The sequence below is a fragment of the Paenibacillus sp. 01T431 genome (assembly GCF_056398625.1).
The window spans coordinates 115,343-230,685 of record NZ_JBFTPT010000001.1; the positions used below are offsets into that span (position 1 = coordinate 115,343).

Consider the following 115,343-nt stretch of genomic DNA (forward strand, 5'->3'; position numbering starts at 1 on the left):
TATCCTTCGCATGGCAATTCCGAATATATGGCCCAAGCTTCGCAAAAAAATCACGGATGATCTCGCCATTTTGGTAATAGGCCCGAGGGCTGCTAATGATATTGACGGGATCGAAGTGTACGCCAAAGCCTTTGCGATCGATCGCTTTGATCAAGGCAAGATAGGAGTCGGCTGAATCTGGGAACACCCACGGCATCATTTCCAAGGCAAATACGGTTCTCTCTGGTTTAACCGCATCGATAATTTCACGCGTCGTCTCTACAATGAGCTCAAAGGTTTCATCGCTGAAATTTTCGGGATCGGGTCCGTCCCATTGTTCGCCGCGTGAGCCAGCAATGTTTACGCAGCACTGCGCAGCCATCCGTTCTGCGAGTTCCAGACGCTGCGTGCAGTAGGCAATCGCTTTGCGCCTTGTTTCCTCATTTCGGCTAATAGGGTTGCTCCATGCGCCGACCTCTGAAATCAGAATATCATGTTTTGCTGCTGCGGCTAAGTAATCATCCAGCTCGCTAATATCTTCATTGCCGTCTATGGGGCAGGTTGTTGCGCGGAAGCCCGCTTGTATAAGTGCATTTGACCAACTTTCAGGATTTTTATTTTCTAGAAAAACCTGACCTCCAAGCCTCATCGAAACCCCGTCCTTTGTTCGAATATTTTCTCGCTAGCAGGAATAACTTATGTTGAGCAAAGTATAACATAAACACGTGTTTATACAAGATCAATCTATTTGATAAGGATGAGCACATTGAAAAAATAAAATTTTGTTGCTGCAAAGGGATTAACAGCCAATTTATGAAATGTATATGATAATAGCATAAACGCGCATTCATGAAAGAGGCTAGCAACAATTGAAAAAGGCAGAAATAAATAGTGTAGAGGTCGCCCGACAATATCAGTATAGAGAAGAATGCTTAGTTACTGACTAGGAACTTTCTGAAGAAATTCTGAATATTACCAAGCTTTTTTTAAAGAAAGAAATGCTCGCCTAATTCAAAGGCGAGCATTTCTTTTAGATTATTTAATTAAGGTACCTTTAGAATTCCTGTAAATTGATTAGGTGCAACTCTATTTTTCAATTATAAGACTAATTGAAAAATGTATATGTTCAACTGGTGGATTAACTTCATGTCACAATATATTAGAATTTATCATCTGCAAACGTATTAAAGATAACCATGTCATTTAATAAAATAATCTAGTGTCCCGTGGTTTATGGAAATTGAACCAATGGACGTAATCATGGGGTTCGATGTCAAACTGTTCTTCCGCGAGGAAATGCGCATGGTTAGCGAAATCCGTCTTAAAGATACAGCGAGCTACTCGTTCTATGGATCTGTTCATCCTCCATGTCTCATAGGTTCATGACGAGCCCCAGCCGTTTAATCCTTCTTGCCCAGAGAGATGTACTGATCCTCGGAAGTGCCGAAAGGAGTGTTTAGTAGCGCGCTCATCAAGCCGAAAGCGACCTCGGACTTGGAACGAGTGAAAACGAACTTTGTGACCTGCTCGGGAAGGAGTTCCGGGCATTCCGAGGTGCAGACGACGACAAGGTTCTCCGGGCTCAGGTACTTCAGTACCTGCAAGGCCAAAAATTCGTTGAAGACGACGAGAGGCTTGTTCTCGTGCTGCTGGATAAATTGCTTGAGCGACTCTTCGTCGCTGGTGGCCGCAAATACGAGCGATTCGTCCAATCCCGAAGCGGATCGAATGATTTCGTGATACCGCTCGTTCGACATGTGTTCGTGAATGAGAGCATAAGGCTGTCCGGCCGGCAATGACGAGTTCAGATCACTGAACAATCGTTGGAAATCAGGATTGACTTGCCGGAACAAGGAATCGTCGATCAAGCTGTCCACGATAACCAGCGGCGAGCCGTATTGCAGATTCCTCGATATCGCATGGAAGGATTGGGCCATAGCGTCAATCAGAAAGACGCCATCCAGCTTGCGCTCGGCAATGATCTCGAAATTGGGTTTGGCCGGATCAATTTGGGATACAAGGAGATGATAGCTCTTCTCCCGACATCGGCGCTCTAATCCGTCAAGGAAAGCTCCGTAGCTGACCGGCTTTGGAATGCGGGCGTCTCCGGTGCTGACGAACAGCACGCCGAGAACGTTGGTTTTACCCAGTGAGAGCGACTTCGCCGTCAAATTTTGAACGTAATGAAGCTTGCTCGCTGCCGTAAAGACCCGCTGCCGCGTCTCTTCTGGAATCGTCTGGGTGCTCACGTAATTAAGGACATAGCTTACCGTGGCGACGGAGACGCCGGCTTCTTTGGCTACGTCGCGAAGTGTCGTTTTTTTCATCGTATCAGTAACCGCCTCGTTAGGATCAAAAGTTTAGATAATCATAAGTCCGAACTTGGAAGGATGTCAAACTTGCCGTTGACAAGCCACGGGAAACGCCCTATACTGAAGCCACTTAACCGGTTAAGTTAAAACTTGAAGAATGAAGTTCTCAGGAGGGGCTATGCAATATGGAAAATTCGGCTCAATCGAAGCTGATCGTATTACCCGGGGTGCACGCATCCCGGCTGGGGAACGAAAGAGACATCTACATTTATTTGCCTGCGGGCTATGACGATGATCCGTCCGTAAGGTATCCCGTGTTGTACATGCACGTAGGCCAGCACGTATTCGAGCCGAGCAAGCCATCCGGAGAGTCCTGGGGTATGCACCGCGTAGCGGACCGACTATTGGCGGAAGGGCTGATTCGGCCAATTATTATCGTAGCGGTCGAACATAAGTACGAGGACGGAACCAGTGAATATTTCCACGACCTGTGCGCGTATCCTATTCGCTGCGTCGGCGAGCTTTACGAGCATTTTCTAATCGAAGAGCTGAAGCCAATCGTAGATCGCGCATTCAGGACACTGCCGGATGCGGAGCATACGGCGTTAATGGGCTCCTCGGCGGCCGGCATTGCAACGTACAACATCGGGCTCCGCCGTCCGGACGTATTCGGCATGCTGGGCATCCTGTCGCCTTTTTTCGTCCAGGTAGATCCCGGCACGCTGGAAGAAACGCCGCAGTATCGGCTGTATCCTTATAACGATGGGCAGAAAATATGGATGGACATAGGTGGGGCGGAGGGGTTCTTCATGCCATCCCACGTGCGGAGCGTCGCGGAGAATATGCAGCAAGCTGGCTGGAAGCAAGGTGAGGAGCTTTATTATTATCTGGACATGGAAGCCGCGCATTCCGAATGGGACTGGGGCCGCCGGGCGCACATGCCGCTGCTGCACTTCTTTGGCGAAGCCGCCGATGTGTCGGTTCTCGCGCTTGAAGGGGACGGTATCGTCGGTGTCGACGGGCCTGTAGTGGTCGTTAATGCGGTTGCCGCTCTTCACAACGGCATACGCTTCAGTTTGCTCAGAGCCGATTACCAGACGGATAATCCGGATGTCCTCGGGATTTCGCCAGACGGAAGGCTGCTTCCACGGAAACCCGGCACTGCGACGATCGTCTGCCACTATGGTGGCCAAGAAGCGGCCAGAATGTATACTGTCGTGGAACGGCTATCTGAGACCGTCGTCGTCGAGCTTGAAATTCGCGTGCCGGATACAACGCCGGAAGATGCCGAGATTTATGCGACGTTCGGCGTTCCGAAGCTCGGCAAAGGATTGTATGGCGGAACGGTCAGTTTGCCTAGAGGATTAACGTTCGATTTTCTCATCACCCGGGGCTACGATAAGGAAGAGGTCGATCGGGATTTCGGGCGGATGCGTTACAGAAGGCTTGTCACGGACGAGGACAAGAGAGTCGTTTACACGGTTCATAATTGGATAGACTTAAGGCCAGTTACGGGAAGAGAGGAGGAGATTTGAATGACGCAGCCTTCGCGAGTGGAAACCATCGCGAATTTCCGATCGGAAATTATGCGCAACGAAAGGGACATTTTCGTTTATTTGCCGCCCGGCTACGGGCAGGAAGCGGACAGGACGTATCCGGTGCTTTACGTCCATGACGGGCAGAACGTATTCCATGAAGCATTTAACGGGCAGTCATGGAACCTGCACCGCGTATGCGACCGTCTGATTGCGGAAGGACGCATCGAAAAATTGATCGTCGTGGCGGTTTCGAATATGGGGCTGGAGCGAAACAGCGAGTTCGCGCATCAAGGCTCGTTCGCGGAGGAGCTCGACTACCCTTGCCGGGGAGAGTTCTATGAACGTTTCCTGACGGAGGAAGTTAAACCCTACATCGACCGTACTTACCGGACGAAGCATGAGAGCCGCCACACCGCACTGATGGGTTCGTCCAGAGGCGGGCTCGCGACTTACCATATCGGGTTCCGCCGTTCCGACGTTTTTGGCAAGCTGGCCATGGTTTCGCCTTATTTTGCCCAATACAATGAGGAGACGATGACGCATCTGCCCATCGTTCAGACTTTCGATGGAAAAGGACCGTTTCAATTATGGATAGATGCTGGCGGCATGGAAGGCATGACTGTGCGTGTCGATCACGTCAGGCACATGGTGGAGCATTTCTTGAAGCTAGGCTACCGGTCTGGAGACGACCTCGTGTTCTGCTACGAACCGATGGCAGAGCATAACGAGGCAGCTTGGGAGCAGAGGGTATACGCGCCGCTTGTCTTCTTCTTCGGAGACAAAGGATCGCCCGTCTCAGCCGAGTTGACCGGTGATCCTATCGCCGGGATCGAGGGAGCCGAGGCATGGGTATACCCGCTTGTCTCATATGAAAGCGGTTTAGTTTCGGTCGACCTGGACGCAAGCTTTCGCGTAACGCCCGAAGGCGCAGCGGCGGTCGATCCGACAGGCTTGATCCGGGCAGTCAAGACGGGGGATTGTGAGATCGCATACAGCGGACATGGGCTGAACGCATTGACAATAATCAGGATCGTGCCGGAATTATCCGAAAAGGTCGAAGTGGAGCTGGAAGTTGTCGTACCAGACGATACCTCGGCAACGGCGAGAGTATATGCGGGGGCGGAACTGGAGAAGTCCGGACCTCGCTCCTACCGAAGGCGGCTTTTCCTGCCGAGAAATACGGGATTTGCTTTTCACGTCTCAGAGCATTCTGGTCTAAGGGAAGCAGGCCCGGAGGGGGCGGACGTCCCGAAGCGGCGGTTCGTCGCCGACAGCAACAAGACGTTGCATTATGAAGTCCAAAGTTGGATGCTAAGTCAATCGATATGAATACGGGGTAAAACACTGACTCGCGGCGCGTTCTTAACGCTATCGCTGCTCGCCGCAGCCGCGTCTCCAACGGCACAACCGAGTCCGGAGCGGGCGTAACTCCCGTGCAAAGCCAGTTCGATCTGGCGTTCGAGAAGATCGATACGGAGCTTGTACCGGAGACTGGCGCGAGCTTGCTGGTATAGGAGAGCAAAGAAGCCCGGCCTTTTGTGGATGCCATCATCAAGGAATTTACGGAACTATACGGCGTCGAAGTGAAGATGCAGGAGCTTGGAACGATGGATCAAATCGGAAAATTCGAGCTGGACGGTCCAGCTGGCATTGCGGCAGACGTCATTACGACTTCCTAGGACCATCTGGGCAAGGCGGCAAGCGCCGGGCTGATTCTGCCTAACGATGAGTTTGCGGACGCGACGCGCAGCGAGCACGAGGACGTGGCGGTCGCCGCGGCTTCGTATAATAACAAGCTGTTCGGCTATCCCATCAAGGTCATGACTTATGCCATGTTCTACAATAAGGATTTGATTTCTGAGCCTCCGAAGACGATGGAAGAAGTCATCGAGTTCGGGCGATCGTTTAACGATCCCGAAAGCAACAAATACGCGTTTATGTTCGATGTGCCGTTTTTCTATTACAGCTATCCGTTCATCGGATCTACTGGTGGTTATATCTTCGGGAGCGGAGGCACGGATTCTGCTGACATTGGACTAAACAACGAGGGCGCGGTTAAGGGAATGCAAACTTTTGCGGAGTTGCGTAAAGAAATATTGCCGATCTCCGCGGGAGCAGTATTCATTGCCATACCGATTACGCTGCTGTTCATGTATTTGCAGAGGCACTTTGTTGACGGTCTGGCGGCAGGCGCGACTAAAGGATAGAAGAGACAGAGGGAACGACTTCATTGTATTAACGTAGTGTGCAAATCTATAAGGTGTGGACTCACTTTCAGCTATCTTATCACCTTAATAAGCTTACTGCTAAGCCGACGATCTTCAGTTAACCATAAACTGATTTCGCTCGGCTTTCTTTAATGGTTGCGGCTCTTTGATCATTTTTATTAAATGTTCAGAGCAGGTGGTTAATTTGATGAACGGTATAGAAAGATCCTGTAGAAAAAAATCACATGACTTATGCAGTTCATACCAACAGATGGAAAACCACTCGTCTGTGAACCAAATGGCTTTGTTAACCAGTAAGGACGCTCTACTTGCGACCATGTTCAAACCCTATAAGCTTGCGCAGTATACACTTAGTCGATTTTTCACAACTTCGTTTGCATGGAGAACGTTTGGTCATAAACGTGCGGCAAGGCTTCAAGAAGTTAGCGTTACGGCACTAAAACCAGGTGACGTCATAAACTTGGATGATACGCTTATTGCCCATCCCTACGCCAAAAAATTGCCTTTCTTATGCTGGTTGTTCGACTCTTTATCCAAAACGTATCGCTGGTGTATGAATCTGGTTGTCCTTCAAGAAAGGGCAAGCGATCTCGAAAGATAAGCGTGTCCCTATTGCCGCGGTCGTCACTGTTCGCTTGAAAGAAGTTGGCATAGAGGACTATGAATACAGCCCTGCAACGTACAAGGGAGCCTATCTCATCATTAGCAACCGCGCATATGGAATTCGTGTTCGCTACGGAGGCATTAGTAGCCTATGCGTTATGGCAAGCAAACAAAGAAAAAAGGAGTAATGAGAGCTGCACCCACGGCGAAATGGTTCGCGGACTCTTCAAAACTCGTTGTCATGTTCGTAAAAGAAACCAAAAGGGATCTGAACGAATCGTTATCGATTTTGACACAGAAGTACGAATTTTCGCAAGCATTATTTCTGCCTATTGGCCCAAGCGTCTGCTCATGACCAGGTGGCCGGTTTATTCAAGCATAGATTCTCACAATTCCCACTTAATTCATCGAACTGTATAAGTGATGTCTATATGATATAATAAACATAGTTTGCTAGATGTGGTTTTCGTTAGGAAAAAATAAGTGAATAGCAAAGGGGAATTCATTTAATGTTAAGAAAAATAGGCCTAATCTTGTTAGTAGTTAGCATGCTGCTTCCAGCATCTTTGAGTCATTATGTTAGGGCGGCTGGGAGCAATAATGTGGATGTGGACAGGGTTGAATTTACATATCCGCATACCCCCTCTCTTTCGAACACGATTAACGAGTATGATGTTTACATTCCGAGAAGTTCGATTTCTACGTACTATTTCGCTATCAAGACCGTCGATGAAAATGCAACGATACAATATCAAATGAATGGAGATAATTGGAAAAATCTTGGACAATGGACATCTACAGGCCATCTTCCTCTAAATCCGGCTAATAACCTCATAGAAATAAAAATTACTTCTTCCGATGGCACAGTCACTCGACTGATCAATTTCCATGTGCATCGGCCGATGGCCAACGATGCTGCTCTAAAGAAGCTGGAAACTTCAGCCGGGACGATTGCATTCGATGCCAATACGCTTAATTACACCGTTCATGTTCCTTATTCGACAGTCTCTACGAAGGTCACTCCTACTCTAAACGATGCCGATGGTAGCTTGTCCATAAATGGAATAGGGGGCACAGATGGCGAAGCTAGCTCCGCTATCCAGCTTGGAGTGGGCAGCACGGCCATTCCAGTTGAAACGATTTCTGCGGATGGCTCCCAAACTAGAAAATATACTATCGAAGTTATTCGTTCTGAGCCAAGCACGAATGCAACTTTGGAGCAGCTAAGCTTATCCGGAAGTGCTTTGCTGCAGCCGGATTTCGCCAGCGGACGCTTCAGCTATGAGGCTGTTGTAGCAAATAGTCAAGATTCCATCATGGTAACGCCTACAGCATCAGAAGAGAATGCTTTAATCGCCTACAGTGCTAATGGGGGATCATTCACTAGCATATTCAGCGGTTCGGCAAGCATTCCTCTGCCGCTGGAGGTAGGCCTGAATACGATTGCGATACGCGTCACCGCCGAGGACAGAGCGACGGTGAATCAATATGTGCTGACAGTTTATAGGCAGAGCAACGATGCGAATTTAAGCAGCTTGTCTCTCTCTGCTGGTACGCTCAGCCCATTATTCGAAGCTGGAATTTATAGCTATTCAGCCGAAGTGGGGAGTAATCAGAGTGCGATTACGTTGACGCCTTCGGCAGCGGGAACGAATGTGTCTATAGCGGTAAGTGTCAATGGCAGTTCCTATCAAAGCGTGACCAGCGGTTCGGCAAGCGCTCCCCTGCCGCTGGAGGCAGGCCTGAATACGATTGCGATACGCGTCACCGCCGAGGACAGAGCGACGGTGAATCAATATGTGCTGACAGTTTATAGGCAGAGCAACGATGCGAATTTAAGCAGCTTATCTCTCTCTTCTGGTACGCTCAGCCCATTATTCGATGCTGGAATTTATAGCTATTCAGCCGAAGTGGGGAGTAATCAGAGTGCGATTACGCTGACGCCTTGGGCAGCGGGAACGAATGCGTCTATAGCGGTAAGTGTCAATGGAGGTTCCTATCAAAGCTTGACCAACAGTACGGCAAGCGCTCCCCTGCCGCTGGAGGCAGGCCTAAATACGATTGCCATACGCGTAACGGCCGAGGAGGGAAATGAGCAAATCTACACCGTACAAGTCTTGCGGCCAAGCCACAATGCTACACTGAGCGATTTGAGTTTGTCAGCAGGAACACTTACACCTTTGTTTCATCCTGAAACAGTAAACTACGAAGCATCCGTTGGTTATTCGGTTTATGCGATAACGGTAAAACCAGTTGCAGCAGAGAGTCATGCTTTAGTAAGCGTATCAGTAAATGACTCGACCTATGTCCCAGTTGCAAGTGCTAGCGACAGCGTAGATCTACTGTTGAGTCAAGGGAACAATGATATTCATATTAAAGTCGTCTCGCAGAGCGGTGAAGAACTGCTATACACAATTAGGGTAAACCGAGCTTTTGTTCCGTATACTCCGCCATCTCCGACTCCAACTACGGAGACTCCTGTTGGTCCCGTCAAGCCCATTTCATTTAACGATATTTTGGGGTCATGGGCAGAGCCGATCATACAGTCAGCAGTTCAGCAGGGCTGGATTTCGGGGTACCCTGATGGGACCTTTAGGCCTAACGAGAAAGTATCAAGGCAGGATTTTATCGTCATGCTGGTTAAGGCATTAGGTTGGTCTGGTCCAGCACAAGGGAGTGAACCGAGCTTTAGTGATGGGGAGCAAATCGCCCCTTATGCAGCGAATGCGATCGCACTTGGTTACCAGCATGGTTTATTTATTGGCTATCCGGATGGAAGCCTCCAACCAAAGGGGGGAATTAATCGTCAGGAGTTAGCCGTAATAGCTATGAGAGCGCTTGGCGAACCTGAGGGAGGCGCGCTTGCGCCAGAGACTGGGTTTGCTGATGATCGTCTTATTTCAAATTGGGCCAAATATGCTGTGAAGACAGCTAAAGACCGTGGCATCCTGAAGGGTCGGGGAAAGAATCTATTTGTTCCGGCTGAATCGGCAACTCGAGCTGAAGTCGTTGCTATCATTCAATATATATTGGATGATCTAGCAGCGAGCAAATAAAGGCAATTTGTTATGCTGAGCCGACAGCTTGATCTATTAGTCAAATTGCTGCTGCCCTGACATCAGCCATTGAAGGTTGGTTAACCAATAGAGCTTTCAGGCCTGCTCAGGTGCAGGCTTGGAGGCTCTATTCTATTAGGTATTGGAAACTTGCTATAATACCTGTAGATGACATGACTTATGCAGTTCATCCCAACTGATGGAAAATCACCAAAAGTCAGTATATTGTTGAACAAACCAAAAAATCCCTTGACTTTTCTTAATCACCCCAATAATCATGAAGGATACCCTTTCAACCGGGTATATCTTAGAGGGTTTTAGGTGATTTTTTAAAACAAACACTTGAACAGCCACGGTTTCACGATCTTAATCAAGGAGAATACGCTGGAGCGCCAATTCTGCGTTCACTATGGGATCATTTCGATTTTTCTTTGTATTATGGGGAAAGCGCATAGCCACGCCTATCGCGACCTGCCATTCTACTTCGATACGCCGGTAGAGCCTGTGCTTCAGGCAATCGCTGCGGCAGAAGCAGGCAAGCATGTCATTTGCGAGAAGCCGCTCGCGGTCAGTGCAAGCCAAGCAGCGGAGATGCTGCAGGCGGTAAAAAAGCATGCGTTATGCATATGATTTGCCATAATTATCGTTTTGCGCCTGCGATACAGCTAGCTAAGAAGCTGATTGATGGTCATATTATCGGCTACGAGCATACCTTTATTAATATGATGGCGACGTTCATGGAAGGGCTGCACAGCGGGATTAATCCTGCTCCGAATTTCGAGGACGGCTATAGAAATCATTTCGTTATTGAAGCCGTTGAGCGTTCTGCCGAGTCGAGACAGTGGATGGATGTACCTGCAATTAGCGATTCTTTGTTGTTTTCGTAGCTTCATATAACAAAAAATGAATAGTCGTTTGACGTGCAAGGCTGTAGTGAAGAAGGATTTTTCTTCTTGCTGCAGCCTATTTTTGATTATACTTATGTTATAATCGCCATATTAAATAAGGTGCTGAATCCTATTTCGGGAGTATGTATCACTAGAAATATGTAATTGGGTGAGGGATAACCTGTGAATGACTTCAACAAATTCAATCGCGAGAAATGGAGCAAGATAAGAACAAAGGGCAAGCTGTCGTACGCTATTAGATGGGTGCTTTATTTATTGATTTACGTTTTAATTATTCAGGGAGTACTCATTGTACTTGGTCGTAAAAGTGTAGATCAAATCGAAATGGCGCCTATTATTTTTATTTCAGTTGTCGTGGGTGTTACTCTTTCTTTGATTCGATGGTCTGTTTTTGAGAAAAAATACAATCAGGAATAAATAAGGACGAGGTGAGTAGACATGTTGGCATCCATTACCCAAGCTGAGAATGGATATTCGGTCCGTTTCGAGCGCAATTTGAAGCATGCTGTGGAGAGTGTCTGGTCGATGCTGACTGACAACGAGAAGCTCGCCCAGTGGTTCCCCGAGCTGCGTGTCGCGGACCTGCGTGAAGGCGGATTAATAAAATTTGATATGCAGAATGGACATTTTGAAGAGATGGCCATCATCGAGCTCAAAGCGTTATCGGTTTTGGAGTTTACGTGGGCTGAGGATATCGTTCGTTTTGAATTATATGCAGAGCCAGAGGGCTGCCGCTTGGTTTTAATCGAGAAGCTTGTTCAAATTACAGCGCATACCCCTAAAGATATTGCCGGCTGGGATGTATGTTTGGATGTTATCGAGGCATTGCTGGACGGAAAAACCATTGCCTCTCGCAAGGACGTATGGAAAATGAAATACGATAAATATGTACAAGCTTTTGAAAATTTGCATCAGGCTTAGAAATAAGTATTCAATCAGCTTGGGTTATTGGATGTGAAAGAGATGATTACAGGAATATTGGTATTTTTATTAGCTGGGTTAGCTGAAATTGGTGGGGGATACCTGATTTGGTTATGGCTGCGTGAAGGCAAGCCGATGTATTGGGGAATGGTCGGAGGCGTAGCTTTAGCGCTATATGGTGTTATTGCTACATTTCAATCCTTCCCTTCGTTTGGGAGAGTCTATGCGGCGTACGGGGGCGTTTTTATAGTGATGGCCGTATTGTGGGGCTGGCTGGTCGATAAAAAAACACCTGATTTATACGACTGGATAGGTGCTGCAATTTGCTTGGTCGGTGTTTCAGTTATACTGTGGGCGCCAAGGCATTAGTATGATCTAGCTTGCTGTGTAGAATAACCATTTACAATTCAGGGAACGATTTGTTAACATATATGAAATATTGAAAAAGGCGATGACGAGAAGAGTACATAAACACATTCTTTCGCAGAGAGCCCCGGCAGCTGAAAAGGGGCAAGGAATGGTTTATCGAAACAAGTCTCTGAGCATCACATCGGAACCTGAGCAAGGGGATGCTGTGACAGGAGCTCCTGTTATAGAGCTAGAGTATAAGCATCCTTTGGTGCCGTACTTGAAGAGGTTAATATGGCGACATATTAACGAATCTGGGGTGGTACCGCGAAAAATTTCGTCCCCAAGACGCGAAGTCTTGGGGGTGGAATTTTTTTTTGTTTTTTGGGACATGAAAAATCAAAGTATCGATAGCAACCCTAAATTGGAGGTTTTACAATGAGCAGCGAATTAGAGCCGAACACGGATCATTTTTTATACAAAATCATAAATGAGGATCTTCAAGCAGGCGTGTTTACACGAGAAATGTGCACGCGGTTTCCGCCTGAGCCTAATGGATACCTGCATATCGGAAGCGCCTATGCCATCCATACAAACTATACGATTGCGCAAAAGTATAATGGGAAGTTTCATTTGCGATTTGACGATACGAATCCTCTGAAAGAGGACATCGAATATGTGAATGCCATTATCGAAGATATCAATTGGCTTGATTATAGTCCTGGCAGCCATATTTATTATGGTTCGGATTATTCAGATGCGATATATGATGCTGCAGTTGCGCTCATAAGTAAAGGAAAGGCTTATGTTTGTGAATTATCACCAGAAGAAGTTACGGAATATCGGGGGACGCTTACGGAGCCGGGCAAGGATAGCCCTTATCGAAATCGCTCCATTGATGAAAATTTAGAGCAGTTTGCGAAAATGAAAAATGGTGATTTTAAGGCAGCTTCCAAAGTATTGCGTGCCAAAATCGATATGAGTGCACCTAATATTAATTTAAGAGATCCGGTTATTTATCGCATTATCCATGCTGAGCATTACCGGACGGGAAATAAGTGGTGCATTTATCCGATGTACGATTTTGCGCATCCGATTCAAGATGCCATCGAGGGCATTACCTACTCGTTATGCTCCATTGAGTTCAAAGACCATCGTCCTTTGTACGAATGGGTATTGGAGGAGCTGGAATTTGCTCAGCCGCCAAGGCAAAGGGAATTCGGCAGGCTAAATCTAACGGGTGTCGTGACGAGCAAGCGATATTTGAGACAGCTCGTTGAGGGCGGCTTCGTCGACGGCTGGGATGATCCAAGGCTGCCAACGATCCGTGGACTCAGGCGAAGAGGCTTTACGCCCGAGAGCATTAGAAATTTTATCGATGAAATCGGCATGATTAGAGCGCAAAATTCCGTTGATATCGCGATGCTGGAGCATGCGGCAAGACAGGATTTGAAGGCGAAGGTCAAAGGCGTAATGGCCGTCATCCATCCACTGAAAGTGGTTATTACTAATTATCCGGAGGGCCAAACCGAGCTGTTGTCCATTGATAACAATAGCGAGAACGACACGCTTGGCAAACGCAAGGTCACCTTCTCTAGAACGCTATTTATAGAGAAAGATGATTTTATGGAGCAGCCGTCCAAAGGATTTCACAGATTAGCGCCCGGAGCTGAAGTTCGGCTGATCGGTGCCTACTTCATTAGATGTGAGGAAGTCATTAAAGATGAAGCCACAGGTGAGATCATTGAGCTTCGCTGCACTTACGATCCCGAAACGAAAAGCGGAACGGGCTTTACCGGCCGGAAGGTGAAGGGGACGATCCACTGGGTTTCGGAGAGTCACGCGGCTAAGGTGGATGTCCACCTTTATGAGAGTCTGCTGCGGGGTAATGAAATCCCGAAGGATACCGATTTAGCTTGGGACAGCGTCATTAATCCGAGCTCACTGCAAATCGTGAAAGATTGTAGGATTGAGCCTTTTGAGGTTCTTCCGCAGCCAGAGGATAAGTTCCAATTCGTTCGGCATGGATATTTTTGCGTGGACAAAAAACATACAACGGATACGAAGCTAGTCTTCAATCGCATCGTACCGCTTAAGGATACGTGGAAGAAAAAATAGAGCAATAACAAGATGAAGCCTCTTATGTGGTAAAATAATACATATGGAGGCTTCTTTTTTGTGAGGCTCTACAATCGGAGAACGAGGTGATGGAGTGTTCCTGCATAAGCTTCGACCATTAATTCTGACCGCTGTCCTATTATTTATGCTTTTACCAGAAGCAGCAAGTGCCAACGGGGGACCGCTGCATGATCCTGCGGAGGGTTATGGCAGGCTGGAGCTGGATGATCAATCGCAAGTGAGTTTGGTTCGCGAGAAGGTTGTGTTTACCTTCCGTGATATCGAACGGTACAAAAGCCATGCGGAAGTAACGGTTCAGTATGAACTTCACAATACGTCCGATTCCGCCAAGGACTTGGAGGTTTTATTTGTAACGCCTGCAAGTGAGGCCCTTATGGTATCAGAGGGAAACAAAGAGATTAATGTGATCATGGATCCGAATGTAAAGACGGTTAATTGGCAAAATACCCTATTGAAAAATACGGTCATTGATCCAGTAAGCGGCAAGGAGCTGCGTTTATCCAATTACTCAGCGGAAATTGGTCCAGCACAAGGAGCGAGGTTCCCTTTATCTTTTGAGCCGAACGAAACGAAAAATATTGTCATCAACTATATTGAAAATGGGGGGATGTATAATAAAGGTGTAATTACGACGATTTTTTCCCATCTTTATTTTTTGACCCCAGCAGCTTTCTGGGAGGGCGAGCCGCATGTCGAGCTGGAAATACGGCTAAGCGAACCCGGTGCTGCGCTTCATTCGAATTTAGCAATGGAACAAACGGACTCCAAAACATTCAAAGCTGTTTTTAATGAATTGCCCAGCAAGGACTGGTATTTTTCTTACACGTATCCCAAAAGATTGTTGTATCCAACGAATATAGAGAAGGATCATAATCTCTTGGTGCTGGGAACAGTCGCCGCATTAACGGTAATTGCTGCAGCGCTTGCGCTGTTTTTTAGAAAAAGTATTTTATTTACGATCAGTGCATTTGGGATTTTTGCTTTTACGGTATATTATATTTCGAAAATGGGCGGTTATCCGTTTAACGCTATTTTTGTAGGGTTTGTCGACTTTGTTGTTGGCGTAGGGGTGCTTATTTGTGATATTTTAATTAGAAGAACGATTCGTAGACGTAGAGAAATGACCAAAACCATGTAATCGTCCGTCCACATCTTTTAAAAAACTCGAAATCAACGTAAACTGTAGGAAACATTAGAGGAGAGAGAGTTAAATGACAAACGAAGCATTAACCATTAATCATGAAGATCTATTGGCTGATCTAGAATACCGAGGGCTAGTACAGCAATTTACTAACCGCGAGGAATTACATAAGAAGCTTACGAGTGAACGCGTCGTGCTTTATTGCGGATTCGACCCTACAGCGGACAGCCTACACATCGGCAGCTTGCTTCCGATTTTGTGCTTGCGTCGTTTCCAGCAGGCTGGCCATATTCCACTTGCGCTAGTTGGCGGCGGAACAGGTTTAATTGGTGATCCAAGCGGCCGCTCGACGGAACGCTCGCTGAACACAGCGGATACGGTATCCGAATGGACAGAGAGCTTGAAGCGTCAGCTTTCCCGCTTTCTTGATTTCAATGCTGCGGATAATGCGGCTAAGCTCGTAAGCAACTACGATTGGATTGCGCCGCTGGATGTCATTACTTTTTTACGTGATGTAGGGAAAAACTTTACTGTAAATTACATGCTGGCGAAGGATTCGGTCGATTCCCGTCTTTCATCAGGCATCTCGTTTACCGAGTTCAGCTATATGATTTTGCAGGCGTATGACTTCCATAAGCTTCATCAAGAGCATGGCTGTTCCTTGCAAATTGGCGGCAGCGATCAATGGGGCAATATTACAGCAGGTCTTGATCTGATTGGCAAAATGGGCGGAGGCGACGCTTACGGCATGACGATGCCTCTCGTTACCAAAAGCGACGGCAAGAAATTTGGGAAATCCGAATCTGGCGCGATTTGGCTGGATCGTTCGAAGACATCGGCGTACCAGTTTTATCAGTTCTGGATCAATACTGAAGATAACGATACGATTAAATTTTTGAAATATTTCACATTCCTCTCTCGTGCAGAAATCGAAGCTTTGGAGACAGAGCTTCAGTCGCACCCAGAGAAACGGGTGGCGCAGCGTGAATTGGCGCGTGAAATTACTCGCCTTGTTCATGGACAAGAAGCGCTCGACAGCGCAGAGAAAATTACGCAGGCATTTTTCTCCGGCGATGTAAATCAGCTGAGTGAAGCTGAGCTAATTGAAGCTTTGCAGGACATGCCTACAACGGTGCTTACAAATAGAGAAGAGATTGCGCTTATGGATCTTCTGATCGAATCTGGAGCTGCACCATCTCGCCGCCAAGCGAAACAAGATATTACGAGCGGCTCGATTTCGATTAATGGCACGAAAAACACGGATGTAGAATCCATCATCGGCTCGGAGCAAAGGCTCTATGACAAATTTATCGTGCTGCGCCGCGGCAAAAAAAATTACTTCTTGATTCGATTTGAATAGGACAAAAATAAGCCAGACTTCCGATAATGGAAGTCTGGTTTTCTTTTGAATGTTAGATCTACTTTAGGAAGTCGAGTTTACGCTCTCCGAGACCAACGTGTGGTTATCATCCAACATCAATCTCCGCGACGAGCGTCTGGCTATCCATCGATACTAAACTCCACGACCAACGTTTAGCTATTATCCGACACCAATCACTGCGACCAGCGTTTGGCTATCCTGTACATTTGCAGGAACTTCGCCCATATTGAGCTGTGATGGAGATCTATGTTGTATTCATGCAATATCTTGTTATACGATTGACCATTTTAGCTTTTTAAGTGCACCTATATTGTATAGAATGCAGTATAGCTCCATGTAAGTGTGAGAAAGCAGCTTCTATCCAGCGATTATGCAGTATAGGCAATGATAAAGGGTAGTGTAGAGGTACATATTAGCTCAGGATTAGAAAGAGGGTGCCTCTGGAGCCTATGGCTATTGACACCCTCCCCCCAAGGGCTGCGCCCTCTGAAATTCGATTAGTATTAAAGTCTGATTTGATTATGTAAGTGGCTTATGCATGTTGTATGATAGTGATATGCGTTAACCGTTAGCGTAGAGTAAATAAGTGCAAAAGTGCACCTGTTTTTAACAAACAAGATTGAAATGATGTAAATGGGTGTACAAATACCTCTAATTGAGCAGATTTGAAGAAGATTTGGTTAAATAAGTGCATTTCTGTGCTTAGATGAAGCTGCTGCAGGCGCTGCCGCAAATGTCTTCGCATGACAGGGGAACATCTCCGTTTTCAGATGAAAGGACCTCAAATTCCACTGTAAAGTGGAGTTTGAGGTCCTTTTTCTCAAAGAAAATAAGATCTAATTAGCGCTCAAAAAAATCGCAAAATGACTTTTGAGACAGCCCCATTTTTTAAAAATAGGAGTGACTTTAATCAATGATCAAAGCAAAGCTGCTAAAGTTTAAGCACTGGTTTTTGCTAAGCTGCCCTCGGCTATCTTCCTGCGGGAACGCGCGCGGGAGAACCCGAAGGAGGTTGCGGCTGTAGCAGCGGCGAGAATGACGCCTGTAGCTCCAATCCAGCTGATAGAGGTAAGCGATACTTGCTCAACGACAACCCCGCCAAGCCCGGCTCCTGCAGCCATGCCCAGCTGAAGTACAGAGCTGTTCAAGCTTAGCATAATACCCGAAGCTTCTGGAGCTAGTGACATCAGATGGTACTGCTGAGTTGGACCGGATGACCAAGCGGTAAAGGCCCAGATCATAAGCAGAGGAAATACGATAACCGGAGACTGTCCAGCCAATGAGAGTAGAACAAGTGCTATCGTATGGAACAGCATGCCGCTGACTAATGTTCGCGGCGCTCCCCATTTATCGGTGCTGTAGCCGCCAAATTTAGACCCGATCAGGCTGGCGATACCGAATGCAAATAGTCCGATGCTCACGCCCTGTTCACTCAGCTTCGTTACGCTAAGCAGGAATGGTGAAATATAAGTGTAAACGATGGAATAACCGCCGATCCACAAGAAGGTGACCGTCAGTGCCGTTACAATTTTCGGCTGCTTCAAGAGAGCAAGCTGGCTGCGAAGTGGAACGGGCTCTTCACCATCTGTTTTTGGAATGCTGGATAAAATGAGGAGCATTGCAAGCAGGCCCAGCAGTCCGATTGCTCCGAAGATGAGATGCCAGTCGTATACAGATGCGACTACCCTGCCTAAAGGGACACCGACGATTAATGCTGTGCTAAAACCCATAACGAGCGTCGCAATGGCACTGCCCTGTTTATCAACGGGTGCAAGCTTAGAAGCGACGGTCAAAGCGGTAACGACAAACACGCCTGTGCTGAGCGCGAGGACGACGCGGGACACGATCAAAAACTCAAATCCAGGCAAAGCAACAGCAATAAGATTGCCGATCGCGAATACACCTAATGAGTAGAGGAGCAGCTGACGCCGCTCAACACGCGCCGTAACTGCCATAAGAATCGGCGTGCCAATAGCGTAAGCTAGCGAGAAAACGGTTATCAGCTGGCCTGCTGCAGATACGGATACACCTATGTCGTCGGCTACCTTATCCAAAATACCCGCAATAATAAATTCTGACGTTCCAACCAAAAAGCTAATTATAGCCAGCATGTAAATTTTCCACGCGTTAGACATATAAAAAATACTCCTCTCTCCACTCCACTGTTTTTATATTTCTAAATCTATAGAAATATAACCTAAAAAAAATTACTCCAACAAATATGGCGCATACTTTCGGGCCATTTCGCGGTTCACACTGTAGTAGATATACGTACCGTCCTTGCGGAGATCTAGCAATCCGCTTTCCGTCAATTGCTTCAAGTGATGTGAGAGGGTAGAGCCGGCTACAGATTCCAGCTTTGTGCCAATATCGGAGCAGCATAAATTTTTCTCCTCAGTAAGCAGCAGAGCTATTTTTAGACGGGTAGGCTCACCGAGCGCCTTATATACTTTTACAGCTTGACGTACGTCCGCATGATCTTCTGTCATTGTGGCTTCACCTTTCTTGCAGTCTTTATTTCTATATTTGTAGAAATAAGATAGCATATCGATATTCGAATGTAAACAGGCAAGCATTCATTTTATTTTACAACAAGCATTTCCGTAAACGTATAAAAGAAGAAAGGAGCCGCAAGCAGCTCCTTTTCTTTCATCGCATTATAGGTTATGCGCCTTTACCCAAGCCGCCAAAAATTTAAGCTTCCCGTCAAAGTAACCATCATCCTGCCAAGATCCCCAAACGGCGCTTCCGCCTGTATGAAGTCCGATCAGCCAAAGCTGTCTGACGGCTACGAATACAGGAATCATCGCGAGATCCTGCTCGCTTAACGGGCGTTCCTTCGTATAGGCTTCCAGGAAAGCATCCCAGCATTCATCTTCAAAGCTCTCACTATCCGTTCTGCCATGGACGCGATCCCATAAATAAACGGATAGATCATACGAGCGCCATCCTACGCCGCAGCAGTCAAAGTCAAAGTGTGTCATGCTGCCGTCATCCGAATGAAAGACGTTCCAGCCATGCAGGTCCCCGTGGCATACTCCCCAGTCATATGCATCATTCGCGGCTTCTGCAAGGCGAGCTTTCAGCCTGCCGGCTGTTTCTTGAACAAACGCTGCATCGTTCGGGCGATGCTGTAAAGACGGAAGCATCGCCCGAAGAGGCTCGTCGAGCAAATGGGCAGCATCAAGTTCAAACCGTTCATGTTTGGGCTCATAGAAATCCATGGCATGATGAAGCTGCGCTATAGCGCTTCCGTAAGCTTGGCTTGTATCGACATTAAGTTTCCCGGCCCCATCCGCATAAGAGAATAGCACAGCATAACGAGTGCCTTCCGGTGCGTCAAGCTCAGTCAACCATTCGCCATCTCGTCTTTGGATTGGATAGGAAACCGGCAGGATACAGTTTTTAAGATAGGTTAACAAATCCAGCTCAAAACGGATATCGGATTCTGCTCGCCACAAATGCTTATAAATTCGCAATATAAATTTTCCGGTATTCGTATCCACCGAATAGGTATCATTCAAGCCATTGGACACGAATTGGCTCTTTAGCGGTGTACCGATATCATATAATAAGGCCATGGCTTCAAAAAGCGTTTCCTTATGAAATACAGTATGTACGGCAGGGATTTGCAGCATGTCACAATCATCCTTTCAATGTCTTTCACATTATCTATTTATCCTATAGCAATCGTGAACCGAAGGGGATAGAAACAATGGCTATAGTTGTTTATTACTGCTGGAAATCTCTTTGTTGGGTTTATTTGACAATGTAAGAGCAGCGGATTATTGTTAATCAGAATTGGTAAATCAACTCTGAAGCAGGAGAGGATTATGTGCAGAAAGTGGTAACGAATCATTTTCAAAGCCTGAATGAGTATGTCTATGCTATTCAACAAAGTATCGGCGCCACAGCTGCCGCAACGTATATCATTCAGAACGATGTTGTTGTAAACGAGTGGTATTCCGGTACACATGCAGCATCAGATGCGCCGAGACTCGTGGATGAAAAAACGCGGTTCAACGTAGCATCAATCCGTAAAACGTATCTAGCGCTTGCTGTCAGCTTATTAATAGAGCAAGGGAAAATAGGCAGCGTGGATGACGAAATCGGGCAGTATATCAATGATTATAAAGATGCAGCGCAAGGAGTAACGTTGAGCCACTTGCTTACGCATACCCATGGATTAATCGAAGAGAACGGGAAGATAACAAGAGAGTTCCCAGCTGGATATGGATGGGCATACTGCAATACGGGAATTGGCATGCTTTTTCAATTAGTTAGGCATATATCTGGGCAAAACTTAAGTACTTTTATGGCGAGTCACGTATTTAATCAATATGGGTTAAAGGAAACGGGCTGGAGAACAAAAGCAGCGGAGCAACTTATATATAATTATTATGATGATGAAGATACGTGGGTGGGGCCAAACGATAGTGATGCGGGTGATCAAAGCAATTTGTTCGTTAGTGCGCGCGATCTAGCGATGTGGGGGCATATGCATCTTAAAAACGGCAATGCATATGGAAAACAGTTGCTGCCGCAACCTGTTTTTGCAAGAGCTACTTCGCTGCATACGCCACTCACTGTTCCATCTCTTCTGCCTCGAAATGGTTTTATATGGTGGCTGCAAAGTGATACTCCCTTGAATCAAATTGGCGAGCTTCTGCCGAGTGACGCTTATCAAGTTCTTGGAATTACAGGCTGCGCCTGTCTGGTCATTCCGAGCTGCGATGCCGTAGTGGTTCGCATGTATAACCAGCTGCAGGGTGCGAGCGGATATGATTACTTATACGACATAAGAAAGTTTGGAAATATGACATACGATCTGCTTCGCAGTTATGGAGGTGCTCGATGAGTCAAGGCAACATCATTAAGAAAACTATCAATTCCTTAAGGCAAAGATTAGAGGCGGGCAATGGGTTATTAAGCTTACAGCTGCGTGAAGGTGAACTATACGAGGCCAAATGTACATTTAGACCTCCTGCAAGGGAAGAAGATTTAATGCTTTTTCAGGAAAAACTGGGTTGTAAACTTCCTCAGGATTATTTGAATTTCCTTAGAATAACGAATGGCTGCTCGCTCTTTGACCATCCGGAGTACGGAGGAGAGGCCTACTTATACGGGTGGCAGGATACATTTGGAGTAACGTACGAGGAGCCTAATGAAGGTTATTTGAAAGTAGCTTACATTTATCAGGATGACATTGTTATTCATTTAAAAGCTTTTAATGAAGGCTCAGACCATTACTTAATGGTCAAAGGCCATATTGATCAATTTCATGATGCGAGGCCGCTGCATATGAATTTTGAGCAATGGTTTGATCGGTTTATCATATGTCAGGGTGAGAAGTATTGGAATTGGCCCATTTATAACGCGGGAAAAATAATAGATTAAGAGACTTATAAATAGGAGGCCTAAAGAAGATGATTGAACTAAAAGCAGCAAGTGTAGATGATGGACGTGATATTTTTGACATGTTAGTAGAAATAGGCCCGGGAGAAAATGGGTTTGTGAATAGTGCGTATGATATCGATTATAGTCAATTTCCTGCATTTATTCGAAAAAATATAGCGATCTCGCAAGGTATTGATCTCTTACCCCAGCACGTTCCCCAGACTGTTTTCTGGTTATTCGTTGATTCCTATCCCGTAGGCTACGGGAAGCTGAGGCATTATTTGAATGATAACTTAAAAATATCAGGCGGGCATATAGGTTATACGATCAGACCAAGCAAACGAGGAAAAGGCTACGGTACGGTCATGTTAAATGAACTCCTAAAAAACGCAGAAAACATGGGAATAAAGGATGTTATGCTGTCTTGTGTGGAAAGTAATATCGCTTCTAGAAGAGTCATTGAGTTAAATAATGGTGTACTAGAAGCTAATGAAGGTGGAAAATGCAACTACTGGATTCACATATGAGAATAGTCATCTTTTCAATTTGTTTAGTCTAGTTTGGAAAATGGATATACAGCATCTTATTGAAGATTTTAAGCAGAAAGCGGCTTCTAAATAGTTGAACCAACTGTTGTCTGATTTTAAAAAGGCAATGGCAGCTAGGACTTTTTCCATGTCCGAAGCAACCATTGCCTTTTTCGCTAAAAGGAGTCTAAAGCTTGTTATTGCAATCTCGAGTACTGCAGTGCAACAGCTGTCAAGAAACATGCAAATGCCAAGACTGCTGCCGATGAACGAACCACATCAAGCAGCTCCCAGCGTCGGATTAGCAACTTCCAGTTGCTAGGCGGCGCGTCGGGTTTCCATTCGAGCGCACCCTTGTTGATGGGGACAGTGCCAATGAGCGTGACTAGGATGAAGATGAGTAAGGCCAGAACGCCAGCCCAGCGGAAGAACAAACCTGGCTCGGAGCCGCTCAGTACTAGCACCGCAGCTCCCGACACGGCCGTAGGCAAAAAGATAGCGGGCACCAGCACACGCAGTTTAAGTATTAGTGCTTGACGAACTTTAATTTGAGACTGGTCGTCTAGACCAGCCGGAGACAAGTGCACCCCATAGCGAATGACGAGCTCTTCACCAGCAAGGATGCCTGCAAGGAATAAACTGATGAACTCTATAATGATATGATTCATAATAAGCTCTGACCCAGTGTATAAGCCGAGGGTAGGGGAGATAATAGTAGAACGATGTTAGTCACTAGGATATCCTCCTTATGGTTGTTTTCATGACGGCTCGATTACCGAGCGTTCAAACTGTGGTGAAGAAAAATTGAAATGATAACTATAAAACACACTTTACTTGCCGACAGGTAAGTTGTCAAGTATGATGAGTATGGCTAAAATGATTGAAAGGCAAGGAGTGTGACAATCATGAGTATAAGTGAGTCAGTGAAACGGACGGGCAGTGAAACAAAAGCGGAAGCTCAGCGTGTAGCTTTGGAGCTTTTCACTGCTAAAGGGTTTGAGGCAACATCACTTCGTGAGATCGCTGAGCAACTCGGGATCAGCAAGGCTGCGCTATACTACCATTTCAAAAGCAAAAATGACATCGTAAATTCAATGATGTCCTCCCGCGGTGACGAGGCGGCTGAACTTCTCGCATGGGCCGTCAGCCAAGAACCGAGTCCAGACCTTCTGGAGCGCACGGTGCTTCGTTGGGTGGATTCAACTTCTGTAGACAAGCTGCGCGGCATCCGCTTCGTAAATGCGAATCCCAATCTTATGCGGAGCGTGGTTAGCAATCCCGGTGGTCAAATCCGCGACAGCCTTGGGGCAGTGGCTGAGCTTGTGGCTGGCAAGGATGCTGATCCTACACGGAAATTACTCGTAAGAATGGCCTTTCTCAGTATTAACTCGGCACTGATGGCCGCCAGTGGAACGGAGCGTACGGACGAAGAAATTGTTGCAGCCGCGAGAGAAATGGCATTAGCTCTTCTTAACCGCCTTCGCGAATAGCTGATAGATGAGTGTTACTGGTTTTTAGCACTTGGAAATTTATGATTGTTATATTCAATATAGGATAGTGAAATGATCACAGGCTGCCGACAAAGTCGGTAGCTTATTCATTTTAACGTTTGTAACGAACCTAACCCTTATTTGACTTCATTTCTCTATAAATTATATGTTGTCAGAAGAAAATAAAGTTGTAGACTGATTTTGCTTCATTAAGCTAACGGTCAGGATACACTAGTGAAATACTTTCAGTGGAGGAATTCTGGTATAAACAATCTCTCGGAAAAGGGTGCAGTGCATGAACAAAACGGATCGTTTGTTAGCCATAGTTCTTGAGCTGCAGCGTAACGAAGTGTTACGAGCCGAGGATTTAGCCGCTACATTTGAAACAAGCGTGAGAACCATTTACAGGGATATACAGGCTTTAAGTGAGGCTGGCGTATCCGTGATAGGAGCGCCAGGGCAGGGATACTCCCTAATGGAGGGGTATTTCCTGCCGCCAGTCAGTTTCACGGTGGAAGAAGCAGTGACGTTACTCATCGGGACAGATTTTATCGAGCAATGGTTTGATGTTCACTATCGCAGTAAGTCTCGAACTTCAAGAGGGAAGATTGAAGCCATCCTGCCGGAACCGATCCGCAGCGAGGCATCCCGGATTCGCAAGAGCTTTCGTTTGCTTGCTTCCGTTGAAGACATAGCACGAATACAAGAGAAGGCATACTTGGAAGCGATTCGTCGAGCGATTCTGGAGGAAAGAAAAATAAGATTCCGCTATTCCAAAAGAATTGCCGAGGCTGATGGGAACCGCCAAAGTGTACGTACGGTTGCTCCTTATGGACTTGTGCTTCTTCAAGGGTCATGGGTACTCGTTGCACAGTGTGAATTGCGTCAAAACATCCGTCATTTTCGGTTGTCCCGGATGTCGGAGCTTATCGAGCTGGAAGATAGATTTATGTTGCCAGCAGATTTCAATTTAGATGCATACCAGCCTCCAGACGATCGCAACGTTCGTGTGCGCATATGTGTCCAACCTGACATTGCCGATAAGGTAAGGGAATCAAACAACTTCTATATAGAAACCATAGAGGATCATACCGAAGGGTTGCTGGTGACCTTACGTGTTCGGCAGCCTGAGGAATTGCTGCATTGGGTGCTCAGCTGGGGAGGCGGAGTGGTTGTGCTGGAGCCGGAATCTTTCCGACATCGGGTTAGAAACGAACTGAAAAAAACGTTAAAACGCTACTGACATAATGGTGTCAGTAGCGTTTTTGTATACTTAGAAAAAAGATGATTAGAGGCGATGATAGACGATGATTACAACAAAGCTAGCATTACAACGATTTGAGGAAACTGCGGCACATTATATTCATGAACTGGATCAATTCAGTATGGAGCAGCTGAAGCAAAAGCAAAGTGAAAACGAGTGGTCAATCGGACAGATGTTTCAACATCTCATTAGCTCGGCGCTTTATATGCAGCTTCGTAATCTTGATCAATGCCTGATGCCAAGCCAAGATCCCATGGTACCTGAAACGGAAAAAACCGAGGTTGGTGTGGCTATATTTTCTCAAGGAAGCTTTCCGCCCATTCGTATTCATGTTCCGCCTTCCCCGCAATATACTCCGGAGCAGCCGGAAAGCAAAGAGCAGCTGATTCAAGGCTTACACACTGTCATCCAGAGAATGAAGGACATTGAACCTACCCTTGAAAAAGTGTCCAAACAACATACAGTGTCCCATCCGAGATTCGGCGGATTGTGTGCGGAGGAATGGTTTCTGCTTGTTGAAATGCACTACCGTCATCATCTTCTGCAGCTGGACCGCTTAAAACAAGGATTGGTACGGGAAGCGATATAAACATTTATTAAAAAAGGAAGGACTTCGAGGCATGCAAATGGATGAAATAAGGGAGCAAAGCCGCTTCTGGATTGGTGTCGTGTCCGCATCCCATGTGAAATGTGGAGAGTCGGGGGGATTCGCTCAGCTCTGTCACGGCAAGTCAGCACCTTTACGTAAGATGCGAGCAGGCGATTGGTTGATCTACTATTCTCCGCGAACAGAAATGAGGAACGGGGCACCACTCCAAGCGTTCACCGCTATCGGGGAAGTGGATGATGATATAGTCTACGAATATCAGATGTCAGAATCATTTGTGCCATTACGCAGAAATATCTGCTATATTTCATGCCGTGAGGTACAGATTAGATATCTATTAGAAAAGCTTAGCTTCACTCGCGGGAACCGAAATTGGGGGTATTCCTTCCGCTACGGTCATTTTGAGATCAGTCGGGAGGACTTTTTGACAATTGCCAGTGCGATGCTAAAATGAGCAAGTAGGAAGTTCATAAAACAGCGACACTCTAGGACTTTATTTTCATATCCTAGGCTGTCGCTGTTTCAATTTCTGAGGTGCTTTGTTATAGGCTGTATCTATTTTTCCTATATAAACTAGATATTGGAAACGGTTTAGGTTCTCTATTATTATGAAATTAAACCTATAGAATTCATGAGATGAGGATAGAAATGAAGCAGAAATGGCAATGTGCAGTAGACAAAACAATCCATCTAACAGCACAGGAACGAAATAAATTAGAGCAAACGTTCGAAAGCTATATGATCTGCCTAATGTAATATGTACACCTCATCTGGCCTATTATACAAATGAAACGATTTCGGATATGAATCAACAACTATTGGATCAAGCTATTGAATACTTTAATAATCTGTACGCTATGTAGTGACGTTTCTTAATGAAAGGAATGGAGTAAAATGAATCCTTTTATCGAACAATTGTTACATTCTAATCAAATGGAAATAGAATTAACGGAAGACATATTATTTGAAATTTACAATGAAGCTAAGAATACGGATGGGGAGGAGGAGGTTTGGAAAAACCTGATCTCGTTATACGATAAACCTCTCCCGAAACAAATCGCTTTTTCCCTTATAGATAGGAATATTGCTATTATGGATTTAGGTCACTCGAAACAAGAATACGATGTCTTGTGGAGATTAGCAGAGATCGTAGATGAAGCATTATTGACACTAGCGATAGACGTCTACACTCAACTATCCTTTGGCCATGAAGAAATGGAGCTGCTGTTTAACAAATACGATTATCATAAATGGATGATGGAGAGCTTGATTTATAAACAGCCGTCATCACCTGAAAAGCGAAGATTGCTCGAAGCGGCTATAAAAAGGAATATGGATGCAGACAGATTGCAAAGATTGCTTACTGTGGTGGACACTGCTAAATATGCGAGCCGCAATGATTTAACACTTGAAGAGTTTCAATCTCTTTTTGAGACAAAAGAGCCCTATGTTTGGCTGTCATTATCCCAAAATCCCAACACTCCGGTAGATATTTTAAACAAATTATTAGAAGCGACAAGCATAAAAAATGCAAGAGCAATAAGACAGTCAGCAAATGTAAATCTTCAAGGAAAACGCGATAACAATAATGAGGTGATAACGTGAGAATTAGAACGGCGGCTAGGGCAGTCATTATAAAAGATGAGCAATTGCTCGTATTACGGAGAGCTGGTGTCCAAGGAGAATTTTATGTTCTTCCAGGAGGAGGGCAGGAACATGGTGAAAGCATCCATGAAACGTTGAAGAGAGAAGTATTAGAAGAGGTAAGTTTAAAGGTTGAAATTGAACAATTGCTTTTTATTAATGAGTTTATCGCAAAAAGAGATTCATCGTTTTTTGAATTAGAACCGGATGTTCATCAAATTGATTTTACGTTTTTGTGTGCTATTACGTCCGACAATGAAGCATCGGTCGGTGAAACACCAGACCTTCATCAGATTGGCATAGCATGGATTCCATTGCATGAGATAACCGACTATAGTTTGCATCCCGATAATGACTTGAATTTTATTATGGGAGCGCCAACGAGAAATGTATTGTCACAATGGATTTCTAATCCTAACCATATGGAAATCCCTATGTTTATTGAAGGTTAATTAAAGAATGGGGGGTGAGCATATGAATGATTTACGTTATCCAATCGGGCAATTTGAACTCATACAGCATGCAACGACCGAGCTTCGGCAAAGCTGGATTGAGGATGTGTCGCAAATATCTCCGACTCTGCGGCACACGGTACAAAATTTAACGTCTGAGCAGCTGCTTTTACAATACCGTCCGGGCAGTTGGACCGTCAGGCAGGTTGTTCACCATATGGCTGACAACGATATGAATGCTTTTATCCGTTTCAAGAGAGCGCTAACGGAGAATAATCCCACGGCTAGCTCGTATAGAGAAAATTTATGGGCGGAATTAAGCGATTATGAAACACCGCTCGAAACATCGCTGAATCTCCTAGAATCCATTCATGGTCGGTTTACAGCAATTCTCCGATCTTTACAATCATCCGATTTTCAACGAACGTTTACAAGTCCAACTCATGGCGCCATGAGTCTTGATGCTGCGCTTCAACGATTCATTTGGCATAATCGGCATCATACTGCACAGATCGTTTCCATATTTTAAAAAAAGGAGAATCAGGCATGAATAAAATTATTGCCATTACAGGCGCCTCATCCGGAATAGGTCTTGCAACAGCATTAAAATTTGCTGAAGAGGGATGGATCGTCTACGCTGGAACTCGGCATGCAGAACGTGATCAAACAAAGTATAGCGATCAGCCAAATTTCCATTTCATTGAAATGGAAGTAACTAAACCGGAATCATTAGAGCAGGCATTTGAGGTCATTAAGCAAAAACACGGTTATATGGATGTTTTATTTTGCAACGCAGGATTTGGGCTATTACGTGCACTAGGTCAAGCTACTTTCGAGGAAATTCAAGCTGTTTTTGATACGAATGTGTACGGGGTTATGCATACGATTCGAGCGGGTTTGCCACTCCTTCGCAAATCAAACTCTGGGCATTTGATCGCAACGACGAGCGTAGGCGGATTGGTCGGACAACCATTAAATGAAATTTATTGCGCAAGCAAGTTTGCAGTTGAAGGGTTGTTGGAGAGCTTAGCGACCTACTACAAGCCTGCATTTAATATTGATGTGACTCTGCTGGAGCCTGGAGCAATTGGGACCCATTTCAACAATACTGTTTTTGCACATATTGAAAAAACAGGCGGTATTCCAGATGATGAATATAAACAAACGTATGACACCATTATTAATACCTTTTCCAAGCGAAACTCCGTTCCTCAAACTTCTGAATCTGTTGCTGATGTTGTGCTTCAGTTAGTAAATATGGAGACGAAGCCGCTGCGCATTCGTACATCCGATAAAGCTGAAGCGTTTGTACAATATAAAGTAAGCAACGATCCTACGGGGCTGGAGGGCATGCTGAATACCCGTAAACTTCAATTAGAAATGTAATATAAGATAGGAATGGACTATGAGTTATTGCGCCCATAGTCCATTTTTTTACTTTACTATTGAAGCCGCCACAAAGATTGCACATTTGGCGGCTCCCAGCCAACCAGTGAGGTATGAGGCTGGAGACAAACATAGGAGAGGCCTGCGTAGGTTACTGTACTTCCAGCAACATAGCTTGCTTGAGCAGCCCAAGTCGTTGTTCCACCTGAGCCAGCTGTTGTTGAGGCTTGAAGTACGTTGCTAGCTGCCGACAAATTTCCTGCAGCATCCTTTGCTTTCACTGTAAAGCTATAGGTTGTGTTTGCTGTAAGACCGCTAACGGTAGCTGTAATTCCAGCAACATTGAGGCTGGAAGAGCCATAATAAACGGTGTAACCGGTAACTCCGACATTATCCGTTGATGCTCCCCATGAAAGACTAATGGTAGAAGCTGTAGCACCTGTTGCTTGAAGATTATTTGGGGCAGTTGGCGCTGTAGTATCGGCTGGTCCTGCATTGCCACATGGACCAATTAATTTCCACACGCTGCTAATATCTGGGCGCTCTCCTTTTGTCCACCATTTAGCTTCGTATTCAGAGCCGTTGTAGGAAGCACGCTGTCCGCCTGTATAGGCTGTGTCGGTGTTCCATTGCTGTACGGTGCAAACATTTGCGGGGCTTGTAGTAACCGTAATTGGCGTACTTGCACCAGACACATTGCCTGCTGCATCATATGCCTTCACTGTAAAGGTATAGGCAGTGTTAGGGGATAATCCGCTAATTGCTGCGCTTGTACCCGTTGCATTCACGTTTGTTGTACCGTAAGTCACGGTATAACCGGTTACATTAACGTTATCCGTCGAAGCGTTCCATGCTAAGTTGACACTGAATGCACTCGTACTTGTCGTGCGTAAATTAGCAGGTACTGAAGGTGCTATTACATCCACAACGGGTGCATCAGTAGTTACATTAATCACGTTGCTCGCGCCAGAAATATTGCCCGCTGCATCTCTCGCTTTTACAGTAAATGAATACGCTTTGTTAGCTGTCAAACCGCTGATTGTTGTGCTTGTACCTGTAACGGTTGTTGAAGTTGAACCATATGAGACGATATATCCCGTTACTCCTCGATCATCGGTAGATGCACTCCAAGACAGGCTCGCACTCGTGGACGTTTTGGCAGTTAATTGAAGATTTGCAGGAACTGACGGAGCTGTAATGTCACCTCCACCAGAACCATATTGATCGAGATAGGTACGATGACTCGTAGAAAATAGATTGTTCGTATATTTATCCCAGTTGATAGACCAGGTCATCAATCCTTTTAAATCAGGATAACCAGCGGTATTGCGAAGAACGTAGGTTCCGCCGAAAGGTATACCTTTTATAAGATAATCAAGAGCTTTCTGCACGTTAGCCGGTGTTGTATAACCTCCGCCTGCTGCTTGTGGTGAAGCGGGCAAACCAATGACGATTTGATCTGGACGAAGAGCCGGAAACATATTATTCGGATTGCCTCCGACTGGAAATCCAACAAGCAGCATTTCAGCCATAGCCACATGGAAGTCAGGCGTACCTTGAGAATAGGCTTTACCATCAAGGCCTAACATAGGACCCGTATTATAATGCTGAACATGCAGGTAATCCAGCTCATTTCGCAGATCGTAGATGACAGGGAGGTATGCTCCCCAAAGTCCTGTATAGTTTCCTGCTCCACCCTGAACATAGGCGGTTTCCGGTGCCATGGTCAGAAGGAAATCTGAACTATAGCTATTTAATATTTCACGCGTAGCAGAAATTAAATTTACTATTTTTGGGGTGGTAGGAGCTTTGAAGTTGGTGTCTCCTGTGTTAAGGGCAAGAGAGCTGCCTTCAAGGTCAATATCGAGGCCGTCAAATCCATATAAATTAATAATACCCTTCATCGTGTTCACAAATGTTGTTTTGGCCTGAGGTGTAGTAAGCTCCACTGCGCCGTTAGCGCCGCCGATGGATATGAGCACCTTTTGTCCTCTCGCTTTAAGGTAAGCAACATCAGACTGAAACTCGCTAACTGTTGCGTTGTAAGGGGTGAACACCATATTGCCAGTATGTGCGCCACCTGTTGGTTCAGCAAAAGCGACCTGGATCACGTCGTAATCCGGAGAAATATCTTTTAAACGAATATTGGTAGAGAAGTTGTCAAAATTATGCCAGTAGCCTACGATTATTTTGTTGCGAGCTGTTGCGGCCTCTACTCTATCCGTTCCTAAGGGCAATCCAGTCAATACTAGCAGCGCTGCTAGGGCAGCTAAAAGAGCTTTCATCATTCGTTTCGTTGATCGCGAATAATTTTTCATCGTCAACTATCTCCCTTCTCAATATAAAGCTTCTGACCACTACCTTTTTTGTAAGCGATTACATTCAATCTCTTAAAAACATCACCTCCTAACCGTATAAATGGGATGTACTTAGAGTGTGGCGAAAAACCGAGAGGTACAATAGAGTTCGACTCTTCTTGCAATGGAGTAAGAAAACTTGATAGGCAAATAGGAGACTAATTCAAGAGGAAACAACTTTTATTCTGAGGGGGAAAGGAGTAAAAATAAAGGGGGATTTTTCCTGTAGTTTAGGGAGAAAAATCTATCACTTATCGTTGCACCTAGCAATTCTGAATCAGCATAGGCGATTGCGAGAGGCGCTGCCAATGAATGAGCGGTTGTCAGTCTTTACTGTCAGGTATACAATGTGTAAGGAGAAAATCAGAATGATAGTTTTAGTAAAGGGAGTGCAACAGGTTTGTCATCAAGTGCTTTAGCTTCAGCTTCGCCTTCTTTCCATGTTCGTTTAACCACATTGCTTTTAGTTGTTGTAGTAGCCGGTATGAGTCAAGGGCTGCTGCTGCCATTGCTTTCGATTATGCTGGAGGATTCAGGCGTATCGTCAGATATGAACGGGATTAATTCAGCTGCCATGTATATCGGAATTTTTTGTGCAATGTTTTTCGTTGAGAAGCCGGTCATGCGTTTTGGGTACAAAAAAGTCATTTTAGTCGGCATTTCATTAGTTACACTTGCTAATCTACTGTTTCCATTTACTCATTCGTTGGCGATATGGTTCGTCTTGCGTTTGCTGGTTGGTGTCGGCGATAGCTCGCTCCATTATGCTACACAGTTATGGATTGTAAGCTCAAGTCCAGCCGATCGACGGGGGAAATTTATTTCGCTGTACGGTATGGCTTATGGACTCGGCTTCAGCTTAGGGCCGCTGGGCATCAATCTTCTTCCACTTGGAAGGGCGGTTCCATTCTTAGTGTCCAGTTTATTTTTTGTAACTGTACTGATGCTTGTGCTGCGTATGAAGAATGAAATGCCGGAGCGGGCAGCACGAGGAACGGCGTCTGAGAATCGCTTTGTAAAAACCTACCGTCTCGCGTGGTTTGTCCTTATACCTGGCTTCTTATATGGACTGATGGAAGCTTCTATGAATAGCAACTTTCCGTTGTATGGATTGCGGATCAACCTGAGCCAGCATTGGATTTCGCTTCTGCTTATGGCATTCGGAGTCGGGGCTCTAATTCTTCAGCTGCCGCTTGGCATTTGGAGTGACCGGATCGGCAGGAAGCCGGTGTTAATTGGATGTGCAGTGGTAGGTGCTCTCGTCTTTTTCACCATACCTGTCGCTGGCGATAATATTGCGCTGCTCTTTGTATTATTTGCAATTGCTGGCGGAGTGGTTGGATCATTTTACTCTTTAGGTCTCGCTTATGCAGCTGATATACTGCCTCGGGCGATATTGCCTGCGGCGAATGTTATCGCTTCGATCCACTTTAGTATTGGAAGCATCATGGGCCCGACGCTTGGCGGTTATGGGATTCGTTATGTTTCTGTTCATAGTATTTTTCTGTTTTTAGGTGCGGCCTTCCTTATCTTCGCGCTGCTTGGTTTTGGATTTCGGCCGAAAGCAGCTGAGGTGCCAAAAGTAGAAATTTCTAGCTGAGTGCTAAAGTATGGTTCATGCATAAGTGTAGTTTCTGGATCTATTTGGGTGGTTTAATTTATATTGAGGGGAATAGGGCTAGTTTCTAGTCCTATTTTTTTATCTCTAGCTTTTGAGGCGCATTCGTTGTCAAAAGAGAAAGAATTCATCCTTTATGTGCTTATTATTACGCTGAATGAACGGCTAACGGGCAGGCAGGGCAGTTCCAATATGTGGTATATTTGAATTAATGACATTCTTTAAGCGGAGGTGCTTATGAATCCTGCTTTTGACAACTATATCGAATCGCTGGCTGGCCAGGACGTGACCATCATCGGCGCAGGCGTCAGCAACTCACCGCTGATCCGCATGCTGTGCTCAGCAGGGGCGCGCGTCACCGTTCGCGACCGCAATCCGGCCCTGCCCCGGGACGAGTGGGACGATCTAGGCGTTGGGCTCCGCTTAGGGGAGAATTACCTAGATCGCGTTGGGGGCGATATCGTGTTCCGCACTCCGGGCATGCGCCCAGACCATCCGGCGCTGGACTCGGCCCGCGCTGGCGGCAGCCGTGTGACCAGTGAGATGGAGGAGTTTTTTGCGTTGTGCCCTTGTCCCATTTTCGGCGTGACCGGTTCGGACGGTAAAACTACCACCACGTCGTTAATTGCAGACATGCTGGAAAACGGGGGGCGTACGGTTCATCTGGGCGGCAACATTGGCACGCCACTGCTGACGCGCGCGGGCGAGATGTCGCCGCTGGACGTGTGCGCGGTCGAGCTATCCAGCTTCCAGCTGATGGACATGACGCGCTCTCCCCATGTGGCGGTTATAACCAACCTCTCGCCCAATCACCTCGACTGGCACCGCGACATGGATGAATATACCGCCGCCAAGCGTCGCCTGCTGGATTTTCAGAGTGCTGACGACCTTGCCGTTCTTAACGGCGACAACCCGGCTACCGCCGCACTGCGCGGGCGGGGGCGGACCAAGTATTTCGGCGGTCACACAGTCTGCGATGGAGTGATCGATGGTCTGGTACCTATCAGTGACATTCGTTTGCCCGGGTGGTATAACGTGGAAAACGTTATGGCTGCCATGACCGCCGTGAGGGGGACCGTGCCGGACGAGGCAATTCTGGAGACGGTACGCACATTTGCCGGCGTGGAGCACCGAAACCAGTGGGTGGCCACTGTGGACGGCGTGCATTACTACAACAATTCAATCGGATCCAGCCCCGCCCGTACCGTTGCCACGCTGCACGCACACGAGGGCCGAGTGCTGCTGATCGCCGGCGGGAGAGATAAAAACGTACCTTTTGACGAGATGGCTAGGCTGCTGCCTGATCATGTCAAGGTGTTGCTGTTGATCGGCGAAGCGGCCAGTCAAATCGAGGCTGCAGCGCGCAGCGTGCCGAGTTGCCCGCCTATTTTTCGTTGTGAAGGCTTGGCCGAGGCTGTGGCGCATGCGCACAAGCTGGCCGCACCGGGCGACACGGTGCTGCTGAGCCCTGCCTGCACTGCGTTTGATCAATACAGCAACTTTGAAGAGCGCGGGCGCCACTTTGTAGAGCTGGTCGGGGCGCTGCGTCGGTCGGAGAGATAGGATTGAATAAGACACTGGCGTTTTCCGGGAAATCCTGATTGAACGCGTGTGTGGTAAACGGGAACGGGTAACGTTAACTCAATAATACAGCGGCAGTCTAGGGCTTTTTTTCTCGTCCACGACTGCCGCTGTTTTTTTATAGTTGGGGCCAGTCTACAACGAAGCTCCTATGTGAATAGGTTTTTTGCGCCAATCTCTAATGTTAAGAAATTATATCGTTTGCTCCAAAAGTATAGACAGAGCCTGAGCAATCTCTTATTTTAGACATGTGGTCATTTGGGTGGAGCTGTTCAAATCAATAGTAATTGGAGGTCAGCATTAGCGGCATAGTTAACATGAGATAGGCAGATGAAGCAATTACAACATTATAACGGAGGATTATAACATGTTATCTAGTAAGTGGGCCAAGCTGGCATCAGCTTTTATTCTAACAGCAAGCTTTGCAGGGCAAAATATAGCGTTGACAACAACATTCGCAGAAGCAGGCAACCAGTCGGCTGGGACTTCAGGCACTGGAAAATGGATGGCAGGGGAATACCATGCCCATACCTACGTTTCAGATGATGCGCAGCAATCAGTGCAGACGGTGCTCGATCAAGCTTTTGAAACCTATGGGATGGACTGGATGAATTTATCTGATCATCTGAGAACTTCAAAGCGGGATGAAGAAGGAAACTCGCTTCCTTCTCCGATATCATTTACAGATGCTGTTAATAAATATCAGGTTAACATCATTAATAAACTAAAAGACGCAGGAAAGTACAAGGATAAAATTATTTTTTCAGGGTTTGAATGGGATATGCCAACCTACGATCATGTCGGAGCAGGCATATTGGCGGATAGCGAAGAAAGCAGCTTAAAGGCAACGAGCCTTTTTGAATATTTGTATACGGATCGCCCGGAGAGCATGTTTGACCCGGCAGTCGTAGCAGAGTGGAAATTGCAGTACCCAACGCGACCTGCACTAAATGCGGATACGGCGCGCGATGCTGTGAAGTGGTTGAAAACAAATTTTGCAGATTCCAGCTATATGATCATTAATCATCCATCCAGAAAGCTTGTCAATGGCAATGCGATTTTTCGAATTTCAGATATACGTGATTTTAACAATATAGCGCCAAACATCTTTTTTGGGATGGAGGGCATGCCAGGCAATCAGATGGAGCCAGATAGAGCCGGCTTGAATCAAAATAATCCCAAGACCAAGACGTACGGCGGTTCCGACTATATGATTGCTAAGGTTGGCGGGGTGTGGGACGCGCTGCTAGGAGAAGGTCGCCGGTTTTGGAATTTCACCAACTCTGATTCCCATTTTAAAGTATCGCAAGGTCTTTATTCCAGTGGCTACGCGCCGGGTGAGTATTCCAAAAATTATACATGGGTAGAAGGCAATGACATGTCAGCTGTGCTGGACGGCATGCGTTCAGGCAAATCTTTTTCGACAACAGGTGATCTGATTAATGCTCTAGATTTCACGATTACTAACGGTGCAAACAAAGGCGAAATGGGGCAAAACTTGAAGGTGAAGGATGGCGATGCGCTTAAGCTGACCATTCGTTTCAAAAGCCCGCAGACAAACAATTATGCCGTGATTAAAAGTGAAAATCCTGCAATCAATGACAAATATATTTACCAAAGTGACGTGACAAATGCCGTTAAGGTTGACCACGTTGATTTGATTGCCGGTGATGTTACAGGTGAGGTTAAGCCTGGTACGGATGAATACAACAAAGATACAAATGATTCAACGAAGGTCATTGCCAGATTCACGAGCGAAGACTGGACAACAGACGCGGAAGGCTACAATGTCATTACGTATGATCTCGATCCAGCGTACAAAGATCAGTATTTTAGACTAAGAGGCACTAATCTTGGCGAAAATGTAGCTGGCGAAACTGAAAACGGCGAGCCGCTCATTGACGTCAGAACAGAAGACGATACAACGATTGAGGATCTAGATATCCGTAATATGAAACGGTTTAATGAAATTAACGATCGCAACTACAAGGATCTTTGGTTTTATTCGAATCCTATCTTTGTAACGAGTGAGCCAAACGACGATGGTAACACAGGTCCGGGTCCAGGACCGATCGTGACGCCTCCTCCGGCTTCAGCTACTTCTGTAGAAGTAGACTTGGATGCGTTGAAAGGGATTGATGGCGCAATTAAAGATGTTATCAGCTTTAATGTGCCAGCAGGTGCTGCAGCTGTTAACGGAAAAATAAGCGCTAAGGTTGTAGGGGCGAATGAGGCACCGTCGGCTGGGACGCTTGAGGCGCTTAGTCCGGTGGTCGAATTCCAAAGCACAGCAGGCAACCAATTCAACAAACCGGTGGAAATTAGCTTCAACTACAAGAAGGATCAAGTCCAATCGGGCAAAAAAGCGGCCATTTATTACTATAACGAGCTGCAAAAGCGTTGGATTTATGTTGGCGGCACTGTCAAAGCAGATGGCACAATTTCAGCAAAGGTGAACCACTTTACTAAATTTGCGGTTTTCCAAGCAGAAGCGAAGCTGTTCTCCGATTCGACAACGCACTGGGTGGCACCATTTGCGGATCGCTTGCTTGGCATGAACGTAATTCAAGGTTTTGAGGATGGGACATTCCATCCAGAAGAGAAGGTTACTCGTGCTGCCTTTGCCAAAATGATCGTGCAAGCTCTGGGACTGCCAGCGGCTTCAGGAACTGCAAGCTTTGCGGATAACAGCGACATTCCAGCATGGGCTGGAGCTGATGTAGCTGCTGCTGTGCAAGCGGGTATTTTGAAAGGCTACGAGCAAAACGGGAAAATGCTTTTCAAGCCCAATCAAACGATTACACGCGCTGAGATGTCAGTCATGATTGCGAATGCTTTAAAGGCTAACGAGCAGCAGCCAGCAAGTGCGGAAATGACATTTAAAGACGCAGCTGCTATCCCGGCATGGGCGAAGGACTCCATCAACCGTGCGGTTTCGGAAGGTATTATAACGGGCTATACCGATCTAACGTTCCGTTCTGATCGTGCAGCAAGCCGAGCGGAAGCCGCGGCCATGATTTTCAGGCTGCTTGATCGCTTGCATATTTAAATACGAAAGAACCTTCAGCCGCTTATGGAGCAGCTTGAAGGTTCTTTTTTTGTATATTGCAGCGTCATTCATAGCACGAAAAAGAGGTACTCTTAATGGAAGCTTGATCGTATGAATTTTTAAGCGATTAGACACAAGGGTTAAACGAGGAGCGATTATTAAACGAACGGGCAGTTTTACGCAACAAAACTGCTGACGAGCTCGTTTTTATGTTGAAACGGATTTATAACAAATGAGGGTGGTATCTAAATGAAGAAGTTATCTTGTTCATCTGTTCTTACTCTGTGCATCGTCCTTTGTCTCATCCTAATAGTCGGATGCTCTAATGCTAATGAAGAGACTAATACAGGAGAAAATACTGATTGGGAACTTACAAAATATAAAACTGTCAACGACCTTGAAGGAGTAACGATGTCTGTTAAGAAAGGAACGGTCGCCACTACTGAATTGACTGTAGTATTTGATAATAACTCTGGTAAGCAATGTATTTATGGTGAATATTTTTTGTTGGAAAAGAAAATGGATGGTAGTTGGTATCAAGTCCCTGTTGCTATAGATGGTAATTACGGATTTAATAGTATTGGACATGGCTTGGAGTCTTCAAATGTTAGCGAATGGACAGTTGATTGGAATTGGCTCTATGGAAGACTGGTTACTGGTGAATACCGAATAGTGAAAGATATACTCGATTTTAGAAAAGCAGGCGACTACGATACATACTTTTTGGCGGCGGAGTTTACAATCAATTAGCTGTTAGTTTGAAGTTTATTCTAAAAGAGCCGATTTCACTTGATGATATTACGCTAACGGGCAGGATAGTTTAATGATTGGGGCTATAAGGCTGTACTAGATAGAACAATGTATAGTGTACTGTTGAGCTATGGGAGACCATAACAAAACCACCTTTTCGAAGGTGGTTTTGTTATGGTCAAATACTAGTATCAAAATTTAACATAGCCTAGATTTTAAATATTGCACCCACATCCCGTGCAGCTCAGCTTCCGATACTTGAAATGCGCCTTGAAAATCAGTGGCATCGCGTATGAATTTGTTGAGCGCATCTAAACTGTATGAATGGATGAGATATTCTACGAGCAAGTGCGAGAATCCATATCCCCCTATCTTCTCGAAATCCCAGGTATCATTAGTTAATGCTTGAAAGCTAGGGACAGCGTTATTTTGAATCGCTTCGGAGGTGCTATACTGGATATATTCTTGTGACATTTGTTTGGCTTCATGCCCGCCGAGCCCGTGTGTAAGCCATTTCGGTGCCAACGGATTGATATCTTTCACTAACCACATCGTAAACAAGCTTATAGTGTGCCGTAGTACCGATTGATACGTATGTTCAGGGCCTGGGTTGAGTGGGGATACGATTTTAATTTTATTGTCTTCATAGGTTCCCATAAACCAATTGGGCGCATCCGGCTCGTTCATTGCTTGATGAAAAGTGGGCAGATCCGGATAGATCTCAATAGCGATTTTCTGAGAAGGTCGATGACGATAGGTTGTAACAATTCGATCTACATTGCTTTTCAACTCTTCAAATAAGTCATGGTATACCTTGTTCATACTATCATTCTTGGAGGGAGCCTCGCCTTTATCCACAATTGATATCAATTCTTTAATAGACATGATTGTAATGTCACCCCATTCTTTTAATTCTTTTTTTAGTTTGTTTAAGGCACGATAGAGTCTGTTCTTGACTGCGCTTTCAGGCATCCCGATGATTTTGGATATTTCCAATAAAGTGCAATCGACGAAAAAACGCAATGATATGATTTGCTGATCTAATTCATTCAATCGGGCTAATGCAGCACTAATATCAAGACGGATATCGACATCTCTAGCAATATCGAGGGATATCGATTGGGACTGAAAATCGATTACTTCGTGCACCATTTCTTTATTTCGCGATCTCGTACGATACTCGTTTTTCACAATATTTTGCGCGATTTTGAATAGCCAAGTAAATATGCTGGAGTTACACTTAAACAAGTGAAAGTTTTCCATTGCTTTTAAAAAAGCTTGTTGCGTTAAGTCATCGGCAGTTGCCGAATTTGTCTTTACCGCAATATAATTTCGAATTCTATCTCGATATTGATTATAAATGGCTTCGAAATGCTGGATGTGCTCCTGCTCCTCCGGAAGAACAGGGATTTTCTTTTTGTCTTGAGCTCGTGACACCAGTAGTACCTCCTCCTGAACTTACAATTCATTAGACACCGAAGGGAGGTAAAAAGCCACATCATTTTAAAATAATTTTACACGACGCCATTCCATTTTTTTAAACCCCGAAAAAGCAAAGCGTAAAGGCAATTCAGCCATGTGGTATTAAGTGAGGATTACCAATGGAGAAAGAGATTCAGGAGCTTAAAAAACGTATTGGCTTTCTGGAAAAGCAAGTTCAGAACAAACAACTTCAGTCATCTAATATATTGAGGTTGAGCTTAACTTTTATAATAGTACTCGTGACTTTGCTCATCTTGATTGGAATCTTTCAATTTATAACCCCCCAACCAATTGAACTAACGGAAAACGATAGTTCAATAAAAAAACGGAAGTAGCCGATCAAAATGATCGGCTGCTTCATTACGCTAACTGGCAGTTTAGTTATAATTGTTTACTACCTTTTATATCATTTGTGAGGTGCTATAATTGTAAATATAAGTAAATGGGAGATGGTACAACTAATGGAAAATAAATTGCCTTTATTTATCGTAACAGGTGCAAGTGGGTCAGGGAAAACATATGTCATTAAGGAACTACGGAGATTGATGCCTGATTTTGATATTTTTGACCCTGATAATCTTGTTGAATTTATTGGGCATGATTGGGAGAAAATGCGAAATATTTGGCTTAGGGTTGCACGAAATATCGCTCAAAGTGGGCGCATGACTATAATATGCGGAACAATGATGCCTTGGGATATTGAAAAATGTGTGGACTATCCATTTTTTAAGCATGTATATTACCTAAACCTACATTGTGATGAAGAAACTCGCGAAAAACGTCTACGTGAAAGAAATTGGTCAGAGGAAGAGATTCAAAACCACAAAAACTTTGCAAAACGATTGCTTGAAATTGCTGATGAGGTCTATAACCCACCTATGCCTACTATTGATACAACGGATACTGATGTAACCGAAGTTGCCTCTCAGATAAAAGAGTGGGTTCTCCAATACGCTTGAACTAACAGGGAACATTAGTTGAACAGTACAAGAAGCAGATACTACGGTAGCTGCTCCTTGTTTTTATTAAGCTAATGGGCAGGATAATTCAATCGTTTCTAGAATATTCCCTGAGTTGAATAATTTTATAAACTGTGAATACAACGTTATCTGAAAAATACGCAAAGATTATTTTTTGAAGGGATGATTAAATTGAAGCAAGGGATATTAGTTTATCTAAATGGAACTTCAAGTTCTGGAAAGACCTCGATATCGACTGAACTGATAAATCAGAAAGAGATTCCTTTTTATCATTTATCAATTGATGATTTTTTTAATAATTACAATGATTTTATTAATAATAAATTTCCAGATGAACCTCCAAGAGAAATAGATCATCAAGTTGTCTCACAATTACTTGATGATTCCATATTCTCAGTGTACCATTCGACAATTAAATTGTTATCAGAACTGGGTTTTAATGTAATAGTAGATACCGTAATCGACAATGACAAGAGGTTTAATGAGTTTCTTGATCAATTTTTCGATCAGTCTACGTTATTTATAGGTGTAATATGCTCGAAAGAAGAACTCATAAGAAGAGAGCAAGCAAGAGGAGATAGAAAAGTTGGACTGGCAGCTTCACAGTTTAGCAAAGTATATTGCTTTGATGAATATGACCTCGAAGTAAATACGGAAGAGATGAACCCAAAAGAATGTGCCGAAAAAATATTAAATTTTATTAAGTCCGATAAGGAATACTCGGTATTTAAGAAATTAAGCAAAAAAAATGTTAGTGTTTCCTAGATGGCGTATCCAGATACCACGATATTCAAGCATTGGGGCTATCGCCCCTCAGCGTCCGAGGGATTTCGGGATTGAGCTAACGGAGAACGTTAGTTCAATAAACAGCGGCAGTTTTGGACTTAATATCTGAGTCCAAGGCTACCGCTGTTTCTATTTTAAAGCAGTCTAATCGATTTATTACTCGAGCATATCCCGCGACGATATGTTTCCTCAGACAGCGCATGTGGAGTGTGTGGTAAGGATATATCGGGATTGAAGAAAATGAAATATGATAATGATTAATAGAGCCGTTATTAATACTAGAAACTATGAAGTTGTATTTGAAGATGATCAATTAAAAGCAACTAATCTGAAAACGGGTGAAGAATTTGGTCGCGTACCGGAGGACCTTTCGCTCGTTGGAATCGATGACAGCAGTCTCGCCGCGACCTGCGAGGTTCCGCTGACTTCCGTCAAGTATCCAAAGCAAAAACTCGGCAAAAAAGCCGCCGAGTTTTTGTTGAATATGATTCAAACCGATAGTCCGGGAAATGAGGGATTATTATACAGACCGTCATTGATAGCGCGTGCATCGACAGCGGCACCCAAGTGATAATGAAGCAGTCATAGACCAAAACCCTATGCTACTGTCGTGTGTTTAGAGGCATCTGACCGGAGATTTTCTTTGTAAATAGAAGGAGACCCTTCCGGTTGGATATTGTCCAGCCGGAAGGGTCCGCATTTTTCTGTTTACGCTTTTACTTAGCCAGATATTCGACGAACCTTACAAAGATAGTGGCTACTTCGGCGCGGGTGGCGGTGGCTTTGGGGTCAAAGAGGTTGTCCGGCTTGCCTAATACAATGCCGATGCCCCGCAGCGCCTGAACGGCCTCCAACGTCCATGAGCTGATCTCACTCTCGTCCGCGAAGGACTTAGATTGGCTTTCAGGTATCTCATAGCCCTTGTACTTCATGTAGTTGTACAGTATCACCAGCATCTGCTCGCGCGTCATCGGTGAATTGGGGTCAAACAGGTCTGCGTTTATACCGTTGACTATACCGCTTTCGGCCGCCCACTCGACTGCCGCCGTGTACCACTGCCCGTCCGTCACGTCGCTAAAGCGGGAACTCGTGTAGCCGGAGCGGTTTGCGTTCTCAAGATTGGCCAGTACCTGCACGAACATCGCGCGCGTCATTGAGGTGCCAGGTGAGAACGTCGTGGACGTCGTGCCGTTGAAAAGACCGTATGTGTAGGCGAAGTTTACGTAGCTGTAGAACCAGTCGTCCATGTTGACATCCTTGAAAGGATTGCCCGACATCACGAGGAAGCCCAGCGGGGTGTCGTCATCGAACACAAGCTCCGTACCCTCATGGATGTTCAGCGACATGCCGTTGTCTAAGCCGACACTCGCGCCGCCCGGTCCTACCACAACCGCGCCGCCGCTCTGTATCTTCGAGCCGCCGTGGATATCCACCTGGTTGCCGTTCGGCAGGTTCACATGCGCGTCTCCGCCGCCCACTGTGACCGTACCGTCGCCCGCTATCGTCGAGCCGCCCGGAATGGTCACTGTGCTGTTGCCGCCGGGTAGTGCCACTTCGGCGCTCTTGTCCGCCGGAATAGTCACCTTACCGTTTGAGTCTATAGTTGTGCCTTCGGGTACCTTAATCTTCGTCCCACCTTTGGTCGCAATCTCGCCGCCGCCGGGTAGGGTGGTGTTGCCGTTTTTGTCAGTGACCGCGGGCTTATCCTTAGGTGTATTCACTGTGTAGTTCGCCTTCGACAATCCAGCGTTTGTCCCGGTGCCCGTATTGCCGCTGTTGCCACCAGAAGGATCGGGCACAATGGGAGTCGGCGTCTTCGTCGGCGTAGCCGTTGCGCTGATCTCCGCGCCGTCGCCCTTCGCACTTACCGCAACGACCTTGAAGGTGTAGCCTTGGTCGTTTGTCAGGCCCTTGAAGGTATATTTGGTCTCCGCCGCACCCAGTGTGACTGGCGTCACGTTGCCGTACCAGACCTTGTAACCCAATATCGCGCTGCCACCGTCGTCAGCCGGAGCAGTCCAGCTCAATGTGACCTGTCCGTCGCCCGCCGTCGCCTTGAAGCCGCCCGGAGCACCGGGCACGTCCGTTTTTCTCTGCGCAAACATCCAATCAAAGACGTCTGTGTAGTCATTGTTCCAAGCCGACAAGTTAGAGGACTGCGCCGTGGGAGCTATGCTCCAAGTCCCCGTAGTTATCTGGTTGTAAAGAACCGCCGCTTCAACTTCGTGCGCTACATAATCAGCCAGGACAGGTGTGTTGGCCTGATTCGGCCTCTGATTCGGCTGATCAAATTGATTGTAGGGCCACGTAAGAGCCTCATTGCTCTCAAAGCGCGAAGCCCTCGCGTTGATCATTTTCGGCATATTGGTGTTTATGAAGCTAGTGAGGTTAGTCTGGTATATTCCAACGTTATGAGCATTTATAAACATCCAATAGGCCAGGTTGGTGTGAACGTCGTTGGCGTTGGCGTTCGGTGAGCCGCTTACAGGGGACATAGGTGCGGCGGCCGCGAAGAAGCCGGGGTAGGCGTTAACTAAGTTGTTCGTATACTGGCCGCCCCATGAGAAGCCCGCCGCATATATACGATTAGAGTCTGCTGCGCCGCTAGCAACCAGGTCGTCTATAACCTTCTTAACATTGACTGTGGAGGGAGTAGACGTGCCATTATAGGAAATATTCAGTATATGGCTGGCGTATTTGCCGGGGTTTTCTTCCATTTTCTTCATCAGAGCGACCGCACCGTTGGCGGATTTCATGGCCGCTTTTTGGTCTGTCGTAGCGACTGTGCCGCCACGTCCCATGCCGTGGGTATAGACATACAGCGGCAATCCTTGCAACACTTCACCGTTTTCATCCTTGTGAAGGTAGAGCGCGCGATTGACCGAATTGCCCGTGGGTGTTGTAAACTTGTCAAGGATCGGATTCACAACTTTTTCCTGTTCAAAAACCACGTTGCGAAGCGGACTCCCTTCTGTCAGTACGATCTCGCCGTTTTGGACGATGTTGTAAACCTGCTTTGTCGAGTTACTGCTGCCATCCAGCGTTATATTGCCGCCGCTCGCTGAATAAAACTCAGACTCAACTACGATGTAACGGCCGCTTGCCAGTCCGGCCTGATAATCCGGTGAATTGCTTACCGTCCCCAGATAGCCGCGCACCTTCGGTTTGACATTGGCGTATACCCTTGTGATTTTGCGCGTCCCTTCAAAGGTCACCGAGTCACCGTTCAGGGTCGTGTTCCTAGCCGACAAGGTAAACAAGCCCGGATTAAGCTCGGAGCCTAACGCCGCCTTCCCCTCGCCTAAGTCAATGATGACAGCCGTCGTGTACTCGCCACTGGCGAAGTTGTCATTCCATACGATAAAGGGAAGCAGCTCCGCGTCCGGATCGTTTTTGAATGTCACGTGAATTGTATGGTCAGCGTTAACATTTAAAAAGGTATAAGTGCCAGCGGATAGAGTCGCAGCCTCGCCGTCTACCGTTACGGTATCCACAATTTTGCCGTAATCGGGGTCAAACGTTATTTCTTTGTTTGAGTCCCTATCTATTCTCAGAACATCGCCGGGTGGGTTCGGCGTTATTCGGCCGCCCGATCCCGCCGTGGCGGTGATTGAGAATCTGGTGTCCACTTCATTGGCTAAAGAGAGCTCCAGGCTGTTTGTAAATGAAGCAGCGCTGGTATAAGCCGCGTCCGGATCTCCGAAACAGGAAACGACTTCATAGCGGTCACCGCCCTTTTCCGTCGAGTTATTGATATAAACCTCAAAGGTAAGCATGCCCTCCTCCAAGGTCAAGGTTCTTTTGGGTATTCTCATCTCCACGATATATCCTTTTTCCGTGGTCTGGGTCCACGCAGCTCTGCCCGGAGCGGCCTGCCCTGAAAACACGCCCGTCGCGCTGACGCGCCATTGGTTTGCGCCTCCGGTTCCGGTACCGACATAAAACTCCAGGCTGTCGTACTGGTGATCTCCGCCGGCTCCCTGATATAGATTGCTGTCCTCCACAACTACGCGGGCATACAGGTAGTTGTGGTCCCAAAGGATTCTGGCTGTGCCCGTGGCATGGGGTCTGGAGTCGCCGGGCACAGTGCTTTTGTTGATGTGATGCTCCATTGTCAGGGCCCACAGTGGGTCGTCTGACCCGAGTTCGGGAGTTCCGAAAATGGCGGTCGGCGTTTCATTCGCTTCTGCGTTCTCGATGTTGTCAGTGTCGGCGGCATAGCTGGTAGGCATTAGCGACGTCACCATTACCAAGCAACAGAGGAACGCGAGCATTCTGCTAAATCGTTTTTGCATAAATGAAAATCCTCCTTATTTTTCGATCCGGTGCGCCCACGGCTTACCCGCATCGTATTCGGACACATTGTCAATTTGACAAACGCCCAACTATATGATGTGGTATATTTACCAGGTTTTCAACCTGTCAAAATATAGAATCTATGGAAACGATTGATCCGAGAAATCTTTGAAAATAATCAGGATTCAATTCAAATAAATGCTGATGTTAAAGTGGCTTACTTATCTCATATTCAAGGCGAAATGCTAAAGGATTCTAATACAATACTAGAAGAATTCATCGATGCTGGGTGTAAAACTTATGAAGAGATTAGATCATATATTTCAAAGTATTGCTTTGAAGGTTGAAGGAGAAATTGTTAATCAAAAGATAGAATCTTTATCTGGCGGAAAAAAATATGCTTCAATTGGCTAAAGTTTCTGCCAGTAAAGCAAACGTATTGCTTCTTGATGAACCGACAAGTCATTTAGACACCTATACACAAATAGCACTGGAGAAAGCCATTGAAGACCATAAAGGTGCGATTCTCATGATTTCTATTTTGTGGTAAATGGTATGGATTATGTTTTAATCATTGACGATAAGACGATTCGAAAAATGAGTATACAAAAATTTAGAAAGATGATTTATGCTAGTCATTTAGATAGAGACTATTTAGAAACTGAACAAAAGAAAAAATCAGTTGAAACGAAAATAGAATTGGCTTTATAAGATACAGATTTTGTACTTGCAAAAGTATTGGTTAATGAACTGATAAATCAGAAAGAGATTCTTTTTTATCATTTATCAATTGATGATTTTATCAAAGATTTTTTTAATAATAAATTTTCAGATATTGAACCTACAAGAGAAGTAGATGAGCAAGTTATCGCACAAATAATGTTTGATCCCTTAGTCTCAATGTACTATTCGACAATTGAATTGTTTTCAGAAATGGGTTTGAATGTAATAGTAGATACTGTAATCGAGAATGACAAGAGGTTTAATGAGTGTCTTGATATATTTTCCAATCAGCCTACATTATTTATAGGTGTAATATGCTCGAAAGAAGAACTCATAAGAAGAGAGCAAGCAAGAGGAGATAGAAATATTGGACTAGCAGCTTCACAGTTCAGCAAAGCATATAGCATTGATGAATATGACCTCGAAGTAGATACGGAAGAGATGAATCCAATAGAATGTGCCGAAAAGATATTAAGTTTTATTAAGTCGAATCAGAAATACTCGGTATTTAAGAATCTAGTTAAAAGAAATGTTAGTGTTTCCTAGATGGCGTATCCATGAAATGAATGGTTTTGCCCTTTTGATCCAGCTTCATTTTCTTCAAGGAAAAAAGGAAATATAAACAAATAAGCGAATAAAAGTATGGATTACGATGCTATCAAAGGAGTAGAAGCGAAAATGTCTAATCAACTTAGCTCTCTTACCGTATTAATGGTATCCGATTTAGCAAAGTCTCAAAACTTTTATCGCGATTCGCTTGGTTTTAATGTAACCGATTGGTGGGCAGAGCGCGGCGGCTTGCATGGCGTAGCACTCAAGCTATTTCAAGCGGCCGACCCTTCGGATGTAAGGCCGAATCAGCGTCCAGCTGGCGGCGGTTATGCCGTGGATGTACAGGTTTATACAGAAACATGGGCACAATTGGATGCGCTGTACGAGGAGTTCCGCAGTAAAAATGTTATCATTTCCGTGGAACCAATCATTTATGCAGACGGAGGACCATGGAAAGAGTTCGTCATCGAGGACCCGGATGGCTACCACTTTGCATTCGGCGGAACAGATGGCAACCCAGGCAACTAAAATAGTATAAAGGCTGCCGATCAATGGATTCGGCAGCCTTTTATTAAAATAAGCTAGACGTTAACAGGAGTAGCCTCTACCATCCAGTCAAATGGATCTGCAATTTTGCCCATTTGAATGCCCGTTAGCGTATCGTAAAGCTTCTTGGAGATTTCGCCTGTCTGGCCTCCATTGATGACGAGAACATCATCCTGCCAGTTCAGTTCTCCAATAGGAGAAATAACAGCAGCTGTACCTGTTCCGAAAGCTTCCTCTAATGCKCCGCTGCGCCCAGCCTCATACAGCTCTTCGATCGTAATCGGACGCTCGACAACTTCAATATTCCAATGACGGAGCATATGAATGATGGAATTGCGAGTCACCCCATCGAGAATACTGCCGTTTAGTGCAGGTGTATGAACAACACCGTTGATTTTGAAGAAGACGTTCATACTGCCGACTTCTTCAATATATTTGCGATGTACGCCATCGAGCCATAGCACCTGAGAATAACCTTTCTCTTTAGCAAGCTCCTGTGCTTTGAGACCAGCAGCGTAGTTGCCGGCCGTTTTCGCTTCGCCCACGCCGCCCTTTACGGATCGAACGTACTCGGATTCGACGAAGATTTTTACCGGGTTCACGCCTTCTGTGTAGTAAGCGCCTACCGGCGACATAATGATGATGAATTTATACTCTGTAGACGGTGCTACACCAAGCTGAGGTTGAGTCGCTATGACGAATGGACGAATATAAAGCGACGTGCTAGGTGCTGTTGGAATCCAGTCCTTATCAACTGAAATAAGCTGCTTTAAAGCTTCAATCGTTGAATCGATATCGAGCTCAGGAACGCTGAGACGCTCGTTAGAGCGATTCATTCGTTGTATGTTTTTTTGAGGTCTGAACAGCAATACGCGACCATCGTCGGTTTTATACGCTTTCAAGCCTTCAAAGATCGTTTGTCCATAATGAAACACTTTAGCTGCAGGGTCTAGTACGATCGGTTGGTAAGGCAGAATACGCGGCTTGTGCCAGCCGTTGTCCGTCGAATAATCCATAATAAACATATGGTCCGTAAAATGATTGCCGAACCCAAGCTGGTCCACTTCTGGTTGTTGTTTCTTGTTTTTGGTTAACTCGATTTCCAATGATTGTAGCAAATGGCCCATCTCCCTTTATTGATCGTTAATTGAATGCTATCACTTCATGCGATATATTTAAAATATCTATTTTATTGAATGTCCATACCTTTAGGGTATGAACGGACGGAGTGATCGAATTGGACATGCGGCAGCTTAAATACTTCTTAACTATAGCACAAGAGGGACAGGTTACGCGCGCTGCAAAGCTGCTTAATATGGAACAGCCGCCTCTTAGCAGGCAATTGAAGCAAATGGAAGAGGAGCTTGGCGTCAAGCTGTTTGAGCGAAACGGCAAAGGGTTGATTTTGACCGATTCAGGAGAGCTGCTCAAGAAGAAGGCGGAGTCGCTGCTCTTGCAATTTGATGAATCCCTCAGAGAGGTAAAGGGGATGGAGGAGGGGGTTCGCGGCGTCCTGTCGATCGGGTCCGTTGTTTCCTGCATTTCCTTATTGCCCAAAAATATTGAGCTGTTCAGAGAGAAATATCCTCAAGTTACGTTTAAAATATCGGAGGGCGATCACTTCTATCTTGGTGAACAGCTGGAGAAGCGGGCCATAGATTTAGTTATCGCCCGGCTGCCGTTTGAGGCACAGAAGCATCCGCAGCAATACTCCATTATGCCGCTGCCATCAGATCCGTTTGTTGCCGTTATTCCAAGCTCATGGACGGAATATGCAGGAAAAGAAGCATTGTGCATGATGGAGCTTGCCCAGTTTCCGTTTCTCACCTTGAAGACGGATCGAACGACTCGCATGCATGAGCAGGTCGTGAACGAGTGCAAACGGCACGGCTTCGTTCCTAATATTATATGCGAATGCTCTAGTGTCGCCATTATTATGTCCCTTATCGCTTGCGGCATTGGGGCGACCGTATTTCCGAAATCAGTTATGTCTTCTTTTCCAAGCACCGTCGTCAAAATGCTCAACATTGAGGATGCAGACTTTCAGTCGGGTGTCGGCATTCTATGGCTGAAGGATCATTATTTGTCCAAGCGCGCGCAGCAATTTATTGAAAGCTTTCGTACTGAAATGTAATAAAGGAGGTGACAGCACTTGGATCAACTACCTATAAGATTAGCGGAAGCCAAGCTTCGTATGTATGAGCAGCAGCATGTTCTGGAGATGCTTGCAAACCTGCCGGAGCAGGAGAAAAACAACCTGGCTGCGCAAATTTTAGAAATTGATTTTGAGCGGATAGCCAAAGCTTTAGCCGGCCGCAGCGATACTAAGAAGCTGAACAACGATACGATATCTTCGATACCTTTTGAAGACTGGGAAGATTTTGAACAGGGAGAAAAAGCGGCATATACTGAAAAGGGCTGGGAGCTGCTGCGAGCTGGGAAAGCTGGAGTTATCGTTGTTGCTGGCGGGCAGGGCAGCAGGCTTGGCCATGATGGGCCTAAGGGTACGCTGGATATTGGACTTCCATCCCATAAATCTTTATTTCAGCTTCAAGCAGAGCGGCTGCTGTATTTATCGAGAAAAGCCGGCAAGTCTATCCCATGGTATATCATGACTAGCCCCGATAATCATGAAGCAACGAAGGCATTTTTTCATTCCTTGCATTACTTTGGTTATCCAGCGGAGGACTGTTTTTTCTTCCAGCAAAATACGATGCCTGCGCTCGATCATGACGGTAAGCTGCTTTTATCGGAGGACGGAACACTAATGCTGGCCCCTAGCGGCAATGGAGAATGTTTCGCGTCGTTAAAACGCACAGGAGCAATTGCTGATATGAAGCAAAGAGGCTTAGCGTGGTTGTTTTATTATAATGTAGACAATGCGCTCATAAAGGTCGCAGACCCTGCATTTATTGGACTAGCTGCGTCACGCAATCAGATGGTTGCAACAAAGGTTATCGAAAAAACGGATGTTGACGAGAAAATCGGGATTTTTTGTTTGAAAAATGATCGTCCGGCTGTACTCGAGTATAACGAAATTCCGTCATCCATTAAGGATAAAAGAACGAATGAAGGGCGATTGTTTTATAGCTTAGGGCATATATCTATCCATCTATTTAAGCTGGACTTCATAGAAGAGCATGCAGATACGGATATTCCTTTCCATATTGCCTCCAAAAAGATGAAATACATGGACGCCGAAGGAAGCATCATCACACCTACGGAGCCAAACGCCTATAAGCTCGAACGCTTTATTTTCGATTTTTTTCCATTGGCCGATGAAGTTACTGTTATACGGGGGATTCGTGAGGAGGAATTCGCTCCAGTCAAAAATAAATCGGGTGAAGACAGTCCGCTTAGTGCACGCAAGCTCGTTCAGTCGCTTCATCGAAGCTGGCTGCGCGCCGCTGGTGTGTCTGAAGAGCAGCTGCAGGGGCGTGATATAGAAATTTCACCATTAATCTCGTATAACGGTGAAGGCTTGAAAGCGGAAGATTGGAGCTTTGACTGATCGCTAACGAACTCCAGAGTCGCTATATGATCAAATTAGACTCTATTTGGTATGTAACGAATCCCACTGGCGCTATTTTACGTTGTAGCTCCATATATTGAAGTTATTTTGTAGAATAACGTTACTGGAGTTCGTTAGAATTTAGAAAACGATCATTTGTGCGAAATAACGTCTCTAGAGTTCATTACATGTTTTGAAATTACTCGAGAGCCAACACAGTCGAAATATAGGGCTGCGTTTACCTATTTTATAAAAAGATATCAACAAGGAAAATGTTTACATTACGAACGTGTGTACGGTATTATTGAGGTGGCTGATTATTCATGTTTATTAGCTAATAGAATAGACTTCTTTCTAAAGGGAGATGATCTGATGAATACAGAACACGTAACATCTACCGATCAATTGCAACAAAAACTAGATAATCATTGCAATTGTCTAGCTAAACAAGGTTATCTTAACGGTTGTGTATTGGTTGCATTCGAGGGACGAATCATCTTAAACAAGGGTTATGGGATGGCAAGCTTTGAGCTGGATGTTCCGAATGATCCGCAGACGAAATTCCGTATTGGCTCGATTACAAAACAATTTACGGCGGCAGCAATCGTTATGATGCATGAACTGAAGCTTCTGAACGTAGAAGACCCGATCTCCGAGTACCTCCCCAGCTACCCAAATGGCGATAAAATTACGATTCATCACTTGCTAACACATACATCAGGAATTCCGAACTACACAGGCCTAGAGGATTTTGTACCAAAGATGAGGCTTGTTTCTTCTACAGACGACCTCATTGCCAGATTTGCAGACAAGCCCTTGTTGTTTGAACCGGGGGAGAAGTTTGATTACAGCAATTCAGGATACGTGCTTCTTACAGCAATTATCGAGAAAATATCCGGACGCACCTACGAGGACTATATTTACCATGCCATATTGAAGCCGCTCGGAATGATAAATACCGGTTATGATCATGCTAAAAAAATATTGAAAAACCGTGCATCCGGCTACGAGGTTTGGGGTGAAGTAGTGAATGCAGAGTTTCTGGAAATGACTATTCCATCCGGTGCTGGAGGCATGTATTCGACCGTTGAGGACCTTTATATTTGGGGACTGGCGCTGCATTCACATAGGCAGATCAGCGAGAAGGCTTATGCGAGCATGACGACACCTTTCAAAGATACATATGGCTACGGATTATCTATATATGAGGAAGAAATTATGGGCAGCCTCAGGAAAGTTATCGGTCATGGCGGAGGCATTAATGGTTTCTTAACCGAAATGAGGCATTATAAAAAAGAAGATGTAACGGTAATCGTTTTATCTAATCTAGTAACGACGCAGGTAGGAGCGATTAGTCAGCAGCTGGCGCGGCTTGTTTTGGGCGAAGAAGTGCAGCTTCCGATATCGCATACGCCGATCAAGCTGAAAATCAATCAGTATAACAATCTCATTGGCAGCTACGATGTGGAAGGGGAGCCAGGCTCGCCATTAATCATTTCGCAAGAGCAAGAGAAGTTTTATCTCACCCAAAATACGTGGTTTAAATTTGAGCTCTGTCCTTATTCCGCAGTAGAGGGAGAACTGCTGTTTTTCTTGAATGGAATGGACGGAAAGATTACTTATACCGAAACCGGATCTGTACCAGAATTAACGGTTCAGCTGTTTGGCGGCGTCAAAAAAGCAGTGAAGAGCGTTAAGTCATGATTCAAGCCGTTATTTTTGATTTAGACGGTACGCTGCTGGATCGTGATCGTTCCTTATTGAAGTTCGTAGAGGAGCAATTCGAGAGATTGATTAGACCGAACGTCGAGGTGGATAAAGAGAGTTATATTAAAAGGTTCATCGCATTAGACAGTCGTGGCTATGTTTGGAAGGACAAAGTATACCAGGAGCTCATACGAGAGTTTGAGCTAAGGCTGGATTGGAATGAGTTGCTAGACGACTATAAAAAAGGTTTCTCAAATCATGCGGTTTCATTTCCTAATATGATAGAACTGCTCGATGGCCTTAAGGAGAAAGGCTATAAGCTGGCGATGATTACGAACGGATTCGGCGACTTTCAAGCGAGCAATATTCAAGCACTCCAAATCGCTCATTATTTTGATGAAATTCTTATTTCGGAGCGGGAAGGCCTTCGCAAGCCTGATCCCGCTATATTCCTGCGAGCTGCGGAAAAACTGAATGTGGCGACAGAGGCATGTGTTTATGTTGGAGACCATCCAGTCAATGACATCACTGCGAGCAAAGCGACAGGCATGAGGGGAATATGGAAGGAAGACAACTATTATACGGAGTCATTTGAGTATGACGCGAAGATGAAGGACTTAATAGAAATTAGACATTTAGTTGAACAATGGAAATAACGGAGGAAAGCTAAAATGGAGCTAAGACCGAGGGTTTGTGCGGCAATTATTCGTGATGAGAAAATTTTGATGGTCTTTCAAGATCATCCCCTCGAGAATCGGAGCTTCTGGACATTGCCCGGCGGTGGCGTAGAAGCTGGGGAAACGAATGAGGAAGCGGTTATTCGTGAGGTTAAGGAAGAAGTCTGTCTAAACGGCAAAGCTGAAAGACTATTATTTGAAGCTGAATATTCATTAGGACCGGATTATTGCTATCTTGTTACCGTTGATGCGAAGGAAGAGGCGCAGCTTGGAGTAGACCCTGAGCTCTCTGCTGATGAGCAGGTATTGAAAGGAATCGCATGGTTTACATTAGAAGAAAAGAAAAACGATCTGCAGGTGTCTAGAGTCATTGCTTGTCTATAGATCTTTTTTTCCATCTATGAAAAATTAGTTGTAAAATGGTAAATTCACCTTTACAATAATAGGAATGACTGGAAGGGGTGGAGGTATGAAGACGATGATAGAGGCGCTTCGGGAAATACCTCGATTATCATTTTTATATTTTCATTCTTATATGAAACACTAAAGCGATTGCTGCTTTAGTGTTTTTTTTATACTTAAAAACGCGAAGGAGTGTTTTAGAAATGATGAGAGAACAATTGGCGAAAGCAATCTATGAAGCAGCCTATTTAGAGGGAGAGTTTAAGCTGCGTTCAGGTCAAGTTTCGAACCACTATTTTGATAAATACTTATTTGAGTCCAATCCTAAGCTTTTGGCTGAAATAGCAGAGAAACTGGCTCCGTTAGTACCCAGCGATACCGAAGTATTGGCGGGGCTCGAGATGGGCGGCATTCCGATTGCAACAGCTCTTTCACTGAAAACAGGCATACCTGCTGCATTTGTAAGAAAAGAAGCAAAAAAATATGGTACCTGTAAGCTTGCTGAAGGTATACATATAGCAGGGAAAAAGGTCTGTATTATTGAAGATGTGGTTACAACAGGAGGGCAGATTCTTATCAGCACGGATGATCTGAGGAAATATGGGGCTGAGATCAAGTCCGTTATGTCGGTGATTGAACGAGAGCCGCTGGGCAGGAGGAATCTCGAAGAGGCGGGATTAACCTACATTTCTTTATTCCATATCGATGAGCTATTGCAAGCTTCGACTAAGTAATATTTCGTAATACCAGAGCAACTACTACCCTTTATAAGAGAAAATGATAGCAAGCTGCTATTAAATTGATTGGTAATTTGAATTAAAATTCGTTAATATGCAATAATATGCAATAATCTTGACGAGCATGGATTCTATTCATTCTATATAGAGTAAGGGGCTTATGAGGTGAGAATTTCATTAGAGCTGGTTCCAAGAGACGAGGCCCAGCTGAAGGCGGAGCTGGATTTAATTAAAACACAGTTTCCTGCTATCAATACAATTAATATTCCTGATTTAACGAGGTTCGAGCTGCGCAGCTGGGAGGCATCCTGCCTATGCAAATCTCTATATGAGTCCAGCATTCCCCATATCCGGGCAATGGACTTCGACTGTGTAGAACCGCTGCAATTCATAGAACGCTTAGACAAACATAACATTACTGAGGTGCTCGTCGTAACCGGCGATGTTCCAAAAAATAGCGAGAAGGTTGTTTATCCGACGACTTGTTTAGACTTGATCGCCAAGCTCAAGAAGGATCACCCTCATATTAAAGTGTATTCAGCGATAGATCCTTATCGCGGCAGCATGGACGAGGAATATGAGTATGCACAAAAGAAGCTTGAAGCGGGAGCAGACGGTTTCTTCACGCAGCCATTTTTTGACCTGAGCTTGATGGAGCAGTATTCAGATATGCTGAAGGGCTCCGAAATTTTCTGGGGCGTATCGCCGGTCGTATCGGACAAATCGCAAAAATATTGGGAAACAAGAAATCATGTTGTATTCCCTGCTGAATTTCAACCGACGCTTGAGTGGAATATCGATTTTGCGAGGCAAGCATTAGCGTTTACGAAGAAGACGAACAGCCATATTTATTTTATGCCGATAAAAGTCGATTTGCAGGCTTATTTTGATGGGATCTTCAGTAAAGTACTCGTATAAAGTAAAATGCGAATGGAAAATAAATGACGGCTGTCTCCAAAGGCAACATGCCAAGAGGAGCAGTCTTTTTTTGTGTTTTTATGAAAAAAACTTCATTGGCTGCAAGATTATAATAATGCTACAATCGTTCAAGTGTGGTCATTTGGAAATGTAAGGAAGTTTAGATATCGTACAATATATTAAAAAAGGGTTGAAGACGATATGGCTATCAGAACCAAAACGGTCATTTTCACCATATTGCTTGTACTAGGCTTGCTGCTTCGCTGTTATTATACGGATTGGGATAAAAAGCTGACGGGTGACGAGGTTGGCTATAATAAAATGGTGCTGCAGCTGCTTCACGAGGGCGTTTACGGATATGCGCCATATGCTTATTCAGAAAAACCTAATGCGTTTACAACACCAGGTTATCCTCTTTTTTTGGCTGGCTGTTATGCCGTATTTGGATATGCGGGAGATCGTCCCCCAGTCGTACAAATTCAGGCGCTGCAAATATTGATTCAGCTTATATGTGCAGTTATCATGTATGGGATTGCGAGACGGATGTTTGCGCATACGGGCATTAGCCTGTTTATGATGGCTTGTTATTTATTGCATCCCACGTTTATTTTATCGCCAATGTATCTTTTAACAGAAACGTTATACGGTTTATTTTTTCTATTATTTATTTATCTTTTAGTGAGGTGTGCACAGGAGACAAAGCTTAGTTGGTTTCTATCACTAGGTGTCGTCTTCGGCATTTGTGTACTGATTCGGCCAACGATCGTTCCCTTTATAGTTGTTTTGCTAGCTGGTGTGGCTGTATACGGCAGAAAACATGGAATGGCAGCGGTGCTAAAAGCGATTTCCGTGATTACGATCGGCTTTGCTGCAATGATGCTGCCCTGGTGGATTCGAAATTGGATGACCTTAGATAAGGTGCTGTTGCTCGCGGAGCAGACGGGAAATCCGTTGTTATGGGGTTCTTATCCTTTTGAACGGAGTCCTCATGTTGACGTTAAACAAGATCCCGCGGAAATGGGGAGAATAGCTTATGAGCGAATCATCAATGGTTTCCGCAATGAGTTTTTCACTTACCTGAGCTGGTATAGCTGGGGCAAGCTGCTGATTTATATTAGTGAGATTTTTCCTGGTTTAGGATATATAACAGTAAATAAGCTGTTTTCCAAGCTGATAACCATTTTGCATATGATCGTTATGGTCATTGGTTTGGGTGGACTCGTAAAGATCATCATCCATGAAAGAAGAAATGCGATGTATATGATGATTGCATTGCTCGCCGTGTTTAGCATACTGCTGTATCTTCCCTTCTCGCCTACGCCAAGATATTTTTATCCGACGATTCCGCTTTGTTTGTTGGGACTGGGATATTTGCTTTCATGCACCATAACGTCTAAGGGCAGACCAAATAAAAACGAAGGTTATCGAGCATAGTTGCTTTAAGGCATGGACGTTTTATAATAGATAGAACTAAATGTAATATAGCGTTTTATTCGAATATAAGCAGCAGGAAAGAAAGTATGAATAAGGACTTTAACAAAGGTGGTATTTTGGTAAATGGCAAAAGGAAAATATTATGTCGTCTGGGTTGGCAAGAAAACAGGGATATTCACTTCATGGCCCGAGTGCCAAGCACAGGTTAGTGGAGTACAGGATGCGAAGTTTAAATCTTTCGAGACGAAGCCGCTGGCGGAAAAAGCTTTCCAAGACGGCTGGCGCAGTCATTGGGGGACAGGCTCAGGCAAAGCTGCTGCTTCGAGAGCAAAAACAGGGAGCAGCGTAAAGCAGCCTGTACTGCTTCAGGAAGAAACGGCTTCTATTGACTACGATAGTATTTCTGTTGATGTAGGAACGCGAGGGAACCCAGGGCCTGTCGAGTACAAGGGTGTGGACACACAAACGAGCGAAATTTTGTTTTATGTCGGGCCCATTCCGAATGGTACGAACAATTTAGGTGAATTTATCGCTGTGGTTCATGCACTTAGGTACTTGAAGGAGAAGGGCAGCACGAAGACAATCTATAGTGATTCTAGAACGGCTCTGAGTTGGCTACGTAATAAGAAGGTAGCCTCCACCTTAAAAAGGGACGCATCCACCGCAAAAATATGGGAGCTAACGGATGAAGCGGTGAAATGGCTGCACACGAATACATACACGACTAAAGTGTTGAAATGGAACACCGAGGAGTGGGGTGAAATTAAAGCTGATTTTGGGCGAAAGTAATGGAACGTTAACATTTTGTAGGGAGCGGAGAGCATGAAGCCAATTACAATTCTGATAGCTGACGATGATACGGAGATTATCGATTTGATCGAGCTGCATTTAGAGAAAGAAGGTTACCAATGTGTCAAAGCTTCTAACGGCCAAGAAGCTGTAGATGCTGTTCAGAAGCGTTCGATCGATTTAGCGATTTTAGATATTATGATGCCAAAGTTGGATGGGTATGAAGCAACGAGACAAATTAGGCTAAAACATCATATACCTATCATTTTTTTAAGTGCCAAGTCGTCTGATCTCGACAAGATTACAGGGCTAGTAAGAGGAGCGGACGATTATGTAACGAAACCGTTTAATCCTATGGAATTGATAGCGCGTGTGAACGCTCAACTCCGGCGTTCTACGCAGTTTAACCAAGTAGCTCCAGTTAACAGTCTCTTGTTGGAGGCTGGAGGATTAGTCATCTGCCTAGAAGAACGAACAGTCGCTTTTTATGGCAAGCCTATCGGATTAACGCCGAAAGAATTTGATATTTTGTATTTGCTAGCTAGTAATCCGAAGAAAGTATATAGCTCAGAACATATATTTCGACAGGTGTGGGGTGAAGCTTATTATGAAGGAAGCAATACGGTCATGGTACATGTCCGCACCTTAAGGAAAAAACTCGGAGAAGACTCACATAAAAATAAGTTGATCAAAACCGTCTGGGGAGTAGGTTATAGCTTCTATGGCTAAAATGATCCGCAGCTTTCGCTCAAAAATGATTCTACTTTTTGGTCTAAGTATGCTATTTTCCGGGGTAATCACCTATTCGATATATAAAGTTCTCCAACTCTATTATTATACGACTAAAGTAGAGGATAGCTTTACTAAAGTTCGTTACTTCATAAGAGATATTGGAGATGTAAACTTTTTTCTTATCCTATTTATTCCTCTTTCCATTTGGTTTTTCTTTCTGCTTACTAAACGATATTCAGCGTATTTTCATGAAATATCGGGGGGAATTAACCTGCTGGCGAAGGGCGACTTTAACAACCACATTAACATTTCATCCAAAGATGAGTTTGGGGATATTGCCAGAGACATAAATTTAGCAAGCGAAAAATTAAAGCTGGCCTTGGAAAGAGGAGATTTTGAAGAAAACAGCAAGGAACGATTGGTGTTGAATTTAGCTCATGATTTGCGTACACCGCTAACTTCTGTTTTAGGTTATTTAGATTTCATCCTTCAGGATGATCAACTGTCCAAAGAACAAGTAAACCACTATACGAGCATAGCTTATACAAAATCTCAACGTTTGGAAAAACTCATAGATGAATTATTCGAAATTACGAGAATGAATTACGGAAAAAATAAGATTGTAAAAAAACAAGTCGATCTTAGCGAGCTTCTCATTCAATTAAACGAGGAATTATATCCTGCTTTTGAGAAAAACCACCTCACAACAAGGCTGAATGTCGCTCTGCATTTGAACATACGAGGTGACGGGGATTTATTGGCACGCGTATTTGAAAATCTTCTGACGAATGCAATCCGTTATGGAAAAGACGGCAAGTTTATCGACATAAACGGCAAACTTGATGGAGAAGAAGTGGTCGTGCACATTGTCAATTACGGAGATTGTATCCCAGAGGAAGAACTGCCGCATATATTTGATATGTTTTATACCGGCGATAAATCTAGAACCTATCAAGAAGGAAGTACAGGACTCGGCCTGTTCATTGCGAAAAACATAACGATTCAGCATCAAGGCACTATTTCAGCAGAGAGCAATTTTATTCATACGATTCTTGAAGTTCGGTTGCCACATGATAAAGGATCTGATGGCAGCGAGAAATCGTAATAATATTCATTTAAGGAAAATTTTATGTTTACCCTACTTTTTCTTTTATCATTCACCCCTATTCTAAATGTACGAATGGGAGGTGGAACGAAGAATGAAGAAGTGGGGTTTTTGGCATGTCTTCATTGCAGGGAAACATATGAAAAAGTGGTTCAGAAAGGATTCCTCAGCGGCTTTGCTATTTCTCGTGCCGAGCGTTTTCGGGTTTGCATTATTTTACCTGATTCCGTTTGCCATTGGAGTATTCTATTCTTTTATGGATAGTACGGTAGATAGCCAGTTTGTTGGATTAGATAATTACCGCGAGCTATTTGCGAGCGACTCCTTCCGAAAAGCGTCATCCAATACGTTTTACTTCAGCGTGGTGAGTGTTCCGCTTATACTTTCGCTGTCGTTAGGTCTTGCCATCATTTTAAATAAAAATATATATTTGCGAAATTGGCTGCGCACTGCCTATGTGCTGCCACTTGTCGTCCCTGTCGCCTCGATTCTACTCATTTGGCAGATGCTGTTCGATTGGAACGGCTCTTTGAACGCATGGCTTGCCGGGTTCGGATTTGAACGGGTGGATTGGATGAAAACCGATGCGGCCCGAAACGTAATCATTATCGTTTATCTATGGAAGAACATCGGATATAACGTCATTTTATTTTTGGCGGGACTGCAACAAATTCCTAAGGATTATTATGAAACCGCCCAGATTGAAGGTGCAGGGCGGTTAAGGCAGTTTCGTAGTATTACGCTGGTCTATTTAACATCCACGATGTTTTTTGTAGTTATTATGTCGATCATTAATTCGTTTAAAGTATTTCGGGAAACGTATTTGATCGCAGGCGAATATCCGCATGACAGCATATACATGATGCAGCATTACATGAACAATATGTTCACGTCGCTTAATATTCAGAAGCTGACAGCCGCCGCGACATTGATGGCAGGATGTATTCTTCTGATCGTCATGGGTTTGTTTGTGATGGAACGCCGTTTTCGGCAGTACATGGAGTAGGGGGAAGGAAGGCTGTGCTAGTTGTAAAAGTAGTACAAAAAATAGTGTTAACGGGAGTCATGTGTACAATAGCAGTTTTATTGTTGTTTCCCATTGTGATTACGTTCACAAACTCATTCATGACAGAGCAAGAAATTGCCATCAATTATAGTCCCATAGGGCAAATAGAAAAAGTGGAGGCAGGAAGAGAAAATCCTTTTGTAAATTTAAAATTGCTGCCGGATCAATTGACCCTGGAGCAGTTTTACAACGTGTTGGTGGGCAGTCCGAGATATTTGATGATGTTCTGGAATTCGGTATTTTTAGTCGTGCCAATCATCATAGGACAAACCCTCGTAGCAGCGCTTGCTGCGTACGCTTTCTCAAAGCTGAAATTTCGCGGTCGAGAACACTTGTTTCTCGTCTATATCCTGACAATGCTCATGCCGTTCCAAGTCACGCTAGTGCCCAATTATATTATGGCGGATAAGCTAGGTCTCCTGAATAATCCGAATGCGATTATATTACCTGGCATATTCGCGGCTTTTGGTGTGTTTATGCTCAGACAGTTCATGCTTGATATTCCCTATGCTTACATAGAAGCGGCCAAAATGGACGGAGCTGGACATTTGCGAATTTTTTTTAAGATTATTACTCCGATGATCAAACCGGGTCTGGCTGCGCTTGTGATTCTCTTGTTTGTTGATTATTGGAATATGGTAGAGCAGCCGCTTATTTTTTTGGACGATCCATTTATGCAGCCGCTATCGGTGTTTTTATCTAGGTTGAATGGTGAGATGGGGATAGCTTTCGCTGCATCTATGCTTTTCATGGCTCCGATGGTGCTGCTGTTTCTTTATGCGGAAACATATTTCATCGAAGGCATTCAATTGTCCGGAATTAAAGGTTAGGGGGAAAGATGGGAGATGGAGCTGGAAAAAGAGCCACCAGATCGCAGGCGCAAACGAAACATTTTAGTTGTATTTTTTATTCTGATGGGACTGTTACTATTTTTTACGCTTCTTAGCAATACGCTGCAGTCGCTGGCATTGCCGAAAGTAAGTACGGAAAAACTGGTCAAGGGCAGCCTTGCCTTGTCGCTCGAAGGCAGCGGTATCTTGCAACCGATCGCCCAAGCCAAATTATCGAACCCTGCTGGTTGGAAAGTCCGAAAGGTCCTCGTGAAAGAAAACGATCGAGTAACGAAGGGGCAAAAGCTCATTCTCTACGACAGCAAATCCGCCGAGCGAGAACTGTTAGATGAGAAAACCAATTTGGACAAGCAGAAAATTGAGCAGCAAAATATGCAAGATCAGTTCATCCAAACAATGATTGAAGGGGATGAGCTGAAAATTCGGAAAGCAAGACGGGATCTTGAAACGATGAAACTTGATCTTAGCACGCAGCAACGTAAAATTGACGATTTGAAAGAGCGGCTAATAAGCCAAAAGGAAATTACAGCTCCTTTTGATGGCATTATTACGCAATTGAATGCTGTCGAAGGGTTAGCACCAACAGGAGAACCTGATGTTGTTATTTCGAACAGCAGTCTTGGTTATCGCTTGGATATAACAGTTGATTCAAGGCTGCTCACAAGCTTCGGGCTATCAAGCGGAGTGAAGATAGAAGTCGAGGTAGATACTGCTCAGAAACAACAGACACATATGCTGGGCGGCATGATTGATGAGGTAGTAAATGCAGAACCCCGTACAAATAGCTCATCTAGTGAAGATGCTGGTCAGACCAAAACGGTTCCACAACATATTCTTCGCATAAAAGTCGCAAATTCAGAGCTGAAAGGAGGTGAACAGGCAAAAATTAAACTGGATGCACGCTCGCAGCAAGAGGGATTGCTCATTTCCAATGAGGCTATTCATAAGGATCAAGAAGGCATTTTCATCAATAAGCTTGAAGTGCAAAGGGGAGCATTAGGCAATGCCTATGTTGTCCGTAAGGTCAGAGTTCCTTTCAGCGAAAAAAACGACATAGTAACGATGATTCAAGCGGATAACCTATATGAGGATGAACTGATTATTTTGGAGAGCAGCGAGCCTCTTCAAGACGGAAATCGTGTTCGCCTGCAGTAGTAAAGCAAGTAGAAGAGAAAAGGATAGGAGAAATGTATACCATGAAAAAGATGCTGTTTATTATGGTTTTGATGCTAGTCATGACCGCATGCAGTTCTGGGGGCGGCGAGGAGTTGGAAAGCGCGAATAAGCCCGGAAGCAGTGAGGGGAAAACGGTCGTTACATTGGCAGCGCGACAACCGAGCATATTTTTGCAGACGGCAGAAAAAAAGTTTGAAGATAAGTATCCGGACATCGATATTCAAATTCAAGTCACAGAGGAATATGAAAAATATACAAAAACGACGAACGCAGCGCTCCTTTCAGGGAAAGGACCGGATATTTTTGATATAAGCAGCTTGCCTATAGAAGATTATGTGAGCAAGAAGCTTATTCTAAATATGGATGAGCTTATGGAGAAGGACAAAACGATAAATAAGAGCGACTTGCAAATGAATATTTTGGATCAATTAAAGTCGAATGATGGTATGTATACTATGCCTTTTGGTTTCTCCTTGCGGGCATTCATTGGCGATGGGGACATTCTAGGGAACACGGATATTGACGATAAAAATTGGACGTGGAAAGAGTTCGAGAAGACTGTGAAGGTATTGGGGGAGAATGGGCCGGAACGCCGCTATGCTATGGCAAATGACCCGCCGGAAATGCTCCTGCAAGAAATGCTTATAGATAAATATTCAGAGTTTGTGGATCATGCAGCGAAAGAGGCAAAGTTCGACTCTCCATTATTTATGGAGGCGATGCAACAAATTAAAGGGATGTTTGATAATAAAGTTATGACTGCGGAACAGGCTGATATCGGTAAGCAAATGTTCCATTCCATTGTTATTGAATCGCCGGCAGACTTTATTAATGCTCCTCTACTCTATTTCTCAAATCCGAAGCTGCTGCAAAAACCGGAACAAAAAGGCGGAACAAGGATTATTACTTATTCCCGGTTCGCCATTCAAGCCCAATCTCCCGTTAAAGAAGAAGCTTGGAAGTTTATTTCCTTCTTGTTATCTGTGGAAGGACAATCTTTGCAAGATAGAGTAGGGTTTTCATTACTGAAATCTGTGAATGAAAAACAGCTGAATGAGATTCAGCAACAAATTAAAGGTGGAACGTACAAGCTTCCGGACGGGAAAGTGCCGCAGGTAACCGATGAACAATTTAATCAATTTAAGGAACTGATTAGTACAGCGGATAACTATTCAGATGTGGACGGTAAAGTGTTTTCTATTGTAGGAGATGAGGCCAGCTCATTTTTTAGCGAACAAAAGTCTGCTGAAGAAGTTGCGAAGCTGATCCAGAACAAGGTGACCACTTACTTGAACGAGTAGTTAACAATAGAAGTAGCCTAATTAGTTTCCCCGAAGCGAGGACGGGGAAACTTTTTTGTGTTTTTTGAACGTACGGCTAAAGTAATAAATGTCATTGAAGCCTGTCGCTGTTGCAACCTCCGACACGGTAAGCGGACTATGACGCAGCAAGTAATCGGCTTTGCCGAGCCGTGTCATCGTTATATATTCTGTAACGGTATGGCCGCTCAGCTCTTTGAACAATCGGCTAAAGTGGTAGCGGCTGAGGTTTGCCATGCTTGCCAGCTGGTCCACCGAAAGCTCATCCTTGTAGCTGTCCTCAATATGCTTGAAGACAGGCGCGAAGCGCTCAATGTTCTTCATACGCTCTGCATATTCGTCTTTGGTGAGCACGGTAGCGACATGACCGCGAAGCAGCAGCGTCAACAGGCGGTAGAGCTCGGATTTTATGGCCAGCTCGTAACCGAACTCGCGCTGCTCGAGCTCATTGATGATGGCATGCATGCAGGACGTTACTTTGCTGTCGTCACCAATATAATTTTGCAGCAGAAGGCGGTTCTGCGTAATGGGCGTAATGAACTTCGTTTCGGCAGCATCCACCGACTGGCTGTGCAGCAAGGAAATGTCGGCGATGAGCGCATAGTAGTACAAATCTGATGATAGGCTGATTCCGTAGTGAAGCTCATTGCTGTTCACGACGATGAGATCGCCAGCGGATGCTGTTATCGTAGTAGAACCGCACTCTATCGAGGCTTTGCCCGACACAAAATATAAAAATTCAAGATGTTCATGAAAATGATGCGGGAAAATGACCATTCCCTGCTGGTCGAAGGTGTTGTGATGCAGTTTTATCGGAAAATGAGGGTCTGGCATGTCCATAGGCTCACGCAGTTCTTCGAATTTTTCCAACTTGAAAGACCTCCTCAGTAGGATAGCACAATTGTACAAACAAACCGCACAGCTTTACATGGAGTTGCAGGTTGAAACCATTATAATACGAAAGTGTAGACATGCAAAACCTTACTATTAGAATTCATAAGGAGAGATTAGCAATGAAACCGATACAAATCGCGGTTATTGGAACAGGCTCTATCTCATCATCTCATCTAGATTCCTATAAGAAAAATCCTAATGCGAACATTTACGCGGTTTGCGATTTAAATGAAGAGCGCGTAAAAGCCGCAGCTGAGAAATATGGCGCCGAAAAAATCTATACGGATTATCACGAGCTGCTCGCCGATCCAGTTATTGAAGCAGTCAGCATTTGTACGTGGAACAATACGCATGCTGAAATCAGCATTGCGGCTCTTAAAGCTGGCAAGCATGTGCTCGTAGAGAAGCCGCTTTGCCGTACGGTTGAAGATGCGCTTCTTGTGCAAGAGGCTGTAGAGCAATCCGGCAAGCTCCTTCAAGTGGGCTTCGTCCGCAGATACGATACGAGTGCACAATTGATTCGTGCGATGGCTGACAGAGGCGAGTTCGGTGAAATTTATTTTGCCAAAGCATCAACGCTCAGACGTCTTGGAAATCCAGGCGGATGGTTCTCCGACATTGAGCGCTCAGGCGGCGGACCGCTTATTGATATTGGCGTACACGTCATCGATCTTTGCTGGTATTTGATGGGACGTCCGAAGCCGGTATCCGTTAGTGCCAATACGTATCGCAAGCTTGGCAATCGTGCCAATGTAAAAAACCTAAGCTTCTACCAAGCGGCGGATTATGATGCGGAGAAAAACACAGTTGAGGATTTGGCGAATGCACTTATTCGCTTCGAGAATGGCGCATCGCTGCTCGTAGATGTCAGCTTCACGCTGCATGCCAAGTCTAATGAAAATACAGTTAAGCTGTATGGGGAAAAAGGCGGTTTTGAAATCGATCCGGAAACCGTTATTGTAACAGAGCAAAATGACACGATCTTAAACGTATATCCGCAGACGGATCACGCAGGCTTTGATTTTGTTGGCGCTTTCCAAAATGAGATCAACCACTTCGTTGATTGTGTTGCTAACGGAAAACAGCCAATCAGCCCAGTGGCGGATGGCGTGGAAATTATGAAGATATTAGTGGGCATTTATGAATCCGCAGCAAAAGGAGCGGAAGTGCGTCTATGAAATTAGGAATCAGCACATACAGCTTATATAATGCACTGAGAACGGGCGAAATGACGATACAGGATGTTATCGTATATATCGCATCCATTGGTGGAGAGCATGTTGAAATAGTACCGCTTGGCTTTAACCTTACTGAAAATCCGGAACTGATCGAAGTGATTAAGAAGCAAGCGCAGGAAAGCGGTATTGAAATATCGAATTATGCGGTAGGTGCAAACTTCTCCGGTTTAAATGAAGAGCAATTCGAGCAGGAGCTTGACCGCTTGAAGCGTGAAGTGGATATTGCGGCAGCACTTGGCGTGAAGAAGATGCGTCACGACGTGGCATCATCGCAAAACCTATCCATTTCAAACTTCTTGTTGGAGCTGCCAAAGCTAGCGAAGGCTTGCCAAGCAGTTGCGGATTATGCAGCAACGTTTGGCATTACAACAAGTGTAGAAAATCACGGTTATTTTATACAACATAGCGACCGGGTACAGGCACTCATTGAGGTTGTAGATCGTCCAAACTTCAAGACAACGCTTGATGTCGGGAACTTCCTTTGTGTGGATGAGAATCCTCTTGCTGCTGTTAAAAACAATGTCAGCCTGGCTTCTATGGTCCATATTAAAGATTTCTACTATCGTCCATCTACCGAAAATCCGGGTGAAGGCTGGTTTAAATCCAAAGGCGGCAATTGGCTTCGGGGCGCAATCGTCGGACATGGTGACATCGCAATGCCGCAAGTACTGCGTGCAGTGAAAGAAAGCGGCTATGATGATTATATTTCCATCGAGTTTGAAGGCTTGGAAGATTGCCGTCTTGGAACGAGACTTGGCTTTGAATTCGTAAGACGTGTATGGAACGAAATTTAAACGAAGGAGTGACTCGAAGATGACATCACCTATCATTACGAACAAAATCGGCGTTATCGTGGATAGCTTTCAGGTTGGTGTAAAGGAAGGTTTGCTTAAAGCGAAGCAGGTTGGTGCGGATGGCGTACAAATGTATGCAGTACATGGCGAGCTGGACCCTGCTAACCTTAACACAGCTGCAAGAAAAGAATGGAAGTCTTATATTGATGGGCTAGGCCTTGATATTTCCGCTCTTGTTGGCGATTTGGGCGGCCATGGTTTTCAGGACCCGGCAGAAAACCGTGCGAAAATCGATAAATCCAAACGGATTATGGAGCTTGGCATGGAGCTTGGAACAAACATTATTACGACGCATATCGGTATCGTTCCAAGCGACAAAAACAGCCGTGTTTATGAGACGATGCATGCGGCATGTGAAGAGTTAGCTAGATTCGCGAATGATATGAACGCTTATTTTGCGATTGAGACAGGACCTGAGACGTCTGCGCATTTGAAGTCGTTTCTTGATGGTCTTGGCACCAAAGGCGTAGCTGTTAACTTTGACCCTGCCAACATGGTTATGGTTACTGGAGATGATCCTGTTCAAGGCGTGTACACGCTTAAGGATTATATCGTTCATACGCATGCGAAGGATGGCGTGAAGCTGGGAGATGTTGATCCGCGCGACGTTTATGGCGATTATGGCTACGAAGTTGCCCTCGACCATGAGAAAATTGCTGCGATGGCCGAAACAGGTTCTGCGTTCCGCGAAGTGCCGCTTGGTGATGGTACTGTAGACTGGCCGGCATATTTGCGAGCGCTTCAGGAAATTGGCTATACAGGTTATTTGACGATCGAGCGTGAAGTTGGTACGAGTCCAGAAGCGGATATTAGCAAAGCCGTTCAGTTTTTGAAAGCTTTTAAAGGACAATAAAACAAGCATGGAGCATCCTCAATCGTTCTCTACAGATGAATTTATAGGCTGCAAGCAGTCCAGCTGGAAGGCAAACCGTCTGGCTGCACGGCGGCAAATAAGAGGTTAGTCATCGGTTTGAGATGAATGTGTGATGTAGATTTAAGCGAAAATCTCATGAAACCGCCCAAAAGAAAGCTCTCATGGCTTATCCATGAGAGCTTTTTTGACTTTTGCAGTTAGCTTTAAGGTGGAAAGGGTGAAGCGAATTCGGTAAAATAATAGAAGACGGAGTACCGTCGATTGATAATCATGTAACTATTCAAACTAGAGGACGTGCAGAAATGGCAGTGAAAATTGTACAAGTATCACATACCGATACAGATTTACATAGGCTTATTCAGAAGCTGGATGAGGATTTAGCGCAAAGATATACGGCAGAGGAAGTATTTACAGTAGATTTTAATGATCCTGGAATTGAGCAAATTGTATTTGTGGTTGCGTACGAGCAAGGAGAACCGGTTGGATGTGGAGCCATAAAACCGCTGGATGAGGAGTATATAGAATTAAAACGATTTTATGTCAGCCCCGAATTTAGAAGGAACGGCATAGCCGCACAAGTTTTGAATGATTTAGAAGCCAGAGCGAAGGATATGAAGTATCAATATATTCGTTTGGAAGCAGGGGCTCCTCAGCCAGAAGCGCTTCATTTCTATAAAAAACATCATTATTATGAAATTGATAGATATGGTGAATATGTTGCGTGCGATTCAAGCCTTTGTTATGAAAAGAAACTTTAAGTACCACCGTTAGCTCAATTGTCGGAACGCTATAATAAAACAAACCAACGACGCAAGAGTGGAAATGGTTCGCACATGATTCCATGGCGTCCAGCTGGCAACATAACGCGTCCATAATTCGGGGCCGGCGACACTTGGGTCTGCTGAGGCAAGCATATCGTTTAAAGGTACGTTAAATACAATCGTTACTAGAACGGAGCCAATGAGATAGAGAAGGCTGCCGGCAAGCAAATAGGTTGCAGCGGGAATATATTTCCATTTTGTTGTAAAGCCTATTTTTTTATGGCTGAGGCAGCCTAAGTATTACTGTTCAATTCTAGGCTGCCTCAGCATCTTAACTAACAGTTAGATCGATCATACCTGCTACACGAGCAAATTTGCTCGTCGCTCACTCCGCCAGCGAACAACAAATAGTAGAACTGCGCCTGCGGCAAGAAGCAAATAAGTTAGCGGCTGCACATACTGCGCGTAATAAATATCGGCGAGTCTACCGATTAGTAATTTTTCCATCCATCCAAACATCAGAAAAGCATATGGGATTTGGAGTCCGATGATAACCATGTAATTGGGTGCCATGCTCGAGATCCATGCTGCAAACACCGCGGTGATTAGACTGAGCGCATATATAGCTGCTACAGTCAGACCAATGTATTGTCCGAATGTGAGATCATACCAAAAGTAACCTATATTAAATATCGAATTGATGCCCGAGTCCAGAAATAATCCTGTTCCCAGCCTGCTATACATGAGGAAGAAGACGCCAAGCTGTACGGTTACGATAAGGAGTGTGGAAATCATCGCAGCAGTAAGCTTTCGCAAGAAAAGCCTTCGTCCGATTCGCGCAGTATATTGCAAATGAATAAGCTTGCTTCGTTTATCGTGAAGAAAAATAGGTGAAACCATAAAGAGGATACTTAAACCGATAAGAACGGTCATGTAGATGATTAAACTCATATAATTTCTGAATACAACATCGGTAAATATCGAGTCGCCCTCATCGGAAGCAACAAGCTTCTCCATTCTATTCTGCTGATTCGAATCAACCTCGCCATATGAGTTGTAAGGATATTTTTTACTATTTTCATAGCGTTCTATCATGTACCTGCGCGCTTGCAGCTCCCAGAACAGTTCGGTGTCCGACTCGAATACAGCATAATTATGGATCTTGTTCATCCGCTCACTGTTAGAATCGACGTTTTGAAATTGCTCATATGTGGAGATCCCAGCATCAATAAATTGCTGATCGTTCTTCATGAATTGTTCTGTTTCTTCGATCTTTTGGTCGTATTTCTGTTTAAACAGCTCATATTCAGCATCATCCATATAATTTCCATAATCCTTTTTCATCTCAATGCTGGCTCTATGAATTTCGGTTTCTGGATTTCCATTCGGAAAATATTGAAAATAAAACTGTATGAATAAAAAATAAAATACAACATTGATCGCTAGAAGCATAATGACCATTCTCAGGCCAAATACCTTCTTTATTTCATGCAGCACGATTGTCATAGGAGCTCCTTTCTAATTAATATTTTGTCGTTTAAATTGATGCAAGCAGAGGAAGCAGCACAGTGTTAACAGCGCCAGCCAAATGCCAGCTGTAATCCATTCGTTATTTGGAAGGCTCATGAAGGCGCCGCTTGCTGTAAACCACGCTTTCGGATTCAATACAAGATGAAACGGAGTAAACCCTGTAAATAAAATAAGCTTTAAATCTCTTGGTACGATGTTGGTAATTAGGAGAAAAGAGCCGAAAAGAATGGCAAATGCTCCAAATACCAAGTAGCTGTTGCGAATAATTGCGGTTAACACAAAGGTAATGGCGGTAAAGATAAGCAGGAGCACAAAGATGAGCGCGATAGCACAGCCTAAATAGGTAATATAAGACATCGAGTGCCATGTTAAATAAGGATAAGGCATGCCGAATTCCCAATTGAAAAAGCTGCTGACCGGCACCTTCCAAAGCCCCTTGTAGCTGAAGGTCAGGAAGTAAGCGGACAAGGATATTCCGGTTAGAGCGGTCGTCACGATTATGCTGGCTGCGAAGGAGGAAAGCAGCTTATCCGTTTGCAGCTTTCTGCCTCGTTTGGTGGAGTAGTGCAGCAGATGTGTACCTTGCTCAAATTCGTAATTGCTTATATACCCGGTCATTAATACAACTAAAATCATCAGCTGCAGCAAAATAGATCCAATGAGCGTTTTGAACAGCATCGAATGTGATTGATAGATTTGACCAATGAAAAATAGATTCTTGTGCTCGCCACTTTCGATAAGCTGCTGTAGTCTCTCAGCAATGTGGTCATACCGCTGTCTCACCAAATCAGCCGCCGAGCCGCTGAATCCATATTTCTTTATCTCGCCCTCGGCGATCTGCTTCATATTGAACCCAGCATAGGTATCATCGATGTCTTGCATCAAATAATAATAATTTTGAATAACTTGCAGCTCATTAAACAAATCAAGCTCATCTCTGCTGTAAAGATTCGGTTGATCGGTCACGTAACGCTTATAATTTTCATATTCAAAAAAATCGCTGGGCATCTCATACGTTTGAGATGTCCGTTTATTCGTCAGCTTGTTCATATCGTCCAGTCGCGACAAATAGTAAGACTTGTAATCCTCCTGCATCGGCTTAGTAATCTCGGAACCGAACTGTGCAACAAGCTCGTTCAATATGCTCATTTCATCCTTTTTATAAGCCTCTTGAGCAATGAGGAATAGATTATAAGCGGTAAACACCAGCAGCAGCGCGATAATGACGGGTGAGAGAAGCGCTTTTCTCAGCTCGCAAACTCGAATTTTCCAGCTCATACCGGTTGTTCCGCAGCAGCTTCATCCTGGTATATGTAGATGAATACATCCTCAAGGCTTGGCGCTGATGGGTTCCAATCAGGCTTAGGATGTCCGGTGCCTATAAACCTAAATTTCATCCGACCTGATTCCTGCTTCTCAGAAAGCGACAGATACGAATGTCGAAACGCATCCGCAGCATCGAAATCAACCGTAGTTTCATACACCATACCGTCGATGAGGCTGCAAATATTCGCAATGGAATCCTTATGCAGCACACGTTTGTCCTTGATCAAAATAATTTCATTCGCAATCGATTCAACATCCGACACGATATGTGTAGACAATATAACGATTCGATTACGCGCTAGGCTGGTCAACATATTGCGAAAACGGGCTCGTTCCTTCGGGTCCAAACCCGCTGTAGGCTCGTCCAGAATAAGAATTCGCGGATCATTCAGCAGCGCTTGTGCAATGCCGACACGCTGGATCATGCCTCCGGAAAACTTTTTCATCTTTTTATCGATCACATCTTCAAGCGCAACGAGCTTCAGCAGCTCCACGATTTTGGACTTCGCAGCAGTGGTCTCGATGCCCTTTAAAGCCGCAATATACAGAAGATATTTCCGCGGACTATAATTTTTGTAATAGCCGAAATGCTGGGGAAGATAGCCGAGCTGCTCGCGATAGCGTTCATCCAGCCTTATAATATTTTCACCGTTGTACAATATTTCACCCTCACTGGGGTACAGCAGTGTGACTAACATTTTAATCAACGTCGTTTTTCCTGCTCCGTTCGGAGCGAGCAGTCCGTAAACGCCGTTGTTGAATTCAAGATTAATTTGCTCCAGCGCGCTGAAGTTACCGAAGTGTTTGGACACATTTTGTACGGTTAGCATGTCAGACAGCTCCTTCCGAGCTTTGGAATGTCGTTAGCTTCTTAAGATTTTTTAAGGATATGGCGCATCCAAAGATGGCGACTGCAATATAAATCGAAATGGGAATGGCGGATATGAAATGTAGATAAAACTCTTTGTTTAGCTGCAGGAGAGTCAGATTCAAAATAAACCAGCCTGCAATGAGCACATATTTCATCATGTCCGAATGTACGCTGACCATGATGTACAAGAAAGCTGCAGAGAAAAGAAAAAGTGAAGCGGCTGACAGCGATATTGCGAATAAAACGTTTAGTTGGCTGTAAATGATGGCTGCCGCGACAATTAAAACCGCATTAACGACCATGCAGGCGAGGCTGAATACGAGCATCCTCAGTGAGGCAAGCTGGTACACATTATACTTGCAGGTCATTTCTGTCTCATAGGTATCGCTGTATTTTCGGCGGACAAAAAATAGGAGAGCGATGACGAGATACAAAACGGGAGATCCGATGAAAATGGCTGAATATAGGTCTTCACTCAGTACTCTTGTACGTTCAAATGCGGTGAGCGCGAACCAGATGATAAGAGCGAACCCGGCAGTTATCGCAAAGACGATTTCTGTCCAGTCATGGAACAGATGCCTGAAGCCGAGACGACGATACATCGTTCGTAAATAGTGATAGAACGTTTGCTTTGGAACAAGGCCAGCTGCAACAATGCTGCGGATATGCTGTTCTATCTCAAGTTCATCCGGCAGTTCGACTTGCTGAAATTTTTGCTCATTCATTGCTGTCGCCTCCAAGCTGTTTTTTTAGCCTTCTGATCATGGCGTAGTATTTGGTCTTCGCTGTTGATTCTGGAATATTGAGCAGCGGCGCAATGTCAGAGAATGTGTACTCAGCAAAAAACTTCAAGCGGAAAATATGCTGTGAGGCAGCATCCATTTGATTTACCTGGAGCATAATCGTTTCAATCTGCTCTCTCTTTTCTATTTCCAATGTAAAATCTCCGTCATCTGGCATTTCCTCCTCTATCGGAGCGGTATGACGGGCATAGCTGTAATATTTGGAGCGATAGTAGTCGACAATTCGGTTTGTGGCAAGCTTGTACAGCCAAGTACGGAAGGAACCGCGTGTTCCGTCAAATTTTCCAATCGACTGCAGCATATGAATGAAAATGTCCTGTGTAAGATCCATGGACAGCTGTTTGTTCGTTGTTTGCCTGTATGCGTAGCTGTACATTTCCTTGTAGTACCGGGAAACGAGTGCATTCGCTGCCGTTTCACTGGATTGTCGCTGAACTTGCTTGATCCATGCTGCTTCTGTGTCCATATCGCTCTCTCTTTCCCGCATAGTAAATTGCCGCTTGCTTATATATTCGAAGTCCGGTCAGAAATAGTTTGCATCTGTTTAAAAAATACTTTTTCTTGGTGTGTGCATACATACGAAAAACCGCCAGCGAAGCGCTGGTGGTTGAAGGTATTCGAGCAGCATGGAGCAATGCAGCAGCATAATCTCCATCGCCTCTCATTTGCAGTTGTATAGGATGATATAAATAAATTTATTATCCTGCCAAAGCCTCAGGCAGCTCGCGCTCATAGTGTTTATATAAAACATAACGCTGCAGTCCCCGGCAGCTTAACAGCGCTTTTTTTGCATAAGAAGCTGCTGCTAGCTGGTTTCCTGTTTTCTCTTCAATTTCGGAAAGTAATGCATTTTTCATCCATGGCTTGGAAACTCTAGCAGCGCTTGATCGAGCAAGCTCTATGTTTCCTTCTTCCAAATGAACAAAGGCTGCATAATAATGTTGGTAATCCATTGGCCGTATATGTACGATTTGGTTTTTTACCGAGGAAACATCTTTCCGATATGCACCATGAAAGGCCATATACAATGCTTGTCTGTGGCGCTGTTTATACTTGAGAAGCAATTGAGGCATCAAACGTTCAACTTCTTCATCTTGTCTGTTCGAAGATGCATATAAAATATAAAAGGCAGGGTTTTTACGCTGGGCAATTAAAAATTTCTCCAGACGATTCAAATCGGTCTCAAGAAGAGGTGTATAAAGAGGTAATCCAAAGAACAAAAAGACAATAATAAAGCTGGAAATGATGGAGTAAATGATGCTTAAACCCAACATGCTTAAGGAAATATTGACGATAAAAACGAAAAGAAATGCAAATATCGTACGGACTGGCGAGTTAATATTGAAACACATCCTTTTCTCAATAACTGCTGGATGTAACTAAAGATGTTGAATGGAATAGAGAAAAATTTCCCATTTCAGAGTATTATAATACAGAACGTAATAAGGAAACTAGTCTATTAATCGTTTCTATTGATCGTTTTTAAATCTCATGAGCTGTAAAATCTTTGTATTTTATTGTCTTTGAGCTTGAATTTTGCTACAATTTCTATCAGGTTATATTTGGAAGGGGAATCAACACTATGCCAGTTACTTTGTAATAGTTTAATCTACAATTCTATTTTTACTATTACAAGGAAACAAAGCAAAGTGTGTTATCCATCACATCATGCGGCGAATCCTTGTGATTTGCCGCTTTTTTTGTGATTTATGATGCTTTTCAATATTCTGCTTTGTATTCCTTCTATACATTAGGAGGATATCGATGAGTCATTCACAAAATACAGGTAATAGCATTTTAACTATAGCGTGCAAAGATATTATTTTGAGAGAGTATCAGGTCGAGGATTTAGATGCTCTGCATAATCTCACTTGGCAGCCTCATTTTCATGAATTTTTGCTGGATTGGAATGTTTCTAAGGAACAAAGGGCAGACTGGTTCAACCATTATGAAATACCAGAAAACCTGCGTTTTTTAGAAGCGGTATCCAAAGATGGCGATATGGGAGAGCTGCGGCTGCGACTGAGTATAATATCCAGAGATACTGGCGAATTTATCGGTGTTTGCGGGACAGGAATATTGGATAAAATATCGCCGCCGAACAGAGAGATTTTTTATGGGATTTCAAATGATCATAGAAATAAGGGTTACACGACTCAAGCTGCAAACGGATTAATTAACTATTTATTTGAAAATACGAATGTCGAGGAGCTTGTCGCTATCGCTCAGATACGCAACGTACCATCGAATAAAGTGATCCTAAAATGCGGTTTTGAATTTCAAAACAATATCGTTATTGAAAATAGGGAATACAGTTATTACAAGCTTAAGCACATACAACATTCACAAATTTTATGATTTAATTCAGTGTAAAGGTATAGGAATAAAGAGCACTTAAAGCTATAATGGTTTTTAGTATAGCATTTACAAAAGGACATGGGCCGTTAATGACTGTTTGGTCCAGCCGAAAAATAACTTTTAAGGAGTACTCGAAATGACTAAAACGCTTATTTTCGGGCACAAAAACCCGGATACCGACACGATTACATCAGCGATCGCATACGCTGAGCTAAAAACAAAGCTAGGTGCTGACGTTGAGGCGATTCGCCTTGGGGACGTTAACGGCGAAACACAATACGCACTTGATTATTTCGGCATCCAAGCACCTCGTTTGATCGAGAATGTTGCTGATGAGACTGACACGGTTATTTTGGTCGATCATAACGAGCGTCAACAATCCGCAAACGATATCGACAGCGTACGTGTACTTGAAGTAATCGATCACCACCGTATTGCTAATTTCGAGACAAGCCACCCTGTATATTTCCGCGCTGAGCCTGTAGGCTGCACAGCGACGATTTTGAATAAATTGTACAAAGAGAACGGCGTTGAAATCCGCAAAGAAATTGCTGGCCTTATGCTGTCTGCTATCATTTCTGATTCCTTGCTGTTCAAATCGCCAACTTGCACGGAGCAAGATGTAGCAGCCGCTCGCGAGCTGGCTGAAATCGCTGGCGTTAATGCAGAAAGCTATGGTCTGGACATGCTTAAAGCAGGCGCGGATCTTAGCGACAAAACGATTGCACAGCTGATTTCCCTAGATGCGAAAGAATTCGCAATGGGCAGCTATAAAGTAGAAATCGCGCAAGTAAACGCGGTTGATACAAACGATGTTATTTCTCGCCAAGCGGAGCTGGAAGCAGCTCTTAACGATATTATTGCAACAAAAGGTCTTGATCTGTTTGTGCTTGTTGTAACGGACATTTTGAACAATGATTCCGTAGCGCTTGCACTTGGCGCTCAAGCTCACGCGGTTGAGAAAGCTTACAACGTAACATTGGTAGACAATAAAGCGGTACTCAAAGGCGTTGTTTCCCGCAAATCGCAAATCGTACCTGTTCTTACAGAAACGCTAAGCAGCCTGTAAGAAACAGCGAGGCAGCAGCCGTTTGCCAAAAAAATAGCAGTCTGAAGCTTGGATTTCAAGTTTCAGGCTGCTTTTGTTTTGCTATACTAGAGAAGAAGGAGCGGATGACATGTTTACTGTAACAGAATATAGCGCTGAATTAATGAAGGACCCGTTTGGCATTTTGTCAGGAAAGAGGTATGAGTTCATTCTTGATCTGGATGTAGCGGATGATGATGAGCTTTATCATGACGAGGGCGTGACGCTCCGTGTCATTTATGTGATCGAAGAGGATACAGCCCGCATTGCAAAGTATGAATTTCTAACCACTTCCTCCAATAAGTACATTGATTTTGAGCTGGAAGAAGATGAAGAGAAGATGGTACTGGCGTTTTGTCAGGAGCATTTTGACAAGCCGGAGGAATAAACAGCCTTTTAGCAGTTGAATTATAATACATAATTCAGTATGGAGCAGGGCTGGCAACGTTTTTTAACGATGTCATTGATTAGCTGACATTGGCATAGATTAAAAAACCGAGAAGAGGCAGCACCCAAATGAGCGGTACCATTGCGATGGTAACCGCTATTTTCATTTTGTTGAACCGATAAAGCACCCAGCTTGCAATAATGGACAAAATAAGAGCTACCGGATAAAGCCAAATCACAATAAATAAAAGCACAGGCCAGAATAGATTTTCTGAACCTGGCGAGTCGAACATCATAACAGACATTAACGCGACAAAAAGCCAAACAATCGTAAACAATCCGAACAAGATTTGGCTAATCAGCATTGTAAGAAAAACCTTTTTGTTTTTCATCACTCACCCCCCCTTTCCCCCAAATATTATTAAAGCAAGCCTCGCGGAATTGTACAAGTGAAATTGTTACTTTCTGCCTATCCTCGGTTCCCTTTGTTATTTGTCACCCCTTAACCGCATAAAATTCAAAAACAGCTATTTTTTGCGGTGCATGCAGAGAGGAGCAGGTGATGAACAGGGCAAATAAGGATATCGAGCTGGCAGAGCAATTTGGCGCCCATAATTATCATCCCCTGCCGATTGTGATTAGCAGCGCAGAGGGCGTATGGGTGCATGATTCAGAAGGCGCGCGCTACATGGATATGTTGAGCGCTTATTCGGCATTGAATCAAGGGCATCGACATCCTCGGATCATTAGAGCGTTAAAGGAGCAGGCGGATAAGGTCACGATTACATCACGAGCTTTTCATAATGAGGCACTTGGTGCTTTTTGCGAGAAGCTGGCGGCCTATACCGGCAAGGAACGAATTCTTCCTATGAATACAGGGGCAGAGGCAGTTGAGACGGCGATCAAAGCTGTACGTCGCTGGGCTTACAGCGTCAAGAAAATACCGAATGATCAAGCTGAAATCATCGCTTTTGAGGGCAATTTCCATGGCAGAACGCTGACACTGACGTCTTTCTCCTCAACGGAGGAATATAAGCAAGGTTACGGCCCCTTTACACCTGGATTTCGTGTTGTTCCATATGGCGACCTAGAGGCAGTGAAGGCGGTGATGCAGCCGAATACCGCTGCGATATTGATTGAGCCGATTCAAGGCGAGGCGGGCATTCGGATTCCTCCGGATGGATTTCTTGCTGCTGTTGCTCAGCTATGTGCAGAACAGCAGGTGCTGCTTGTGGCAGATGAGATTCAAACCGGCTTCGGGCGTACAGGACGAAAATTTGCATGCGATTGGGAAAATGTCATTCCTGATATTTATATTATGGGGAAAGCGCTGGGTGGAGGGGTCATGCCTGTATCGGCTATCGCCGCGAACGGGAGCATTATGGATGTATTCGAGCCGGGCTCTCACGGTTCAACCTTTGGAGGAAATCCGCTTAGCTGCGCTGTTGCGATTGCAGCGCTTGAAGTAACCGAAGAGGAAGGGCTGGCGGAACGCTCGCAGCTGTTGGGGCAGTATTTGATGAGCAAGCTGGCTACGCTGCGCCATCCTGACATTGCTGAAATCAGAGGACGAGGATTGTTTATCGCCATTGAGCTTTCGACGCTTGCAAGGCCTTATTGCGAGAAGCTGATGGAGCTGGGACTGCTTTGCAAGGAAACGCATGAGCATGTCATTCGGTTGGCACCGCCGCTCATCATCACGGAAGAGGAGCTCGACTTTGCCTTCGAACAAATTCAAACGGTCTTCGCGAATAGCATACAGGCAGGAGCGTGACGGCGATGAGCATTCAACAGGTGGCAATCGTTGCTGTTCCTTTTGGGAAAGGGGCAGGGAATCCCGGTGCGGAGCTTGGTCCAGCGCATATATTGCAGGCGGCAGAGCTTAGCCGCAAGCTGGCGGAGCTTCACATCCCGCATCGGTTAGCGGGTGAGATTGGCTTAGTTACTCCAATACCGCCGCTTCAATCCGCAAATGCCAAACATTTGTCTGAGGTGCACGAAGTGACCAGCCGATTGTCTGAGCGCGTATCGGAGATCGTTGCGGCAAGGGAATTCCCGTTAGTGCTAGGCGGAGATCATAGCATTTCCATTGGGACGATTGCTGGCTTAGCCGAGCATTATAAAAATCTTGGAGTCATTTGGTTTGATGCGCATTCGGATTTGAATTCGGAGGATACAAGTCCCTCGGGCAATATACATGGGATGTCGCTTGGCATCAGCCTTGGCAGAGGCATTCCTTTGTTAACGAATTTAAGAGGATTTTCGCCCAAAATAAAGCCAGAGCATGTCGCGATTGTCGGAGCCAGATCGCTTGATTCCGGCGAGAAGGCCTATATCCGATCTTTAGGCATCGCTTGTTATACCATGCATGATATTGATCGCCTTGGTATTGCTCGCGTGATGGAGAAGGTGATACAGCAGCTTAAGCAAACGACTGATGGCGTCCACGTCAGCTTTGACATTGATAGCCTTGATCCGGTTGAGGCACCGGGTACGGGCACGCCTGTCAGGGGCGGACTCAGCTACCGTGAAGCGCATCTTGCACTTGAGCTTCTTTATCAATCGGATCTGGTCACATCAGCCGAAGTCGTGGAAGTTAATCCAAGCCTCGACCATAATGACCAGACGGCTAAGCTTGCGGTGGAGCTAATTGGCTCGCTGCTGGGTGAACAGATTTTGTGAAGCAAGGGAAAGAGCCTCAAGCGACTAGCAAAGATTCGAATGAGCAGGAGGAACTGAGCTATGCGGGAGCCATATCAGAACGAACCATTTACCGATTTTTCGGTAATCGACCATATTAATGATTTTCAGGAGGCGCTGCGCAAAGTTGAACTGGAGCTGGGCCAAGAGTATTTTCTAAGGATTGGTGCTGACCGCATCGAGACGATTCAAAAGCGAAAATCAATCAATCCCTCTGATGTTGGGCAGCTTGTAGGAATCGTCTCACAGGCGGATTCTGAGCTGGCGCATAAAGCCATACTTGCTGCCGCAGAGACTTTCGAGCATTGGAAGAAAGTGACGCCTTCTGCCAGGGCGAGAGTATTGTATAAAGCAGCGACGTTACTGCGAAGGCGTAAGCACGAGTTTTCTGCATGGCTCGTTTATGAAGCGGGCAAAAGCTGGGCGGAGGCCGACGGAGATACAGCCGAAGCCATCGATTTTTTGGAGTATTACGGGCGGGAGATGGAACGGCTTGCAGAGCGTCAGCCTATTGTTGCTGTAGCAGGCGAGGATAATGAGCTAGTCTATATCCCGCTTGGCGTTGGCGTTATTATTCCGCCATGGAATTTTCCGCTTGCGATTATGGCGGGCATGACCATGGCGGCGGTTGTTGCCGGCAATACGGTAGTATTAAAGCCGGCCAGCGCGACGGCTGTTATCGCGGCGAAATTTGTTGAGCTGCTGGAGGAGGCAGGGCTGCCTGACGGTGTTGTGAATTTCTTGCCCGGCGCGGGAAATGAGGTGGGTGATTTTTTGGTGGAGCATCCATTAACCCGCTTTATATGCTTTACGGGGTCAAGGGAGGTAGGCCTGCGTATTAACGAGAAAGCCTCTATCGGCCAGTCGGATCAGAAATGGTTGAAGCGCATCGTTTCAGAGATGGGCGGCAAGGATACGATTATTGTTGATGCGGAGGCCGATCTTGAGCTGGCGGCCGATGCGATTACAGCATCCGCTTTCGGTTATGCTGGACAGAAATGCTCGGCCTGCTCGCGTGCTGTTGTGCATGAACTCGTCTATGACGAGGTTATTGATAAGGTTGTTGAACGAACAAAACGGCTAAAGCTTGGGAAAGCAAGCGAGCAGTCTACTTACGTTGGACCGGTCATTGACGAGCGAGCCTACATGAGTATTTTAAAATATATCGAGGTTGGGCGCAGCGAAGGAATCATCGTACATGGCGGCAAAATTGGAGATAGCAGCGGTTATTTCATTGAACCAACAATCATTAAGGATGTCGCTCCGCTTGCCCGCATCGCGCAAGAGGAAATATTCGGGCCGGTACTCGCGTTTATTAAAGCGGGCAGCTTTGACGAAGCGCTTGCTATCGCGAACAACACCGATTATGGGCTGACGGGTGCCGTCATCTCGCGGAACCGCAGCAGATTGGAGCAGGCCCGCGAGCAGTTTCATGTCGGCAATCTTTATTTTAACCGCAAGTGTACAGGTGCCTTAGTTGGGGTCCATCCTTTTGGCGGATTTAATATGTCAGGTACGGATTCGAAGGCCGGCGGGCGTGATTATTTGCTGCTCTTCACGCAGGCGAAGGTTGTATCAGAAAAATTCTAATCGTTACAGGCGAGCGGATTGGGCTATTAGGCTGCCGATCCGTTCAATGCCGCTCTCAATGTTCCCCTCAATCACATTGGTCACATTAAGCTTTAATAGATTTGCCCTCTGAAAAGTAGACAAGTAGTCGCGATCCATGGCATCAACCAGTATGTCCTCCTTGCGCAATTTGCTGATTAGGAGCGGGACAGAAATGGTTTCATGAAGCAAAATATGAGTATGAACGATCGGGTAATTGGATCGCTCATAGGTGAAGGCACCTTTGCTGCGTGAAGCTTCCTTCGCAAGCGCCGTATCGAGAAGCTTAGCCCTTTCCGAGTATTTCCCTCGGATTTTGGCGCGATGACGCTCGAACATGCCGCTGCGCAAATAGATTTCAAGAGCGGCTTGCGACAGCATGGAGCTGTCGATGTCGTCTTGTTTTTTGTATAGGCGAAACGCTTTTGCAAGTAAATCAGGGATGACCGCAATACCGATCCTCAGGCCGGGAAATATAATTTTGGAATAGCTCTTTAAATAGATGACATGAGAGGAGTCGTCATAAGCATAGATCGGATCGGCTTTGCTGTTCTGCTCGAAATCAGCTAGAAAGTCGTCTTCAACGATATATACATCGTATTTGGCGGCCAGCTTAGCGAGCAGCTGCTTCTCTTTCTTCGAATAGGAGCAGCCAAGCGGGTTGTGAAACCGCGGCATCGTATAAAAAAACTTAATGTCCTCTGTGCGAAAGATCTCCTCCAGCCTGTTGAAATCAATGCCGGAGAAACGACGTTCGATGCCAATTACGGGTACATGCCGTGTTTGTAAATACTCTATAAACAGATGATAACCTGGCTGCTCAATCAGCACCTTCTGCTTGCCGCTCGGAAATGGCATAGATGCAAGCAGAGACAGCGCCTGTTGAACGCCGGAGACAACAAATATATTGCGCTCTGGCGCAAACACCTGATAGCTCATCAATTGCTTGCGAACGATATCAATCAAGGAATCCAATCCTTTGGCGGTGCCATAAACAAATAAGTCCTTCTGGTAAGTGTCGATTGCTTTATTAATGCAATGCTGAAAATCCAAATAAGGAAACAATGCCGGATCGGGCGCCGATGCTGCAAAGTTGAGCAGGCGGGCTGCTTCATCTTGAGCGGCGTTCATCCCTTTTACAACAAAATAGCCGCTTCTTGGCATCGCATAAATGAGATGGCGTTTCTCCAGCTCATCCAAAGCTTTAATAATTGTGCTCTTGCTGCAATTGAACTGCCCTGCCAGCGCTCGAATGGAAGGGAGCTTCTGCCCATCCTTATAGGGCTGCTTTGCAATGAGCTCCTCCAGCTCATTCATGAGCTTTAAATAAAAGTACATTTTAACAGTGCCTCCTGCCATCTGTACCGATACAGATGGCTTTTTTGTATATTGTAGCATGTGCAGCTTTGGAGATACGATACCTATATAAAGCGAACAGTTACTAGGAGGTATACCATGATGACAACACACAATAATTCGAAGTCGAAACGGCTTGCGTATACAGCGATTATTGTTTATTCCACTATTGTAGGGCTTTCTTTTCTTTTCGGAAAATTAGCCTTGACGGTTACAAGTCCGCTGGACAGTCTCGCCCACCGTTTCACCATATCTTTTATTGCGGCAACAATACCAGTCGCATTCGGCTGGATCAAGCTGCAGCTTAAAGCGCGGGATATGCTAAGCATTCTTCCGCTAGCTGTCTTTTATCCGTCGATGTTTTTTGCTTTCCAAGCCTATGGATTACAGTTTACATCCTCCGCAGAAGCAGGCATTATTCATGCCACAGTGCCTATCTTCACGATGATTGCCGCAGCGTATTTCTTGAAGGAGCGGACGACTAAGGTACAGAAGCTTTCGACCCTGCTCTCTGTTGTTGGGGTTATATTCATCTTTGTCATGAAGGGGACGTCAATCGATATTTCTAATGTAAAAGGCACCTTGCTCATACTTTTGTCAGCTCTTTCCTTGGCAGGCTATAGCGTACTAGCAAGGCGACTCTCTGGTCGCATGAAGGTAATGACGATGACGTATATGATGACGGCTATTGGCTTCCTTGTATTTAACTTTATCGCAATAAGCCAACATGTCGCCAAAGGAACGATTGCTCATTATTTTGAACCATTTGCCAGTCCAGTGTTCCTCCTATCGATATTATATTTGGGTGTGCTCTCTTCGCTCGTATCCAGCTTGCTCAGCAATTACGCCTTATCCAAGCTTGAAGCGTCCAAAGTGAGCGTATTTAATCATCTGGCAACGTTGGTCTCTGTTATCGGTGGATTTGTGTTTCTCGGCGAGAAGCTGGCATACTACCATTTCATTGGCGCTGCAGTTATCGTTGTTGGTGTGCTGGGCACGAACATGGGGGCATTCGGTAAAAGAAAGGGAACATCTCCGATAAGTGTTTCTCAAAAGGTGGAACGATAACAGAAGGCAGCGATTCCATCTGAGTCGTACAGCTGCTGCCGGAAAGCTTAGTTATACTCATTCTCTACGCTGACAGCTGCTCTAATAATGGATATGATTAGGTTTGTAGGTTATTAGAAGCGGCGTTAAGGGGATGATCAAGTGATCGAGAATAAGGATACATGGATTGTGGAAGCGGATATTACATGCATGCAATCAGCAATGGAAAAAGGATGGATAAGCTCAGAAGAGCTGGTCCAGTTATATATGGAGCGAATCAGCAAATATGATGGCGTTCTTCGATCTATTTTGGAAATGAACCCTGATGCCATTGAAATTGCCAAAGCGTTAGATAAAGAGCGACAAGAAAAAGGGAGTCGTGGCAGCCTGCACGGTATTCCGATTTTGCTCAAGGATAACATCGATACAAACGACAATATGCACACAAGCGCGGGATCAGTAGCTTTAGCGAATTCATATGCTGCGGAAGATTCCTTTGTTGCTTCGCAATTACGTGCCGCAGGAGCGGTTCTGCTAGGCAAAGCGAACATGACAGAATGGGCTAATTTCATGTCAGGCACAATGTGGGCGGGATACAGCTCAAGAGGAGGCCTTGTGCTTAACCCGTATGGTCCGGGAGAGCTGTTCATTGGCGGTTCAAGCTCGGGATCAGGCGCTTCGGTTGCCGCCAATTTGGCAGCTGCTGCAATTGGCACGGAAACTTCGGGATCCATCATTAGCCCTGCAAGCCAAACGAGCCTAGTAGGAATTAAACCAACGATTGGGTTAGTAAGCCGAGCCGGCATTATACCGATTACAAACAGTCAGGATACAGCAGGTCCGATGACTAGAACGGTAACGGATGCGGCTATTCTTCTTGGAACATTGGCAGGCGCCGATGAGCGAGATGCGGTTACGGTAAATGGGGCAAAGCAAGCTCATTCCGACTATACGCCGTTCCTTGATGCTGGTTATTTAAAGCAAGCAAGGATCGGAATCCCGCGCTTTTATTATAAAGATTTGGACGAAGACAGGCTTGCGATCATGGAGTCGGCTATTGCGGTTTTGAAACAGGCTGGCGCGACGATTATCGATCCCGTTGAGCTGCCGTGTGAGAAGGTTGATTGGGATTGGCATGTGCTGCGATATGAATTCAAAAAATATATCAATGACTACCTCGGAAAGCTGGATGAATCGGTTCCGGTTCATTCCTTGAAGGAGTTAATTGCTTATAACGAAGAGCATGCAGACATTGCTTTAAAATATGGGCAGGATACGCTGCTTTCGGCGGAGGAAACGAGCGGAACGTTGACCGAACAGGAATATGTCGATAGTGTTTTGAGAAATAAAGAGCTGGCAGGCAAGCAGGGAATTGACTTCGCATTAGAGGAGCATCAACTGGATGCTTTGTTGTTCCTAGGCAATGATGATGGCGATGATCTTGCCGCAAGAGCGGGTTATCCGGTCATTACCGTGCCTGGCGGTTATGCGGAGAAGGGAATCATTGCCGAAGGCGGCTATACGACCAAGGGACCGCAAGGGGTCACATTTATAGGTACAGCCTTCAGCGAGCCTACCTTAATTAAACTAGCCTATGGCTTTGAGCAGGCGACCAAGCATCGTGTATCTCCGTCAGCTTTTAATTGAATAGCTTGAAATAAGCAGGCGTAAACAACGGGTATAATCCGCTGGTTTGCGTCTGTTTTTTTGGGAAGAAATAAGGAATAGAAACAAGTATGGCTTGTTATGTTTTAGATTCTGCGTATCTTTTTTTAGTTATGGATCGTTTTCTAATAAAGGTGTTTTGGAGGAGTGTATTTAGAATGCAAAAGGTACTTATTCTAGGTGCAAGCGGTCTTGTAGGAAGAGCATTGGTTGATGAATTGCAGCACGGTTTTGACCTGTATGGCACTTATTCTTCATCATTTACGAGTCTGCCTACGGATAAGCAGTACAAATTAGATGTTGAGCAAATGGCTGAAATGAAGGAAATCATCCATTCGATTAAACCCGATATTGTTATTTCTTGCTTAAGAGGAGAGTTTGATCAACAGCTGTTGTTCCATAAAGAATTGGCTATGGAATTAGCTAAGCATAATAGTCGACTGTATTTCTTTTCTACGACGAACGTATTTGATGGAGACTTTTCAAAGCCTCATTTTGAAACAGATCTACCTATTTCCGGCACCGATTATGGGAAATTCAAAATCGAATGTGAAAACATGCTTACAGAAATTTTGTATGAACGAGCGATCATTGTCAGAATACCCGCGATATGGGGGAAAGATTCTCCGAGATGGAACACGATTAAAGATAGTATCGAAAATAATAAAGAGATAGAAGTTTACAGCAATCTCGTGTTTAATAATCTTCTGGATGTTTCGCTCGCTAAACAGCTGCGCTTCATTATTGATAAAGAGCTAAAAGGAATTTTTCATTTAGACGCAGTGGATACGCTGACTCAAGGACAATTTTATGAACAAATTTTAAATCAATTAGGAAGTGAAAAGAGTATATTGCGAGAACGATTATATGAGGATGATGCTGCTGCATATTATTTTCAATTGCGTTCGAATCGCGATGACTTTGCCAGCGCTCCGCGAAGCACTAATGCTGAGATGATATCATATTTAGTGAGCGATTATTTGGATAAAGAGCAGCAATAGTTTAAAAAGGATGGGGCTACCGCATGTAATGAATCAGGAAATGACACTTCAGGTCGCCTTTAACAAAGACAAAGCCTTGGCGTTTAAGGCTTTCATGAACGATCCGCTTGTCAGTCTGCCTAATCAAGCTGGCGCAGCATTGTTTGAGAAAATGCTTCAGAACACGAAGTCGATGCTGCCTGGCTGGGACCTGTAACAAAAACGACTGGTAAAGCAATTCCTTTTTGAGAGGGAATTGCTTTTTTTGTTCGTGCTGTCGCTGTAAGTCCAAGACCGCCGATGGCGATCTTTTCTTATGTTTGTTTTTATTTTAGTGGTAAGTGTGTGTCTAACTGAAAGATTAATTCAATAAGGATGAAAAACCAATATATGTTAAGATATTTATACGATATCATTTGGGAGTAACGTTTTACCTTACAAAGTATTTAGAAGCTGATTTGCTTCGTAAAGGTAAAGCTATGTGGACTGCTAAGGAGGGCAGATATGACTATAAAAGCGAGATACATTTTGCTTGCTGTATTAATAATTAGTGTGGCCATATTAATTTTACTGCTGTCATCAAGACAAGAGAAGTTTATTCACAAAACAGCAATTAACGAAAAGATAGTTCAAACTAGAAGTTTTAGCGTGAGTTCTGATTCTACAGATTTGAGTACATCAGCAAAAGGAACATTATTTATCAAGGGAGACAAAGGAATTCCGGAACATATACAGATTGTTGCTTCGATATCAATCGACCCTAAAGACTGGGGTGGTGTTGCTTTCAATATTCCTGATAAATGGTATATTTCAAACATTACAAGCAGTTATCCTGAAAAAGAAACAAAATCCATACCTGCGGACTATATAACGACATGGACTACTGCGGATACAGAAAATAAATGGAGAGCAATAATTGAAGTTGGAAGAGAACGAGACGCCTATAAATCAACGGGAGGCGGTACAGGAACGGTTGTGATTGACTTAGTTTCTGATAAAAAGGCAATACAAGAGTCAGATCAATTCAGTATTTCGGTTGCGGTGGGCTCAGATGAAAAAGATGGTGTAAAGATTGTAGGACCTGATTATGTTGAAATACCTATATCGTTAACGGATATATCAGATGATTAAAATTAGATAATAGACCATTGCACTTCATGAGAAACTTAAATTGCCGCGTCATACGCGGCTTTTTCTATTTGAGAGGGATCTCGTTATAATGAGAAGAGCGATTATAGAAAGAAGTGAAATCATCATGAAGATCATTGTCATTGGTGCAGGAATTGCTGGAGCATCAACCGCATACCATTTGGCTAAGCAGGGTGCAGATGTTCTCATTATCGATAGGAAAGATGAAGGACAGGCTACGGATGCAGCAGCTGGCATTATTTGTCCTTGGCTGTCGCAGCGGCGCAATAAGGCGTGGTATCGCCTTGCTAAGGCTGGAGCGAGTTATTACCCTGTTTTAATTGAAGAGCTGGAAAGTGAAGGGGAAACCGAAACCGGATATGCCAAGGTCGGCGCCCTAAGTATACATATGGATTCGGAGAAAATCGAGAAAATGGAAGCGAGAGCTTACAAGCGTTTAGAAGAAGCTCCAGAAATCGGTGAGATTACGCAGCTTGATGAACATCGGACCCGAGAGCTCTTCCCGCTGCTCGTCGAAGGATATTCTTCCGTTCATATTAGTGGAGCCGCCCGTGTGGATGGCCGTGCGCTGCGTGATGCTTTGCTTCGATCTGCACAGAGGAATGGGGCTGAGCTTATCTATGGGGATGCTGGGCTTGAATATCAATCCAACCGAATAACGGGTGTAACGGCCCAGGCAATTAGTTATCCGGCTGACATCGTGATCGTCTGTGCAGGGGCCTGGGCTGGTCAGCTGCTGCAACCGTTGGGCATTGATTTTAAAGTGAGTTATCAGAAAGCACAAATTATGCACTTGCAGGTACCAGATGCCAAACAGAATACTGGCATCTGGCCGGTTGTTATGCCGCCTTCCGATCAATATTTGCTCGCCTTTGATCAACAAAAAATCGTCATAGGGGCAACTCATGAAAATGATATTGAAGGTTATGATACGAGGATCACACCCGGTGGAATGCATGAAATTTTAAGCAAATGTCTTCCATTCGCACCTGATCTGGCAGATAGTACATTTCAGGAAGTAAGAGTAGGCTTTCGCCCTTTTACCGCCGATTTTCTTCCGGTTATAGGCGCCATTCCAGATTGGGAGGGACTGCTTGCGGTAAACGGTCTCGGGGCTTCCGGCTTGACGATGGGGCCTTATATCGGGGACCAGTTGGCTAAGCTAGCACTAGGAATGGAAGTGGATATCGATTTAACCGATTATGAAATTTGTAAAGCCATTAGCTGAGCTGTAGGATAAATTCATAATGAGTCATTTTAATATCGTAGAAGGAGAGCTGCTGTTTTGAAGAATAATATCATCGAATACTGTTTAATGAAGAACGGAGCGTCTAAGGATTATCCCTTCGGATTCGAACCGTTGGTCATCAAAGTTGCAGGTAAAATATTCGCGTTTATTTTTGAGGATAAAGGGGAGCACCTTCGCTTAAACCTAAAATGTGATCCGGTAATTGCGGAAAACTTAAGGGAACAGCATGAAGCTGTTCTACCAGGATACCATATGAATAAAAAACATTGGAATACAATTACGATCGACGGTTCTTTGCCAGAGTCGGATGTTTTTGAAATGATTGATCATTCTTACGAGCTGGTTGTCAAAAGTCTTTCTAAGAGCCTTCGAGAATCTATTATCGAAAAGAACTAAATGGCTCAGAGCGTATGACCGGACTTCGCAGGTTGTAGTTAAATTAAGATTGTGATAAACTGTACCTAATTTTGATGACGGGAGTTGAACGAATACAATGTAGAACTTTCTTGCTGTGAGATCACGAAAAGAACGAACTCAGCGATCGGCTGTGGTTGGTTTATTTCGTCTCTGCAAGAAAGGTCTGCATTTCGTTTGCGCTCCCTATCCGGATAGTCATCCAGTCCCATAAAATGGGGCTGTATTTCCTCGTATGGATTAGAGACGCAAGAAAGCACCTTTCTTGCGTCTCTTTTTTATTTTCATACGAAAGGATGATCGCCATGCCCGCGATTCAAGTATCTAATCTCACTTTTGCCTACCCAGGCAGCTATGACCTCATATTCGAAAATGTTCATTTTCAAATCGATACAGACTGGAAGCTCGGGTTTACAGGGCGAAACGGTCGGGGCAAAACGACGTTCTTTAACCTGCTGCAGGGGAAATACGAATACAGCGGTACGATCTCCGCACCCGTTGCCTTTGATTATTTTCCGTTTCCCGTCGAACATCCGGAATATTTGACCGTCGACGTCATCGAAGAAATCGTGCCGGACTATGAGCGCTGGAAGCTGATGCGTGAACTGAATCTGCTTAAGGTTTCGGAAGATGTGTTGTATCGGCCATTCGAAACGCTGTCCCAAGGCGAGCAAACGAAGGTACTGCTTGCCGTGCTGTTCATCCAGGACAATCGCTTTCTCCTCATCGACGAGCCAACCAATCATCTCGACTTGCATGCACGCAAACTTGTCGGTGATTATCTAAACACGAAGCGCGGTTTTATTCTTGTGTCACATGACCGCTCATTTCTCGACCGCTGTGTCGATCATATTTTATCGATCAACAAAACAAATATAGAAATTCAAAAAGGCAACTTCTCCAGCTGGTGGACGAACAAAACCCGCCAGGACACGTTCGAATTGGCACAAAACGAGAAGCTGTACAAAGATATCGAGCGTTTATCTAGCTCTGTCAAACGCACGAGCGGCTGGTCCCACGAGATTGAAAAATCGAAAAACGGCACACGAAACTCCGGTTCCAAGCTGGATAAGGGATATGTCGGGCACAAAGCTGCTAAAATGATGAAACGCGCGAAATCCATTGAGCAGCGGCAAAATGCCGCTGTTGAAGAGAAATCGAAACTGCTTCGAAATATTGAACAGTCAGAAAGCCTTGTGATCTCTCAACTCGCGTATTCCAAATCCGAACTGGCTGTGCTGGATCACGTCTCGATTTATTACGGTGAAAAATCAGTTTGCGAGAACGTTAATTTGACGATCGAACAAGGGGATCGGATCGCCATTTCGGGTCCAAACGGTTCGGGTAAGTCTAGCGTGCTCCACCTGCTAAACGGCGAGGCGCTTCACTATACGGGTACGTTTCGGATTGATCCTCAGCTGCGCGTTTCCTATGTATCCCAGAATACTTCTCATCTGAGAGGGTCACTTTCTGATTATGCAGCAGAGCACGGAATCGACGAAAGTTTATTTAAGAGCGTGCTGCGAAAGCTTGATTTCGCCCGTATCCAGTTTGAGAAGGATATGTCGGCGTTTAGCGGCGGACAGAAGAAAAAGGTTCTGATCGCGAGAAGTCTATGTGAAGAGGCTCATCTGCATATTTGGGACGAACCGCTGAACTTTGTTGACGTCATTTCCCGGATGCAGATTGAGGAGCTGCTGCATGAGTACGCACCGACCATAGTGTTCGTGGAACATGATCGTGAATTTCACGACCGTGTCGCCACAAAAACGATTGAACTGACGGGAAACTTTGACTAAAAATCGTATCTTTTAAACGAAACAGCAGCCATAAGGCTGCTGTTTTTTTGTGTGTAATCGAAGGCCAGTTTTATTATTTGCCAGTTGCATGATTCGATATTAAAAATTGGGGCTGTGCAACACTGTTTGTCTGAGCTTATTTTTGATGCCAAAAACAAAACTGTTTCTCTAGACCCACACGCATTCTATCAAGTAACATAGGTTTTGTTCTGCAAAACCGACTGGGAGTGAAACAAGTGCAAGATACGTATGATGATATCAAACAAGGCGAAAAAGGTGCATGGCTGAGCATTGGCGCTTATATTTTCTTGTCCGCAATAAAGTTAATTATAGGTTTCCTCACTGGCTCCGAAGCCTTATCAGCTGATGGTCTGAACAACTCAACCGATATTATTGCTTCTATAGCCGTGTTGATCGGGCTTAAAATATCTCGGAAACCACCGGACAAAAACCATCGGTATGGTCATTACAGAGCTGAAACGGTAGCTGCCCTAATCGCTTCTTTTATAATGTTCGCTGTTGGTATACAAGTATTGTATCAGACGGTTATGAAGTTCAGAGCTCCAACAATTGAATCACCTGATATTATTGCAGCTTGGACTGCCCTATTTTGTGCCATAGCCATTTATTTCGTTTACCTTTACAACATTCGTTTAGCAAAAAAAATAAACAGTCACGCAATGATGGCGGCCGCACAAGATAATCGTTCGGATGCTCTTGTAAGCATGGGCGCTTTTGTTGGCATCATCGGTTCACAATTTGGCTTGCCATGGCTTGACCCAGTCACAGCTCTAATTGTAGGCATCATTATTTGTAAAACAGCATGGGATATTTTTCGTGATTGTTCGCATGCGCTTGCTGACGGTTTTGATCATGAAGAACTTCAAACCATTAAACAAACCGTCTCCGATACCCCAGGTGTAGAGAAAATAATTGATATAAAAGCTCGTATTCACGGGAATAACAAACTGGTAGACGTAACGATTGCCGTAGACCATCAGCTAAATGTAGGAGAAAGCCATGACATTTCAGAACAAATTGAGAAACGTATTGCTGAATTGCACAGCATTTCCTACGTACACATTCACATAGAGCCTTTTTTGGCGAGTAGTTAGGTACACAGAGTAAGTTCAAGAGTAACAGCTGTGCATTGACATGAAAAAGTGGAGAATAAAGATTTTTTCAAGTTGATATCACATAATAAGAACATCATCAGAAAGGAATTGAACATGGCAGTAATAACTTTATGCGGTTCTACAAAATTCAAAGATCAATTTGAAAAAGCAAACGCGTTTCTTACACTTCAAGGCAATATTGTTATTAGTGTTGCTTTTTTTGAACAAAGTGATGGTTTTAAAATTACAGAAGAACAAGCAGAGTTACTAGGGCATCTGCATTTAAGAAAAATAGATATTTCTGATGAAATATTCGTAATTGATGTGGATGGATATATAGGCAACAGTACAAAAAAAGAGATTCAATATGCTGAAGAAAAAGGTAAGGCAATCCGTTACTTTTCCGATGGCGAAATCCCCACAAGTATATTCAGCTAACGGATAACTACGGTGGAAGAGTTGCAGTTGTGCAGTCCCCAAAAAAGCCCGCCCGATATTATTTTCGGGCGGGCTTTGCTCTTGCAATTATTGTTTAGGCAGTTGGTCCAGTGGTGGTGATCATCCACATTACGCCGTATTTGTCTTCGATATGTCCGAATAATGTGCCCCAAAATGCGGGTTCTAACGGGCATTTAATGTTGCCGCCTACAGCTAGCTTATCGAAGGCTTCGCGGGCTTCAGCCTCTGCATCATACTCGAGACACAGATGTATGGCATTTCCGCGAATGATGGGTTCAAATACAGAATCGGACATTAAAAAGTGAATTCCTCCAGCCATCAGACTCAAGTTAACAACTTTATCCTTGAGTTCTTCCTTTGCATCAGGAAGCTGTCCATGCGTCATAACGGACAGGATCTCTCCACCAAGTGCATGAGTATAGAACTCAGCTTGAGCTTTTGCGTCCTCCGACATCATATAAGTTGTGTGTTTTGCCATCTTATAACATCCTCTCATCCCATAGTTTGGATTATTTTTGTAGATAACCGATGAACTCAGCCTCTATTTAGACAACGAATGAGAAGTTTGAAAATCGACAGATTCCAAAAAAATTTTTAAAACTTTATTTTATTATGCTGACAGGCAGTGAATTTCCAGTAATGATAAAATGAAGTTGCAGCTCGGGAAGGTGTTTATTAATTATTTCTGATCATGGGCTGCCTAAAGAGTTATTTTAAAAATGGGTACAATGCTGGCTTTAAGAGTAATTGTAGCTTAATGAGGTGTTTGGATTGGTTACTGTTAAAACCGAGGTTCTTATAAATGCTCCAATACATCATTGTTTTGACTTAGCGAGGAATATAGAAGTACATACTCAAACGGTCTGGAAACATACGAAGGAGAGGGCTATAGCAGGAACGATTGAAGGCATGATTAATAAGGGAGAAACCGTGACCTTTCTGGCTACTCATTTTCTAATCAGACAAAAACTAACCTCGAAAATTACGGAATATGAAAGTCCCTATCTTTTTGTAGACGAAATGAGCAAGGGGGCTTTTAAAAGTTTAAGACATGAGCATATATTTGAGGAACATGATGGAATGACATTAATGAAAGACATATTGGTTTTTGAAGCTCCGTTTGGAATAGTTGGATGGATTACAGAGAGATTGATATTAAGAAGGTACATGAAAAGTTTTTTGGAGCATCGAAATAATCAATTAAAGAGTAGGGCAGAAGAGCTAGTCACTGACCTTGATTAACCTCGTTTAAACGCTCTGTACTGGCAAGCTTCTCATAACAATCAAGCAAGATGATAGAGATCATATATGAACAGGTACTACAAAAAGTTGGTACTCGTTTCAAGAAAAGGTTTTTATTAGAATTGATTTGTAAGGAAGCAGATGATTGCTGGATTACGAGCTGGGAGGCATCAATATGTCATTTTTAGCACTAATTGTATTGTTAATCATAGGAGTAATCATGTTAGTGGTCGGATTTGCAGCTAAAAAGAATTGGCTTAAGCTGTTATCCATTATCCCGCTAGCTATTTCTACGTGGCATTTTTCAAATTTGTTTTTGATAGGTTATGGATGAAATTTGTGAGCATATCTCTAGCATTTTTTCCAGCTCTTAAAATATAATCATTTGATCCAAAAGGAGACAGCCATTATTATGGCTGTCTTTTACCTCATAACTGAAAAATTATGGTATTATCAAGCTGCTGTTATAGCTAGAAATAGGAGGGTGTGAACAAAATGAAGGAAAAGGTTGTCACAGCGTACGACAAACTTGCAAAAGACTACGAAAAGCATGTGGATACTGAGAGTGGGCACAACGCTTATTATGAGCGGCCAGCAACGATGAAACTTATGCCAAATGATATGAATTCACTTACAGTCCTTGATGCTGGCTGTGCTGCAGGTTGGTACACGGAGCAATTTTTAAAGCGCGGTGCTCAAGTAACGGCTATTGATTTGAGTCCTGCTATGGTAGAAGCATGCAAAAGGCGAGTTGGTCATGAGGCAGAAGTATTCGCTTGTGATTTAACTGAGCCCCTCCCATTTAAAAACGAAACATTCAACCTTATAGTAAGCTCATTAACCCTGCACTATATCGATGATTGGGCGCCAACCTTTCAAGAATTCCATCGCATATTGAAACCGGGTGGACAAGTTATTTTCTCCGTACATCATCCATTTATGGACTTTAAACATTTTGAAAGACCTGATTATTTCGCTCACGAGCTGCTTATGGAAACCTGGAACAAGAAAGAATCTGGCCCAGTGGAGGTTACATTTTATAGGAGGCCTCTTCAAGAGATTCTGAATGTCACATCTGCCCAATTTATCATTGATCAAATCATCGAGCCGCAGCCGGATTTAGCTTTTAAAGATAAACCAGATGCTATGGATTGGTATAAGCGTTGGTATGATCGTCTTTCGACTAATCCTCATTTTCTCATTGTGAAAGCTCGGAAATAGAAGGATAGAATTCTTTATTAGGATTAGGGGGATATGATGCAGACAGTAATCGATGAGCTAATACACTATTATTTTATTCATCCGAGCTATGAAATCGAGTCCGTTCCTTTTGGTCTAACAAACCTCACGAAGATTGTTAAAATTAATGATCGAAAATATGTAGTCCGCATCTACGATCGTTATACGAAAAATGTACAAAGCATGGAAATGGAATCGAAAATAACTTCGTTTTTGAGTGGCAGCAATCTTACTTTTCAAGTGCCTGTATTTCTTCGGGCGCTCAATGGGGATGAATACATACAATTAGCAGACGGTGCTTTAGGTGCGGTCGTATCATTTATTGAAGGCCGTGTACCAGAAATAGTAGAAACACAACAAGCCTTGAAATTTGGTCATGTCGTTGGAGAAATCTCTTCAACACTGAGCAAATATGAAACTGATCTGCTAGATCACCATGGAAAAGCTTTCTCAGATCTTTATGATCTTCATCCACTCGCCCATCGTAATGATATAACTTCTTTTATTGAAAATCCGCCATTTCACATTTCTGAATCCCACCTGAACTTCTATAAAAATATGATTTTGTCCGTTGAGATGTCTATCTACCAGCTAAAAAGTTTGCCAAGGCAGCTCGTTCATCATGATTTGCTTATATTCAACCTATTGTCCCAAAACAACAACATATGTGGCGTATTGGATTTTGATTTCACTTCGATTGATGCTAGTTTTATGGAATTTGCCATTAGCCTTAATCATATTTTGCAAATGTCGGATGGATCTTTGGAAATGACTGAAGCCTATATTAAGGGGTATGCCGTTTTTCGCAAGGCAACTATACAAGAAATTAATCATTTGCAGCTCATGACGCAGATTTATCATATTGCAGTTCTCCATATTTATATAGGTCAGCATTACTCAGGAAAATCGATTGAAGCTAACTTCAACTATATACTCCATCAATTTCAAACACGAAATAACTGGTTGAATCAGCATCGCGGGGCCTTGCAAGCACTACTTGAATTATATCTGGTTTGAGGAATTCTGGGCTCAAGCACCGCTTGATATACAAAAAGAAGGGTCAAATATACACTGAAAGTATCTTGAATGAAGGGGTGATGACAGTGTTTGATATGATGAAGGTAGGCAGAAATATTTCGAAGCTAAGGAAGAAGATCGGAATTACCCAAATGGGTTTAGCAGACAGACTTAATATCAGTTATCAGGCGGTGAGCAATTGGGAGCGGGGAGAGACGATGCCTGATATTTCTAAGCTTCCCCAGATCGCAGAAATTTTTGATGTCAGTATCGATGAGATTTTGGACGAAGGCAAAGGTACTGAAATCCTTAGAAGTATGCTGGATCATTCAACAGAAGATTATTTACAACATAATGAAGTTTCACTTAAAGATATTTCCGAAATTGCACCATTGCTCAAACCAGAGCAAGTGGATGAGTTCGTTGCGAATGCAGAGGACAATGTTGAAATAGGCGATCTTTTGTCCATTGCTCCTTTTGTTAGTGAAGAGACGATAGACAGAATTGCAAAACAGGTGTTTGAAAAAGAGGGCATTTATGTACTCGTATCGTTAGCTCCCTTTATGAGTGAAGCTGCGATTGACGAGTACGTGAAGCAATCTTTTGAAAAAGCAGGCATACATTCACTCGTAGCGATGGCCCCATTTATTAGTCAGGGTGCGATTGATGAATGTGCGAAGATGGCGGTTGAAAAAGAAGGCATAACTGCCATTGTATCGCTGGCGCCATTTATTAGTACAGAGGCAATTGACGAATGTGCGAAAAAAGCTTTTGAGAAAGAAGGCTTAAAAGCACTGGTGTCGATCGCACCTTTCATCAGTAGAGGTATATTGAATGAGTGTACTGAAAGCAGTGCTATAGCGAGAAACTGAAGGATGGACGTAGAGTCAGTCTTCCAGCGATAGCTTTAAAGAACGTTTGGGAATCCGCTGCAATTCGGGTTCCTTTTTCTTATGCTTAAACGGCAGGCGATGCAATGTTTGGCTTGTTTTATATGTATAATATAAGAAAGACAAGCAGGATGTTAGAAGGGAGTATTTCATTGACTCTACAACAATTAAAATACGTAATTGAGGTCGCCAATCGAGGCTCCATTAATGAGGCAGCCAAGCGGTTGTTTATTTCTCAGCCTAGTCTTTCCAATGCCATTAAGGATCTGGAAGAGGAAATGCAGCTAGAAATTTTCGAGAGATCTAATAAAGGAATTTCACTTTCTAAGGAAGGTGTTGAGTTTTTAAGTTATGCAAGGCAAGTTGTTGAGCAGGCGGAATTGTTGGAAAGCCGTTACCTGAATGCCAAGCCTTCGCCGCAGCATTTTTCGGTTTCTACTCAGCATTATGCTTTTGCAGTGAATGCATTTGTCAGTTTGGTTCGCGAGTATGGTCAGGAAGAATATGAATTAACATTACGTGAGACTAAAACCTACGAAATTATTGAAGATGTTAAAAGCCTGCGCAGCGAGATTGGAATCTTGTATCTTAACGAGTTCAATGGGAAGGTCATCAATAAGTTGCTCAAAACGGCGAATTTACAGTTTATTAGCTTATTTACAGCTAAGCCTCATATTTTCATCAGCATTAATAACCCGTTAGCCAATCAATCGATCGTGACCATTGACCAGCTTCAAAATTATCCCTATTTGTCCTTTGACCAAGGCGAATACAATTCTTTTCATTTTTCAGAAGAAATTTTAAGTACGATGACTCATAAAAAAAGCATCCGTGTAAACGATCGGGCGACGCTGTTCAATCTCCTAATTGGACTAAACGGATATACGATATCGACGGGTGTTTTAAGCGCTGATTTAAACGGCAATGAGATTATTCCAGTACCGCTCGATTGCGAGGAGACGATCAATGTAGGTTGGATCTCGCAGCGAAATGCTTCCTTATCCAAGCTTGGATCGGCATATATTGAGGCGCTCAAACAAGCGATTGGCAAATAAAAGTGCGGGTATAGCTTAAGGCTATGACTAGATATAGTTTAATCCAGTTACTCTATAACAGTGAATACGTGTTATCTTTCTTGTAACAATTTGTATAGGAGTGTTACGAGATGGTGAAAAGCAGTGTTTTGGGATATCCACGTATTGGTGCGGATCGGGAATGGAAGAAGGCGCTAGAAGCGTTCTGGGCAGGCAAGCTTGAAGAATCAGAGTTCCATGGCAAGCTTCAAGAAATCCGTTTGAATCATTTGCGCAAGCAGCAGGAGAAAGGCATCGACCTTATCTCGGTCAATGATTTCAGCTATTACGATCACATTCTTGATACAGCAACGATGTTCGGGATCATTCCGAAGCGCTTCACTTACGAAGGCGGTTCAGTACCACTGTCGGTTTATTATGGCATTGCCCGCGGAACGAAGGATGCAACGGCAAGCGAAATGACCAAGTGGTTTAACACCAACTATCACTACATCGTACCTGAACTGGACGGAGCAGCACCTGTACTTACAGAGAATAAGCCGCTTATCGCATATTTGGAAGCTAAAGAAAAGCTCGGTATCGAGGGAAAACCCGTTATTGTCGGCCCATTAACTTTCTTGAAGCTGTCCAAAGGATACAGTCAATCAGAGACGGATGCTTGGCTGGATCGATTGCTGCCGCTTTATGTGCAGATCCTGCAAGAGCTTGAAAAAGAAGGCGTTCAGTGGGTACAAATAGATGAACCAATTCTTGTAACAAAACTTAGCGATGCTGATCGCAGTCGCCTAAAAAATATTTATACCACGCTTGCTGCATCGGTAACTAATCTAAACATCATGCTGCAAACGTATTTCGAATCCGTAGAAAACTATACTGACATCGTTGTGTTGCCGGTCAAAGGAATTGGGCTTGACTTCGTACACGGTTTGTCCGCAAACTTGTCATCCATTAAACAATTTGGCTTCCCTCAGGACAAGGTTCTAGGTGCAGGAGTCATTGATGGCCGCGGCATCTGGAAAGCGTCACTTCGCGATAAATTGGCATTGTTGAAAGAGTTGGCTGAAGTCGTAACGGCTGAACAGCTAATTGTACAGTCATCTTGCAGCCTGCTTCATGTTCCAGTCACAGTGCAAAATGAGACTAAGCTATTGCCTGAACTAAAGGGTGCTCTAGCATTTGCGGATGAGAAGCTGGATGAGATTGTTCTTCTTGCGAAAGCAGTTACTTCGGAAGATGCTTTCATTACTGCTGAGCTTGAGAAATGTGATGCTGCTCTAGAGGCGCTTAAGCAATCAGGCGAGCGCAATCGTAGCAGCATTCAGCAAGCCGTAGCCGCTATTAGCGTGCAGAATCCAACACGCAATCTGACATTTTCTGAGCGTCATATTGCCCAACAGAAAAAATGGCAATTGCCGATTTTCCCAACGACGACAATTGGCAGCTTCCCGCAATCCGCAGAGGTGCGCAAAGCCCGTCAACAATGGCGCAAGGGTGATTGGAACAATGAACAATACGCTAGCTTCATCCGTGAGCAAATCGATATCTGGATTAAGCTTCAGGAAGAAATCGGACTGGATGTACTCGTGCATGGCGAATTTGAACGGACAGATATGGTTGAGTTTTTCGGTGAGAAGCTTGCGGGCTTTGCGTTCACTCAGTTCGGTTGGGTACAGTCGTATGGCTCCCGCTGCGTGAAACCGCCAATTATTTTTGGAGATGTAGCGTTTGAAGAAGCAATGACTGTCGAGGAAACGAAGTATGCTCAGTCGAAGACTGAACGTCCAGTTAAAGGAATGCTTACGGGACCGATCACGATCATGAACTGGTCGTTCGTCCGTGATGACATTACTCGTGAGCAAATCGCTTACCAGCTTGCCTATGCGCTTAGACAAGAGGTAGAAGCGCTTGAGCAAGCGGGCATTGGGATGATTCAGGTTGATGAGCCTGCGGTTCGCGAAGGTCTGCCGCTTAAGGAAGAAGACCAAGCCAACTATTTAGCTTGGGCTGTCAAAGCTTTCCGTGTGACTACATGCACGGTTCAGGAAACGACGCAAATTCACACGCATATGTGTTATTGCGAGTTCCATGACATGATTGATTCCATTGAAGCGATGGATGCAGATGTTATCTCCATCGAGACTTCACGCAGTCATGGTGAATTGATTCATAGCTTTGAGCTGAATACTTACAAGCTGGGTATAGGTTTAGGCGTATACGACATCCACAGCCCGCGTATTCCGCGAGTGGAGGAAATGACGAGTATGATCGAACGCGCTTTGCGTGTGCTTGATCCGAAGTTGTTCTGGATTAATCCAGACTGCGGACTTAAAACACGTGGACTCGAAGAAACCGTTGATTCCTTGCGCAATATGGTTGAAGCGACACAGATCGCTCGTGCGAAACATTCTTTGCAGGTGTAAGCTAGGTTAATAATAAAAATCACAGAAGAGCAGGCTGCCACGGCAGCCTGCTCTTTTTGATAGGCTCAGATCCGATTTTGTTTTATAAATAAACTAGAATTAGGCTGATTTCTCAAATATGATACGATAAACGAAACGAATTGATTTTAAAAGGAATGAATATCATGGATAAGCTTCATACAGCCATAAGTTTAAGAGAAGCAGGGAAACTGGAAGAAGCCAAGACATTGCTGATAGATTTAGTCAAAGAAGAGCCGCAGAACTCTTCAATATGGTATCAACTAGCTTGGGTTCATGATGCTATGGGACTCGAAAGGGAAGCCGTACCTTTTTATGAAAAATCGTTGGAACTAGGATTAGTAGGTAAAGAAAGAGAAGGGGCATTGTTAGGCCTAGGAAGTACATATCGTACTTTAGGCATGTATGATGAATCAAAACGTATATTTGAAGCAGCAATAAAAGAGTTTCCAGAACGTAGAGAGTTTCAGGTGTTTTATGCGATGGTTCAATACAACTTGAAGGCTTATGACAAGGCAATGGAAATTTTATTGAAGCAATTAGCCGAAACGAGCGCTGATGAGGGAATTCAGTCGTACAAGAGAGCTGCCCTTTTTTATTCAGACAAATTGGATCAGGTATGGGACTGATCCAGCCTGCTATTGTCCAACTATACGGCGACAGACTAGGACGTCATAATGACGCCATTGTCTATCGCCGTTTTTATTTATTCGAATCAGCCGAAACAAATAAGGTTTTGTACCGTCTAACAATTAGTGTAAATTTTACCATTAAAGCGGTTTACGTTGATTCGCAGGAGGGGGAGAATACGAATGAAACAAAATGGATTGAACTTAATAATGAGAATGGGGCGCGTCTTTCTGGCTGGATGTCTGATGTCGCAGCTGCTTGTTGGCGTCGCGTCAGCTAATACGGCGGAGAAGCTGGCATCTGGCGGCAGCGTGAACGCGAGCAGCAAGGTCGATCGTTCGCTGGCCTTCACAACAGACATGCAGGATGCATTAAAGGAAGCGGAGCAATTGCTATATGATCAGAAACCGTTTTCGGATTGGGCGGCGATCGGATTTGCAAAGAACGGCCGAGCAGTTCCAAAAGGCTTTCTGGAGGAGAAAGCAGATGTCATATTAAATAATGGCGGAAGATTTGATACGTATACAGATATGACAAGAACGGTGATCGCTTATGCTGCTGCTGGCGGCAGCAACATTAACAATATCGCTGGTCTTGATTTTTTCTCAGCCGTTTTGAACAATCCTGACCTTGAGAAGAAGGGGATATATGAACTCGTACCCGCTTATGTCGTGGCGAAGAGTTCCAGTCCCTACTCTCCTAATTCAAACCCTTTCTGGTATCCTGACGCGTTTTCTCATATCATCACAAATCAGCAGTTGAAAGATGGAAGCTGGTCCGAGTCCGTTAATGGAAAAGGTAGTGCTATGGCAACGGCTGTAGCTTTGACAGGATTGTCACTCATTTCGAGAACGCAAGATCGGGAGCTGACGGAGTCAGAGCAGAAAGCGCTGGAGTGGCTGCGCATGCAGCAATCAGTCGACGGTGGCTTCGACTTCAGCACAGCGGCGACAGCCCAGGTTATCATTGCACTGTCATCGCAACGAATGGACGCTGCTGCGTTCGCGCAGCAGGGAGGCGCTCAGCCGCTCGATTTTCTGATGTCTCGTCGATTGGATGAAGGTGGATTCTCGGAGCGCAGCGATGGCGTTTTGGATATGACGGCGACGCTCCACGCTTATTTGGCGTTGACCGCTTATAAGCTGTATGTGAATGGCAAAGAACGGCTGATCGATGACTTGAATTTGGCTGCGGGCAGCGCGATTATTCAGATCGAGGGGCCTACAGGTACAATCGCACAAGGACGCGTTCCAAGCGGCGGTAAGGCAATAGATACAGCTCTTGCTTTCCTTAAGCAAGAAGGAATTGCCTACGAAATGAAGACAGCTTCTTCCGGGGAGAAGGTAATCACCTCAATTAAAGGAATCGACGTCCTGCAATACGGCGGAAAGAATGGATGGAAGTTCGCTGAGTATAGTAGATATAGCAGTTGGATGTTCCCAGAAAACGCTAGCAGCGGGAATGTTCTTAGTGATAGAAGTCGATTGCTTCTTTATTATGGTTCGGATACAACCGAGGTTATCGACTTAGTCGTTGTTAATGGCTCAAATGCGAACGGCCAACTAGCAGAGGGACGGCCTTTAGCGAATTCTCCTTTCGAGCTGTTCGTTAAGAAAGCGAATCGTAAATCGGGTCAACTGCCTGCGCCGAATATAACGGTGACAGTCGGTGGGAAGACGATGGTGACCGATGCGAAAGGGAAAGTGGCTTTTGCGGGAATGCCCTCGGGTGTGCATGTCGTTACTCTAACTGGGTATCGGAAGGATGCTGCGCCTGCTGTGGCCAAAAATCTTTACTATTTATCGGTCTCTGCTCCTCCGTTGGCTGACTTTAAGGATGCTAATCAAGTTGCCGGCTGGGCAAGAGAAAATATGGCACATGCGCTTTATGAAGGTTACATCCAGGGCGTAAGCGTGAAGGATAATGTACTGGCTCCGAAAAAGACGTTGTCTCGCGCTGAATTCGCAGCCATGCTGCTCCGCTTGGTACACGGCGCTACGGATCAGCCTGCTGGCAGCTCTCCCTTTAATGATGTTCCAGCGGGCAAATGGTACAGCGACGAAATCGCAAGAGCTGCAAAGCTCGGCATTACTGACCGTACATCCGGTCGGTTCGAGCCAGAGCGTACGATTACCCGCGAAGAGGCAGCGATGATGTCCGCAAATGCTGGTCGTTTAGCAACCTTCGGCAGTGAGGGGCGAATAGCGTTCGGCGACATTAAGGGGCTATCCGCGATGAGTCTCCACGCTATCCAAGCCGTCAACGAGTTTAAGGTGATGGTCGGCAGCGACGGCAAGTTCAATCCGCGGCAGACGCTGGTTCGAGAGCAAGCGGCGGCGATCCTTTTGAGGCTGCAGAAGCTGCTATATCCCGAGAAGTACTTAGATTGATCATGCAGCTCTCTGATCAATGGCTATGTATTCATTTTCCTATTCGAAGTCTGCAATTCACAGTTTTGGACCAGTCAAACCACCCACAAACGCTTGCTCAGGTTCAAAGAGGAGAAGCGAAGGAGGAAATGGTGTTATAATCAATCTATATAAACCGAATTGCCTTGCAAAGAAATGGGAACCATCTAGGTGATAAATGGTATTTATGACTTTTTTTCACTAGATGACCATGCAATAACGAAGATAAACGACATAAGAATATAGGAGATACGATGACTGAGGAAACAGCATTAGATAAAACAGGTTGGAACTTTGACAACAGTTATGCACGGCTGTCGGAAACATTTTTCACAAAAATGAGCCCGCCGCCTGTGCACTCTCCGCAGTTGAATATTATGAATGAATCGCTCGCAAAATCACTAGGGTTAAATGTTCAATCGCTTCTAAGCAAGGATGGTACTGCTATGCTTTCTGGCAATGAGATTCCCGAAGGCGCTTTGCCGCTTGCTCAAGCTTATGCTGGGCATCAATTTGGACATTTTAACAGATTAGGGGATGGCCGTGCTCTATTGCTGGGTGAACAAATTACGCCTACAGGTGAGAGGTTTGATATTCAGTTTAAAGGTTCTGGTAGAACGCCATACTCCCGCGGAGGCGACGGCCGGGCGTCACTTGGACCGATGCTGCGCGAATATATTATAAGTGAGGCTATGCACGCGCTTGGTATTGCTACCACTCGCAGCCTCGCCGTTGTCACAACTGGCGAGCCTGTATACCGCGAAACGGAGCTGCCGGGTGCAATTCTGACCCGCGTGGCTTCCAGCCATCTGCGCGTTGGCACCTTTCAATACGTTGCCCAGTGGGGTACGGCTGAAGAACTCAGACAACTTGCTGATTACACCTTGCAAAGGCATTACCCAGAGGTTGGCGAAGCTCAAGATCGCTATCTTCGCCTGCTTCAAGAAGTAATTAAGCGTCAGGCAGCGCTAATCGCCAAATGGCAGCTCGTTGGTTTTATCCACGGTGTGATGAATACAGACAATATGTCGATTAGCGGAGAGACCATTGATTATGGCCCTTGCGCCTTTATGGATGCCTATGATCCCGAAACGGTATTCAGCTCCATTGACGTTCATGGCCGTTATGCCTATGGCAACCAACCGCGTATCGCGGCGTGGAATCTCGCTAGATTTGCTGAGGCGCTTTTGCCGCTGCTGCATGATAATGAAGAACAAGCTATAAAACTGGCAGAGGATGCGTTATCTGGATTTGCAGAGTTGTATCACCAGAACTGGCTTAGTGGAATGAGAGCGAAGCTTGGAATTTTTAATGAAGAGCTTGAAGATGAGGCTCTAATTACAGATTTGCTTCGTATGATGCAGGAGCATGGTGCAGACTACACGAATACCTTCCGCTCGTTCACATTAGATAAACCAGAAGATACAGCACTCTTTGGCACCGAGGAGTTTGCACCATGGTATGAGCTGTGGCAAGCGAGGCTTGGCAGGCAGCCGGAATCCAAAGCTGCATCTCATCAGTTGATGGGCGCAAGCAACCCTGCGGTAATCCCGCGCAACCTTCGAGTTGAAGAAGCGCTTGAAGCCGCAGTGAAGCAAGGCGACAACCGTGTGATGGAGCAGCTTCTGAATGTTCTTTCGAGCCCATACGATCACGCCCGTGAACGGTCTGATCATTACACGTTCCCTGGGGTATCAACTCGTCCATACCAAACTTTTTGCGGTACCTGATATAAAAAAAGCGGCAGCTCACCTCAATGGTCAGCTGCTTTTGTCTGTTCTGTGCTGTTTTTATCATTCAACACGATTTATAGTATAATGATTACTATTATATGGAATGTATAACAGGGAAAGAGGGAACGAATGCCTACTATACTGGTTGCTGATGATGATGCGAACATTCGCGAACTCGTTTGTTTATTTCTACGCAACGACGGATTCGAAACGGCTGAAGCGGGAGACGGCAAGGAAGCACTGGCCGTCTATGCCTCGATGCATATTGATCTTGTCGTACTCGATATTATGATGCCGATTATGGATGGTTGGACGTTGTGCAAGGAGCTCCGAAGAAGCAATCCTGATCTTCCGTTACTTATGCTGACTGCAAGAGGCGAGACATGGGAGAAGGTGAAAGGCTTCCAGCTCGGGACGGATGATTATTTGACGAAACCATTTGATCCATTGGAGCTGACGGCTCGTGTTGGGGCACTTCTGAAAAGATACCGGATTGGCTCAACGCAGACGATTCGGCTTGGCAGCATCATTCTTGACCGGCAAACCTATAAAGTAATGAGAGGAACGGAATCACTTGCGCTGCCGCTAAAGGAGTTTGAACTCCTTTATAAGCTCGCTGGCACACCTGGACAAATCTACACGCGTGAACAGCTGATCGATCAAATTTGGGGGATCGATTATGCAGGCGACGATCGAACGATAGACGTACATGTTAAACGATTGCGCGAACGCTTCGCGACGACTACCGATTTTCATATCGAGACGGTGCGCGGGCTTGGCTACCGGCTTGAGGTGCACGAATGATCAAATCTTTATATACACGAGTCGTCCTCATTTTTCTAGTCTCCACGATTGGGGGCACGATCATTGCTTTTTTTGTGGCAACTTGGGCATTTGAAGAAAAATTGAGTGAAAACTCGCAAATTTTGATGCGTAATTTTGGACAAGACATCGCGCGAATTTATGAGGCTATCCCCTCACGTGATGCGGACAAGTTCGTAAGTGGAATGAAGCAGCTCAATTCCTATCATATTCGAATTTATGAAACGACGGATCGATTCCAGTCTTTCGGAGCGCTGCACGGGCATAAGCCTGCTGTAATAGCCAAGGAACAAGTAATGAAGGTATTAGCTGGAGAAATGGTTCGGGTTCGTATGAAGGGGGTTACTGTTACTTTCATAGGATTGCCGCTCAAAACAGACATGGGAACGAAAGCGATGTTTGTGGAAGCACTCTCTCCTCCATCTGCTTCTTTTGTATTCAAATGGGGATTATCTTTTGTCGCTTATGCGTTGATTACAGGCAGCTTATTTATTCTAATTGCCTCCATATTTCTAATAAGACCAATCAAAAAGCTGACAAAAGCGACTAGACGGATAGCATCTGGCGATTTCAACGTCAAGCTGAATATTAAACAAACGGGCGAGCTGGGAACGCTGGCTCGAAGCTTTGAAGAAATGATGCATGACCTGCAGCAGTTGGAGCAGATGCGCAGAGAATTCGTAACGAATGTCTCGCACGAAGTTCAGTCTCCGCTCACTTCGATATCCGGCTATGCTATAGCGCTCAAGCAAGCAAATGTTGCGGATAACGATCGAAATCGCTACCTAGATATTATTATTGCTGAAGCTGAACGGATGTCCAAGATGAGTGATAGCCTGCTAAAGCTGAGTTTGCTTGAATCACAGTCACAACAGATGCGGCTGACCGCATTTAGACTTGATGAACAAATAAGACGAATTATCGTCGCGATACAGCCGCAGTGGTCGACTCGCAATATCGATTTCGAGCTCCATTTGCCTACCGTTATTTTTTCAGCTGATCATGATCTGTTAAATCAGGTATGGACGAATATAATCGGCAATAGCATCAAATTTTCGCAGGATGGCGGTATCATTAAAGTGAGTATCAAACAAGATATCAAAAACGTGACCGTCCGAATATCCGATAGCGGCATAGGTATTGCGCCAGAGGATCAGAAGCGTATCTTCGAGCGATTTTTTAAGGCGGATCGCTCCCACAGCCGTAAATATGAAGGCAGCGGAATGGGGCTTGCCATCGTTAAACAGATCGTATCGCTTCATCAAGGTGACATTCGAGTGGAAAGTGAGCCTGGCCGAGGAACGACCTTCATTGTCACCCTGCCAATCATTACTCCAACAGAGTAATTCGATTTGTATTGTATTAGTTGACATCGCTCGTTTACTCTATGCTGCGGCAGCATGTGCAAGCTCTTTGCATGTGTTGCTGCAGCATTTTTTTGTTGTTCATATTCAGTTCATATTGACGTCACGCGGAGTACATCTTCGTCGTATAAGCTTTCTTTAGCGGCCCATTAAGAAAGCCCAACATAGAGTTAATGACAGGAGAAGATGAGAGTGAGCATACGAGAGGTAAAGAAAATGGATTTGGAAACAGGTAAAAAACCAGCCAGTAAAATGAAAAAAATATTGTTCATTTTACTTAAAGTATTAGCAGTAATAGTTATAGCAATCGTCCTTTTTGTAGCTACAGTATTTGTCGTTAATAAGATCAGCAGCAAATCAGAAGAAGGTAAAATAAAACCCTATGGTCAGTCTGTAAAGGTAGACGGGAAAAATATGAATGTTCTGATTCAGGGACAAGGCGAAGAAACAATCGTGCTCCTGCCTGGCCAAGGAACTGCGACACCAGCGCTTGATTTTAAGCCGCTAATTGAAGAGCTGTCGCCATTTTACAAAGTTGTCGTGGTTGAGCCTTTTGGTTATGGATTAAGTGATAGAACCGACAAAGAACGAACCACAGATAATATTGTAGGTGAAGTTCATGAAGCGCTGCAAAGCCTTAATATTGACCGTTTTATTCTAATGGGTCACTCCATTACAGGCATTTACGGACTTGATTATGTGAACAAATATCCAAACGAAGTGAGTGCATTTGTCGGGATCGATACGAGTGTTCCAGCGCAAGGCGGTATGGATAAAAAATTGCCATTAGGAACTTTTAAACTGCTCAAACAATCAGGTTTCGGCAGATTGATGACGAGTTTTGGAGAGGATCCGTTTGCTGGGATGCCATATGATGATGAAACAAAAAAACAAATGAAGATGCTGTCAAACAAAAACATGTTTAATAACACTAGCTTGAATGAATTGGAAAATCTTTATCCCAATTTTGTTGCAGCTCGAAGCTTATCATTCCCAAAAGAGCTTCCCCTTATTTTCTTTATACAAGCGAATAATACAGGCGTAAAAGGTTGGATACCGCTGCATGAAGAGCAAATAAAAGATTCTGTTCATGGCAAAGTGATGACCTTTGAAGGTGGTCATTATTTGCACCATACTAAATCAAAAGAAATCGCAGAGAACTTCCGGGCATTTATGGAGCAAGTAAAACAAGACAAGTAGACGATTATTTAGAAGTAGTTGCTGATCAAGAAGATATTGAGCTAAATAAAAAGCGGCAGTCTCGGACGTTGGTAACTCGTCTAGGCTGCCGCTTTTATTTTAGATTATAAACGGATTTTAAAAGATTTTTTCGTAAGCGGATATAGCCACTTTACGCCGCTTGGCGTGAGTGTGTCCGCTACGAGATGAGATAAATAACCGAGCATAGCCACGATCGCGATCCCTTCGATTTGAAGCTGGTTTTCCAGTCCAAGGCCGATATATCCCCAAATCGGGACGGCCCATATTGTATGCGTCATACCGCGGTGCTTCAGCCAAGGCACCCAAGCTGAAAACAGTCCGAAGCCGATGAGCCAGTTCATTTGGTAGTAGTAGCCTGCGTACATCACCGCACAGCCAACTGCGCTGGCAAGTACATTTCGGATCACGCCTTGTTTAGCAACAAGACCCAGCAGGAAGATAGCGGCTGCGACGCCTATGTACACCGGTGATGGAGATTGATCTGTGAAAAAATAATAGGCAATGATTCCGGCTAGCAGGCACCCGGACCAAAGCGTAAGCTCACGAATGAGCTTCGATAGCTTGCTGAGCTTGGTGCTGAGCATGCTTGGTCCGTCAAGATCAGCGCTAAGCGCTGAAAATCCGGCTACGGCAATGTACAAAGCGGCATGCTCGATCGTAAAGGGATAATAAACAGAAGCGGCTGCGCCAACAGCTGCTCCGATTGCAAGATGGGTCTTTCCTGTCATAATTCCTCCTGTGACTGACTATGCGTGGCATGAAATATGGCAGTCTATTATAGTTGTTCTTTGTTAACTTGCTCGTTTCGAACCATTTGCTCCAGCTTCTCTACCAGCCGATCATGCGCCGGGTCTTTTTTTCCATAGCCAAATAAACGTTTCCGATTTTGCTGCTTCAGCAGCTGAAGCAAATAGAGCTTTTCTTTTAGAGTAAACATGATGATATTGAACCTCCTTCTGCTTAGGCATGCCAGCTGAGGTTATTCTCTAGCCTCTACGATAGACGCTAGGCGTCATGCCGGTGCACCTTTTGAACAATGCGTTAAAAGAATGAATATCGCGATAGCCAACCATTTCGGCAATGGTACTGATTTTTAGCTGAGAGCCGCGAAGCAGCTCTTGGCTTTTTTGGATACGCAAATTTTGCAAATAACGATGAAAGCTTTGTTTCGTATACTGCTGAAAGAGCCGCTGCAGATGACGCTCGCTCCAGCCGCTAGTCTCGGCCAGCTTGGCTAGGGTCAGTTCCTGCTGGAAACGCTGATCAAGATCATGTAACAGCTTTATAAATTCCAGCTGCTGCGGCGCACGAGCCGTAACCTCGGGATCGCTAGCAACAGAGCGCTGCAGAGTAATGAGCAGCTGGAGCAGCAGCGTATGCAAGTAATCGGACGAGCCGCTCTGAGTCAGTTCAAATTCTCTATGCATGGATAGAAACAGCTTCTCAAACTGACTATTTGTATCCATACAAGAATAATAGGGAAACTTGCCGCTTTCCATATCATTAATAAACTGCACGCTGCGATAATCGGAAGCGAATGCACTAAGCTTATGCAGCAGCAATGGAGAAAAGACGCAGTTGAATACGCTTAATGGGTTGCGGGCTTGGTCGGAGGAAATCGGCCTGAACACATGAGAAATGCCGATAGGGATGAAAAATACCTGACCTTTCCTCACCTTATGCACCTGATCTCCGATATGGTGATAGCCGGCTCCTTCTGCAATATATACGCATTCGAGAAAATCGTGATCATGATAGGGGCTCATGATGCTTTCGCTTGCACGATTAACATAAAGCAGCTGGTTGTTCTGAAAAAAGTACTCTCCACGGTATGTTTCTACGGGATGGTTCATCGTGAGCTCTCCCTGCGCAAGTTCTACATTTTGTGAAAATGTCCTGTTTGCCGCATGATATTGTCCGTTTTACCCAACGTTTTTCAAGCATGCTTTTTTATAATTATAGTGTAAAGCGTTGTGGCAAGGAAGGCGAACACTCAAAAAAAAGGGCGCCAACTCTATTATAAGCTCGGGCAATCATTTAATCGTTGTAAATGATCTTAAGGAGGATTATAGGATGTTTGAAATCAGCGCAGTATATTGTGAATATCAGCAAAACCCAATTGGAATCGGAGTGACAAAACCTCGTTTAGGATGGAAATTACATTCTGATGAGAGGGCAGTTATTCAAACGGCTTACGAGATTGAGATTGCGGCAGAACCAGACTTTGCATCGATCCTATGGCAGTCAGGACGTGTAAACAGCGAGCAGTCAACGCATGTTGAGCTGGACTCTTTTGTCGGTGAATCCTGTAAACGCTATTATTATCGTGTTCGGGCTTGGAATCAAGATGGAGATGCAACCGCTTGGTCTGCTGTTGCCTTCTGGGAAATGGGACTGCTTAGTCCAGACGAGTGGCTTGGCGACTGGATCGCTGCACCGCTTGCGATGCTGCCAATTGAGGCGGAGCCTAGCCCGCTAATGAGGAGAAGCTTTGAGCTCACAGGCAAAGTGAAGGAAGCGCGGGTTTATGCGACTGCGCTCGGCATATATGAGCTAGAGCTGAACGGGCAGCGAGTTGGCGATAGTTATTTTGCGCCGGGCTGGACGAGTTACAATCATACGCTGCAAACCCAAACTTATGATGTGACTGATCTGCTGAAATTAGGCGGTAATGCAATTGGCGCTTCCCTTGGAAACGGCTGGTACAAAGGAAACTTGGCGTGGGGCAATCAGCGCTGCGTGTACGGCGATCGTTTGGCGCTGCTGCTGCAAATGCACATCGTTTACGAGGATGGACGTGAAGAGGTCATTGTATCCGATACGAAGTGGAAGGCCGCCGTCAGTCCAATTCAGTTCTCGGAAATTTATCATGGCGAAACGTATGATGCACGCCTGGAACAAGAGGGCTGGAGTACAGCCGCTTATGATGACAATGCGAGTGAGTGGCAGACGGTTGAAGTGGTTCAGCATGAGAAGCATATGCTTAGGCCGCAGGTGAATGAGCCTGTTCGCAAGCAGGAGAGGCTAAAGCCAATTGCTCTGATTACGACACCCAAAGGGGAAACCGTGCTTGATTTTGGCCAAAACATGGTTGGCTGGGTGCAGTTTGCGGTAAAGGGAGAAGCGGGCTCCGAAGTAGCACTGCTGCATGCAGAGGTGCTTGATCAGGAAGGCAATTTCTACACCGAAAACCTGCGTGCGGCAAAACAAATGATTCGATATGTGCTGAAGGGCGGAGAGACCGAAACATATGAGCCGCGCTTTACGTTTCAAGGCTTCCGATATGTGCAGCTGATTGGCTTCCCTGAAACGGAAAGCATTAAGCTTGATGATTTTACAGGTGTTGTGCTGCATTCGGATATGGAGGAAACCGGTGAGTTTCAGTGCTCTGAACCGCTTGTCAATCAGCTTCAGCATAATATCAAATGGGGCCTCAAGGGGAATTTCCTTGACGTACCGACCGACTGCCCACAGCGGGATGAGCGTCTCGGCTGGACCGGCGATGCGCAAATGTTCATTCAAACGGCATCCTATTTATCAAACGTCGCTCCTTTTTTCACGAAGTGGCTGCGTGATGTAGAAGCGGATCAAGCAGAAGACGGCGGCGTTCCATTCGTGGTTCCTCAGGTGCTGGGCGAGAATGACATGTCCTCGGCAGCATGGGGGGATGCAGCAGTGATTTGCCCTTGGACGTTATATATTTGTTACGGAGACAAACGGATATTAGAAGAGCAATATGACAGCATGCAGGCGTGGGTATCGTATATTCAGAGCCAAGGCGAAAATGAGTTTTTATGGAATACAGGTTTTCACTTCGGGGATTGGCTTGGACTTGATGCCAAGTCAGGCGATTATGTAGGGGCAACGGATCGGGATTTTATCGCGACAGCCTTTTATGCCTACTCGGTATCCATCGTTCAGAAGACGGCAGCTGTGCTCAACAAGGATACAGATGCGAAGAGATACTCGGAACTATACGACAATATTGTAGCAGCGCTTAGAGAAGAGTTTGTAACAGGTGCTGGACGGCTGGCTGTTCCGACGCAAACAGCTCAAGTGTTAGCCTTGATGTTTGGACTCTTGGATGAAGCTGCAGAGAAACGCGCTATTGCCAAGCTGACAGAGCTGATTGAGCAAAGCAAAGACCATCTGACGACAGGTTTTGTCGGTACTCCATACTTGAACCATGTGCTTAGTGCTTTTGGTAAAAACGATGTGGCATATAGGCTGCTTCTTCAGCAAACCTATCCATCCTGGCTGTACCCTGTGACCAAAGGCGCTACGACGATTTGGGAGCATTGGGACGGTATCAAGGAAGACGGAAGCTTCTGGAGCAAGGATATGAACTCATTTAACCATTATGCTTACGGAGCGATTGGCGATTGGATGTACCGGACGGTAGCGGGCATTCAAACAGTGGAAGATGCTCCTGGCTATAAACGAATCGTCATCGCACCGCTTCCGGGCGAAGGGCTGACGTGGGCGGAAGGGAAGATTGAGACGGTATATGGCTCAGTTAGCTCAAAATGGTCCAAATCGGAAGAGGGGCACTTCACGCTTGATGTGACGATTCCTTCGAATACCACCGCGGAAATTCGTTTGCCAGGTGCGGAATCGGGAACGAATGTAACGGAGAGTGGCGGGTTGCTAGCCGAGAGTGCGGGAATAAAATCAGCAGCTGAGACCGATGCAGGCGTTACGATACAAGCAGGGTCTGGCAGCTATCGATTTGCTTGGTAGATCTGTGCAAGCTGCAAGCAGGTATTTCAAATTCACCCCATCAACCGAAACATGTTATAATGTGCTTTAGGATGAATAGGGTTGGTGGGATGATGATGGATAATCAAGTTGTCGCAGCATGTGATGATTCGTGCGCAGGCTCTGAGGTAAACATAGAGAATGTTAGAAGCAAAATGATTAATGAAACAACAGCTGCTCAGTTGGCTGATTTGTTCAAGGCGCTTGGCGATCCCACGCGAGTGAAGATTATCCATGCGTTAGTGCAGTCTGAACTTTGCGTTCATGATTTGACTGAGGTGCTCTCCATGGGGCAATCGGCGGTTTCTCATCAGCTTCGGCTGCTGCGTAACATGCGTATCGTCAAGCGCAGGAAGGTCGGGAAAACCGTCTTTTATTCGCTCGATGACGATCATGTAGAACAAGTCTTTATGCTGACGCTTCAGCATTTGAAGCATGAATAATACATCAAACAAAGCTGCTCTTCACGGTTAGCAACCATGGGGAGCAGCTTTTGTTTTATTCAAATGGATTTTATTGATTTTTAGTAAAATTAAAGTATAATTTTACTTATCGTCACGGGTTAGCAGGAAGGAAAGGTAATATGGCTACAATTAAAGAGATTGCACAAAAAGCAAAGGTTTCAATTGCGACCGTGTCGCGGGTGCTTAATTATGATCCAGCCATATCGGTTGCAGACGTGACACGCAAACGTATATTTGAAATCGCGCAGCAATTGAATTACAAGACGCTTCGTCAACGTAATGGCGCCGGGCTTAAAGAGCGTTACCGGGTTGGTCTTGTGAACTGGTATTCTGATCAAGAGGAAATGCTTGATCCTTATTACATGGCCATTCGGCTAGGCATTGAGCGAGAATGCTTCCATAGAAATATGGATTTGGTAAAATTGTTTATGCAAGTCCACTCTGACGAGAAAGATTGGCGAGGCGATTCGTTTGATGGCATCATCGCAATCGGGCGCTTCGAGAAAGAGGATCTGAACCGTTTTCCAGAGGGGTTGGAGCCTATCGTATTTGTTGATTCATCTCCAGATGACAATCGATTTGATTCTGTTGTTATTGATATCGGAAAGTCGGTTTCAGAAGTGATTGATTATCTAACTCGCCTTGGCCACACAGAAATCGGTTATATTGGCGGGCATAACTTAGTAAATAATAAGCGTGTGCGTGATGAGCGTGAGCATGTATTTATAGAACGAATGACTGATAAAGGATTGTACGATGCAGAACTTGTTTATACGGGAGAGCATTTGTATTCCGAAGACGGTTATAAGCTGATGCAGCAAGCGATAAAAGCGAATAAAGTGCCAACCGCTTTTTTTATCGAAAATGATTCTATGGCCGTCGGCGCCCTCCGAGCACTGCATGAAGCGAAGCTTCGGGTGCCAGAAGATATTTCAATTGTCGGTTACAATGATATCGCTATTTCAGCCTTTTTGCAGCCGCCGCTTACGACGGTTAAGGTGCATATGGAGTATATGGGCGAGACGGCTGTTGAGCTGCTTGCTGATCGTCTGGCTTCAAAGCGGGATATTGCGAAAAAGATCGTATTGCCGACC

Annotated in this window: 108 protein-coding genes, 2 pseudogenes and 1 other annotated feature (2 of these 111 running past the window's edge); of the genes and pseudogenes, 85 read left to right on the forward strand and 25 right to left on the reverse strand. The window is 44.8% G+C overall.

What is annotated here, in order from left to right:
• The 3 genes from AC1DM9_RS00505 to AC1DM9_RS00515 all read right to left on the reverse strand — a co-directional run.
• Positions 1–628 carry the 5' portion of a sugar phosphate isomerase/epimerase family protein gene (locus AC1DM9_RS00505; RefSeq protein WP_477509896.1) on the reverse strand. Its footprint begins 206 nt before the window's first position, so the window shows 628 of its 834 coding nt (coding positions 1–628); it begins with the start codon at positions 626–628; its stop codon lies beyond the left edge, outside the window.
• A 554-nt stretch (positions 629–1,182) separates the two neighbouring features.
• Positions 1,183–1,341: an IS3 family transposase gene (locus AC1DM9_RS00510; protein WP_430053991.1), complete on the reverse strand. Its 159-nt coding sequence runs from the start codon at positions 1,339–1,341 to the stop codon at positions 1,183–1,185.
• A gap of 38 nt (positions 1,342–1,379) precedes the next feature.
• Positions 1,380–2,306: a LacI family DNA-binding transcriptional regulator gene (locus AC1DM9_RS00515; protein WP_477578004.1), complete on the reverse strand. Its 927-nt coding sequence runs from the start codon at positions 2,304–2,306 to the stop codon at positions 1,380–1,382.
• 170 nt (positions 2,307–2,476) lie between these two features.
• On the opposite strand from AC1DM9_RS00515, the gene AC1DM9_RS00520 reads away from it, so the two are divergent.
• The 14 genes and pseudogenes from AC1DM9_RS00520 to tyrS all read left to right on the forward strand — a co-directional run bounded on the left by AC1DM9_RS00520 (position 2,477) and on the right by tyrS (position 16,533).
• Positions 2,477–3,826 carry an alpha/beta hydrolase gene (locus AC1DM9_RS00520; RefSeq protein ID WP_477578005.1) on the forward strand — a complete coding sequence of 450 codons (1,350 nt, stop codon included), beginning with the start codon at positions 2,477–2,479 and terminating at the stop codon, positions 3,824–3,826.
• Entirely contained in the window at positions 3,827–5,158 is a 1,332-nt protein-coding gene (locus AC1DM9_RS00525) for an alpha/beta hydrolase (protein WP_477578006.1), read from the forward strand. It begins immediately after the preceding gene.
• A gap of 209 nt (positions 5,159–5,367) precedes the next feature.
• Complete coding sequence (locus tag AC1DM9_RS00530) at positions 5,368–5,508, forward strand: hypothetical protein (protein ID WP_477509892.1); 141 nt, start codon at positions 5,368–5,370, stop codon at positions 5,506–5,508.
• 6 nt (positions 5,509–5,514) lie between these two features.
• On the forward strand, positions 5,515–6,036 hold the full coding sequence (locus AC1DM9_RS00535; protein ID WP_477578373.1) for an extracellular solute-binding protein: 522 nt from the start codon (positions 5,515–5,517) through the stop codon (positions 6,034–6,036).
• Positions 6,037–6,307: 271 nt separating this feature from the next.
• Complete coding sequence (locus AC1DM9_RS00540) at positions 6,308–6,658, forward strand: hypothetical protein (RefSeq protein ID WP_477578007.1); 351 nt, start codon at positions 6,308–6,310, stop codon at positions 6,656–6,658.
• A gap of 153 nt (positions 6,659–6,811) precedes the next feature.
• A complete protein-coding gene (locus AC1DM9_RS00545) occupies positions 6,812–7,015 on the forward strand; it encodes a hypothetical protein (protein WP_477578008.1) in 204 nt (67 codons plus the stop codon).
• A 154-nt stretch (positions 7,016–7,169) separates the two neighbouring features.
• Positions 7,170–9,716, forward strand: coding sequence for a cadherin-like beta sandwich domain-containing protein (locus AC1DM9_RS00550; RefSeq protein WP_477578009.1), 2,547 nt, complete (start codon positions 7,170–7,172; stop codon positions 9,714–9,716).
• 438 nt (positions 9,717–10,154) lie between these two features.
• A pseudogene (locus AC1DM9_RS00555) lies at positions 10,155–10,417 on the forward strand (Gfo/Idh/MocA family protein); the annotation flags it as partial.
• A gap of 369 nt (positions 10,418–10,786) precedes the next feature.
• A complete protein-coding gene (locus AC1DM9_RS00560; RefSeq protein WP_441880783.1) occupies positions 10,787–11,041 on the forward strand; it encodes a hypothetical protein in 255 nt (84 codons plus the stop codon).
• 21 nt (positions 11,042–11,062) lie between these two features.
• Entirely contained in the window at positions 11,063–11,545 is a 483-nt protein-coding gene (locus AC1DM9_RS00565; protein ID WP_477578010.1) for an SRPBCC family protein, read from the forward strand.
• A gap of 42 nt (positions 11,546–11,587) precedes the next feature.
• Positions 11,588–11,914, forward strand: coding sequence for a YnfA family protein (locus AC1DM9_RS00570; protein WP_076267312.1), 327 nt, complete (start codon positions 11,588–11,590; stop codon positions 11,912–11,914).
• A 73-nt stretch (positions 11,915–11,987) separates the two neighbouring features.
• Positions 11,988–12,241: a binding site (T-box leader), on the forward strand.
• Positions 12,242–12,331: 90 nt separating this feature from the next.
• Entirely contained in the window at positions 12,332–14,011 is a 1,680-nt protein-coding gene (locus tag AC1DM9_RS00575) for a glutamine--tRNA ligase/YqeY domain fusion protein (protein WP_477578011.1), read from the forward strand.
• A 145-nt stretch (positions 14,012–14,156) separates the two neighbouring features.
• Positions 14,157–15,170 carry a hypothetical protein gene (locus AC1DM9_RS00580; protein ID WP_477578012.1) on the forward strand — a complete coding sequence of 338 codons (1,014 nt, stop codon included), beginning with the start codon at positions 14,157–14,159 and terminating at the stop codon, positions 15,168–15,170.
• A 73-nt stretch (positions 15,171–15,243) separates the two neighbouring features.
• Positions 15,244–16,533 carry a tyrosine--tRNA ligase gene (tyrS, locus tag AC1DM9_RS00585; RefSeq protein WP_441880779.1) on the forward strand — a complete coding sequence of 430 codons (1,290 nt, stop codon included), beginning with the start codon at positions 15,244–15,246 and terminating at the stop codon, positions 16,531–16,533.
• Between the two features lie 959 nt (positions 16,534–17,492).
• Here tyrS and AC1DM9_RS00590 read toward each other — a convergent pair.
• The 3 genes from AC1DM9_RS00590 to AC1DM9_RS00600 form a co-directional block, all read right to left on the reverse strand.
• Positions 17,493–18,689, reverse strand: coding sequence for an MFS transporter (locus AC1DM9_RS00590; protein WP_477578013.1), 1,197 nt, complete (start codon positions 18,687–18,689; stop codon positions 17,493–17,495).
• 72 nt (positions 18,690–18,761) lie between these two features.
• Positions 18,762–19,043 carry an ArsR/SmtB family transcription factor gene (locus AC1DM9_RS00595; protein ID WP_054025100.1) on the reverse strand — a complete coding sequence of 94 codons (282 nt, stop codon included), beginning with the start codon at positions 19,041–19,043 and terminating at the stop codon, positions 18,762–18,764.
• A gap of 168 nt (positions 19,044–19,211) precedes the next feature.
• On the reverse strand, positions 19,212–20,192 hold the full coding sequence (locus tag AC1DM9_RS00600) for a phosphotransferase (RefSeq protein ID WP_477578014.1): 981 nt from the start codon (positions 20,190–20,192) through the stop codon (positions 19,212–19,214).
• Between the two features lie 197 nt (positions 20,193–20,389).
• Between AC1DM9_RS00600 and AC1DM9_RS00605 the strand changes: the two genes are divergently transcribed.
• From AC1DM9_RS00605 to AC1DM9_RS00615, 3 genes are read left to right on the forward strand one after another with little or no spacing between them, the layout of a single operon-like run.
• Entirely contained in the window at positions 20,390–21,412 is a 1,023-nt protein-coding gene (locus tag AC1DM9_RS00605) for a serine hydrolase domain-containing protein (protein ID WP_477578015.1), read from the forward strand.
• A complete protein-coding gene (locus tag AC1DM9_RS00610) occupies positions 21,409–21,951 on the forward strand; it encodes an SMI1/KNR4 family protein (RefSeq protein WP_477578016.1) in 543 nt (180 codons plus the stop codon). Before AC1DM9_RS00605 ends, AC1DM9_RS00610 begins: the two co-directional genes overlap by 4 nt.
• Before the next feature lie 29 nt (positions 21,952–21,980).
• Positions 21,981–22,478: a GNAT family N-acetyltransferase gene (locus tag AC1DM9_RS00615; protein WP_441880775.1), complete on the forward strand. Its 498-nt coding sequence runs from the start codon at positions 21,981–21,983 to the stop codon at positions 22,476–22,478.
• Between the two features lie 197 nt (positions 22,479–22,675).
• Here AC1DM9_RS00615 and AC1DM9_RS00620 read toward each other — a convergent pair whose 3' ends face one another.
• Positions 22,676–23,065 carry an anthrone oxygenase family protein gene (locus tag AC1DM9_RS00620; protein ID WP_477578017.1) on the reverse strand — a complete coding sequence of 130 codons (390 nt, stop codon included), beginning with the start codon at positions 23,063–23,065 and terminating at the stop codon, positions 22,676–22,678.
• Positions 23,066–23,383: 318 nt separating this feature from the next.
• Here AC1DM9_RS00620 and AC1DM9_RS00625 point away from each other — a divergent pair, with 318 nt between their 5' ends.
• The 8 genes from AC1DM9_RS00625 (at position 23,384) to AC1DM9_RS00660 (ending at position 29,321) form a co-directional block, all read left to right on the forward strand.
• Positions 23,384–23,968 (forward strand): TetR/AcrR family transcriptional regulator, encoded by a 585-nt coding sequence (locus tag AC1DM9_RS00625; RefSeq protein WP_441880772.1) that lies wholly within the window; start codon positions 23,384–23,386, stop codon positions 23,966–23,968.
• 295 nt (positions 23,969–24,263) lie between these two features.
• On the forward strand, positions 24,264–25,211 hold the full coding sequence (locus tag AC1DM9_RS00630) for a helix-turn-helix transcriptional regulator (RefSeq protein ID WP_441880771.1): 948 nt from the start codon (positions 24,264–24,266) through the stop codon (positions 25,209–25,211).
• 67 nt (positions 25,212–25,278) lie between these two features.
• Positions 25,279–25,821, forward strand: coding sequence for a DinB family protein (locus tag AC1DM9_RS00635; RefSeq protein ID WP_441880822.1), 543 nt, complete (start codon positions 25,279–25,281; stop codon positions 25,819–25,821).
• 37 nt (positions 25,822–25,858) lie between these two features.
• The gene (locus AC1DM9_RS00640) at positions 25,859–26,293 is read left to right on the forward strand and encodes an EVE domain-containing protein (RefSeq protein WP_441880770.1); all 435 of its coding nucleotides are present in this window, start codon (positions 25,859–25,861) and stop codon (positions 26,291–26,293) included.
• A 479-nt stretch (positions 26,294–26,772) separates the two neighbouring features.
• Complete coding sequence (locus AC1DM9_RS00645) at positions 26,773–27,444, forward strand: hypothetical protein (RefSeq protein WP_477578018.1); 672 nt, start codon at positions 26,773–26,775, stop codon at positions 27,442–27,444.
• The gene (locus tag AC1DM9_RS00650; RefSeq protein WP_477509874.1) at positions 27,441–27,935 is read left to right on the forward strand and encodes an NUDIX domain-containing protein; all 495 of its coding nucleotides are present in this window, start codon (positions 27,441–27,443) and stop codon (positions 27,933–27,935) included. The genes AC1DM9_RS00645 and AC1DM9_RS00650 overlap by 4 nt, the downstream gene beginning before the upstream one ends.
• Positions 27,936–27,957: 22 nt before the next feature.
• Positions 27,958–28,464 (forward strand): YfiT family bacillithiol transferase, encoded by a 507-nt coding sequence (locus AC1DM9_RS00655; RefSeq protein ID WP_477509873.1) that lies wholly within the window; start codon positions 27,958–27,960, stop codon positions 28,462–28,464.
• 17 nt (positions 28,465–28,481) lie between these two features.
• Entirely contained in the window at positions 28,482–29,321 is an 840-nt protein-coding gene (locus AC1DM9_RS00660; protein ID WP_477509872.1) for an SDR family oxidoreductase, read from the forward strand.
• 56 nt (positions 29,322–29,377) lie between these two features.
• On the opposite strand, the gene AC1DM9_RS00665 is transcribed toward AC1DM9_RS00660, so the two are convergent.
• Complete coding sequence (locus AC1DM9_RS00665) at positions 29,378–31,639, reverse strand: fibronectin type III domain-containing protein (RefSeq protein ID WP_477509871.1); 2,262 nt, start codon at positions 31,637–31,639, stop codon at positions 29,378–29,380.
• A 439-nt stretch (positions 31,640–32,078) separates the two neighbouring features.
• Between AC1DM9_RS00665 and AC1DM9_RS00670 the strand changes: the two genes are divergently transcribed.
• The 4 genes from AC1DM9_RS00670 (at position 32,079) to AC1DM9_RS00685 (ending at position 38,676) form a co-directional block, all read left to right on the forward strand.
• On the forward strand, positions 32,079–33,278 hold the full coding sequence (locus AC1DM9_RS00670; protein ID WP_477578019.1) for an MFS transporter: 1,200 nt from the start codon (positions 32,079–32,081) through the stop codon (positions 33,276–33,278).
• 255 nt (positions 33,279–33,533) lie between these two features.
• The gene (murD, locus tag AC1DM9_RS00675) at positions 33,534–34,859 is read left to right on the forward strand and encodes a UDP-N-acetylmuramoyl-L-alanine--D-glutamate ligase (protein ID WP_477578020.1); all 1,326 of its coding nucleotides are present in this window, start codon (positions 33,534–33,536) and stop codon (positions 34,857–34,859) included.
• A 385-nt stretch (positions 34,860–35,244) separates the two neighbouring features.
• Positions 35,245–37,926 (forward strand): S-layer homology domain-containing protein, encoded by a 2,682-nt coding sequence (locus AC1DM9_RS00680; protein WP_477578021.1) that lies wholly within the window; start codon positions 35,245–35,247, stop codon positions 37,924–37,926.
• 249 nt (positions 37,927–38,175) lie between these two features.
• Positions 38,176–38,676 carry an immunoglobulin-like domain-containing protein gene (locus AC1DM9_RS00685; protein WP_477578022.1) on the forward strand — a complete coding sequence of 167 codons (501 nt, stop codon included), beginning with the start codon at positions 38,176–38,178 and terminating at the stop codon, positions 38,674–38,676.
• A gap of 198 nt (positions 38,677–38,874) precedes the next feature.
• Here AC1DM9_RS00685 and AC1DM9_RS00690 read toward each other — a convergent pair whose 3' ends face one another.
• Positions 38,875–40,113 (reverse strand): RNA polymerase sigma factor, encoded by a 1,239-nt coding sequence (locus AC1DM9_RS00690; protein WP_477578023.1) that lies wholly within the window; start codon positions 40,111–40,113, stop codon positions 38,875–38,877.
• Positions 40,114–40,619: 506 nt separating this feature from the next.
• On the opposite strand from AC1DM9_RS00690, the gene AC1DM9_RS00695 reads away from it, so the two are divergent.
• The 3 genes from AC1DM9_RS00695 to AC1DM9_RS00705 all read left to right on the forward strand — a co-directional run bounded on the left by AC1DM9_RS00695 (position 40,620) and on the right by AC1DM9_RS00705 (position 42,495).
• Positions 40,620–41,117, forward strand: coding sequence for an AAA family ATPase (locus AC1DM9_RS00695; RefSeq protein WP_477509866.1), 498 nt, complete (start codon positions 40,620–40,622; stop codon positions 41,115–41,117).
• 192 nt (positions 41,118–41,309) lie between these two features.
• Positions 41,310–41,903 carry a chloramphenicol phosphotransferase CPT family protein gene (locus AC1DM9_RS00700; RefSeq protein ID WP_477509865.1) on the forward strand — a complete coding sequence of 198 codons (594 nt, stop codon included), beginning with the start codon at positions 41,310–41,312 and terminating at the stop codon, positions 41,901–41,903.
• Positions 41,904–42,177: 274 nt separating this feature from the next.
• Positions 42,178–42,495: a substrate-binding domain-containing protein gene (locus tag AC1DM9_RS00705; protein WP_477578024.1), complete on the forward strand. Its 318-nt coding sequence runs from the start codon at positions 42,178–42,180 to the stop codon at positions 42,493–42,495.
• Positions 42,496–42,640: 145 nt separating this feature from the next.
• On the opposite strand, the gene AC1DM9_RS00710 is transcribed toward AC1DM9_RS00705, so the two are convergent.
• Positions 42,641–46,219, reverse strand: coding sequence for an S-layer homology domain-containing protein (locus AC1DM9_RS00710; protein WP_477578025.1), 3,579 nt, complete (start codon positions 46,217–46,219; stop codon positions 42,641–42,643).
• 153 nt (positions 46,220–46,372) lie between these two features.
• On the opposite strand from AC1DM9_RS00710, the pseudogene AC1DM9_RS00715 reads away from it, so the two are divergent.
• The 3 genes and pseudogenes from AC1DM9_RS00715 to AC1DM9_RS00725 all read left to right on the forward strand — a co-directional run.
• Positions 46,373–46,928, forward strand: a pseudogene (locus AC1DM9_RS00715) (ATP-binding cassette domain-containing protein); the annotation flags it as partial.
• 30 nt (positions 46,929–46,958) lie between these two features.
• Positions 46,959–47,489 (forward strand): chloramphenicol phosphotransferase CPT family protein, encoded by a 531-nt coding sequence (locus AC1DM9_RS00720; protein ID WP_477509862.1) that lies wholly within the window; start codon positions 46,959–46,961, stop codon positions 47,487–47,489.
• A 132-nt stretch (positions 47,490–47,621) separates the two neighbouring features.
• On the forward strand, positions 47,622–48,023 hold the full coding sequence (locus AC1DM9_RS00725) for a VOC family protein (protein WP_441880754.1): 402 nt from the start codon (positions 47,622–47,624) through the stop codon (positions 48,021–48,023).
• 53 nt (positions 48,024–48,076) lie between these two features.
• Here the strand turns inward: AC1DM9_RS00725 and AC1DM9_RS00730 are convergent, their stop codons facing one another.
• The gene (locus tag AC1DM9_RS00730) at positions 48,077–49,159 is read right to left on the reverse strand and encodes a branched-chain amino acid aminotransferase (RefSeq protein ID WP_144376722.1); all 1,083 of its coding nucleotides are present in this window, start codon (positions 49,157–49,159) and stop codon (positions 48,077–48,079) included.
• Between the two features lie 119 nt (positions 49,160–49,278).
• Between AC1DM9_RS00730 and AC1DM9_RS00735 the strand changes: the two genes are divergently transcribed.
• The 15 genes from AC1DM9_RS00735 (at position 49,279) to AC1DM9_RS00805 (ending at position 64,447) form a co-directional block, all read left to right on the forward strand.
• Positions 49,279–50,175, forward strand: coding sequence for a LysR family transcriptional regulator (locus tag AC1DM9_RS00735; protein ID WP_477578026.1), 897 nt, complete (start codon positions 49,279–49,281; stop codon positions 50,173–50,175).
• Positions 50,176–50,193: 18 nt separating this feature from the next.
• Entirely contained in the window at positions 50,194–51,552 is a 1,359-nt protein-coding gene (locus tag AC1DM9_RS00740) for a UTP--glucose-1-phosphate uridylyltransferase (RefSeq protein WP_477578027.1), read from the forward strand.
• Positions 51,553–51,924: 372 nt separating this feature from the next.
• The gene (locus AC1DM9_RS00745; protein ID WP_477509859.1) at positions 51,925–53,256 is read left to right on the forward strand and encodes a serine hydrolase domain-containing protein; all 1,332 of its coding nucleotides are present in this window, start codon (positions 51,925–51,927) and stop codon (positions 53,254–53,256) included.
• Positions 53,253–53,915: an HAD family hydrolase gene (locus AC1DM9_RS00750; protein WP_477578028.1), complete on the forward strand. Its 663-nt coding sequence runs from the start codon at positions 53,253–53,255 to the stop codon at positions 53,913–53,915. The genes AC1DM9_RS00745 and AC1DM9_RS00750 overlap by 4 nt, the downstream gene beginning before the upstream one ends.
• A gap of 15 nt (positions 53,916–53,930) precedes the next feature.
• Positions 53,931–54,320: an NUDIX domain-containing protein gene (locus tag AC1DM9_RS00755; protein WP_477578029.1), complete on the forward strand. Its 390-nt coding sequence runs from the start codon at positions 53,931–53,933 to the stop codon at positions 54,318–54,320.
• A 221-nt stretch (positions 54,321–54,541) separates the two neighbouring features.
• Positions 54,542–55,072, forward strand: a complete 531-nt coding sequence (gene pyrE / locus AC1DM9_RS00760; protein WP_477509856.1) for an orotate phosphoribosyltransferase — start codon at positions 54,542–54,544, stop codon at positions 55,070–55,072.
• Positions 55,073–55,240: 168 nt separating this feature from the next.
• Complete coding sequence (locus AC1DM9_RS00765) at positions 55,241–55,993, forward strand: methylenetetrahydrofolate reductase (RefSeq protein ID WP_477578030.1); 753 nt, start codon at positions 55,241–55,243, stop codon at positions 55,991–55,993.
• Between the two features lie 201 nt (positions 55,994–56,194).
• Positions 56,195–57,427, forward strand: coding sequence for a glycosyltransferase family 39 protein (locus tag AC1DM9_RS00770; protein ID WP_477578031.1), 1,233 nt, complete (start codon positions 56,195–56,197; stop codon positions 57,425–57,427).
• Between the two features lie 123 nt (positions 57,428–57,550).
• Entirely contained in the window at positions 57,551–58,216 is a 666-nt protein-coding gene (gene rnhA / locus AC1DM9_RS00775) for a ribonuclease H (protein WP_477578032.1), read from the forward strand.
• Positions 58,217–58,249: 33 nt separating this feature from the next.
• Complete coding sequence (locus AC1DM9_RS00780) at positions 58,250–58,945, forward strand: response regulator transcription factor (protein ID WP_441880743.1); 696 nt, start codon at positions 58,250–58,252, stop codon at positions 58,943–58,945.
• Complete coding sequence (locus AC1DM9_RS00785; RefSeq protein ID WP_477578033.1) at positions 58,938–60,053, forward strand: sensor histidine kinase; 1,116 nt, start codon at positions 58,938–58,940, stop codon at positions 60,051–60,053. Before AC1DM9_RS00780 ends, AC1DM9_RS00785 begins: the two co-directional genes overlap by 8 nt.
• 139 nt (positions 60,054–60,192) lie before the next feature.
• Complete coding sequence (locus AC1DM9_RS00790; RefSeq protein WP_477578375.1) at positions 60,193–61,059, forward strand: carbohydrate ABC transporter permease; 867 nt, start codon at positions 60,193–60,195, stop codon at positions 61,057–61,059.
• 59 nt (positions 61,060–61,118) lie between these two features.
• Positions 61,119–61,949, forward strand: coding sequence for a carbohydrate ABC transporter permease (locus tag AC1DM9_RS00795; RefSeq protein ID WP_441880819.1), 831 nt, complete (start codon positions 61,119–61,121; stop codon positions 61,947–61,949).
• 15 nt (positions 61,950–61,964) lie between these two features.
• Positions 61,965–63,125, forward strand: a complete 1,161-nt coding sequence (locus tag AC1DM9_RS00800; protein ID WP_477578034.1) for an efflux RND transporter periplasmic adaptor subunit — start codon at positions 61,965–61,967, stop codon at positions 63,123–63,125.
• A 41-nt stretch (positions 63,126–63,166) separates the two neighbouring features.
• Positions 63,167–64,447: an ABC transporter substrate-binding protein gene (locus tag AC1DM9_RS00805; RefSeq protein ID WP_477578035.1), complete on the forward strand. Its 1,281-nt coding sequence runs from the start codon at positions 63,167–63,169 to the stop codon at positions 64,445–64,447.
• A 21-nt stretch (positions 64,448–64,468) separates the two neighbouring features.
• On the opposite strand, the gene AC1DM9_RS00810 is transcribed toward AC1DM9_RS00805, so the two are convergent.
• On the reverse strand, positions 64,469–65,335 hold the full coding sequence (locus tag AC1DM9_RS00810; RefSeq protein WP_441880739.1) for an AraC family transcriptional regulator: 867 nt from the start codon (positions 65,333–65,335) through the stop codon (positions 64,469–64,471).
• A 143-nt stretch (positions 65,336–65,478) separates the two neighbouring features.
• Here AC1DM9_RS00810 and AC1DM9_RS00815 point away from each other — a divergent pair, with 143 nt between their 5' ends.
• The 4 genes from AC1DM9_RS00815 (at position 65,479) to AC1DM9_RS00830 (ending at position 69,083) form a co-directional block, all read left to right on the forward strand.
• Positions 65,479–66,537, forward strand: a complete 1,059-nt coding sequence (locus AC1DM9_RS00815; protein ID WP_076267279.1) for a Gfo/Idh/MocA family protein — start codon at positions 65,479–65,481, stop codon at positions 66,535–66,537.
• Positions 66,534–67,391 (forward strand): sugar phosphate isomerase/epimerase family protein, encoded by an 858-nt coding sequence (locus AC1DM9_RS00820; RefSeq protein ID WP_477509849.1) that lies wholly within the window; start codon positions 66,534–66,536, stop codon positions 67,389–67,391. The genes AC1DM9_RS00815 and AC1DM9_RS00820 overlap by 4 nt, the downstream gene beginning before the upstream one ends.
• Before the next feature lie 19 nt (positions 67,392–67,410).
• Positions 67,411–68,304, forward strand: a complete 894-nt coding sequence (locus AC1DM9_RS00825) for a sugar phosphate isomerase/epimerase family protein (protein ID WP_339204981.1) — start codon at positions 67,411–67,413, stop codon at positions 68,302–68,304.
• A gap of 323 nt (positions 68,305–68,627) precedes the next feature.
• On the forward strand, positions 68,628–69,083 hold the full coding sequence (locus AC1DM9_RS00830) for a GNAT family N-acetyltransferase (RefSeq protein ID WP_477578036.1): 456 nt from the start codon (positions 68,628–68,630) through the stop codon (positions 69,081–69,083).
• Between the two features lie 9 nt (positions 69,084–69,092).
• Here the strand turns inward: AC1DM9_RS00830 and AC1DM9_RS00835 are convergent, their stop codons facing one another.
• The 7 genes from AC1DM9_RS00835 to AC1DM9_RS00865 form a co-directional block, all read right to left on the reverse strand.
• Entirely contained in the window at positions 69,093–69,314 is a 222-nt protein-coding gene (locus tag AC1DM9_RS00835; RefSeq protein WP_477578037.1) for an anthrone oxygenase family protein, read from the reverse strand.
• A gap of 132 nt (positions 69,315–69,446) precedes the next feature.
• The gene (locus tag AC1DM9_RS00840) at positions 69,447–70,592 is read right to left on the reverse strand and encodes a hypothetical protein (protein ID WP_477578038.1); all 1,146 of its coding nucleotides are present in this window, start codon (positions 70,590–70,592) and stop codon (positions 69,447–69,449) included.
• Positions 70,593–70,604: 12 nt separating this feature from the next.
• Positions 70,605–71,894 carry a hypothetical protein gene (locus AC1DM9_RS00845; protein WP_441880734.1) on the reverse strand — a complete coding sequence of 430 codons (1,290 nt, stop codon included), beginning with the start codon at positions 71,892–71,894 and terminating at the stop codon, positions 70,605–70,607.
• Positions 71,891–72,772, reverse strand: coding sequence for an ABC transporter ATP-binding protein (locus AC1DM9_RS00850; protein ID WP_441880733.1), 882 nt, complete (start codon positions 72,770–72,772; stop codon positions 71,891–71,893). The genes AC1DM9_RS00845 and AC1DM9_RS00850 overlap by 4 nt, the downstream gene beginning before the upstream one ends.
• A 1-nt stretch (position 72,773) precedes the next feature.
• Positions 72,774–73,538: a hypothetical protein gene (locus AC1DM9_RS00855; RefSeq protein WP_441880732.1), complete on the reverse strand. Its 765-nt coding sequence runs from the start codon at positions 73,536–73,538 to the stop codon at positions 72,774–72,776.
• Entirely contained in the window at positions 73,531–74,082 is a 552-nt protein-coding gene (locus tag AC1DM9_RS00860; protein WP_477578039.1) for an RNA polymerase sigma factor, read from the reverse strand. The genes AC1DM9_RS00855 and AC1DM9_RS00860 overlap by 8 nt, the downstream gene beginning before the upstream one ends.
• A 232-nt stretch (positions 74,083–74,314) precedes the next feature.
• Positions 74,315–74,890, reverse strand: a complete 576-nt coding sequence (locus AC1DM9_RS00865; protein WP_477578040.1) for a hypothetical protein — start codon at positions 74,888–74,890, stop codon at positions 74,315–74,317.
• A gap of 490 nt (positions 74,891–75,380) precedes the next feature.
• Between AC1DM9_RS00865 and AC1DM9_RS00870 the strand changes: the two genes are divergently transcribed.
• From AC1DM9_RS00870 to AC1DM9_RS00880, 3 genes are all read left to right on the forward strand, one after another.
• Complete coding sequence (locus AC1DM9_RS00870) at positions 75,381–75,974, forward strand: GNAT family N-acetyltransferase (protein ID WP_477578041.1); 594 nt, start codon at positions 75,381–75,383, stop codon at positions 75,972–75,974.
• Between the two features lie 136 nt (positions 75,975–76,110).
• Positions 76,111–77,043: a manganese-dependent inorganic pyrophosphatase gene (locus tag AC1DM9_RS00875; protein WP_076267266.1), complete on the forward strand. Its 933-nt coding sequence runs from the start codon at positions 76,111–76,113 to the stop codon at positions 77,041–77,043.
• A 109-nt stretch (positions 77,044–77,152) separates the two neighbouring features.
• A complete protein-coding gene (locus AC1DM9_RS00880) occupies positions 77,153–77,449 on the forward strand; it encodes a DUF6509 family protein (protein ID WP_076267265.1) in 297 nt (98 codons plus the stop codon).
• Between the two features lie 79 nt (positions 77,450–77,528).
• Here AC1DM9_RS00880 and AC1DM9_RS00885 read toward each other — a convergent pair whose 3' ends face one another.
• On the reverse strand, positions 77,529–77,840 hold the full coding sequence (locus tag AC1DM9_RS00885) for a hypothetical protein (RefSeq protein WP_441911448.1): 312 nt from the start codon (positions 77,838–77,840) through the stop codon (positions 77,529–77,531).
• A 170-nt stretch (positions 77,841–78,010) separates the two neighbouring features.
• On the opposite strand from AC1DM9_RS00885, the gene AC1DM9_RS00890 reads away from it, so the two are divergent.
• The 3 genes from AC1DM9_RS00890 to pruA are packed head-to-tail and all read left to right on the forward strand — an operon-like array spanning position 78,011 to position 81,738.
• Positions 78,011–79,222, forward strand: a complete 1,212-nt coding sequence (locus tag AC1DM9_RS00890) for an ornithine--oxo-acid transaminase (RefSeq protein ID WP_477578042.1) — start codon at positions 78,011–78,013, stop codon at positions 79,220–79,222.
• Between the two features lie 5 nt (positions 79,223–79,227).
• Entirely contained in the window at positions 79,228–80,130 is a 903-nt protein-coding gene (rocF, locus tag AC1DM9_RS00895) for an arginase (RefSeq protein ID WP_441880725.1), read from the forward strand.
• A gap of 60 nt (positions 80,131–80,190) precedes the next feature.
• Positions 80,191–81,738 (forward strand): L-glutamate gamma-semialdehyde dehydrogenase, encoded by a 1,548-nt coding sequence (gene pruA / locus AC1DM9_RS00900; RefSeq protein WP_441880724.1) that lies wholly within the window; start codon positions 80,191–80,193, stop codon positions 81,736–81,738.
• 3 nt (positions 81,739–81,741) lie between these two features.
• Here pruA and AC1DM9_RS00905 read toward each other — a convergent pair whose 3' ends face one another.
• On the reverse strand, positions 81,742–83,094 hold the full coding sequence (locus AC1DM9_RS00905; protein WP_477578043.1) for an aminotransferase-like domain-containing protein: 1,353 nt from the start codon (positions 83,092–83,094) through the stop codon (positions 81,742–81,744).
• 117 nt (positions 83,095–83,211) lie between these two features.
• On the opposite strand from AC1DM9_RS00905, the gene AC1DM9_RS00910 reads away from it, so the two are divergent.
• From AC1DM9_RS00910 to AC1DM9_RS00955, 10 genes are all read left to right on the forward strand, one after another.
• Positions 83,212–84,180: a DMT family transporter gene (locus tag AC1DM9_RS00910; protein ID WP_477509839.1), complete on the forward strand. Its 969-nt coding sequence runs from the start codon at positions 83,212–83,214 to the stop codon at positions 84,178–84,180.
• Between the two features lie 141 nt (positions 84,181–84,321).
• Positions 84,322–85,806: an amidase family protein gene (locus tag AC1DM9_RS00915; protein WP_477578044.1), complete on the forward strand. Its 1,485-nt coding sequence runs from the start codon at positions 84,322–84,324 to the stop codon at positions 85,804–85,806.
• A gap of 176 nt (positions 85,807–85,982) precedes the next feature.
• A complete protein-coding gene (locus AC1DM9_RS00920; RefSeq protein WP_477578045.1) occupies positions 85,983–86,825 on the forward strand; it encodes a sugar nucleotide-binding protein in 843 nt (280 codons plus the stop codon).
• 10 nt (positions 86,826–86,835) lie between these two features.
• Positions 86,836–87,021: a hypothetical protein gene (locus AC1DM9_RS00925; RefSeq protein WP_477578046.1), complete on the forward strand. Its 186-nt coding sequence runs from the start codon at positions 86,836–86,838 to the stop codon at positions 87,019–87,021.
• Positions 87,022–87,308: 287 nt separating this feature from the next.
• A complete protein-coding gene (locus tag AC1DM9_RS00930; protein WP_477578047.1) occupies positions 87,309–87,935 on the forward strand; it encodes a hypothetical protein in 627 nt (208 codons plus the stop codon).
• 121 nt (positions 87,936–88,056) lie between these two features.
• Positions 88,057–89,181, forward strand: coding sequence for an NAD(P)/FAD-dependent oxidoreductase (locus AC1DM9_RS00935; RefSeq protein WP_477551447.1), 1,125 nt, complete (start codon positions 88,057–88,059; stop codon positions 89,179–89,181).
• Positions 89,182–89,238: 57 nt separating this feature from the next.
• Complete coding sequence (locus AC1DM9_RS00940) at positions 89,239–89,598, forward strand: MmcQ/YjbR family DNA-binding protein (RefSeq protein WP_477578048.1); 360 nt, start codon at positions 89,239–89,241, stop codon at positions 89,596–89,598.
• A 323-nt stretch (positions 89,599–89,921) separates the two neighbouring features.
• Positions 89,922–91,415: a ribosomal protection-like ABC-F family protein gene (abc-f, locus tag AC1DM9_RS00945; RefSeq protein ID WP_477510331.1), complete on the forward strand. Its 1,494-nt coding sequence runs from the start codon at positions 89,922–89,924 to the stop codon at positions 91,413–91,415.
• Positions 91,416–91,651: 236 nt separating this feature from the next.
• Positions 91,652–92,530 carry a cation diffusion facilitator family transporter gene (locus AC1DM9_RS00950; RefSeq protein WP_477578049.1) on the forward strand — a complete coding sequence of 293 codons (879 nt, stop codon included), beginning with the start codon at positions 91,652–91,654 and terminating at the stop codon, positions 92,528–92,530.
• Positions 92,531–92,644: 114 nt separating this feature from the next.
• Complete coding sequence (locus AC1DM9_RS00955; protein ID WP_477510333.1) at positions 92,645–92,968, forward strand: hypothetical protein; 324 nt, start codon at positions 92,645–92,647, stop codon at positions 92,966–92,968.
• A 94-nt stretch (positions 92,969–93,062) separates the two neighbouring features.
• Here the strand turns inward: AC1DM9_RS00955 and AC1DM9_RS00960 are convergent, their stop codons facing one another.
• Positions 93,063–93,467 carry a VOC family protein gene (locus AC1DM9_RS00960; RefSeq protein WP_477510334.1) on the reverse strand — a complete coding sequence of 135 codons (405 nt, stop codon included), beginning with the start codon at positions 93,465–93,467 and terminating at the stop codon, positions 93,063–93,065.
• A gap of 293 nt (positions 93,468–93,760) precedes the next feature.
• On the opposite strand from AC1DM9_RS00960, the gene AC1DM9_RS00965 reads away from it, so the two are divergent.
• The 12 genes from AC1DM9_RS00965 (at position 93,761) to AC1DM9_RS01020 (ending at position 109,006) form a co-directional block, all read left to right on the forward strand.
• Positions 93,761–94,231, forward strand: coding sequence for an SRPBCC family protein (locus AC1DM9_RS00965; RefSeq protein WP_477510335.1), 471 nt, complete (start codon positions 93,761–93,763; stop codon positions 94,229–94,231).
• Between the two features lie 495 nt (positions 94,232–94,726).
• The gene (locus AC1DM9_RS00970) at positions 94,727–95,452 is read left to right on the forward strand and encodes a class I SAM-dependent methyltransferase (RefSeq protein WP_477510336.1); all 726 of its coding nucleotides are present in this window, start codon (positions 94,727–94,729) and stop codon (positions 95,450–95,452) included.
• Between the two features lie 36 nt (positions 95,453–95,488).
• The gene (locus tag AC1DM9_RS00975; RefSeq protein ID WP_477578378.1) at positions 95,489–96,487 is read left to right on the forward strand and encodes a phosphotransferase; all 999 of its coding nucleotides are present in this window, start codon (positions 95,489–95,491) and stop codon (positions 96,485–96,487) included.
• Between the two features lie 95 nt (positions 96,488–96,582).
• Positions 96,583–97,359: a helix-turn-helix domain-containing protein gene (locus AC1DM9_RS00980; RefSeq protein ID WP_477578380.1), complete on the forward strand. Its 777-nt coding sequence runs from the start codon at positions 96,583–96,585 to the stop codon at positions 97,357–97,359.
• Positions 97,360–97,529: 170 nt separating this feature from the next.
• The gene (locus AC1DM9_RS00985) at positions 97,530–98,432 is read left to right on the forward strand and encodes a LysR family transcriptional regulator (protein WP_076267414.1); all 903 of its coding nucleotides are present in this window, start codon (positions 97,530–97,532) and stop codon (positions 98,430–98,432) included.
• A gap of 110 nt (positions 98,433–98,542) precedes the next feature.
• Positions 98,543–100,831: a 5-methyltetrahydropteroyltriglutamate--homocysteine S-methyltransferase gene (gene metE, locus AC1DM9_RS00990; RefSeq protein WP_477578050.1), complete on the forward strand. Its 2,289-nt coding sequence runs from the start codon at positions 98,543–98,545 to the stop codon at positions 100,829–100,831.
• A 164-nt stretch (positions 100,832–100,995) separates the two neighbouring features.
• Positions 100,996–101,478 (forward strand): tetratricopeptide repeat protein, encoded by a 483-nt coding sequence (locus AC1DM9_RS00995; RefSeq protein WP_477578051.1) that lies wholly within the window; start codon positions 100,996–100,998, stop codon positions 101,476–101,478.
• A gap of 183 nt (positions 101,479–101,661) precedes the next feature.
• Positions 101,662–103,869, forward strand: a complete 2,208-nt coding sequence (locus AC1DM9_RS01000) for an S-layer homology domain-containing protein (protein WP_477578052.1) — start codon at positions 101,662–101,664, stop codon at positions 103,867–103,869.
• 272 nt (positions 103,870–104,141) lie between these two features.
• The gene (locus AC1DM9_RS01005; protein WP_477578053.1) at positions 104,142–105,617 is read left to right on the forward strand and encodes a protein adenylyltransferase SelO; all 1,476 of its coding nucleotides are present in this window, start codon (positions 104,142–104,144) and stop codon (positions 105,615–105,617) included.
• A gap of 132 nt (positions 105,618–105,749) precedes the next feature.
• The gene (locus AC1DM9_RS01010) at positions 105,750–106,424 is read left to right on the forward strand and encodes a response regulator transcription factor (RefSeq protein WP_339204952.1); all 675 of its coding nucleotides are present in this window, start codon (positions 105,750–105,752) and stop codon (positions 106,422–106,424) included.
• The gene (locus AC1DM9_RS01015; RefSeq protein ID WP_477551385.1) at positions 106,421–107,788 is read left to right on the forward strand and encodes a sensor histidine kinase; all 1,368 of its coding nucleotides are present in this window, start codon (positions 106,421–106,423) and stop codon (positions 107,786–107,788) included. Before AC1DM9_RS01010 ends, AC1DM9_RS01015 begins: the two co-directional genes overlap by 4 nt.
• Positions 107,789–108,022: 234 nt before the next feature.
• Positions 108,023–109,006, forward strand: coding sequence for an alpha/beta hydrolase (locus tag AC1DM9_RS01020; protein ID WP_477551386.1), 984 nt, complete (start codon positions 108,023–108,025; stop codon positions 109,004–109,006).
• A gap of 104 nt (positions 109,007–109,110) precedes the next feature.
• On the opposite strand, the gene AC1DM9_RS01025 is transcribed toward AC1DM9_RS01020, so the two are convergent.
• From AC1DM9_RS01025 to AC1DM9_RS01035, 3 genes are read right to left on the reverse strand one after another with little or no spacing between them, the layout of a single operon-like run.
• Positions 109,111–109,755: a metal-dependent hydrolase gene (locus AC1DM9_RS01025; protein WP_477578054.1), complete on the reverse strand. Its 645-nt coding sequence runs from the start codon at positions 109,753–109,755 to the stop codon at positions 109,111–109,113.
• A 47-nt stretch (positions 109,756–109,802) separates the two neighbouring features.
• Positions 109,803–109,964, reverse strand: a complete 162-nt coding sequence (locus AC1DM9_RS01030) for a hypothetical protein (RefSeq protein ID WP_477578055.1) — start codon at positions 109,962–109,964, stop codon at positions 109,803–109,805.
• Positions 109,965–110,013: 49 nt separating this feature from the next.
• The gene (locus AC1DM9_RS01035; protein ID WP_477578056.1) at positions 110,014–110,880 is read right to left on the reverse strand and encodes a helix-turn-helix domain-containing protein; all 867 of its coding nucleotides are present in this window, start codon (positions 110,878–110,880) and stop codon (positions 110,014–110,016) included.
• A gap of 220 nt (positions 110,881–111,100) precedes the next feature.
• On the opposite strand from AC1DM9_RS01035, the gene AC1DM9_RS01040 reads away from it, so the two are divergent.
• The 3 genes from AC1DM9_RS01040 to AC1DM9_RS01050 all read left to right on the forward strand — a co-directional run.
• Entirely contained in the window at positions 111,101–113,767 is a 2,667-nt protein-coding gene (locus AC1DM9_RS01040; RefSeq protein WP_477578057.1) for a family 78 glycoside hydrolase catalytic domain, read from the forward strand.
• 71 nt (positions 113,768–113,838) lie between these two features.
• Positions 113,839–114,228 (forward strand): ArsR/SmtB family transcription factor, encoded by a 390-nt coding sequence (locus AC1DM9_RS01045; protein WP_441960771.1) that lies wholly within the window; start codon positions 113,839–113,841, stop codon positions 114,226–114,228.
• A gap of 140 nt (positions 114,229–114,368) precedes the next feature.
• Positions 114,369–115,343, forward strand: the 5' portion of a protein-coding gene (locus AC1DM9_RS01050; protein ID WP_477578058.1) for a LacI family DNA-binding transcriptional regulator. The gene runs 45 nt beyond the window's last position; only the first 975 of its 1,020 coding nucleotides appear in the window; it begins with the start codon at positions 114,369–114,371; its stop codon lies off the right edge, out of view.

What these genes read in the sequence shown, in the direction of transcription:
- AC1DM9_RS00510 (WP_430053991.1), bottom strand. Translation starts at nt 1,341, where the DNA reads ATGAACAGATCCATAGAACGAGTAGCTCGCTGTATCTTTAAGACGGAT.
- AC1DM9_RS00515 (WP_477578004.1), bottom strand. Translation starts at nt 2,306, where the DNA reads ATGAAAAAAACGACACTTCGCGACGTAGCCAAAGAAGCCGGCGTCTCC.
- AC1DM9_RS00520 (WP_477578005.1), top strand. Translation starts at nt 2,477, where the DNA reads ATGGAAAATTCGGCTCAATCGAAGCTGATCGTATTACCCGGGGTGCAC.
- AC1DM9_RS00525 (WP_477578006.1), top strand. Translation starts at nt 3,827, where the DNA reads ATGACGCAGCCTTCGCGAGTGGAAACCATCGCGAATTTCCGATCGGAA.
- AC1DM9_RS00540 (WP_477578007.1), top strand. Translation starts at nt 6,308, where the DNA reads ATGGAAAACCACTCGTCTGTGAACCAAATGGCTTTGTTAACCAGTAAG.
- AC1DM9_RS00545 (WP_477578008.1), top strand. Translation starts at nt 6,812, where the DNA reads ATGCGTTATGGCAAGCAAACAAAGAAAAAAGGAGTAATGAGAGCTGCA.
- AC1DM9_RS00550 (WP_477578009.1), top strand. Translation starts at nt 7,170, where the DNA reads ATGTTAAGAAAAATAGGCCTAATCTTGTTAGTAGTTAGCATGCTGCTT.
- AC1DM9_RS00565 (WP_477578010.1), top strand. Translation starts at nt 11,063, where the DNA reads ATGTTGGCATCCATTACCCAAGCTGAGAATGGATATTCGGTCCGTTTC.
- AC1DM9_RS00570 (WP_076267312.1), top strand. Translation starts at nt 11,588, where the DNA reads ATGATTACAGGAATATTGGTATTTTTATTAGCTGGGTTAGCTGAAATT.
- AC1DM9_RS00575 (WP_477578011.1), top strand. Translation starts at nt 12,332, where the DNA reads ATGAGCAGCGAATTAGAGCCGAACACGGATCATTTTTTATACAAAATC.
- AC1DM9_RS00580 (WP_477578012.1), top strand. Translation starts at nt 14,157, where the DNA reads ATGCTTTTACCAGAAGCAGCAAGTGCCAACGGGGGACCGCTGCATGAT.
- tyrS (WP_441880779.1), top strand. Translation starts at nt 15,244, where the DNA reads ATGACAAACGAAGCATTAACCATTAATCATGAAGATCTATTGGCTGAT.
- AC1DM9_RS00590 (WP_477578013.1), bottom strand. Translation starts at nt 18,689, where the DNA reads ATGTCTAACGCGTGGAAAATTTACATGCTGGCTATAATTAGCTTTTTG.
- AC1DM9_RS00595 (WP_054025100.1), bottom strand. Translation starts at nt 19,043, where the DNA reads ATGACAGAAGATCATGCGGACGTACGTCAAGCTGTAAAAGTATATAAG.
- AC1DM9_RS00600 (WP_477578014.1), bottom strand. Translation starts at nt 20,192, where the DNA reads ATGCTGCAAATCCCTGCCGTACATACTGTATTTCATAAGGAAACGCTT.
- AC1DM9_RS00610 (WP_477578016.1), top strand. Translation starts at nt 21,409, where the DNA reads ATGAGTCAAGGCAACATCATTAAGAAAACTATCAATTCCTTAAGGCAA.
- AC1DM9_RS00615 (WP_441880775.1), top strand. Translation starts at nt 21,981, where the DNA reads ATGATTGAACTAAAAGCAGCAAGTGTAGATGATGGACGTGATATTTTT.
- AC1DM9_RS00625 (WP_441880772.1), top strand. Translation starts at nt 23,384, where the DNA reads ATGAGTATAAGTGAGTCAGTGAAACGGACGGGCAGTGAAACAAAAGCG.
- AC1DM9_RS00630 (WP_441880771.1), top strand. Translation starts at nt 24,264, where the DNA reads ATGAACAAAACGGATCGTTTGTTAGCCATAGTTCTTGAGCTGCAGCGT.
- AC1DM9_RS00640 (WP_441880770.1), top strand. Translation starts at nt 25,859, where the DNA reads ATGGATGAAATAAGGGAGCAAAGCCGCTTCTGGATTGGTGTCGTGTCC.
- AC1DM9_RS00645 (WP_477578018.1), top strand. Translation starts at nt 26,773, where the DNA reads ATGGAAATAGAATTAACGGAAGACATATTATTTGAAATTTACAATGAA.
- AC1DM9_RS00655 (WP_477509873.1), top strand. Translation starts at nt 27,958, where the DNA reads ATGAATGATTTACGTTATCCAATCGGGCAATTTGAACTCATACAGCAT.
- AC1DM9_RS00660 (WP_477509872.1), top strand. Translation starts at nt 28,482, where the DNA reads ATGAATAAAATTATTGCCATTACAGGCGCCTCATCCGGAATAGGTCTT.
- AC1DM9_RS00665 (WP_477509871.1), bottom strand. Translation starts at nt 31,639, where the DNA reads ATGAAAAATTATTCGCGATCAACGAAACGAATGATGAAAGCTCTTTTA.
- murD (WP_477578020.1), top strand. Translation starts at nt 33,534, where the DNA reads ATGAATCCTGCTTTTGACAACTATATCGAATCGCTGGCTGGCCAGGAC.
- AC1DM9_RS00680 (WP_477578021.1), top strand. Translation starts at nt 35,245, where the DNA reads ATGTTATCTAGTAAGTGGGCCAAGCTGGCATCAGCTTTTATTCTAACA.
- AC1DM9_RS00685 (WP_477578022.1), top strand. Translation starts at nt 38,176, where the DNA reads ATGAAGAAGTTATCTTGTTCATCTGTTCTTACTCTGTGCATCGTCCTT.
- AC1DM9_RS00695 (WP_477509866.1), top strand. Translation starts at nt 40,620, where the DNA reads ATGGAAAATAAATTGCCTTTATTTATCGTAACAGGTGCAAGTGGGTCA.
- AC1DM9_RS00705 (WP_477578024.1), top strand. Translation starts at nt 42,178, where the DNA reads ATGATTAATAGAGCCGTTATTAATACTAGAAACTATGAAGTTGTATTT.
- AC1DM9_RS00710 (WP_477578025.1), bottom strand. Translation starts at nt 46,219, where the DNA reads ATGCAAAAACGATTTAGCAGAATGCTCGCGTTCCTCTGTTGCTTGGTA.
- AC1DM9_RS00725 (WP_441880754.1), top strand. Translation starts at nt 47,622, where the DNA reads ATGTCTAATCAACTTAGCTCTCTTACCGTATTAATGGTATCCGATTTA.
- AC1DM9_RS00745 (WP_477509859.1), top strand. Translation starts at nt 51,925, where the DNA reads ATGAATACAGAACACGTAACATCTACCGATCAATTGCAACAAAAACTA.
- AC1DM9_RS00750 (WP_477578028.1), top strand. Translation starts at nt 53,253, where the DNA reads ATGATTCAAGCCGTTATTTTTGATTTAGACGGTACGCTGCTGGATCGT.
- AC1DM9_RS00755 (WP_477578029.1), top strand. Translation starts at nt 53,931, where the DNA reads ATGGAGCTAAGACCGAGGGTTTGTGCGGCAATTATTCGTGATGAGAAA.
- pyrE (WP_477509856.1), top strand. Translation starts at nt 54,542, where the DNA reads ATGATGAGAGAACAATTGGCGAAAGCAATCTATGAAGCAGCCTATTTA.
- AC1DM9_RS00770 (WP_477578031.1), top strand. Translation starts at nt 56,195, where the DNA reads ATGGCTATCAGAACCAAAACGGTCATTTTCACCATATTGCTTGTACTA.
- rnhA (WP_477578032.1), top strand. Translation starts at nt 57,551, where the DNA reads ATGGCAAAAGGAAAATATTATGTCGTCTGGGTTGGCAAGAAAACAGGG.
- AC1DM9_RS00780 (WP_441880743.1), top strand. Translation starts at nt 58,250, where the DNA reads ATGAAGCCAATTACAATTCTGATAGCTGACGATGATACGGAGATTATC.
- AC1DM9_RS00785 (WP_477578033.1), top strand. Translation starts at nt 58,938, where the DNA reads ATGGCTAAAATGATCCGCAGCTTTCGCTCAAAAATGATTCTACTTTTT.
- AC1DM9_RS00790 (WP_477578375.1), top strand. Translation starts at nt 60,193, where the DNA reads ATGAAAAAGTGGTTCAGAAAGGATTCCTCAGCGGCTTTGCTATTTCTC.
- AC1DM9_RS00795 (WP_441880819.1), top strand. Translation starts at nt 61,119, where the DNA reads ATGTGTACAATAGCAGTTTTATTGTTGTTTCCCATTGTGATTACGTTC.
- AC1DM9_RS00800 (WP_477578034.1), top strand. Translation starts at nt 61,965, where the DNA reads ATGGAGCTGGAAAAAGAGCCACCAGATCGCAGGCGCAAACGAAACATT.
- AC1DM9_RS00805 (WP_477578035.1), top strand. Translation starts at nt 63,167, where the DNA reads ATGAAAAAGATGCTGTTTATTATGGTTTTGATGCTAGTCATGACCGCA.
- AC1DM9_RS00815 (WP_076267279.1), top strand. Translation starts at nt 65,479, where the DNA reads ATGAAACCGATACAAATCGCGGTTATTGGAACAGGCTCTATCTCATCA.
- AC1DM9_RS00820 (WP_477509849.1), top strand. Translation starts at nt 66,534, where the DNA reads ATGAAATTAGGAATCAGCACATACAGCTTATATAATGCACTGAGAACG.
- AC1DM9_RS00825 (WP_339204981.1), top strand. Translation starts at nt 67,411, where the DNA reads ATGACATCACCTATCATTACGAACAAAATCGGCGTTATCGTGGATAGC.
- AC1DM9_RS00830 (WP_477578036.1), top strand. Translation starts at nt 68,628, where the DNA reads ATGGCAGTGAAAATTGTACAAGTATCACATACCGATACAGATTTACAT.
- AC1DM9_RS00840 (WP_477578038.1), bottom strand. Translation starts at nt 70,592, where the DNA reads ATGACAATCGTGCTGCATGAAATAAAGAAGGTATTTGGCCTGAGAATG.
- AC1DM9_RS00845 (WP_441880734.1), bottom strand. Translation starts at nt 71,894, where the DNA reads ATGAGCTGGAAAATTCGAGTTTGCGAGCTGAGAAAAGCGCTTCTCTCA.
- AC1DM9_RS00850 (WP_441880733.1), bottom strand. Translation starts at nt 72,772, where the DNA reads ATGCTAACCGTACAAAATGTGTCCAAACACTTCGGTAACTTCAGCGCG.
- AC1DM9_RS00855 (WP_441880732.1), bottom strand. Translation starts at nt 73,538, where the DNA reads ATGAATGAGCAAAAATTTCAGCAAGTCGAACTGCCGGATGAACTTGAG.
- AC1DM9_RS00860 (WP_477578039.1), bottom strand. Translation starts at nt 74,082, where the DNA reads ATGGACACAGAAGCAGCATGGATCAAGCAAGTTCAGCGACAATCCAGT.
- AC1DM9_RS00865 (WP_477578040.1), bottom strand. Translation starts at nt 74,890, where the DNA reads ATGTTGGGTTTAAGCATCATTTACTCCATCATTTCCAGCTTTATTATT.
- AC1DM9_RS00870 (WP_477578041.1), top strand. Translation starts at nt 75,381, where the DNA reads ATGAGTCATTCACAAAATACAGGTAATAGCATTTTAACTATAGCGTGC.
- AC1DM9_RS00875 (WP_076267266.1), top strand. Translation starts at nt 76,111, where the DNA reads ATGACTAAAACGCTTATTTTCGGGCACAAAAACCCGGATACCGACACG.
- AC1DM9_RS00880 (WP_076267265.1), top strand. Translation starts at nt 77,153, where the DNA reads ATGTTTACTGTAACAGAATATAGCGCTGAATTAATGAAGGACCCGTTT.
- AC1DM9_RS00885 (WP_441911448.1), bottom strand. Translation starts at nt 77,840, where the DNA reads ATGAAAAACAAAAAGGTTTTTCTTACAATGCTGATTAGCCAAATCTTG.
- AC1DM9_RS00890 (WP_477578042.1), top strand. Translation starts at nt 78,011, where the DNA reads ATGAACAGGGCAAATAAGGATATCGAGCTGGCAGAGCAATTTGGCGCC.
- rocF (WP_441880725.1), top strand. Translation starts at nt 79,228, where the DNA reads ATGAGCATTCAACAGGTGGCAATCGTTGCTGTTCCTTTTGGGAAAGGG.
- pruA (WP_441880724.1), top strand. Translation starts at nt 80,191, where the DNA reads ATGCGGGAGCCATATCAGAACGAACCATTTACCGATTTTTCGGTAATC.
- AC1DM9_RS00905 (WP_477578043.1), bottom strand. Translation starts at nt 83,094, where the DNA reads ATGTACTTTTATTTAAAGCTCATGAATGAGCTGGAGGAGCTCATTGCA.
- AC1DM9_RS00910 (WP_477509839.1), top strand. Translation starts at nt 83,212, where the DNA reads ATGATGACAACACACAATAATTCGAAGTCGAAACGGCTTGCGTATACA.
- AC1DM9_RS00920 (WP_477578045.1), top strand. Translation starts at nt 85,983, where the DNA reads ATGCAAAAGGTACTTATTCTAGGTGCAAGCGGTCTTGTAGGAAGAGCA.
- AC1DM9_RS00925 (WP_477578046.1), top strand. Translation starts at nt 86,836, where the DNA reads ATGGGGCTACCGCATGTAATGAATCAGGAAATGACACTTCAGGTCGCC.
- AC1DM9_RS00930 (WP_477578047.1), top strand. Translation starts at nt 87,309, where the DNA reads ATGACTATAAAAGCGAGATACATTTTGCTTGCTGTATTAATAATTAGT.
- abc-f (WP_477510331.1), top strand. Translation starts at nt 89,922, where the DNA reads ATGCCCGCGATTCAAGTATCTAATCTCACTTTTGCCTACCCAGGCAGC.
- AC1DM9_RS00955 (WP_477510333.1), top strand. Translation starts at nt 92,645, where the DNA reads ATGGCAGTAATAACTTTATGCGGTTCTACAAAATTCAAAGATCAATTT.
- AC1DM9_RS00960 (WP_477510334.1), bottom strand. Translation starts at nt 93,467, where the DNA reads ATGGCAAAACACACAACTTATATGATGTCGGAGGACGCAAAAGCTCAA.
- AC1DM9_RS00970 (WP_477510336.1), top strand. Translation starts at nt 94,727, where the DNA reads ATGAAGGAAAAGGTTGTCACAGCGTACGACAAACTTGCAAAAGACTAC.
- AC1DM9_RS00975 (WP_477578378.1), top strand. Translation starts at nt 95,489, where the DNA reads ATGCAGACAGTAATCGATGAGCTAATACACTATTATTTTATTCATCCG.
- AC1DM9_RS00980 (WP_477578380.1), top strand. Translation starts at nt 96,583, where the DNA reads ATGATGAAGGTAGGCAGAAATATTTCGAAGCTAAGGAAGAAGATCGGA.
- metE (WP_477578050.1), top strand. Translation starts at nt 98,543, where the DNA reads ATGGTGAAAAGCAGTGTTTTGGGATATCCACGTATTGGTGCGGATCGG.
- AC1DM9_RS00995 (WP_477578051.1), top strand. Translation starts at nt 100,996, where the DNA reads ATGGATAAGCTTCATACAGCCATAAGTTTAAGAGAAGCAGGGAAACTG.
- AC1DM9_RS01000 (WP_477578052.1), top strand. Translation starts at nt 101,662, where the DNA reads ATGAAACAAAATGGATTGAACTTAATAATGAGAATGGGGCGCGTCTTT.
- AC1DM9_RS01005 (WP_477578053.1), top strand. Translation starts at nt 104,142, where the DNA reads ATGACTGAGGAAACAGCATTAGATAAAACAGGTTGGAACTTTGACAAC.
- AC1DM9_RS01010 (WP_339204952.1), top strand. Translation starts at nt 105,750, where the DNA reads ATGCCTACTATACTGGTTGCTGATGATGATGCGAACATTCGCGAACTC.
- AC1DM9_RS01015 (WP_477551385.1), top strand. Translation starts at nt 106,421, where the DNA reads ATGATCAAATCTTTATATACACGAGTCGTCCTCATTTTTCTAGTCTCC.
- AC1DM9_RS01020 (WP_477551386.1), top strand. Translation starts at nt 108,023, where the DNA reads ATGGATTTGGAAACAGGTAAAAAACCAGCCAGTAAAATGAAAAAAATA.
- AC1DM9_RS01025 (WP_477578054.1), bottom strand. Translation starts at nt 109,755, where the DNA reads ATGACAGGAAAGACCCATCTTGCAATCGGAGCAGCTGTTGGCGCAGCC.
- AC1DM9_RS01030 (WP_477578055.1), bottom strand. Translation starts at nt 109,964, where the DNA reads ATGTTTACTCTAAAAGAAAAGCTCTATTTGCTTCAGCTGCTGAAGCAG.
- AC1DM9_RS01035 (WP_477578056.1), bottom strand. Translation starts at nt 110,880, where the DNA reads ATGAACCATCCCGTAGAAACATACCGTGGAGAGTACTTTTTTCAGAAC.
- AC1DM9_RS01040 (WP_477578057.1), top strand. Translation starts at nt 111,101, where the DNA reads ATGTTTGAAATCAGCGCAGTATATTGTGAATATCAGCAAAACCCAATT.
- AC1DM9_RS01045 (WP_441960771.1), top strand. Translation starts at nt 113,839, where the DNA reads ATGAATAGGGTTGGTGGGATGATGATGGATAATCAAGTTGTCGCAGCA.